Consider the following 115,343-nt stretch of genomic DNA (forward strand, 5'->3'; position numbering starts at 1 on the left):
CAGCGGGGACAGACAGCGCCGGCGATAAAACGTTTGGGGGTCGCCATGGTTAGAACTCCAACAATTCCAGAACCCGGCCAGCCACAACACTGACCGGGTAATATCGGCTTAAGCCGCGTCTTCGGTGATACCCGTCTGTTTCAGCAGGGCACCCACCTCCGGTTCACGGCCACGGAACGCCTTGAACAGTTCCATCGGTTCCTGGGAACCGCCTTTCTCAAGGATGTTCTGCAGGAACGCCTTGCCGGTTTGCGGATCGAAGATACCCTTCTCCTCGAACAGCGAAAACGCATCCGCCGCCAGCACCTCGGCCCATTTGTAGCTGTAATAACCCGCGGCGTACCCTCCCGCAAAGATGTGGGAGAAGCTGTTGGGGAAGCGGTTGAATGACGGTGCTTCCACCACCGCAATCTCGCTACGCACCTTGCGGTGCATGTCCAGCGGGTTAGTGGGGGCATCCAGGGTGAATTCCGCGTGCAGGCGGAAGTCAAACAGCGAAAACTCCAGCTGACGCACCATCGCCATGCCGGACTGGAAGTTCTTGGCCGCCAGCAGCTTTTGCAGCAGGTCGTCCGGCAGCGGCTCACCGGTTTCATGGTGCGAGGCGATCAGGGCCAGGGACTCGGGGTTCCAGCACCAGTTTTCCAGGAACTGGCTGGGCAGCTCTACGGCGTCCCAGGCAACGCCATTGATTCCGGATACGTCCAGCACATCCACCTGGGTGAGCATGTGGTGCAGGCCGTGCCCGAACTCGTGGAACAGCGTGGTGACCTCATCGTGGGTCAGCAGTGACGGCTTGCCGTTCACCGGCGGCGTGAAGTTACAGGTCAGGAAGGCCACCGGCAGTTGCAATTGGCCGCGCAGGTTTCGCCAGCGTACCCGGCAGTCCGCCATCCAGGCGCCGCCACGCTTGCCTTGGCGAGCGTACAGGTCAAGGTAAAACCAGGCCAGGGGCTCGCCATTACGGCTGATGCAATAGGCGGTCGCGTCCGGGTGCCAGGTTTCCACGTCTGGTTTGGCTTCAATCTGCACGTCGAACAGCTTCTCGGCCACGGCAAACAGGCCCGGGACCACCTTGTCCACCGGGAACCATGGGCGCAGGGTTTCCGGGGAAATGTCGTAGCGTTCCTGGCGCAGTTTTTCACTGTAGTAGCCGATGTCCCACGCCTGCAGGTCGTCAACGCCGTGGGTGTCCCTGGCGAAGGCCTTCAGCTCGGCAAACTCCCGCTCGGCAATGGGTTTGGACTTGGCCGCCAGCTGGTTCAGGAAGTCCAGCACTTCGTCCACATTGCGGGCCATCTTGGTGGCCAGGGAGCGCTCGGCGTAATTATCGAATCCGAGCAACTGAGCCATGGCGTGACGACGCTTGAGGATTTCCGCCATCACTGGCGTGTTGTCCCAGGTGCCTGCATCCGGGCCCATGTCGGACGCTCGGGTCACAAAGGCTTCGTAGACTTCACGGCGCAGGTCGCGGTTGTCACCGTAGGTCATCACCGGGTAGAAACTGGGAAAATCCAGGGTGATCACATAGCCGTCCAGATCCTTCTGTTGTGCTGCCTGCTTGGCACCATCGAGTGCGCTCTCAGGAACGCCCGCCAGCTCTTCCACATCGGTGATGTGCTTGAACCAGTGTTGGGTGGCATCCAGAACATTGTCGCTGAAACGGTTGGAGAGCTCCGACAGCTCCATCGACAGATTGGCGTACTGCTCTTTCTTTTCCTGGGGCAGATCGACGCCACCGAGGTGGAAGTCCCGCAGGGTGTTGTCCACGGATTTACGCTGTGCCTCGCTGAGTTCATTGTACTGGTCGCTTGCTGCCAGCTTCTTGTAAGCCTCGCAGAGCTCAGCATTCTGGCTCAGCTCGGTGCTGTACTCGGTGAGCTTTTCCAGGCAGTTCTTGTACACTTTGCGCAGGTCGTCGCTGTTCATCACACCGTTCAGGTGGGAAATCACCGACCAGGCTCTTTCCAGCCGGTCTTCGGTTGCCTGCATCGGTTGCGCCAGGGTTTCCCAGGTGGGTTCGTCCTGCTGCGCCAGTTGTGAGATTTTCACGCGGTTCTCGCTGAGAATCTGGTCGATTGCCGGTTCCATGTGCTCGGTGCGAACATGGTCAAACTTGGGCAACAGGTCGTCGGTCAATAACGGGTTATTCATAAGTCCCCTTCTCAGCCTTTAATTTGTCAGGTAGCTTCGAGTATTCAACATCGGGATAAGGCACCTGTGGGGAGGCCTTTCCAAAACACGCTCCTTCGGCACATCCATGTGACGCTTGGACTCCGCCATCCATGGCTCCGTACAGTTTTGGAAAGGCCTCCCCACAGGTGCCCCGAGCCTTCGGGTAAACGCTATATAGGTATATGTAATGTCGAATGTACGAACACACAAGGGTAACACGCCACAATTTGGAGAACGCGCCTGGATTGATCCCAGTGCAGTGGTTATCGGGGATGTCCAGACAGGGGATGACGTCTCTATCTGGCCAATGACGGCGGTGCGCGGTGACATGCACAAAATCCGCATTGGCAATCGCTGCAGTATTCAGGATGGGTCGGTGCTGCACATCACTCATGCCAGTGATTATAACCCCGGTGGCTATCCACTTCAGATCGGGGATGACGTGACCGTTGGCCACAAGGCGCTGCTGCACGGCTGCACCATTGGTAATCGGGTGCTGGTAGGTATGGGTTGCATCATCATGGACGGCGCCGTGGTGGAGGACGAGGTGATTGTCGCTGCTGGCTGCCTGGTGCCGCCGGGCAAAACCCTGGAGTCCGGTTACCTGTACGTTGGGTCACCCTGCAAACAGGCCCGGGCGTTGTCGGATCAGGAAAAGACCTTCTTCAAGTATACCGCGGCCAATTACGTCAAACTCAAGGACGACTATCTCAATGAGGTTTAGTGGAGAGATCCGCCATTGAAGCGACTGTTACTCACCACCATCCTGCTGAACGTTCTGTTTCTGGCGTTGCTGCTGCCTCACTATTCCCAAATGCCCTGGTTGGCTGCGGAAGCCCTGTTGATAAGTGGACTGTTCGCTCTTCTACCTGAAAGCACGGGGAAGCGTGTCGGAGCGGCAACTGTTGGCGCTCTCTTTGGCCTGCTCGCCTTCTTTGCACTGAGTGATGTTCTGGTTCGCCACAGCATCGGGCGACCTTTCAATCTCTATCTCGAGTTGGGACTTGCCGGTTCGGTGTTTAACCTGTTGCAGAGCAACCTGGGCGTGACGCTGTCGCTGGTGCTGATCGTCATGGCCCTGACTGTCTTCGTGGGGTTGGGCATCTGCGTGAGCCGGTTGCTCCGGCAGGTTGATGCAAACCGTTCCCGCGCCGCGGCAAGGGCTGTTGCGTCTCTGGGCATCGTCGCCATCGGGGTAACGTTCTTACCGCAACCATTCGTAGGCCTGACGGCAGCCCGGGCAGCCACTCAGCAAGTTGAACTGGCCGCTGATACCTATCAGTCAACGGCCTCTTTCCAACAACATTTGATGGATAACCCGGGCGCGAGCCAATCCAGGCCACTGCAAGCGCTTGCTCAAACCGATGTGATCCTGGGGTTCATTGAGTCCTACGGCATATCATCCGTCACCGACCCGCGTTACGGGCGCCTGATCCAGCCTCGCCTCCAGCAAATGGAGCAGGTGCTGGCGAACGCCGGCCTGCATATGGTCACGGGCCGCCTGCAATCCCCCGTTCAGGGTGGTCAATCCTGGCTGGCGCATACCACGCTGCTCAGCGGCCAATGGATCGATACCCAACTCGATTACGACACTTTCCTGGCCAGTGACTATCCCACACTGATTGACGATATGGGCGCGACTGGCCATGATTCCGTGGCTGTTATGCCCGCCATTACCCGCGAGTGGCCGGAGGGTCTTGCGTTCGGCTACAACCGCATCTATCACTCCACCTCCATGGGCTATCGTGGACCCGCCCTGAACTGGGTCACCATGCCGGATCAGTACACCTGGTCATGGTTCCAACGCCAGATTCGGGAGCGCGCCGATCATACCCCTGTGTTCGCTGAAGTGGCACTGATCAGCAGCCACGCGCCATGGGTCCCCATACTCCCGGTTCTGGACGATTGGGACAGCATTGGCGATGGAGAAATCTTTAACCGCTGGAAAGATGCCGGCGAAGCACCCGCAAGCCTGTGGCGGGACCCCGAGCGCGTACGCGATCACTACGCCCGCTCGCTGGATTATGCGCTGAACGTGGCCACCGAGTACGCCAAACGTCATGTGGATAACAAGACCCTGCTGGTGCTGACAGGTGACCATCAGGCGGCCCCTTTGATCACAGGCGACAACGCCAGCCGCGACGTCGTTGTTCATGTGATCAGCGCCGACCCCACAATGCTGGCACCGTTTGTTGGAAGCGGTGATCAGGAAGGCTTACGCGGATTCCGTTGGGGCGCGCGCCCCCACTTGGGTCAACGGGGGCCTTCAATGGCCAGTTTCCGGCCCTTCCTTCATCGGACTTTCAGCGGTCCGCACATTCCGGTAAAAGTATCCGCTTCAGGCTTTATTAAGCAGTAACCCGCAAAGAAGGAGAACGGCGAGATTCAGCTCCCGGCCTCCGCCATTGTTTTTGCGCCGGCTTTGCGAAGTGTCTCAGCGTAAGCGGTGCTACGACGGTGCCGCGACACCAGGTCCAGGATAGTCTCACCATTTTCATCAACTGCGTTGAGATCCCGCCCCGCTTCCACAAAGAAACCGACGAAACGGTCAAAGTCTTCGGCAATCATGGCCTGGTAGGCCTTGATCAGGGCATTGAAGTCAGGATTGATGTTGCTGTCGTAGGGCGTAATGGCCAGGAAGCTCTTTACCCGCTCATCGCTCCATTCCTCACCAATCACTTTCGGTTTGTCAGGTCCGCTCATAATCTCTCTGGCCTTTTCGTTACAGCTTTTTACAGCAAATAGTTACGACAAATGTGTTTGCGTTGGGCTGCACAGTATAAAGATCTAAAAGCGCCGGGGTTATATAAATTCACTATGAGGAGCTTCCCGGCAGGCATATGCGAACTTCACGGGTTAATTTCCACCGGTAACTGATCCGTCTCCACGCTGTCGTCGCATTGCGGGTTGCGGATGGCGATCTCCACTCTTCGGTTCTTGGCCCGGTTCTCCGGGCTGTCGTTGGGCGCCAGCGGGTTGGTTTCCGCCCGGCCCGCCGCGACAACCCGCTCCGCCGGCACCTGACGATTCAGCACCAGCTCGTGAACCACCGACACGGCACGCGCGGCAGACAGGTCCCAGTTAGAGCGATAGCGGCCACTGGCTATCGGGCGGTCATCCGTGTAACCCGCCACCAGAACGTCACCGGTGCAACCAGACAACACCTCTACCACCCGCTCGATGATCGGCACCATTCCCGGCTTGATCGCCGCTTCTCCGGAGCGGAACGTGGCTTCCTCCGAAAACCGGATCACCACCCGGCTTTCATCGTAGTTGACGCTCAATGCCTCCGAAGCCACTTCCGGTTCAAGCTCTTCGATCATTCGGCTGGCCAGATCGATCACACCCGCCGGAATTTTGGTCGGGGCATCCCCCTCCGCGCGTTCATCAATAAATTCGGGCTCGTCGGTCGCCGTCTCCATTGGCTCCGGCAGGGAAACCGTATCCGACTCAATCAATGTCAGCGGCGAGCCCCCCACCGCATCGCCGAGCACCTGGTTGCTGCCGAAGGCCACCGCCATGGAATTGGCCATAGCACGGTATTTTTCAACATCCATTTCGGCGAAGGACAGCAACAGGATAAAAAAGGTCAGCAGCAGGGTGGCCAGATCGGCAAAGGTGACGATCCAGGCCGGGGAGCCACGACCATGCTTCTTCTTTTTGACGGGCTGGCGGACCACCAAAACCTACGCCTCCCGCTCCGGCGCAAGACCGTTGCGCTGCTCCGGCGTTACGAAGGACGACAGCAGTTCGGTCATCACCCGGGGATTCTCGCCGCGCATGATAGTACGCATCGACGTGGTGATCAGTACCTGGTTACGTGCCTCATCTTCGGCCTTGAGCTGCAGCTTGTCGGCCAGGGGCAGGGCGATCAGCTGGGCGATGAAGGCGCCATAGAGCGTGGTCAGCAGGGCGATCGCCATGGCCGGGCCAATGGAGGACGGATCGTCGAGGGTGTTGAGCATCTGCACCAGGCCAACCAGCGTACCCAGCATACCGATGGCCGGAGCGGATTCACCAATACCACGAAATACCCTTTCGGAGACTTCGTAACGCTCAGCCGTCTGTTGGGTTTCCTGGGCCAGAGCTTCTTCAACCAGCTCCGGTGGGTGGCCGTCCACGCACAGATTGATGGCCTTTTGCAGAAACTCGTTTTTGGTGGGGTGGTTTTCCAGGCCCAGGATACCTTCCTTGCGAACGACAAGAGCCAATGTGCCAACTTCGCGGATCAACTCCGCCGGCCGTTCTACGCGGTCCTTGAATGCCGCTGAAAACGCCAGCCTGAAAGCACTCATCACCGAAGGCAGACGAAACTTGATCAGGGTAACGGCAAACGTGCCACCCAGCACAATCGCCAACCCCGGAAGGTTGAAAAAGGTCAGTATCGACGCGTTAGCCAGCATCGCAAGCACGACAATCAGTACGCCTGCCACCAGCCCGACAAGGGTGAGTATATCCATCAGAGACCTTAAATCAGCGATTAATCAGCGATCTTCGGGAACCGTTTGCACCTGCGAAGCATAGCCCATTCATCCGGGTTGGGCTCAGTCGTTTCGCAATTCTTCAATCACCGGACGGGTGTCCGGAGTTTTTCCACGCCATATCCGGAACGACTCCGCCGCCTGTTCCACCAGCATGCCCAGGCCATCGAACACCCGGGTGGCTCCCTGGTCCAGAGCCCACTGGTTGAAGGTGGTGGTCTGCAGAGAATACATCATGTCGTAGATCACCGTGTCGGCACCGATCACACTTGTGGAAACCGGCGGCAAATCTCCCTGCAGGCTGGCACTGGTGCCGTTGATAATAACGTCGAAAGCGTCGGCCGGCTGTTCGAATCCGCAGGCCTCCAGGTGCGTATCGCCGGCCACGGATTCAAAGAAACTGACCAGCCCCTCGGCTTTTGCCAGGGTGCGGTTGGCAATCGTCAGGGCAGCGGGCTCTTCAGCAAGAATCGGCCCCAGAACACCACGAACGGCCCCGCCTGCGCCCAGCACCAGCAGGCGTTTACCCGCCAGGCGAACGCCATGGTTGACCATCAGGTCGGTAACCAATCCTTTGCCATCAGTGTTATCGGCGGTAAGTGAGCCTTTACTGTCTTTGTAGAGTGTGTTCGCCGCACCCGCTCGCTCGGCGCGCTGGGTCCGCAGGTCCGCCAACTGCCAGGCCTGCTCCTTGAAAGGCACGGTGATATTCAACCCTTTGCCACCGCGTTCAAAAAAGCCTTTTACGGTATTCGCGAAATCGTCTTCCGGCGCCTGTATGGCCGTGTATTCCAGCTGCTCGCCGGTCTGGCGGGCAAACAGGCTATGAATGCGGGGGGATTTGCTGTGACTGATCGGATTGCCAACCACCGCATACAGATCATTGTGCATCAGCGCTCTCCAGCCAGTCCCGCCCGGTAAGAAAGTAGTCCGTCAGCCGCGCTTCCTCCGATCCGGGCTCCGGCACGAAGTCGTACTCCCAGCGCACCAGCGGAGGCAGCGACATCAGGATGGATTCGGTACGGCCACCGGACTGCAGGCCAAACAGGGTGCCCCGGTCGTACACCAGGTTGAACTCCACGTAGCGGCCGCGGCGGTACAGCTGGAAATCGCGCTCGCGATCGCCCCACACCATGGCTTTTCGTCGCTCGATAATGGGCTCATAGGCATCGATGAAGCTGTCCCCGACTGACTGCATCAAGGCAAAATCACGGCTGAAATCCCCGGTGTTGTGGTCGTCAAAAAACAACCCTCCCACGCCCCGCGGCTCGTCCCGGTGTTTGAGGTAGAAATAGTTGTCACACCAGTGCTTGTACTCACGATACAGTTGGTCGCCGAAAGGATCACAAGCGGCTTTCGCAACCCGGTGCCAATGGACGCAATCCTCGTCGAAGCCGTAATAGGGCGTAAGGTCATAACCCCCGCCAAACCAATAGACCGGCTCTGCATCCTCGGGGGTCGCAACAAAAAACCGGACGTTGGCGTGGGACGTGGGTACGTAGGGGTTCGAAGGGTGCATGACCAGAGACACCCCCATGGCTTGCCAGGGCGCACCCGCCAGGTGGGGTCTATGCGCGGTGGCTGACGCAGGCATGGTCTCGCCCATCACATGGGAGAAGTTTACACCGCCTTTCTCGAACACCTCGCCATCGGTGATCACCCGGCTGATGCCACCTCCGCCCTCGGGCCGGTCCCAGGCATCGGTTTCAAAAACGCCCTTGCCATCGACCGCAGCCAGCCGTTCGCAGATTCGATCCTGCAGGCCAAGCAGGTATTGTTTCACGGCATTGGTGTCGGGGTGCTGGACAGGGTGCTGAGACATGGGAACTCCTAGCGCAGTTGCTTTCCGCTGACGATATCGATGATACGGCTGGGTTGACGATTACCGCCCAGGTCTCCTGGCACCAGCCAATCCAGTTGGCCCTCGAAGTAACGACGTACCTGCCAGGAGGAACGGGCCGGCTGGCGTCCTGCCGGATTACAGGAGGTTGAAACCAGGGGAAAGCCGACCGCCTCGCACAAGGCGCGCACAACAGGGTGGTCACTGACCCTGACAGCGATGGAGCTGTGATGCCCCCGAACCTGTTGTGGGATTTGCTTGCGGATATCCGGCAGAAGACAGGTAACCGGGCCAGGCCAATGACTCATCGCCTGGCGCTGCTGCTCCTTCGGCAATGGGTCCAACAGGAACCGTATCTGATCAACAGACGCCGCCACAAGGATCAGTCCCTTCTCCATGGGACGCTGCTTGAGCGACAGGACCCGTTCAACGGCGTCCTGATCCCAGGGGTCACAACCCAGCCCCCAGACGGCTTCCGTGGGATAGGCAATGACCCCGCCACCAAGGACGGTGCGGCGGGCGCAATGAAGGTGCCAGTCGGACAAAGGTTGCTGTGGTAATTTCATGAAATCTTCAAGTCTGTAAACGTGGCTCAGCCAATCCGTTGAAACCCTCCCGGCGCAGAATCCACCAATCCCTGTAACTCCAAGAGAAGCAGCGACTGCATCAACTGATCGGCGGGAAGACCGGTCACTGAACACAAATCATCGGTTGACTGCGGATCATACCCTAAAGCCTCCAGCACCGCGATTTCCCGGGAGTCCAGGCCTTCGGGTGCTGGCCTTTTCATGATCACCGAAGAGGAATCGCCCTCGTTCTGACTGGTCCACCAGCCGCCGAGTTCCTCGCAGATATCGTCCACGGTTTCCACCAGCTTCGCACCCTGGCGTATCAGGTGATGGCAGCCCCGTGCCAAAGGATTGTGGACCGAGCCCGGAATCGCAAATACCTCCCGCCCCTGTTCCAGCGCCAGTCGGGCGGTGATCAGGGAGCCGCTTTTGAGTCCCGCCTCTACCACCAGGATACCTCGACTAAGGCCGCTGATAATCCGGTTTCGGCGAGGGAAGTGGCCCGCCTTGGCGGAGGTGCCTGGCGGGTATTCGGAGACAATCACTCCCTCTCCGGCGATGCGCTCACTGAGCGTGCGGTGGCGGTAGGGGTAAGGCTTATCAACACCATTGCCAATCACGGCGACGGTCGGGAAGCCGGCATCCAGGGCGCCGGCATGGGCGGCGCCGTCCACCCCCAGGGCCAACCCGCTGGTCACCAGCAAGCCTTTTTGGCCGAGCGCCGCGGCAAAGGAACGGGCATGTTCCAGCCCGGCCCGGGTGGCGTTGCGGCTACCTACAATACCGATCTGCTCGCGCCCCAGCAGGGAGCGATCACCGCGCACATAGAGGACCAATGGCCCGTCGTGAATATGCCTGAGAGGCTCGGGGTAGTCAGCATCGGCGATGGTCAGGATAGCCGTGCCGGTCCGCAGGCAATCCCGGTATATGCCGTCGGCGCTGGCGATCACAGGGTGAGCGCTGTCCTGGCGGCGCCATGCCTGGAGAGCGTCGATCGTTTCCGCCGCCAAACCCAGTGCTTTCAGCGTGGCGGCGTTATGGGTCAGGAGATGCTGGAAATCCGGAATCTGTTCGAGGATCGCCTGCTGGCGACGGGCTCCGAATTTCGGCAGACAGGACAGGAATATCCAGAACCCGTGTTCCGACTGGAACAGGTTCGGGACAGACAGGGGCTCGGTAGAGAGGGGCATGGCATCCTTCCGTGGATCAGGGTTGGCTAACGGGGCCTGCCTTCCTGGCAGGCCGAGGGTGAATTATGCCATAAAAAAAGGAGCCGGCGATGCGGCTCCCTTTCTACGGACGTCTTACGTTGTGATCAGCTCAGGGATTGGTCACCTTGTCACCAACCGACAACGGACGGGTGGCCTGCAGGATCAGGCCATAGCTCATTTTCTCGTAGGTCTGGAACACCATCATCAGCCCGGCACGCTCGGAGGGCAGTTCGATGGTTTCATTGGTGACCGGGTCCCGAACCAGATTGCCACTCTTCAGCACGGCCATGACATTGCCCGGCTTCAGACCTTCCCGTTCACCGCGGTTGATAGCCACCACGTCAAACTGCCCGATCTGGCTGACACCACCATCGACCGAGATCATCTGGGCCTCGATGTCACTGTCGGGAGAGCTGGGCACAAAACTGGTGGTGATGCGACGCTCTTCGCCAACCAGCAGACGGTCCCCGATGCGCACTTCCTCATTGGACTGCTTCAGTCGGAGTGTCAGAACGTCTTTATTCTCGGCAATGACTTCGCCGCGGGCAATACTCCGGGCCTCAAGGCCAAGGAACTCGCCGGTTTCCGGATCGCGGAATTCCTTGCTGCGGCGGAAGACGCCCACATTGTCAGCCGGCTTCTCACCACGGGCGTAAATCCGATCACCCGCGCCGGTAATTATCCGGCCGTCCTCGCCTTCCAGCACGTAAGGCGCGCCATTGAGTGCCTCAACGTCAACAATACGCGTGTCGGTCAGGAAACTGCTGATCGCATCCAGGGGAATCGCGGGAATCGGCGTATCGATGGGCTCGGAACGCACTTTTGGTGAAAGCTTCACCACCCGATCACTGGAAACCTTGGTAACACGCGGCTTGCCGTCAATATAGACCAGCGCCAGCTCGTCACCCGGATAGATCAGGTGTGGGTTTGCAACCTGTGGATTCACGTGCCAGATTTCCGGCCAGTACCAGGGGTTATTCAGGAAGCGGGCGGAAATATCCCACAGGGTGTCACCCTTCACGACAGTGTAACGCTCGGGATGATCGGACCTCAGTTCCGGGGCGGCGTGGGCCCAGGAGGTTAGCAGCAGCATGCTTGCTGCCAGAGCGTACAGCAGTTTCCTCATTGTTTAAGTCCTTGATCGCGTGCCTTGAATCGATAGATTCTGTTCTTGGTAAGCAGCCGGTACTCTGCCTTTTATACCACTACTATAGAAGATGTCTCGCAAATTGTGATGTTATCTTTTGTTCTTCCAGTAAATTCTACGCTATGGTCGAAAGCTTTTGACTATCAACTGATCAGTTTGTACTCAATGAGCGAGTTGAGGGATAATAGCACCATAAACGGCAAAAACCCGTTGAAACCGGCTCTTTCATCCCGATCATAATAGTCACGGGATGGAAAAATGCGCAGTACGCTGTCGCATTTCGGAGACAGTATTCACACCGTTACAAAAGATAACGGTGAAAGCCAGAATCAGACACCAAAAGTACGAGCGCCATGATACTAGATATTCTCGAATACCCGGACCCCCGCTTGCGCACCCTTGCCAAGCCAGTGGACGAGGTAACAGACGAGACCCGCAAGCTGATCGACGACATGTTCGAGACCATGTACGATGCGCCCGGCATTGGCCTGGCAGCCACCCAGGTCAATGTACACAAGCAGATCATCGTCATGGATCTGTCCGAAGACAAAAGTGAACCGCGGGTATTCATCAATCCGGAAGTGGAAGTGCTTGATGGCGAGCTTGAGGAGATGCAGGAAGGCTGCCTGTCGGTACCGGGTTTCTACGAGGACGTCTCCCGTATCGAACACTGCATGATCAGGGCTATTGGCCGTGACGGCAAACCCTTTGAGCTGGAAGCCCGTGGCCTGTTGGCGGTATGTATCCAGCATGAGATGGATCACCTCAACGGCAAGCTGTTTGTGGACTACCTGAGTTCACTGAAGCGCACCCGTATTCGCAAGAAACTGGAAAAGCTTCACAAGAAAAGCGCCTGAAGCCGCCAAAACAGCGTAAATCGGGACCGGGTGAAAACCCGGTCTTTTCGTATTCAACGGACCAGGAAGCGATACCCGTGCGACTTGTTTTTGCCGGCACCCCCGAATTCGCAGCCACCGCGCTGAAGGCACTGCTCACGACCCATCATCAGGTGGTTGGCGTTTACTCCCAACCCGACCGGCCCGCTGGCCGTGGCCGCAAACTGACACCCAGCCCGGTCAAACAGGTGGCGGTTGAGGCGGGCATTCCCGTGTTTCAACCAGAGTCCCTGAAATCGCCCGAAGCGCAGGAACAGCTCCGCAGTCTTAACGCAGACGTGATGATCGTCGCTGCCTACGGACTGATTCTGCCGCAGGCGGTGCTGGACCTCCCTCGTCACGGCTGCCTGAACATCCATGCCTCGTTACTGCCTCGCTGGCGCGGTGCCGCGCCTATTCAGCGCGCGATCGCCGCGGGTGACCGGGAAACCGGTATTACCATCATGCAGATGGACGCTGGCCTCGACACCGGCGCAATGTTGCTGAAAGCCATTACCCCAATCGAAGACGCGGATACCGGCGGCAGCCTTCACGACCGTCTGGCTGGCCTGGGTGGCGAAGCCATCGTCAAGTCGCTGGAGCAGCTTGAGAAAGGCGAACTGCAGGGCGAAGTCCAGGACGAGGCTAGGGCTTGCTATGCCCGTAAACTCAGCAAGGAAGAAGGGCATATCGACTGGACCCGGGATGCCCCCGCCATCAGCCGGCTGATTCGTGCCTTTAATCCCTGGCCGGGCACCTACACCGACCTGGACGATCTGCGCATCCGCATTCATCAGGCGGAGATTCTGGACGACACCAGCGACAAACATCCCGGCACGGTGATTCGCCGCGACCGCGAGGGCATCGACATTGCCTGCGGCCTGGAATCCCTGAGGATCACCCGTTTGCAGTTGTCCGGCTCGCGGCCACAATCGGTGAACGACCTGATCAACGGCGGCAAGGACATACTGATGCCCGGCCAGGAGCTGAACTGAATGAGCCAGCAGGGCCAGCCACTGCGGGCGGTTGCTGCCCGGGTTTTGCAATCCGTTGAGAACGGCCAGTCGCTGTCCCAATGCCTGCCCCACGCCATGGGTGATGTGGCAGACAACGAACGACCACCACTACAGGCACTGTGCTACGGCACCTGTCGCTGGTTTCACCGGCTCGATGGCGAGTTACAGGCGCGCCTGAAAAAACCGCTGCGCAAATCCGACCGGGTGGTCCACCACTTGATGCTGGTGGCACTGTTCCAGCTTCGCTTCAGTCAGCAGGCCACCTACGCGATTCTGAATGAAACCGTGGAAGCCTGCCGCGCCCTCGACAAACCACATCTGACAGGGCTGGTGAACGGCGTTCTGCGGGCTGCGGAGCGGGAAGGGGAGCCGCCCATTGCCGACGAAATCGGTCGTTTCAGCCACCCTCCCTGGATGCTTGAAAAACTGCGCCATAACTGGCCTCACGACTGGCAGGCTATTCTCGAAGCCAACAACACCCAGGCCCCCATGACCCTGCGGGTGAACGCCCTGCGCTTCAGCCGCGACGACTACCTGCAATTACTGTCCGATGCCGGTATCGATGCCAACGCAACCGTGTTTGCGCCCCACGGCATCCAATTGGCCGCCCCGGTGCCGGTGGATCTTCTGCCCTGGTTTTCCGAAGGCGCGGTCAGTGTGCAGGATGAAGCAGCCCAGCTCTGCACCACCCTGATGGACCTGGCGCCCGGCCAACGGGTGTTGGATGCCTGTGCCGCACCGGGAGGCAAAACCTGCGCTATCCTTGAAAGCTGCGGACAACTGGAAGAAGTGGTCGCTATCGACGAATCCGCTGATCGACTGCCACGGGTGCAGGAAAACCTGGAACGGCTGGATCTCGTGGCGACACTGAAACAGGCCGATGCCGCAGATATTGACCAGTGGTGGGACCGGAAGCCGTTCGATCGCATCCTGCTGGACGTTCCCTGCAGCGCCACCGGCGTGATTCGCCGCCATCCGGACATCAAGTTGCTGCGCCGTGAATCAGACATTGTCCCGCTCGCCAGCATTCAGCTGGGTCTGCTGGAGTCGATGTGGCAAGTGCTCGCACCCGGAGGGCGCCTGGTCTATGCCACCTGTTCGGTGTTTCCGCAGGAGAATCACCGTATAATTCGTCGATTCCTGAAGCAGCAGGACGACGCTGCCCTGGTGGAGCCCGATGTCCTTTGGGGGCGCGATATGGAAACCGGCCGCCAGATGCTGCCTGTTCCCGAAAGCCACGATGGATTTTTCTACGCTGTGCTGGAGAAACCCGAACCATGAAAATCCTGATTCTCGGTGCCGGCCAGGTGGGCGGGACCCTGGCAGAAAACCTCGCCAACGAAGCCAACGACATCACCGTGATCGACAGTGACAGTACCCGCCTGCGGGAGCTTCAGGATCGACTGGACATTCGGACTGTCCAGGGCATGGCCTCCTTTCCCACGGTTCTGCGCCAGGCGGGCGCTGAAGATGGTGACATGGTCATCGCCGTGACCAACAGTGACGAGGTCAACATGGTGGCCTGCCAGGTCTCCAAGTTGCTCTACAAAACCCCGACAACCATCTGCCGGGTCAGGGCCAACGCCTACCTGGCAAAACCAGAACTGTTCTACCAGCGGGATCAGAAAAAGGATCTGGACAGCCTGCGGGGTTTCCCCATCGATGTTCTGATCAGCCCGGAGCACCTGGTCACCAAGCACATTACACGACTGATCGAATACCCCGGCGCGCTGCAAGTACTGGAGTTTTCCAAGGGGCTTGTTCAGTTGGTCGCCATTCGGGCGACGGAAGGCGGCCCACTGGTTGGCCACGAGTTGTCGTACCTGCGTAGCCATATGCCCAAAATCGAAACACGGGTCGCCGCCATTTTCAGGAAAGACCGGGCGATCATGCCTCAGGGGGATACGGTGATTGAAGACGGCGACGAGGTCTTCTTCATCGCTGCCTCCGACCATATTCGCTCGGTCATGAGCGAGTTGCAGCCACTGGAAAAACCCTACAAGCGCATCTTCATCTGTGGGGGTGGTAACATTGGCCAGCGCCTGGCCCATACTCTCGAATCCCGCTACCAGGTGAAACTTCTGGAACGGGACCACGAACGTTGCGTGATGCTGTCCGAGAACCTTCGCAAAACCGTGGTACTGGAGGGCAACGCCGCCAACAAGGACATTCTGCTGGAAGAGAACATCGAAAATACCGATGTTTTCTGTGCAGTCACCAACGATGACGAAGCCAACATCATGGCGTCACTGCTGGCCAAGCGCCTGGGCGCCCGCAAGGTACTGACCCTGATCAACAACCCGGACTACGTTGACCTGATCCAGGGCGGCGACATTGATGTCGCTATTTCGCCCCAGCAAACCACCATTGGCAGCCTGCTTACCCACATTCGCCGCGGGGACGTAGTAAACGTTCACTCACTCCGTAGGGGCGCTGCCGAGGCCATTGAGGCCATCGCCCATGGCGACCACCGGTCCTCCCGGGTAGTGGGTAAGCGGCTTGACGAAATCAACCTGCCGGAAGGCACCACCATCGGCGCCATCGTCCGCCACAGCGAAGTCCTCATTGCCCACGACCACCTGCGGGTACAGCCGGATGACCACGTCATCCTGTTCCTGGTGGACAAGTCGCGGATACGGGATGTGGAGAAACTGTTCCAGGTGGGACTGACGTTCTTCTAGCGCAAAATCAATCTTCTGAACCCAACTTAGAAATACGCGATTGGCAAGCGTATAATGCCCCTTTTTTCCGGAGTGCCCCGGCCAGATGCCCGGGCACCACACACAGACTGACCAGCAGGCAAACGTCGTGACAGACAAGGCAACTTCCGCAAACACGCCGGACATCAAAACCTTCCAGGGCCTGATCCTCGCCCTGCAGAACTTCTGGGCGCAGCACGGCTGCGTGGTCCTCCAGCCACTGGACATGGAAGTGGGTGCCGGCACCTTCCACCCGGCCACCTTCCTGCGCTCCATCGGTCCGGAAACCTGGAACGCCGCCTACGTTCAGCCCAGCCGCCGCCCCACCGATGGCCGCTACGGGGAGAACCCCAACCGCCTGCAACACTACTACCAGTTCCAGGTGGTGCTGAAACCGTCCCCGGACAACATTCAGGAACTGTACCTGGATTCCCTGAAGGCTCTTGGGCTGGACCCACTGGTCCACGATATCCGTTTTGTTGAGGACAACTGGGAATCACCCACCCTCGGCGCCTGGGGCCTGGGTTGGGAAATCTGGCTGAACGGCATGGAAGTAACCCAGTTCACCTACTTCCAGCAGGTGGGTGGCCTGGAATGCTATCCGGTCACCGGCGAGCTCACCTACGGGCTTGAGCGCATTGCCATGTACCTGCAGGGCGTGGACAGCGTCTACGACCTGGTCTGGACCGAAGGCCCGGATGGTGTGGTCACCTACGGCGACGTGTTCCATCAGCAGGAGGTGGAGATGTCCACCTACAACTTCGAGCACGCCGACACCGAATTCCTGTTTCACAGCTTCGATGTGCACGAACGCGAGAGCGCGCGCCTGATCGAAGCCGGCCTGGCATTGCCCGCCTATGAGCAGGTGCTCAAGGCTTCACACACTTTCAATCTGCTTGACGCCCGCCACGCCATCTCCGTGACCGAGCGCCAACGTTTTATCCTGCGGGTTCGCACCCTGGCCCGGGCCGTTGCCCAGGCGTATTTCGACAGCCGCCGCAAGCTTGGCTTCCCGCTGGCACCGGATGCCCTGCGCAAAGAGGTACTGGCAGCGACCGAGGCCGCCGCCGAAAAGGCGAATGGCAAGAAGGGTAAGAAAGCGAAAAAAGCTCAGCAGGAACAGGGGAACGCATAATCATGGCAAAACAGGATTTTCTGGTCGAACTGGGCACTGAAGAGCTGCCTCCCAAGGCCCTCAAGCCACTGTCGGACGCGTTTACCCGTGGCATTACCAATGGCCTGGAAGAGGCCGGTATTCGGTTCGGCAAGGTGGAAGCCTTTGCTGCACCACGCCGGCTTGCCGTCAGGGTACGGGACCTGGAAGACGCTCAGCCGGACAAACCGGTGGAAAAACGCGGCCCGGCCGTGAAAGCTGCGTTCGACGATTCCGGCAACCCCACCCGGGCACTGACCGGCTTCGCCACCTCCCTGGGCGTGACACCGGACCAGCTTGATACGATGGAAACTGACAAGGGCGCCTGGGTGGTCTATCGCACCATCGAGAAAGGCCGTCCCACCGTTGAACTGATGCCGGAACTGGTAGACCAGTCCCTGGCCGCACTGCCGATCCCCAAACGCATGCGCTGGGGCGCGCACAGAACCGAGTTCGTGCGTCCGGTGCACTGGGCCATCCTGCTGTTCGGCAACAAGGTGATCGACACCCCGATCATGGGGCTGACTCCGGGTAACAAAACCCGCGGTCACCGTTTCCACTGCCCGAAATCATTGATCGTGCCCACGCCCGGCGACTACGAAGTGGTGCTGCGCCAGGAAGGGTATGTGATCGCTGACTTCGCCGAACGCCGCGAGCAGATCCGTGACGGCGTCACCGCCATTGCCAGGAAGGAAGCGGGCGGCCAGGCGGTTATCGATGAAGACCTGCTGGACGAAGTCACCGCCCTCAACGAGTGGCCCGTGCCGCTCATGGGCCGTTTCGAGGAACGCTTCCTGGAAGTTCCCGCCGAGGCACTGATTTCCTCCATGAAGGAACACCAGAAGTACTTTCACGTGGTTTCCGCCGACGGCCGGATGCTGCCGCTGTTCATCACCGTTGCCAACCTGGAAAGCAAGGACCCACAACAGGTCGTTTCCGGCAATGAGAAGGTTATCCGCCCACGCCTGTCCGATGCGGCTTTCTTCTATGACACTGACCGCAAGACCCGGCTGGAAGACCGCATCGACCAACTCAAGCCGATCGTGTTCCAGGACAAGCTGGGCAGCATTTACGACAAGTCCGTGCGGGTGGCCGCACTGGCGAAGAAGATCGCCGACGCCATTGGCAGCGATCCCGTTCTGGCTGAGCGCGCCGCCATGCTCGCCAAGACCGACCTGGTCACCGAGATGGTGCTGGAATTCACTGACCTGCAGGGCATCATGGGCCAGTACTACGCCGCCAACGACGGCGAGAACGAAGACGTGGCCAGCGCACTGAACGAGCAGTACATGCCCCGCTTTGCCGGTGACGACCTGCCCGCAACACTGACGGGCTGCGCCGTGGCCATTGCCGACCGCATCGATTCCCTGGTGGGGCTGTTCGGCATTAACCAGCCACCGTCCGGTACCCGTGACCCGTTCGGGCTGCGTCGAGCCTCACTGGGCGTGTTGCGCATCATCATCGAGCGGGAGCTGCCGCTGGACCTGCAAACCCTGTGCGAGTGGGCGGTAGAGGAACACAACAGCATCACCGAACCGAATGTGGCCAACACAGTGGTGGACTACATGCTGGAGCGGTTCCGTGCGCATTATGAAGAGCAGGGCATCAGTGCCGAAGTCTACCTCGCCGTGCACGCCCGCCGTCCAACACGCCCGCTGGACTTTGACCGCCGGGTGAAAGCCGTGGAAGCCTTCCGCCAGCTACCGGAAGCCCTGGCCCTGGCCGGCGCCAACAAACGGGTGTCCAACATCCTTACCAAGCAGGGTGGCGACAGCATTGGTGAAAGCATCGACAGTGAGTTGTTGCAGGACAAGGCGGAAATAACACTGGCCGACCAAATCCGCCAGCAAGCCGACAAGGCATTGCCACTGTTTGAAAAAGGCGATTACGCGACGGCCTTGAGCTCTCTCGCCAGCCTGCGGGAGCCGGTGGATAACTTCTTTGATGAAGTCATGGTGATGGCTGACGACGAGGCCGTGCGTAATAACCGCCTGGCCATGCTCAACCTGCTGCGTAACCTGTTCCTGCGGGTGGCGGATATCTCGGTATTACCCACTGCCAGTGGGCAGTGAAAATCATACGGGGGCTGGTAAAAAACCAGCCAATCCGTATAATACCGGCCGTTGATCGGCGTGTGGCGCAGCTTGGTAGCGCACTTCGTTCGGGACGAAGGGGTCGCAGGTTCGAATCCTGCCACGCCGACCATTTTCCCGCATCTCAGTCCCTTCTTTACGACGAAATACTCCCCTTTAAGCGACTCTTTTCTTTCAATTGACATAAAGCTTTCACATTGGACATGTACAACGGTGCTCTCATCCCAACGGAGCAGCAGTAATGTCCGACCAATCCTCCCTTTTGGTAGAGAAGCTCTGGCGACTCAAACGTCGCATCGACAAGGGCCAGTGCCCGAGCGTCGACTTTGTCCATCTCAACGTCTTGCTGAGAGAGCCCAACTACCGCAATGACGTTCTGATGCGTGTGGAAGCCAATGGCACGCCAGAGCTTCAGGCGCTGGCACGCGAGATCATGGCCAACGATGATGGCCGTCCGCTGATGGCCAAGTCCTCGAACCAGAAACTTCAGGCCAGTCCCGTCACGCCGCAAAAAAGAAGCGGTTGGTTTGCCCGTCACGCGCTGGTACTGGTTCCCGTCATTGGCACGGTTGTCGCCACGGTCGCCGGTTTTACCGCATTTGAGAATCGCAACGTGCGTATCAGCGCCGACATTACCGCAGACACCGTCTGGGAAAGCGGTCATCGATACACCCTTGAAAACACCGTGTTTGTGGAAGGCGCGAACCTGACCATTGAACCCGGCGTAACCATAGAGGGCGAACCCGGTTCCGCCCTGGTTGTCACGTCCAGTGCCAAACTGTTTGCCCGCGGCAGCCGTAACCAACCGGTGGTCTTTACCAGTAGCAAGGAACCCGGAGCACGGGCTCGCGGTGACTGGGGTGGCGTTGTGCTTCTTGGAAAGGCACCGGTGAACGAGCCGAACGCCCGCATTGAAGGCGTACCTGAAAACGACACCCGTGGGCAATTCGGTGGCAGCGACACGCAGCATAGTTGCGGCGTGGTGCAGTACACCCGCATTGAATTTGCCGGTTTCGAGGTCTATCAGAACAACGAGCTGAACGGCTTAACCCTGGGTGGCTGTGGCTCCAACACCATCATCCAGAACGTGCAGGTTCACCGTGCTCTGGACGACGGTATCGAAATGTTCGGTGGCACCGTCGACCTGAAAAACATCCTGGTGACCGGTGCTGCCGATGACAGCATCGACTGGGACTGGGGCTGGCGAGGCAGGGTACAGTTTGCCATTATTCAGCAGTACCGGGATGTCGGCGATAACGCCTTTGAGGGCGACAACAACGGTTCCAGCCACTCGGCCGTGCCACGGTCCGAACCCACATTCTACAACGTCACCCTTTATGGCAGCGGCCGTTCCGCCAAAGAACACCGCGCTATTATGCTAAGAGAGGGATCCGGCGGCCACTTCCACAATATGATCATCGACAGTTACGCCATTGAGGCCCTGGATACCAGGGATGAGGTCACCGCGCTGGTGGGCATGAATGCCCTGACGTTCAGCCACAACCTGCTTGCCAACAACGGTAGGTTAGGCAACCTCACCATTGTTAACGAAACCGATGATGACGATTTCGGCTTCAGCGAAGAGCTGTGGATACGCAGCCCCGAATTGCAGAACACCGTTCAGGTTGAAACCGGCTTGCAACCCTCTGTCACCAGCGAGTCGTCGCCGCATTTCCGCCCCAGAAGCTCAGTGCGCGCCATGACGGCCAAGCGGCCTCCGAAAGCCGAATTCTTTGATGAGTCGGCGATGTACCAGGGCGCTGTTAACCCCAGGGCCACATCGACCTGGCTGGATGACTGGACGGCATTTCCGGAATCCTGACGAGCTTACCAATGCCTGGGAGGGTGGCTACCTCCACAAAGGAATGCAGAGGTCTGAACTTTTCTGTACCCTGCGCGGCTCTTCGCGAAAGGAACAACCATGACCTCCCAGACAAACTCCCTGGCTACCGAGGAACGGCCGGGCGCTTTCTCCGATAGCGACCCGATCGTTCTGACGCTTACGATTGGCTTCATCCTGCTGTTCGTTGGCGCTTCCATTATTGACAGCAGCGCCGTCGCTACAGCGATTGGCGCCGGATTCACCTGGACGGCAAAGTACCTGGGGTCGTTCTTCCAACTACTCCTGCTGGCAACCTTTTTCATCGCACTCGGAACAGCGGTCAGCAAGGCCGGCAATGCACGGATTGGTGGCCTGGACCGGCCGGAAATCAGCCGTTTTCGCTGGCTTTCAATGATCATGTGTACATTGCTGGCCGGTGGAGGGGTGTTTTTCGCCGCCGGGGAACCGGTCTATCACTTTGTGGTAACACCACCGGCGTTTGATACCGAAGCCGGAACGGCTGCGGCCACCGCTCCCGCCATGGCGCAGTCGTTTACTCATTGGGGCTTCCTTGCCTGGGCCGTGCTCGGCTCGCTGACCGCACTGGTTCTCAGCAGGGCTCACTATGATCAGGGCAAACCGCTGCAGCCGCGAACCCTGTTGTATCCGGTGTTTGGTGAGAACGCTGTTCAAGGCAAGCTGGGTGGGGTGATTGACGCCCTTTGCGTCATTGCCGTGGTGGCGGGAACCGTCGGCCCTATCGGTTTCCTGGCAACCCAGGTGAGTTTCGGGCTGCACGAGCTGTTTGGCATCACCGATGGCTATGGCACCCAGCTCGCGGTACTGATCATTCTGGCCGGGGTGTACATGACCTCCGCCATGACCGGCCTGCATAAGGGTATTCAGCTGCTCAGCCGGTTCAACGTGCTCCTCGCCCTGGCCATCGCCGCAGTGATTTTCCTGTTCGGTCCCACACTGTTTCTGGCCAACACCTTTACCCAGTCATTCGGCGAGTACCTGACGTCTTTCATGGCGATGTCGACGATGACCGCTGAAACGGCGCCAGACTGGTGGATGAAATGGTGGACGGTGTTTTTCTTCGCCTGGTTTATTGGTTACACGCCTTTGATGGCGGTGTTTGTGTCGCGAATTTCCCGCGGACGCACGGTTCGTGAAATGATCCTCGCGGTTGCCGTATTGGCACCTATTGCCACCACAATCTGGTTTACGCTGCTGGGTGGCTCGGGGATCTATCACCAGCTGGCCGGCACCTTTGACCTGACCGAAGCGTTGAACAATTTCCGTTTTGACGTCGCCACACTGACCGTGGCCCAGGCGCTGCCAGGAGGCACCTGGATGGCCGCCGCGATACTGCTACTCACCACCATTTTTGTCGCCACCACCGGCGACTCCATGAGCTATTCCATTGCCATGGTGGGTGCGGGCCATGATGAGCCAAATCCTTGGATCCGGGTATTCTGGGGCGGTGCCATGGCGCTGATGGCCGCCATTCTGCTGTATATGGGTTCAGGGCAGATTGGCGTGCTACAGCAGTTCATTGTGATAACCGCCATACCGGTCTCCTTTGTCATACTGCCATCGCTATGGACAGGGCCGAAAGCGGCTATGGCCATGGCCCATGATCAGGGGCTTGCCTGACCATCATCACCAGTTCGATGCTGCTGTTCCCAGAGCCTGGCGTAATGCCCCTTCTGGCCCAGCAGCTCGACGTGGTTGCCACTCTCGACAATGCAGCCGCCGTCCATCACCAGAATGGTATCCGCATCGCGCGTCGTCGACAGCCGATGAGCGATAACCAGGGAGGTGCGCTGGCGGCTGACTTCCTTCAAGGCCCCCAGAATCGCCTGTTCAGACAGCGAATCCAGAGAAGATGTGGCTTCGTCCAGAACCAATAACGGTGGGTTCTTGAGAAGTACCCGGGCAATGGCGACCCGCTGTTTCTCGCCGCCGGAAAGTTTCAGCCCCCGCTCACCAACCTGTGTGTTATAGCCATCGGGCAGGCTGTGGATAAACTGTTCCAGGTGCGCCATTCGGGCTGCCCGGTACACCTCTTCCTCGCTGGCATCAGGCCGACCGTAGGCCAGGTTCCGAAAGAGTGTGTCGTTGAACAGCACCGTATCCTGGGGCACCACGCCAATGGCGGAACGCAGGCTGTCCTGGGTGACCTCACGGATATCCTGACCGTCGATGGTGATACTGCCCCGGTTCACATCGTAAAACCGGAAAAGCAGGCGGGCGAGGGTCGATTTCCCCGCACCGCTGGCGCCCACGACAGCTACGGTGTGCCCAGCGGGAATAGAGAAACTCACGTTCCGGAGGATCTGACGGTTGGGACGATAACCAAAGTGAACCTGGTCGAAACGAACCTCGCCTTTGTCCACCACCAACGCTTTGGCGTTCGGCGCGTCCTCAATGACCGGTTCGTCGCCGAGCAACCCGAACAGCCGTTCCACATTCACCAGCGCCTGGCGGATCTCCCGATACACGAACCCCAGTGCATTGAGCGGTATAAACAGCTGTAACAGGTAGGCATTAATCATGGTGAAATCCCCCAGGGTGATCTCACCACTGGCGACTTCCTGCACTGCCATGGCCATGATGACGATCATCGCCACACCGATGATCAGGGCCTGGCCCGAATTCAGAGCCGCCAGCGACAGCCGGTTTTTGAGCCGTGCCTGTTCCCAGTCATCCAGGTCCTTGTCGTAGAGCGCTGCCTCGAAGCGTTCGTTATTGAAATACTTTACGGTCTCGTAGTTGAGCAGGCTGTCGACTGCGCGGGAATTGGACTGGTTGTCCCGGGCATTGGCTTCGCGCACGTATTTCGTGCGCCACTCGGTAACCTTGATGGAAAACACCACATACACCACCACCGCTACCAGGATCGCCAGCACATAGCCCACGTTGAACACCACGAAGAGAATACCGGCCACCATCAGGATTTCGAGGAGGGTGGGGACAATGTTGAAGAGGGTGAAACGCAGCAGGAAGCTGATGCCGTTGGTGCCCCGTTCAATGTCCCGGGCCAGTCCGCCGGTTTTCCGGTCCAGGTGAAAGGACAGCTCCCGGTTGTGCAGATGTTCGAAAACCCGCAGCGACACTCGTCGCATGGCCCGTTCCGCGACTCGGGCGAACACCGCGTCCCGCAATTCGCTGAACAGGGTGCTGCCAAATCGGAGCAGACCGTAGGCGACGACCAGTATGACCGGAATCCACAGCAGTACCTCGCCGCCCTGATTTTCGTCCAGGTAGTCGACGATGTATTTCAGGGCGACCGGTGTAGCCACCGTCGCCAGTTTGGAGAAGATCAGGAACCCCAGTGCCAGCATGACTCGACCACGGAATTCCGCCAGATAGGGCCATAGGCCGGCGATGACTTTCCAGTCGGGTTTGTGGTTGGCGGGGTACTCGTTGTCAGCGTAGGCGCGCACTCGGGTTTCCCTTCAATAACGGAGTAGTCGAGCGCACGAAATGGGACTTGTCTGCCAGGACACGCTGTAAATACGTCCCTGTACGCTCGACAAAAGCCATCCATGGCTTTTGACGGTCCTGGCAGACAAGTCCCACCCCGCACGCTCTTACGTAGCTGTATGATAGGTTCTAATACGAGTAAAAACCGTATTGTTATCGGAGTTTACAGTACCCCTTATCCTGGAGGCACACCATCAACACCCGTCATCGGAAGGCTCTGAAACTGGTTGTCGATTTTATCAGCCCTTACAAAAAGGCTGTTACCGGCGCTCTCGTGGCTCTGGTTATTACAGCCGGCATCACACTTGCCCTGGGTCAGGGCTTACGGATTCTGGTGGACCAGGGCCTTGCCACCCAGTCTCCCGCGATGTTGACCAAAGCAGTCGGTCTGTTTTTTGTGCTGGTGATCGGACTGGCTATCGGCTCCTTTGCCCGCTTTTATCTTGTGTCCTGGATTGGCGAAAGGGTGGTGGCGGATATTCGAAAGCAGGTGTTTAACCATCTGATCGACCTTCACCCTGGTTTCTACGAGAAAAACCGAAGCCTGGAAATACAGTCGCGGTTTACCGCTGATACGACAGTGCTGCAATCCGTCATCGGCTCCACGGTCTCCATCGCGCTGCGCAACACCCTGATGCTGGTGGGCGGTCTGATCCTGCTCTTCATAACCAATGCCAAACTTGCCGGTATCATCATCCTCGGCTTCCCATTGGTGATCATTCCCATCCTGATCTATGGTCGCCGTGTGCGGCAGCTGTCCAGGCTGAGCCAGGACCGGGTCGCGGAAGTGGGCAGCTACGTGGGGGAGAACCTCACCCAGATCAAGACGGTGCAGGCGTTCAACCATCAGCCTCATGACCGCCGGTTTTTCTCACAGGTGGCGGAAAATGCCTTCGAGATTGCCCGTGTGAGGATTCGCCAGCGGGCCTGGCTGACCACCATCGCCATTACCCTGGTTATGGGTGCCATTGGCGTGGTGATCTGGATTGGCGGGCTGGATGTGATCTCTGGCCGTACCAGCCCGGGCGAGCTGGCGGCATTTGTATTCTACAGCCTGTTGGTGGGACTGGCCGCCGGCGCCATCAGTGAAGTGATTGGTGAGTTGCAGCGCGCAGCCGGAGCAGCGGCGCGGATTTTCGAGCTGCTGCAGACACCCAGTGAAATCCTCAGTGGGGCAAACGCCACCCAGGCTCTGCCCGACCCCCTTCGCGGCGACATCGAGATCAGCAATCTGACCTTTTCCTATCCGGCCCGCCGCGATATCGAGGTTCTGCAAGACCTTTCACTTCACATCCAGGCAGGCGAAACCGTGGCCCTGGTTGGTCCCTCTGGTGCCGGAAAGTCTACGTTGTTCGATCTGCTCTTGAGGTTCTATGACCCCGACACGGGGCAGATTCTTATCGACGGCGTTGACAGTCGTAAGTTAGCGCTTACAGACCTGCGCCAATGCTTTGCGCTGGTGCCACAGAACCCCGCGCTGTTTCACGGCACCATTGCCGATAACATCCGCTACGCCCGACCGGAGGCCAGCGACACTGCCATGGTGGAGGCCGCCAGGATTGCCCATGCCGATGAGTTTATCCGCAAACTGCCAAAAGGCTATGAAACGCCACTGGGCGACACGGGGCTCGGGCTATCGGGGGGGCAGAAGCAGCGGCTGGCGATTGCCCGCGCACTGCTTGCGGATGCGCCTATACTGTTATTGGATGAGGCGACCAGCGCACTGGATGCAGAAAGCGAACACCTGATCCAGCAAGCCATGCCGGGACTGATGTCCAACCGCACGACATTGGTCATCGCACACCGGCTGGCCACCGTCAGGCACGCCGATCGTATCATTGTGATGGACGCCGGAATTATTCAGGATATCGGCAACCACGATGAACTTGTCGAACGGAATCCGCTGTACCGGAGACTTGCAGAACTTCAGTTCCGGGAGGACATTGGCGGCCGCAGTACGTAGAAACAACAGGGCCGGGTTTTCAAACCGGGCCATCATTTCGTGTATGCTGACAGTACCAAACCGAATTCGAGGAGAGGCAAAGTGACGAACAAAGAATTGCAGGCACTCAAAGAACGTTATGTCGCGGCCGGTGCTGCCAGCCCCAACGAGCAGTTTGCCGACCATGCGACCAATGCCGAGCTCTGGGATGCCGATGGCAAGCGTATGATCGACTTCGCCGGCGGCATTGGTGTACTGAATATCGGCCATCGTCACCCCAAAGTGGTTGAAGCGGTGAAGGCGCAGTTGGACAAGCTGATGCACACCTGCCAGACCGTCATGCCCTATGAGGGCTATGTGAAGCTGGCGCAGAAGCTCAGTGAAGTGGTTCCGGTAAAGGGCCACGCCAAGGTCATGCTGGCCAACTCCGGCGCAGAAGCCCTGGAAAACGCCATGAAGATCGCCCGCGCGGCGACCGGCAAAACCAATGTGATCTGCTTTGACGGCGGTTATCACGGCCGTACCTTCTACACCATGGCCATGAACGGCAAAGCCGCTCCTTATCAGACCGATTTCGGCCCAATGCCGGGCACCGTTTTCCGCGCCCCCTATCCGGTTCCCTATCACGGTGTCAGTGAGGATGAAGCGCTCCGTGGCCTGAAGATGGCCATGAAGGCCGATTCACCCGCCAGTGACACCGCCGCCATCGTGATTGAGCCGGTGTTGGGTGAGGGTGGTTTCTACGCCGCACCAGCCAGCTTCCTCAAAGAGATCCGCAAGATCTGCGATGAGAACGGCATCCTGATGATCGCGGATGAGGTTCAGAGCGGCTTTGGCCGGACTGGCAAGATGTTCGCCATCGAACACAGCGGTGTTGAGCCCGACATGATGACCATGGCCAAGAGTATGGCCGATGGCATGCCGATCTCAGCCATTGTCGGTACCGACAAGGTTATGGACTCGTCCGGCCCGAACTCCCTCGGCGGCACCTACACTGGCAGCCCGACGGCCTGTGCGGCAGCCCTGGCAGTATTTGACGTGTTCAAGGAAGAAGACATTCTGGGCAAGAGTCAGCGCCTGGGTGACACACTGCGCAAACGCTTTGATCAGTGGCAGGAACAGTTCCCCCACGTGGACAACGTGCGCAACCTCGGGCCCATGGCTGCGATTGAACTGGTCACCGACAAAACCAGCAAGGAACCGCGGGCAGACCTGGCGGCGGCCGTTACCAAGAAAGCCAAGGAAAACGGCCTGATCCTGCTGAGCTGCGGCATGTACGGCAATACCTTGCGTTTCCTGATGCCGGTCACCATCGAGGACAATATTCTTGAGGAAGGCCTGGCGATCGTTGAGCAGGCACTGAAAGAGGTGGGCTAACACCTTCTGGCAGGGTCATTAACACACCTGCCGCTGTATACCGGAACGCTGGTCAGTGTGAAGCTGACCAGCGTTTTTTTATGGGCTCTATCCGTTCTAGATCAACTTCCTGATTTCCTTCCACAAGCGCCGATAGGCATCGGCAGCTGCGGATGACCGATCCATCAGTTCCACCGGCTGGCCACTCTCACCCATCTTCTCCACCACACTGGCATTGGGAATCAGCGCGTTCAGCCCATTCTCGAGGCGCTGTTTGCGATGGATCACCATCTCGCGATGCAGATTCTTGCGGCGGTCCACGATGGAGAAAAACGGGTGCAGACGACCGGGTTTGAGCTTCTTGTCCTTGGCGAAGGCCTGGAGCTGTTGCCAGCTATTCAGAGCGAGCCAGGTCGGAACCACAGGCACGAACACGCCATCGGCGGTTTTCAACACCTGCTCGGACAACCGCGACATCGAGGGCGGGCAATCCAGTACGACCAGGCTGGTTTCCTCCGATAGCGGCGCCAGCCAGTTTTTGAGGGTATTGGCGCTGTCGTCCTTATCCAGCCGGACATCAAGGTTGCGAAAACTGTTATGGGCCGGGATAAAATCGAGGTCAGGGTAGGCGCTGGCCCGAATGAATTTGCCGATGGGGGTCTTGCCATCCATCAGTGCAACCAGTTTCCGACCCTTGATCTCGTCGGTTCCCGCCAGGTACCAGCTGGCCGCGCCCTGAGGGTCAAGATCCCATAGCAGGGTGGGAATGCCAGCCTGGCTGGCCAGGTAGGCAATGTTTACAGCCGCAGCGGTTTTACCGACACCGCCTTTAAGGCTGTAAAACGCAATGATCTTCATGCTTCCTCCTAAAGCCCCGTCAAAACACCGGCTGCAAGCTTAACCGATCCCACTGGCAGGCGTGTTTCAGTTTAGTGACACGTATTCAGAAGCTACGTAAATATTGCAACTCCTCCCCCTGACTACTCCCCGCAAACTGCCTGAAAGGATGTTTTGGCTAACGATTGAACACTTCATGTTGACGATGGACATCCACAACTGCCGTCAACAGCCGGCAGTGGCCATTGGATCGTCTCCACAACAAATACAAGACAGGAGCACACAATGATCTCCATACAACGCCTGGTAACCGGTGTCAGTCTCGGCCTGACACTTGCGTTGCCCATTAATACCGCCCACGCCGGTACCTTTGTCCATCTGTTCGAATGGAAGTGGAGCGATGTCGCCACTGAATGTGAACAGTTTCTTGGGCCCAAGGGTTACAGCGCCGTTCAGGTGTCACCGCCGCAGGAACACATTCAGGGCAGCGCCTGGTGGACGCGCTATCAACCGGTCAGCTACCAGCTCCAGAGCCGCAGTGGTAACGCCAACCAGTTCGCTAACATGGTTTCGCGCTGCAACGCGGCCGGAGTGGATGTTTACGTGGATGCAGTGATCAACCATACCGCCAATGGTACGGGAAACGGCACCGCCGGGTCCTATTACAGCAGCGATTCCCTGACCTATCCTATCTACAGTGGCAACGATTTCCACGCCGAATGCAGTATCAACGGCTCGGATTACAGTTCGGATGCCTGGCGCGTTCGCAATTGCCGCCTCGTCGGCTTACCGGACCTGGATACCGGAAGCGGCTACGTGCGCGACACTCTGGCCGGCTATCTCAATCAGCTCACGTCGCTGGGTGTGAAGGGTATACGGGTGGATGCCGCCAAACATATGTCGCCCGGTGATATCGGCGCCGTCATCAATCAGGCCGGCGGCCCGCTGTACGTATTCCAGGAGGTGATCGACCTGGGTGGCGAAGCCGTCAGTGCCACTGAGTACACGGGTACGTCAGACGTCACCGAGTTCCGCTACAGCGCGTCCATCGGCAACGTCTTCAAGAACCAGCAACTGGCCAACCTCAACGCCTTTGGTGAGAGCTGGGGCTTCCTGTCCGGCGGTGATGCCGTTGTATTCACCGACAACCATGACAACCAACGTGGCCACGGTGCCGGTGGCAGCAATGTGTTGACCTACAAGGATGGTGATCTCTACAACCTGGCCAACGTGTTCATGCTGGGCTGGCCTTATGGCTACCCCAAGGTAATGTCGAGCTACGCATTTTCCAACGGTGACCAGGGCCCTCCAGCCCAAAACGTCTACCAGAACGGCACTGCTCAGTGCGGGTCCGCCTGGGTATGCGAACATCGCTGGGACTCCATTGCCAACATGGTTGCCTTCCGGGCTGAGACCGACGGCCAGGGCGTGAACAGCTGGTGGGACAATGGCAATAACCAGATTGCCTTTAGTCGGGGCAATAAGGGGTTCGTCGCCATCAACCGTGAAGTCAGCACACTGTCACGGACTTTCAGCACCGGGCTGGCCGATGGAAACTATCGCAATGTGGCTGGCAACGGTGCCTGCGTAACGGTGCAGAATGGCCAGGTGGCACTGACGGTACCGGCGATGGAGGCAGCGGCACTTCATAGCGGTGCCCCCTGTGACGGAAGCGATCCCAATCCGCCAACAGCAGGGACGGCATCCGTCACCTTCCAGTGCCAGAACGGCACTACCACCATGGGGCAAAGTGTGTACGTTACCGGCAACAACAATGCTTTGGGTAACTGGTCACCTACCGATGCGGTAAAACTGGATCCAACAGCCTACCCAACCTGGAGTGGGTCGATCAATCTACCAGCGGAGACCTCCATCGAGTGGAAATGCCTGAAGCGCAGCGAAACCGATCCCAGCGCCCAGCAGCAGTGGCAGTCAGGGGATAATAACCTGGTACAGACCGCAGGTGAGGGCACCAGCAGTTCCACTTCCGGTTCTTTCTGAAGCGCATCTGCCACTACCACACCAACTGAAACGGCCCGCATTAGCGGGCCGGTACCGCCGACCTCGGTTACTCACACTCACGGTTTCATCGTATACTGCCTGACGACTTTTTCGGTATGCTGGATTCCACCGGCATCACTTCCCCGAACGATCAGGCTGATTTATGACCGACCCGGAAATCCAATCTCCACCGACCCACAAGCCAAGGCCCTGGGTTGATCTACTCGTGAGTATCATCATTCCCTCCGTCATTCTGATGAAGTTGAGCGGGGATGAATATTTGGGCAGTGTCATGGCCCTGGTCATCGGGCTTGCGTTCCCCCTTGGATGGGGACTGTTCGAGTTGGTGCGCTATCGCAAGTACAACTTTATTGCGGTGCTCGGCATTGTCAGCGTCGGTTTGACCGGCGGTATCGGCCTGATGGAGCTGGATGCCGGCTGGCTGGCGATCAAGGAAGCGGCTGTTCCCGCCGTCATCGGTATTGCCGTGCTTGTTTCAACCCGTACACGCTATCCGCTGGTTAGAACGCTGCTGTACAACCCGTCCGTGCTGAACGTGGACAAGATTCAGGCGGTGCTGAAAGAAAACGGAAGTGAGGAAGAGTTCGAGGCCCGCCTGCTCAAGGCCAGCTATTTCTTCAGCCTGACCTTTCTGTTCTCCTCCATCATGAATTTCGTGCTGGCCAAGTGGATTGTCACCAGCCCGTCCGGAACCCAGGCGTTCAATGAAGAACTAGGCAGGATGACCCTGGTGAGTTATCCCATGATCGCTATTCCCTCGATGATCATGATGATCGCCATTTTCTACTACCTCTGGCGTTCTATTCGCCGGCTCACCGGCTACACCCTTGAGGATGTTATGGCGCCGCACCTTGCGGCCCAGCACGACAACAAGTCGTCTGACACATCCACAGGTAACGGTAGCTGACGCCAGTCAGAAATACTGAATTCCTCTAAATAACTGAATTATAAATAAAAAAGGCGACCATCAGGTCGCCTTTTTCGTATGCCCGGATAACCCGGGTCCGATCAAAAACCCGCCTTGATCACACGTCCAGGTTGGTCACTTCAAGCGCATTACTCTGGATGAACAGGCGCCGTGGCTCGACGTCATCGCCCATCAGGGTGGTGAAGATCTGGTCCGCCGCAATGGCGTCCTCGATGGTGACCTTCATCATGCGACGAGTCTCCGGATCCATGGTGGTTTCCCACAACTGCTCCGGGTTCATCTCACCCAGCCCCTTATAGCGCTGGATGTTCAGGCCGCGTTGGGCTTCCTTCATCAGCCATTCCAGAGCGCCCTCGAAAGACAGCACCGCCTGCTTGCGCTCGCCACGCTGGATATAAGCGCCGTCTTCGATCAAGCCGTCCAGTGTCTCACCCATCCTCGCGATGGCCGCGTAAGAGGACGACTCGAAGAACTCATGGCTGAACACGTGGTTATGGGGAATCCCGTGCACATAAATCACCACCTTCGGCAGGTAGAGATTGCGCTCGGTGTCCTTTTCCACGGAGAAGGTGTACTTGGTGCCGGTGCGAGTATCCAGCTGAAGGCCGTCACCCAGGCGAGCCACCCAACGAGCCACTTCTGCCTCTTCCTTCAGGTGTTCCGGCTTCAGGGTCACGTTATCCAGCATTTGTTGGAGTACCTTGGCCGGGTAGGCGCGGGACAGGCGATCAATCATCGCCATCACCGCCTGGTAGTCCTTCACCATGGTTTCCAGAGCGGAATCCTTGATAGCCGGCGCTTCCGGATTGACATAGAGCTGGGCGCCTTCCAGGGCGGTCTGTGTCAGGTACGCTTCCTTGGCTTTCTCGTCTTTCAGGTACTGCTCCTGCTTGCCACGCTTGACCTTGTACAGCGGCGGCATGGCAATGAACACATGGCCACGCTCAATAATTTCACGCATCTGACGGAACAGGAAGGTGAGTAGCAGCGTACGGATGTGGGAACCGTCCACGTCCGCATCGGTCATGATAATCAGGGAGTGGTAGCGGAGTTTTTCCGGATTGAATTCCTCTCGCCCGATGCCGCAGCCCAGCGCAGTAATGAGCGTACCCACTTCCGCCGAGGACAACATCTTGTCGAAGCGGGCCTTCTCCACGTTCAGGATCTTACCCTTGAGTGGCAGGATGGCCTGTGTCTTCCGATCGCGCCCCTGTTTGGCACTACCACCGGCGGAATCACCCTCCACTATGAACAGTTCGGAAAGAGCGGGGTCTTTTTCCTGACAGTCCGCCAACTTGCCCGGCAGACCGGCAATGTCCAGCGCCCCCTTGCGGCGCGTCATGTCACGGGCCTTGCGGGCCGCTTCACGGGCGCGGGCCGCTTCAATCATCTTGTTGACGATCAGCTTGGCCTCGTTGGGCTGCTCCTGCAGGAAGTCCGCAAAGGATTGATACAACTCCTGCTCAACCGCGGTTTTGACCTCGGAAGAAACCAGCTTGTCCTTGGTCTGGGACGAGAACTTGGGGTCAGGAACCTTCACGCTGATAATAGCCGTCAGACCTTCCCGAGCGTCATCACCGGACGTGCTGACCTTGGCCTTTTTGCCCAGGCCTTCGTGCTCAATATAGTTGTTGAGCGAACGGGTCAGGGCCGCACGGAACCCAGCGAGGTGGGTTCCACCGTCGCGCTGCGGGATGTTGTTGGTAAACGTGTAGATATTTTCCTGGAAGGCATCGTTCCACTGCATGGCCACTTCCACCGCAATACCGTCTTCACGTTCCTTGATGAAATGAAACACGCGGTTGATCGGTGTCTTGTTGGAGTTCAGGTGCTCAACAAAGGCACGCAGGCCACCCTCGTATTCGAATACCTCTTCCTTGCCACTACGCTCATCCTGCAGGCGGATACGCACACCGCTGTTCAGGAACGCCAGCTCCCGCAGGCGTTTGGCCAATATATCCCAGTGGAATTCAATGCTGGTAAACGTATCCGGGGATGGAATGAAGTGAACCTTCGTACCACTGGCGTCGGTGTCGCCAACCACATCGAGCGGCGCTTTTGGTACGCCGTTGTTGTAGGTTTGCTCGTAAACCTTGCCATCACGTCGAATGGTCAACGTAAGGGAGGAGGAGAGGGCGTTTACCACCGACACCCCAACACCGTGAAGCCCGCCTGAGACCTTGTAGCTGTTGTCATCAAACTTACCACCGGCATGGAGAACCGTCATGATAACTTCCGCAGCGGAGACACCTTCTTCCTTGTGAAGGTCGACGGGAATACCACGGCCGTTATCCCTGACCGTGACCGATTCGTCCGGATGGATGATCACCCCGATTTCAGAACAGTGCCCAGCCAATGCCTCGTCAATGGAGTTGTCCACCAACTCAAAGACCATGTGATGCAGGCCCGTGCCATCATCAGTGTCACCGATATACATGCCGGGCCGCTTCCGAACGGCATCCAGTCCTTTCAATACCTTGATGCTTGAGGAGTTGTAGTTCGATTCACTCATTAGGGTACTCCTGAAGGGTGATTTCCCGGCGTGAAGCCATTGCCGCTGTTATTCTAGAGCGATGAAAGTGGATCATCCGGGTTCCTGTTCTTCCGTCAATTTGCCATGTTCCACGTGGAACAATCTGTATTCCGGCATGGTGTGCCGCCATAATTCATCCGGCCTGGGCGCCTCTATCGATGTCACAAACACCTGACATCGTAATTCGTAGAGCTTTTGGGCAAGCATGGCCCTGTGGACGACATCCAGCTCTGCATTGATATCGTCCAGCAAAAAGGTAACCTGCTTTCCAAGATCGCTCAGCACCATGCCTTGTGCGATCTTCATCAAAATGACCAACGTCTTTTGCTGGCCCCGGGAGAAGGTCTCCGCCACCGGCCTTCCCTGGTATCGCAAGCGGATGTCAGCCCGATTGGGACCGTACAGGGTATGGCCCATTTTCTGTTCCTGCTCCCGGTGGGAACGTAGTACCTCGACCAGGGGTTGGCTGGCGTCCCAGCCAACGTAATAGTCCAGCTTGAGCCCATCAACCCAGGGGGCGTCTATCTCACCGAGTAAACTGTAAAAAGCCTTGGTAAAGAGCCGAAAGGTTTCGTTCCGGGCTTGCGTCAATCGCTCTGCCAACTCCGTGTACTGGGAATCCCAGACCTTCATCAGAGCGTCATCTATTCTACCATTTCTCAGGATCTGATTCCGCTGTGACGTCACTCTTTGACACTGCTGCCACAACGAAGCAAACGAAGGTTCCACGTGGAACACTGCCCAATCGAGAAACTGCCGGCGTTTTCCGGGTCCGCCGGCAACAATATCAAACACCCCCGGATCGATAACCGAGACGGGCAGATGCCGGGCAAGCGAAGACAGGTTACGAACTGCTTCCCCATCCACTCTAAGCGTGGTTTCTTTAGCGGTCACATCCCTGGAGATGCCCACACGATGGTTAAGCTCTCCAACTGATGATTGTTCCCCTCCCGACATTCCCTGATCCAGGCCACCGAACACCGTCAGTTTGTGTTGGCCGTGGCTAACCACCGCCTGATGTCTACTTACCCGGAATGAGCGGCCAAGCCCCAGGTAGCCAATGGCTTCCAGAACGCTGGTTTTTCCACTGCCGTTGGCGCCATATAACAAATTAATGGAAGGTGAGAAACTGACCGGCGCAGGCGAGAGATTGCGGAAATGTTCCGATTGAAGTTTAACAAGCGCCATAGGTCACGATAGGTTATTAACCAGCAGGAGACGGGGACAAAAAAGGCAGCGTGCCTTACCGACAACGCTGCCCCAGTGTACAAAACCTCGCGGGTGAACGCGATTAATGCAGCATGTTCAACCGCTCGTCCATGAAGACATCCATTTCCGGCGCCAGTATGTGAACATAACGGTCGAAATACAGGAACTGTTTCAACAAGAGCGCAAACTCTCTTGGAAAATGCAGCCCGTGGCCCTCACCAATCCGTACCATATTCATCAGGATGTTGTTCACGTCATCCTCGGCTTGTTCAGCCTGATAGGGCACTTCATCCGGCACCATGGTGTCCATTTGCTGGTAAAGGCGCCGCAGGTCGGCTGCCAGTTCAGCCACCTGAACCTTTTGATGGGTGATACCTATACGAATCATCGCGTCGGCCATGCCTTCAAAATTGCCGACCATGACCGTTGAAATAAAATCGCTGACGGCCTGCCAGGTATCCGGACGGATGCGACCGACAATACCGAAATCAATAAAACCAACCCGGCCGTCTTTCAACACCATCAGATTGCCCGCATGAACATCGGCGTGGAAAAACTCACACTGGGTGAGGCTGGAAAACCAGGTGTTCATTGCCGTAATCAGCGTGCGCTCCGGATCCCGCGCGTAACCCCGGATGCTTTCAAGATCCGTCAGAGGTACACCGTGGAAACGCTCCATGGTAAGAATGCGACGAGTACTGCAGCTTTCGTAGACCCGTGGCACGGTAGCATCTTCATTGTGGGTGTTATGGAGAAATTCCCGGAACACCTTAAGGTTGTTCGCTTCCTTGATGAAGTCGCACTCCTCCAGCATGGTGCGCTGGATTTCCTCCACGATTCCAGACAACGAAGTCCAGGATAGTTTGGGCGCCAGGGTCTCCAGAATTTTCGCGGACAGGTACAGGAAATTGAGATCCGTCAGCAGAATGTTTTCCACACCCGGCTTTTGCACCTTGATCACCACATCCTCACCAGTAACCAGCTTTGCGGCGTGAACCTGTGCAATCGATGCCGACGCCAAAGCCACCGGGTCAATGTCAGAGTATACGTCTTCGATTGGTCGGCCCAGTTCGTCCCGGATAATTTTCCGGATCACACTGAATGGCAGGCTTGGGGTACGGTCCAGACAGTATTGGAATTCCTCCACGTATTCCTTGGGGAAAAACGTGGGGGAGCTGGCAATAAACTGGCCGAGCTTGATGTAGGTGGCACCCAGGGATTCAAACGTCTGCCTGAGCAACCTCGGCGCGGGCGGTCGATCGCCCCGCACCCAATTCACTCCAGCGCGTCCCAACACCGATACGGTCTGACCGATTCGAAAGGCACCCTTGAGGCTGTTCGTCACCGTTCCCATCACTCTCTTCCTTACTGATCCGGTAAATATCTGGCGGCCACAACCAATCCGGCGGACCTACAGCCGCATCGGCATGACGACATAGAGGCAGCGATTGTCGTTCTCGGCCTCAATCAACGCACTGCTATTGGGATTCGCCAAGGTTATCTTGACCTGATCTTCATCCAGCGCGTTCATCACATCCACCAGGTAGCCTACATTAAAGCCAATCTGTAGTGATTCGCCCTGATACTCGACCGACAGCGCGTCTTCGGCCTGTTCCTGATCCGGGTTGTTGGCAAATACCTGCAACTCGTTGGGCGCCAAGTTCAGGCGTACGCCACGGATGTTTTCATGGGATAGAATGCCGGCGCGCTGAAGTGTGTTCTTGAGGGTAGCGCGATCCGCCAGGACAACTTTATCCCCACCGCGGGGAATGACCCGGTTATAGTCCGGGAACTTGCCTTCGATCAACTTCGAGGTAAAGGTATAGGAGCCTACCGTCGCGCGCAGATGATTGTCTCCGATCACCAGGGTCACCGGGGTTTCCACATCATCCAGCAAGCGCGCCAGTTCCAGCACACCCTTACGCGGCACGATCACCTGGCGGGGTTCCGGGCAGCCGGTGGGCAAATCAAAATGCGCCATGGCCAGGCGATGGCCATCAGTAGCCACGGTGCGAACGTGATCCTTGTCGACTTCCAGCAACAGCCCGTTCAGGTAATAGCGAACATCCTGTTGAGCCATTGCAAAGGCAGTTGCATCGAACATTCGGCTGAGTTCTTTCTGGGGCAGTTCCAGGCCAAAACTTTCCGCATCATCCTCAACATTGGGAAAATGCTCCGCCGGCAAGGTCGACAGCGTAAAGTGGCTGGCGCCACAACGCAGATGCAGGCGGTCGCCCTCCAACGCCAACTCGATAGGCGCCTCATCACCCAACGCCCGGCAAATATCAGACAGTTTCCGCGCCGGAACTGTAATGCGGCCTGGCTGGTCAACGTGCACCGGTGACACCCGGCCCACCAGTTCCACTTCCATATTGGTACCAGTCAGCGTGAGGGTATTATCCTCGGCCACCAGCAACACGTTGGAGAGAACGGGCATGGTCTGTTTTCGCTCCACCACACCGGCAATGGACTGAAGGGGGGTGAGCAGAGATTCTCGGCTGATCGTCAGTTTCATGGCACTCAGCATTCTTTTATTGGAAGGTGAATGTGTATTGGCTGCCGCTAACCCGGTCAGGTTGTCAGTAGCCGCATAAAGTTCTGATAATCCTCTCGGATGCCAGGATCCGTTTCCTGCAGCTCTACAATCTTTTTGCAGGCATGCAATACCGTGGTGTGATCACGGCCACCAAACGCATCGCCAATTTCCGGCAGGCTGTGATTGGTCAATTCCTTGGCCAGGGACATGGCAACCTGTCTTGGCCGGGTCACAGTGCGGGTACGCCGTTTTGACAACAAATCGGCCACCTTGATCTTGTAGTACTCCGCCACCGTGCGCTGGATATTATCGATGCTGACCTGCTTTTCATGCAGCGCCAACAGATCCTTGAGGCTTTCCCGGATAAACGGCGGGGTGATCTCCGAACCAGTGAAGTGAGCATTCGCTATCACTAGGCGCAGCGCCCCTTCTAGTTCACGAACGTTCGATCGAATTTTTTGCGCGATGAAAAACGCCGCCTCGCTGCTGAGTTTGACGTTCACCTGCTCCGCCTTTTTCATCAGGATGGCGACCCTGGTCTCCAGCTCCGGTGGCTCTACCATCACGGTCAGGCCCCAGCCGAAACGGGATTTAAGGCGCTCTTCCATATCCACAATTTCTTTCGGAAAGCGGTCACAGGTCACAATAACCTGCTGTCCGCCTTCCAGTAACGCATTGAAAGTATGGAAAAATTCTTCCTGGGAGCGCTCCTTGCGGGCGAAAAACTGAATATCGTCTATCAACAATGCGTCCACAGAGCGGTAATAGCGCTTGAACTCATTGATGGCGTTTAACTGAAGTGCCTTCACCATATCCGCCACAAAACGCTCGGAGCGAAGATAGGCCACCTTGGCTCTCGGGTTGCGCCGTACAATGTCATTACCAATGGCATGCATCAGGTGGGTCTTACCCAGACCCACACCACCATACAAAAACAGTGGGTTATAAGCTCCACCAGGGTTCTCCGCCACCTGCATCGAGGCCGCCCGGGCCAACTGGTTCGATTTACCCTCCACAAACGTGTCAAAGGTAAAGCCTTCGTTCAGGAAACTCTGGTGCTTGATGTCACCCTCAACCTGAACCGAACGTCGTTCGCTGGTGCTCTTGGCCTTCACCGAAGGCGTGGTCACTGTGGCCGCAACGCCTTTCTCTTCTTCCGTTACCCGGCTGCCCGCTTCCTCCTGTTCGGCGGCCACACCACTGACCGCGTTCTCGGAACGGACCACCAGGTCAGATGACCGTGGCGCGGAACCCACCTTCATATCAATCCGAGGTGCCTGGCCACCGTGCAGATCCTTCAGGACTTCTTCAATTCTTCTGAGGTATTTTTCGTTCACCCAGTCCATGACGAACCGATTGGGTGCGAACAGCATCAACTGACCCTCGCGGTGATCCGACTGCAAGGGTCTAAGCCAGGTGTTGAATTGCTGGGCGGGAAACTCGTCCCGGAGTACTTCCAGACACTGATGCCATATGTTGTTCGGCACGACAGTCTTGCCTCCGATGCCTCAGAAATTTCTCGTCACGGATCTCCATGACCCGACGAAAGAGATGACCAAGGATTCTAACCTGAGGGCCTCCCGAGTGAAAGAGCCAAACGCATTTAATAAACAGCCTGTGGAAATTTATTTTCTTTTATTTCAATTTTTTACAGACTTACCTACAGGCTTGTGTACAGAAATATCGTGCAGAAAAAGTTACCCACAGACCTGTGTGTACAAAGCGCTCTCAACCCTGTGGACGACACCCCGATGTTCGGTGGATAAATCGCGATCTGAGCAAACCTCCAACTTACCCACATTTCCTGCCTCGGATATACACAGGCCTCATCCCCACTTCTCAACCACTTTATGAACCATCCAATCCCCTGTTTCCAAATCAATTCCATCGGTTTTCCACAGAAAAAGGCCTGCCTAATAACAGTAATAATAATCCTTAAAGAGAATACAAAAAGACCTAATGAATTTATTACCTGAACCGTGAATCAGCGGAGATGGAAATAACCCGACACTGGTCTCGAATAACCATTGAATTCCACCGCCACATTGCATAGAATGCCGCTCCTGTTTTGGCTGTTCATTTTCCAGCCAACGATTGAATTTCCAACATCTGTAATGTGAGACCGACACCATGAAAAGAACGTTTCAACCAAGCGTACTGAAGCGTAAGCGCGTTCACGGTTTCCGTGCCCGCATGGCAACCGCCAACGGCCGTAAGGTAATTTCCCGTCGTCGCGCCAAGGGCCGTGCCCGTCTGTCTGCATAAGACATTGACCGCCTGATGAAGGCTTTGACCTTTCCAAAATCGTCCCGGCTGCTCAAGCCATCCGATTACGGCAAAGTCTTCGATGACGTACAGCTAAGGGTTCCGCACCGACATTTCCTGATCCTGGCCACACCCAATACTCTGGGGCACGCCAGGATTGGGTTGGTGTTTTCAAAGAAGAATCTCAAACTGGCTGTACAACGAAACCGCGTTAAACGCCGGGTTCGGGAAACCTTCAGGCACGAGCGGGAATACCCTGCCCTGGACATCGTGGTTCTTGGACGGCGAGGATTGACGGAGCTTGATAATGCCGCGCTCAATGCTACCCTGACGGAGCTCTGGGCACGCCTCAGGAAGAAAAACCGCCAGCTCCAGAAACCAACCACATCGGAACTTTCCGGTACCGGCAAAGGAACGGGTTAATGCGCAAACTGCTGCTCCTGCCCATCCGAGTCTACCAGTACGCGATCAGCCCGATGATGGCCAGTCATTGCCGTCACTACCCCACTTGTTCCCAATACGCTGTCGAAGCCATCACCGCCCACGGCGCCATTAGAGGCCTTTTTCTTTCGGTCAAACGTCTAATGAGGTGTCATCCATGGGCAAAAGGCGGGTATGATCCCGTTCCGGGCACTGACGTTCGCACTGAGGTAGTACCTTCCATCTGCTGCGGGCCGGCCAGCCAAACCCATAACGCTAACCAGACCAAACAGTAAGTTTATGGATATTCAACGCATTGTATTATTTGCCGGCCTTGCCATTGTCAGTTACATGATGGTGCTTGCCTGGAATGAAGACTATAACCAGCCGCAGACCCAACCCGCTACGGAACAGGCCAGTACCAGTACCCAGCCTGCATCGACGGATGACATGACTCTCCCGAGCGAGAGCGCCAGTGGCCCGGATACCTCAAGCGAAGAATTCACCACTCCGGAAGGCGATGGCCAGACAATCTCGGCCTCGGAGACATCCTCCGTTTCTGCCAGTGATCAACTCATCACCGTGCGTACCGATGTCTACGAACTCAAGATCGACCGTGTAGGCGGTAATCTGATTGAAAGTTCTTTGTTACAGCACGACCGGTCCCTCGACAGTGAAGAATCACTGAGGCTGTTGACCAATACCAGCAAGCGCACCTACATCATGGAAAGCGGGCTGATTGGCCGCGATGGCATCGACAGCAAACGCAATGGCAGTGCTCCGGTTTACAACGCGTCTGCGTCAGAATACGAACTGCAGGAAGGCGAGAATACACTGACGGTCGATCTCACCTTCACCACGGACAACAATGTCGAAGTCACCAAACAGTATCTGTTTAGCCGTGACAGCTATGAGATTGATGTTCGTTATCAGATCAACAACCAGTCCGATAGCGTCTGGCAGGCAAACATGACGGGCAAGATTGTCCGTGATCAGGCACCGGACCCAACCGCACAGAACAGCCTGGGCATACGTGCTTTCCTGGGCATGGTGGTCAGTTCGCCAGAAGATCCTTACGAGAAGTTCGATTTTGACGATCTCTCCGAGAACCCGATAAACCAATCAGTGACCAATGGCTGGTTGGCCTTCCTCCAGCATTACTTCCTGGCGGCCTGGGTGCCCGAACGTGATCAGCCGGCCCAGTTCCAGTCCACTCGTCGTGGCCCGCTCTATGTCATGGGCTTTGTGTATCCCGCGACCGTCGTGGAGCCGGGTCAAACCAGCGAAGTGTCCGCCAAGGCCTATGTCGGTCCCAAGATCATTGAGCGCCTTGAGAACGTTGCCCCGAACCTCGACCGGACGGTTGATTTCGGCTTCCTGTTCTTCATTGCCCTGCCATTGTTCATTATTCTCGACTGGTTCCACGGGCTGGTTGGCAACTGGGGTGTGGCTATCATCCTGCTGACAGTCCTGGTCAAGGCGGTGTTCTTCAAACTGTCGGCGACCAGTTACCGGTCCATGGCAAGAATGCGTGCGGTAGCTCCCCAGCTGACACGGTTGAAAGAACTGTATGGCGACGATCGCCAGCGCATGTCCCAGGAAATGATGGCGTTGTACAAACGGGAGAAGATAAACCCGTTGGGTGGCTGCCTGCCGATACTGGTACAGATGCCGGTCTTTATATCCCTGTACTGGGTGCTGTTTGAAAGTGTCCAGTTGAGACATGCTCCCTTCATGCTGTGGATCCAGGATCTGTCGGTCATGGACCCCTATTTCATCCTGCCCATCCTGATGGGTGCCAGCATGATGTTGCAGATGAGTCTGAACCCGACACCACCGGACCCGATGCAGGCGAAGATCATGAAGCTGATGCCGCTGATCTTTACCGTGTTCTTCCTCTGGTTCCCGGCAGGCTTGGTTCTGTACTGGTTGGTCAACAACATCCTGTCCATCAGCCAGCAGTGGTACATTACCCGCAAGATTGAAGCAGAAGTTGCGGCCAAGAAGAGCTGACCGGTCATCCAACGGTTCCAGTGATTGCGGAGGCTCCTTTTGGGAGCCTCTGTTATTTCAGGGGGCCGAAGGGGCAAGGGGGAAGAGGAAAGTAACGATGTTTTATGCCACCGATACCATTGCAGCAATTGCCACGGCCCCGGGCCAGTCCGGGGTGGGTATTGTTCGGGTATCTGGCCCGCAGGCAACGGCCATTGCGCGCCAGATGCTGGGGTTCGAGCCCAGGCCGCGTTACGCACACTATGGTCCGTTCCTGGACACTCGGGGGGAACTGATCGACGAAGGTATCGGGCTGTATTTTCCCAATCCCCATTCGTTTACCGGCGAGGATGTGTTTGAGCTCCAGGGCCACGGTGGCACCGTTATTCTCGACCTGCTGTTGAGAACGGTGTGCGAACTTGGGGCTCGCCTGGCCCGGCCCGGAGAATTTTCAGAACGGGCTTTCCTGAACGACAAACTGGACTTGACCCAGGCCGAGGCTATCGCCGACCTGATTGAAAGCAGTTCGGAGCAGGCAGCGCGCTGTGCGGTGCGTTCCCTGCAAGGCGTATTCTCCCGCAGAATTGACGCCCTGGTTGAGGCTGTTACCCACCTACGGATATATGTCGAGGCTGCGATCGATTTCCCGGAAGAGGAAATCGATTTTCTGGCTGACGGCAAAGTGGCGAACGACCTGCAGCTCATTATCCAGGACCTGGATGTTATCCTTGAGGAAGCCCAGCAAGGCACCATTCTAAGAGATGGTATGAAGGTGGTGATTGCCGGGCGTCCCAATGCTGGCAAGTCCAGTCTGCTCAATGCCCTGGCGGGACGGGAGGCGGCCATTGTGACCGCAGTTGAAGGCACCACCCGGGATGTGTTGCGCGAACACATCCACATTGATGGCATGCCCCTGCACATCATCGATACCGCCGGCCTGCGGGACAGCCCCGACGAAGTGGAACAGATCGGGATTGCCAGGGCCTGGGACGAGATTCGTCAGGCCGACCGTATATTATTGATGGTAGATGCCACCACCACACCGGAAACCGAACCCCATCAACTGTGGCCAGACTTTATCGACCAGTTACCACCCGGCGCGCCCCTGACCGTCATCCGCAACAAGGTGGACCTGACTGGCGAACCAGCGGGCATCGAGCAACTGGACGCCAGTGCCGCGCCGGTGGTGCGCATTGCGGCAAAGTCAGCGGACGGTCTGGAAGTGCTGCGAGATCATCTGAAGCAGTGCATGGGATTTGCCAGTACCACCGAAGGCGGCTTTATCGCCCGGCGTCGTCACCTGGATGCCCTTGAGCGGGCCCGCGTTTCCCTGCTGCAGGGCGAGGACCAGTTACAGGGCTATGGAGCTGGTGAACTGTTGGCAGAGGACCTTCGTGCTGCCCAGGATTCTTTGGGGGAAATCACTGGTGTAATGACACCTGATGACTTACTGGGGAAAATCTTCAGCAGTTTTTGCATCGGGAAGTAGATAGAGTTCCATATAAATAGATTTTAGCCTATAAATAAAGCACTTATATTCTGTTGAGCGATTTGGTGCTATAGTCGACGCTTAGCACGTTTTGTCCATATTTAGAGCTACGTAGCCGGAGTTTTCCCTACACTTCTATACTTTTTGAATATGGAGGATGGCATGTTGTTAATCGGTTCCACCCCCTAAGTCTCTACGAAGAACCGCGAAACCGCCGCCCTCTTTAATGCGTTGGATATCAAGTGTATTTTGCCGTTAAAACGACTCTATTGGCCGGCGTGATGCTATAGGTCTGGAGAAGTGAAGAATGACAAAAACAGAAGCCCAGACTCGCGCCGAGCTGATTGACCAGCTCCTCGCCACATCAAACTGGAATGTCGAAGACCCCACCCAAGTGGTGGAGGAGTTCGACATTTTGGTCGGTAAACCAGAAGGGATAAAAGAGCCATGCTCGCCCTATGATGGCCGTCAATTCAGCGACTATGTCCTACTCGGCAAGGATGGTAAGCCGCTGGCCGTGGTTGAGGCGAAGCGTACGAGTAAAGATGCAGCTTTGGGCCGGGAGCAAGCCAAACAATATTGCTACAACATCCAGAATCAGTTGGGTGGAGAGTTACCGTTTTGCTTTTACACGAACGGCCATGACACCTATTTCTGGGACTTGGAGCACTACCCACCGCGAAAGGTAGTTGGATTTCCCACGCGCGATGATTTAGAGCGCTTTGCCTATATCCGCCGCAATCGCAAACCGCTCACTCAGGAACTGATCAATACCAACATTGCAGGTCGAGACTACCAAGTCCGTGCCATACGTGCCGTATTGGAGGGAATTGAAGCTCAGGGAAGAGATTTCCTTCTGGTCATGGCTACCGGCACCGGAAAAACCCGCACCTGTATTGCCTTGGCGGATACTCTGATGCGTGCGGGGCACGCGGAAAAGGTGCTGTTCCTTGTGGATCGTATTGCGTTGCGAGAACAGGCGCTCAATGCCTTCAAGGAGTATCTGCCCAATGAACCGCATTGGCCCAATGTAGGCGAAAAGCTGATCGCCACAGATCGGCGGATCTATGTGGCAACCTACCCCACCATGCTCAACATCATTCGGGATGTATCACAGTCGCTATCCCCACACTTTTTCGACCTTATTGTGGTCGATGAGAGTCACCGGTCTATCTACAACACTTATAAAGAGGTACTGGACTACTTCAAGACCATTACCCTTGGATTGACTGCCACCCCCACCGACCTTATTGATCACAACACTTTCGAGCTATTTCGCTGTGAGGATGGCTTGCCCACCTTCGCCTATACCTACGAAGAAGCTGTTAACAATGTGCCGCCTTACTTGTGCAGCTTTCAGGTAATGAAAATACAGACACGCTTCCAGATGGAAGGCATCAGCAAGCGCACTATCTCACTGGAAGATCAGAAAAAACTGATTCTCGAAGGTAAGGATATCGAAGAAATAAACTTCGAAGGCTCACAACTGGAAAAGCAGGTCATTAATACCGGCACCAATACCCTGATTGTCAAAGAATTCATGGAGGAATGCATCAAGGACGACAATGGCGTGCTGCCCGGTAAAACCATCTTTTTCTCTTCTTCCAAGGCTCACGCCCGGCGTATCGAGGAAATCTTCGACAAACTCTATCCTCAATACAAAGGAGAGCTATCTAAAGTCCTTGTCTCTGATGACCCCCGTGTCTATGGCAAGGGCGGCCTGCTCGATCAGTTCACCAATAACGACATGCCACGCATCGCCATCAGTGTGGATATGCTGGACACCGGCATTGACGTGCGGGAAGTCGTCAATCTGGTGTTTGCCAAGCCGGTGTATTCCTATACCAAGTTCTGGCAAATGATCGGGCGTGGCACCCGTCTGTTGGAAACTGGCAAACCGAAACCCTGGTGTACCGAAAAAGATACCTTCCTGATTCTAGATTGCTGGGATAACTTCGAGTATTTCAAGCTTCAACCCAAAGGCAAAGTGCTCAAGGCCCAACTGCCGTTACCCGTTCGGCTGGTAGGCTTGCGCATCGACAAAATTGAAAAAGCCCTAGACAGTAATAACACCGATATTGCGGAGGGCGAGATCAACAAACTGCGCCAACAAATTATAGCTCTGCCAGTCGGATCCGTGATCATCAAGGAAGCCGCCGCCGACTTGGCGCGGCTGGAAGAAGAGAATTTCTGGGTTACCCTGAACCACGACCGCATCGAGTTTCTGCGCGCGCAAATCAAGCCATTATTTCGAACGGTATCCGAGGCTGACTTCAAGGCCATGCGCTTTGAGCGTGATCTGCTCGAATATTCGCTGGCCTTACTGGGTAACAGTAAGGAAGAAAAGGAACAGGCAGAAACCTTGAGAGAAGGCATCGTCGAGCAGCTCAGCGAACTGCCCCTTTCCGTTTCCTTCGTCAAACAGCAGGAAGACCTGATCCGCCGGGCGCAAACCAGCCACTACTGGCACAAGGCTGACGAAAACTCCTTTGACGAACTGACAGAGAAACTCGGCCCCCTGATGAAGTTCCGCGAGCAGCCCACAGGTCAGGGCCCGATACACCTGAACCTGACCGACCAGTTGCACCATAAGGAATGGGTCGAATTCGGTCCGCAGAACGAAGCCGTCAGCATCAGCCGCTACCAGGAAATGGTTGAAGCCTTGGTTACCGAACTCACCGAGCACAACCCGGTACTGCAAAAGATCAAAAGTGGTGGTCCAGTCACAGCGGAAGAAGCCCAACAGCTGGCAGAACTTCTGCACGAAGAGCACCCACACATTACCGAGGACTTGCTACGTCAGGTTTATAAAAACCGCAAGGCGCATTTTATTCAGTTTATTCGCCATATCCTCGGAATCGAGAGGTTGAAAAGCTACCCAGACACCGTCGGCGAAGCCTTTGCCCAATTCATCTCTAACCACACAACCCTGACCAGTCAGCAATTGGCTTTTCTTGACCTACTCAAGGGGTTCATCATCGAGCGTGAAAAGGTGGAAAAGCGGGATCTGATTAATGCACCCTTTACCGTCATCCACCCACAGGGGATCCGCGGCGTGTTCAGCCCGGCGGAAATCAATGAAATCCTGCAATTAACTGAACAGTTGGCGGCCTAAGAGCTAGAGATGAATTACGACACGAAGTTTTATAGGTAAAACTTTGATGTTCATTTTCGTGACGCCACGAAAACGATGAAACAGACAGGAAAAGGTGCCTCGAACCAATCGGGAAGATTCCCCGGCCCCAAATAGGAAATGCGACAACCATGTTACAGAACAACTCTGAACTCGAAGGCAAGATCAACCAGCTCTGGAATAAATTCTGGAGCGGTGGCATCAGCAACCCCCTAACGGCCATCGAGCAGATCACCTACCTGTTGTTTATGAAACGTCTGGATGAATTGGACCTGAAGCGTCAGGCTGATGCCGAGTGGACTGGTGAGCCGTACACCTCCAAGTTTGAGGGTATCTGGGTGCCACCAGAATACAGGACAAAGCTGAGTGGCCGTGAAAGCAAACTGGAAGAAATCGATATACGTGCTGAGGATGATCGCAAACACGGCATCGACAAAAACAGCCTGCGCTGGAGCGAATTCAAACGCAGACAGGCCGAAGATATGCTCCAGCATGTGCAGACCAAGGTATTCCCCTTTCTTAAGGATATGAACGGCGCGGAGTCCAACTTCACCCATCATATGAAAAACGCCGTGTTCATCATCCCGAAACCGGCCTTGCTGGTGGAGGCGGTGAAAACCATTGATGAAATCTTCGCCATCATGGAGCAGGACGCTAAGGAAAACGGGCAGGCCTTTCAGGATATCCAAGGGGATGTGTACGAATTCCTGCTCTCTGAAATCGCTACTGCTGGTAAAAACGGCCAATTCCGCACTCCGCGCCATATCATCAAACTCATGGCCGAGCTGGTACAGCCACAACTAGGTCACAAGATTGCCGACCCGGCCTGTGGTACCGGTGGCTTCCTGTTGGGTGCCTATCAGTACATTGTCACTGATCTGGCCAGGAAAGCTGGGGCCAAAGACCTGAAAACCGACGAAGACGGCTTTGTCCGCACGTCAGTCGCCGCTGGCCTTACAGAAAAGGCCCAGCAAATATTGGAAAACACCCTGCACGGCTACGATATCGACAGCACCATGGTCCGCCTCGGGCTGATGAACCTGATGATGCATGGCATCGATGAGCCCAATATCGACTACAGAGATACGCTGAGCAAAGGCTACAACCAGGATGCCGAATATGACATCGTTATGGCCAACCCGCCCTTTACTGGCAGCATCGATAAGGGCGACATCAATGAAAACCTTAGCCTTGCCACCACTAAAACCGAACTGCTGTTTGTGGAGAACATCTACCGCCTGCTGAAAAAAGGCGGTACTGCCTGCGTGATCGTGCCTCAAGGGGTGCTGTTCGGTTCCGGAAAAGCTTTCAAACAACTACGCCAGACTCTGGTTGAATGCTGTGACCTTAAAGCTGTGATTACCATGCCCAGCGGTGTGTTTAAACCTTATGCCGGTGTAAGCACTGCCATTCTCTTGTTTACCAAGGTATGGGGAGCCCAGGATAAGGTCAGCCAGCCCGCCACCGAGCATGTCTGGTTCTATGACATGCGAAACGACGGCTACAGCCTGGATGACAGGCGCAGCAAGCAGGACGGCAATGGCGACCTGCAAGACATCGTTACCAAATACCAGGCCCGCAACGCTGAAACTGACACCGACCGCACTGCCCAGTACTTTATGGTGTCCCGTGCCGATATCGAAGGAGAAGGCTATGACCTGTCGTTAAGCCGTTACAAAGAAGATGTGTTTGAGGAAATCGAATACGAAGCCTCTGCTGTCATTCTGGAGCGGTTGATTCAGGCGGAAGTGGGGGAGCTTGAGGACAGCGAACTGGATAAGGTACAGAGCGGGATTGTTCGTGAGTTGCTGGAGCTGAAGGGGATGGTGGGATGATAACCACGCCACTTCAATCTGTTGCAACAGTTGTAGCAGGCCAATCTCCGGAATCTTCAACGTACAATTCTAATGGGGAGGGATTGCCTTTCTTCCAAGGTAAAGCCGATTTTCAGGAAAAACATCCCAGAGTCAGAATGTGGTGCACTAGCGAAAAGCGAAAGGAAGCCTATCCCGGAGATATATTAATCTCTGTGAGAGCTCCTGTCGGTGCGGTAAATATTTGTGATCAGAAATCAATCATCGGCAGAGGGCTGGCAGCCATTCGACCATCTAGAACTCTGGATGGGGAGTTTCTTTTCTACTATCTGAAGGCCAATGAGGAACGAATCGACTCCTTGGGAACAGGTTCGACATTCAAAGCTATTACACAGGCAACCTTAAAAAAAATATCTATCCCCTTACCCCCTCTTGACGACCAAAAACGCATTGCCTACCTGCTTGGCAAGGTGGAAAATCTGATCGTCCGGCGCAAACAGCACCTGAAACAGCTCGACGATCTGCTCAAAAGCGTTTTTCTGGATATGTTTGGCCCCCAGGCTCATGGGTATGCGGACTGGCCACTAGTCGAGATAAAAGACCTTGCAGCAAATCATAAACGTGCTTTGCGTACCGGGCCTTTTGGCTCAAATCTGTTGCACAGCGAGTTCACCACTGAAGGTGACGTCGCTGTTCTTGGTATCGACAATGCCGTACAGAATCGTTTTGTTTGGGGTGAGCAGCGATTCATAACCCATGAAAAATACAAACAACTTGAGAATTATCGAATTTTTCCAGAAGACGTGATCATCACGATCATGGGAACTATTGGGCGCTCTGCTGTGGTTCCCGATGACATCCCTTTAGCAGTGAACACAAAGCATTTGGCGGCGATAACCCTTAATAAAAAGCTCGCTAATCCTTGGTTCATATCTTACTCAGTTCACTCTAGCCCATTCATATTAAATCAGTTCAAGAGCAAGAATAGAGGCGCCATCATGAGCGGCCTCAACCTAGGAATAATCAAAGGTACTCAGTTAAAGCGACCACCAATCGATCTGCAAAACAAGTTTGCTGATACACACGCAAAAGTTGATAAATTAAAGAACTTTTATCTGAAAGGCCTAACTGATCTGGAAGAACTTTATGGCGCTCTTAGTCAGCATGCCTTTAAAGGTGGGCTGGATTTATCCAGAGTGCCATTGCCTGAGAGTAAAAAAACAGTCGTTGATCTTGCTCAGATATCTGCAGCTTCAGATAGAACTATGAAAGCTAGTAAGAGCGTGATCGATCAACTGAACGATTTTAACGGTAAACACAACGCCATATTGAAAGCACTTCAGGCACCGTCAGCTTTAGCGGGCTTGGATATCCCCGCACTCAGGGCCGCACGGGAAATGGCTGAACAGGCGTCGCTTTGGCGCACACCGCTCGACGAGTTGAAAAATATGAACTCCATCGCTCGGGCTACGGAAGCGCTGGCTGCCTCGTCGGGCGTCCAGAAATTGACTCAGGAAATGGCTTCCATCAACGAATCCACAAAGCTAGCAAAACAGATTGCCGACTCCCTGCCGAAATTGGATATGGGTTGGCTGAGAGAACAACAAGCGATGATTGAGGCAGCGACCCAGCCCTTCAAGGAAATGCAAAAGTCCATGGCTGCCTTGGCACTACCGGATGAGACAGCGCGCGCCCTGAAAGAATCCGATCATACGATGCGGAGTTTACAGGCTGCACTACCCGATACTGCGGATTGGATGCCGCAACTTTCTGCGCCTGCTGTTTCAGTAGGCAGAGAAGACGAGGACGAACCCAGATATATCTTCACTCGCCACGATGTTTTGCAGGCTCTGGTAGAAGAGCCATCGCTTTCTGTGAAAGGCTTGATGGGTAAACTTACAAGACTGGAGACCATCACCCAGCAAGGCTATGAGCGCATCAAGAAACTGATTTTTGAGTTGCTGAACGAAGGGGAGATCGAACAACTCTATAACGACGAAGACAATAGCATCGCATTGAGGGCGCTGGTATGAAGTTGATCCGCCTAAAGATCAACGATCTAGACGGCTTTCGCGGCCTACCCTATGGCTTTGAGCACCACTTCCGCACTGAATGGACATTACAGGAAGAGCTGGAACAGCCGGAGGGCATCTCACCTTTTGTCTGCGCTGGTCCCAATGGCAGTGGTAAGTCCAATTTGCTCGAAGCGCTGAGTGCCATCTTCTTTCAGTTGGAAATCCGCCGTGTACGCAGTAACTTCCTGCCGGAAACCTTGCAGGATGAAACGCTGGACTTTCAGCCCAGGGCGTTTGAATTGGATTACCTAATTCAGGTTCCGCAGGAATACCGTCATGCTGACAGCCCGCAGTGGGCCAAGGTTAGTGTCTGGAAAGAGCGTGGCGAATCTGTCCGGTACCTCTGGGACAACCAGGGTGAGTTCGAGACGGATACCAATGAGGCCTTCGGAGGTGGCTATGCCGATATACTGCTACCTGAGTATGTTCTGGGTTACTCCTCCGGCGAAAACGAAATTCTCAGCCTGCCTTTTTTTAAAACGCGCTTTATTCAGTTCGATGAATACTGGGATGCACTCACTCGGCAAAGCAGCTATTCCGGCAGACCGGATACCCGGCTGGCCTATCTGGACACCAGTTTTAGTCAGGCCATTCTGCTATGTAACCTGCTATTTCAGGACGAGGAAACACTGACACCCTTTCGGGAAGATATTGGCGTCGAGTCACTCAGGGAATTCCGCATTCTGATTCGCCGGAGCATCCTGATTCCTCCTGAGTATCTGGAAGCCTTCGCCAGTAAAGATGAAAATAAACGCCAGACTATCGATGAGATTATTGATAACAACTCGGCACTCAGCTTGGAAGAAGACGATATTGGCGAAATCCGATATCGGCTGAACCTGACCTATCTGCTGGAGGGTGACGAGCGCTCGTCGCGAATTATCAGCGCCTTGAAGCGCTGTGCAACGCTGTATTTTCTGGATGAAGACAGCGATACCCTGATTCTCGACTACTGGGTGGATGACAACACCCAGCAGGCCTTCCAGGAAAATTTTGACTATTCAGCTCTGGCGCTGTTCCAAGCCCTTCAGGTGCTGCTTACACTAAACCTTTATCCGGTCAGTGACATTCTCAAGAACGAACTCTATCGTTCCAGCAGCCATTACGTCAGTGAAACCGTGCCGACGCTGCCGTCCGACGAGCGCATCATGCGTTTCAAGAATTTCTACTTTACCAAGCAGGGTGTTAAGCAGCCCATGTTGCTCAAGGAACTCTCGGATGGTGAGCACCAATTGCTCCACAGTCTGGGATTGTGCTTGCTATTCCGTGACACCAACAGCCTATTTTTACTCGACGAGCCGGAAACTCATTTCAACCCTGAATGGCGCGCCAATTTCATCAGCCGTCTGCGCCAGTGCTTCTCAAAAGATCAAATCAAAAGTCAGGAAATGCTGGTTACGACTCACAGCCCTTTTCTTGTAAGCGATAGTCGCCCCAAGAAGGTACTTGTTTTCAAAAAGGACAAGAGCACGGGAGATGTGAGTATTCGCCACCCACGTTACAACACATTGGGCGCGTCGATTAACAAGATCACCATGAACACTTTTGACCAGCAAGAAACTATCGGCGCTTACGCCAAGGAAATACTGGATCAGCTACGTTCTCGCTTTGAGAGTGGAGAGGAAGATTCCTCAAACTTGATTGAGGATATTAATCGGGAGCTGGGTGACTCGGTGGAAAAAATTCTTCTGATCAAAGCTATTCTTGATAAGCAGGAGGATCAGAACGGAGAGGTGCAAGACTGATGTTATTTCCCTATACCTATGTGTCCCATCAGATGGAGAAAATGCAGGAGTTTATTGATTTTATTTTCTATGAAGTTTGGTGCAAGGCGCCTGGCTATGGGCCATTTAGTTTGGACTTGTTTTTACCCAATCCTGATCTATACGAGGTCATGAATGCATTTCACTACAGTGATAGTCAGGGTTCTGAGTTCTTCTTGGGCCACGTGCAGCGAATCTTTGAGCTATTTACCACATTGGACGATGCGCAGATTGAACAATTCCGTCAGTGGTATCAGGCGAACAACGACATTGAAAAGGTATGCGCCAACGATTCGAGCATCTCGGTTGCTCGGTACGCTGACCTTCCTACCAAGCTGAATGGCATTAAGGACCAACTAAAATCGTTCTTCAAAAATCTGTATTCCTACCTCAATCTGGCGGCACTGAAAGAAAAGATCGGGGAGATCGGCGATCACTACAACGAGGCTTTTTCTGGGGCAAACCGTAGTGGTAAATGTCCCTTCTGCGGGATCAGCGATATGAAAGGTCCAGACCACGATTACCGGGAGGCCTATGACCATTACCTTCCCAAGGCACTATACCCGTTTAATTCGGTCAACTTTCGTAATCTCGCTCCAGCCTGTCATGAATGCAACAGCACTTACAAAAAGAGCAAGGATCCCGTCCACAAAGGTGCAGGTCGACGCAAGGCTTTCTACCCATACGCAATGGATGCTCACGATATTGAGATTGCTATTGACCTCAATCATTCGGATATCGATCGGCTGGTTCCTGCTGATATTCAACTCACATTTGGTCCGGCTGTTGTTCATGAGGAGATCGAGACTTGGAAAGACATATATGGCATCGAGGAGCGCTATAAAGCGAAAATTTGCAGAGAGAATGATGGAAAATACTGGTTGATGCAGGTGCTGGATGAATGGAGAGAAGATGATCGGCTACCGGATGATTATTTGAAAACCTTATCGCGACAGACTGCCCGGTACCCCTTCGCAGAGAGCAATTTTCTGAAAAAACCATTTCTGGAAGCCTGCAGGGCGGCGGGGATTCTTGAATAATCGGGCGTGGACCGAGATGGGATTTCTTAAACTGTATTAGCCAAGTACAAACTGGGCTTCTAGCTGGTTCAATAGCTGGAACGTGGTGGTATAGGGTACACCGAAGACATCACAGATATTTGGAATTTTGACCTTGGTACTGTTTTGGGGGACTGGTATTTCGTGAGTAACGACAGTACCGCCGATGACCGCCGCCGTTGCGATGAGCCAGGGATCCGCTTTACTTAGGAACTCCGCCACAAATTCTTGCTTTTTTCCTTCCAGATCAGCTACATGCTGAGCTACTTCTGTGAACTTCTGCTGAATATCATCGCCTGAAACTGGGATGAACTGGTCCTTCCTGTCCTTGACCCAATCCGAAAGCTCGTCATCTCCATCAGACAATTCATCATAGACAGTGCGGATGCTCGCCAGTGCTGACACTGCATACTGTTGGTCGAGCCAAGCCCAATATGCAGGACAGAATGACATCTGGTAATGGAGGTTCTTCGCCTGGATGTAGGTGTTAGCGTCCAGCAAATACATCAGATCCCTAATTCTTTGGCGTAGTTGGTTATTTTGTGGGGCTTCATATTCAGTAAGCTACCCGCATCCCGAAGAAGGACACGGCCACTGAGAGCTTCGCTGACCAGCGCCTTAGAGAACGTTTCGCTGATCTGCCCTCTTTGAGTTCTGTAGTACGTAGGGCCGCCTTTGGTTTTTTCACGGTTCCGGTAACGTTCTTGAAGATCATTGACGTAATTCTGGTAATCGTCCCGGGAAATTTTCCCGAGTGTCAGTGCTCGCCTTGCGATTACCCATGTACTGACGCGGAAATGGGCCTCTAATATTGGCAGGTTCCCTTTCCAATCTTCGGTGTGTTGCCAGTGGGTACTAAACTCCGCCTCGGGAACCAAAAATTCCGCCGCTACAGCGTTACAGAAAATCTCTTCTCTTTGGTGAGTATCGGGACTTGCGTCAGAAACCCCGCTCTTGCCAATCCAGATATGCGCCAATTCATGGATTAAGGTGAACAAGCGTGCGGCTGGGGCATCGGTTTGGTTGACAAAGATCACCGGTGCCAGAGGATCGGAAATGGCAAAGCCGCGAAATTCTTGAACAGATAGCGGGCGAGAGTGATGACGGATGAATCCCTGCCGCATGACCAGGATGCCCGCGCCTTCGATTTTGCGGATGAGTAAGCGCCAGTAATCTTCCCAGTTACCTCGCTCGGGATGAGCTGGTATACCGAGCACTTGCCGCATGTCCTGGACCACATCATGGATATTGGAGCGAGCAGTGAACCGACCAACATATGGGTTTCGCTCCACACCTTGGTCTCGGAGATACTCTGCATACCATTCCTGCCGTCTCAGAACGATCTGAGCCATATCGATAAGCTCGGAAGACGGTCGGTCAGGATGACGCCCGCCGACCGTCCGAAGATCTGGTAACGGTAACGTCTCTTCCGGCGGCTGCTTCAGATACAGATAGCCAAACGGAATGTGCGTCTTAGTGGCAAAATCTTGAGCCTGTTTGAAGGTTGGCGGTTTCTCAGCTCGCTCCCAGGCATCAATCTTATCGTCTGGCACCCCCAGTTTGGATGCAAGAGCAGACACACTAAGCTGTGCCCGCTCTCGGGCCCAGGTAAGGATATCTGGATTGATTCTGGCGTAAGTGGTGGCCATGACTTCTGCTCGGAACAAAATTTATCAGGACGTAGTGTAAGCTTAGACGGTTTAGGAGCCAACTGTTGCCCTTGGCCACGTGTATCGGTTAGTGAGTTGTGGAAAAGCCCAAGAATTTACAATTTTCTCCACATTCCTCCGAGCTAGTAATTCCCGAAAGTTACTTATCTGGTCGATAACTCGGAAAGCTTCACATTCTGCATCGGCAAATAAGCCTCAAAAGAAACGGTTTGAACCTGCCTTCTTCCGTGTAAAACTAGTCGCTTCATCGACTGCTGAAAACGGCTAGTGAGTGTAGATGTATCGTCCGTATTCCTGTCTTCTGATTTTGCTCTTTCTAAGCGGATGCGCAAGCGTCGACGGTGATCGCTTGTCCAAGGCGTCGTCGGATTTGCTGGAACGAACCGGGCAGGTGATGAAGAAGATCGTTAACCCGAAAACGCCGAATTCCTACCAACGGGAACAGCGGGCGTTGTTTGACCAGCCGTATATCGACCCGCTGACGGAATACCTTGCGGAGCACCGCGACGATCCATCCCGCGCTTCCGTACTACATAACGTGGAACGGGAAAGGGATCTGCGTTGTGAAGCCATTGCAGAAGAGTACGCTAATGAGCCGGCGACTAACGCGATGCTTCAGCGCTATCAAGCCGGCTACAGTTACTCATGCCCGGACCAGGTTGCCGCCTTTGCGGAGCGGGTGAAGCGGCAGCCGTCGACACCGGAACCCGAACCTCGTGCTGAGCCGGAGCCAGCCACGGTAGACGTTGCCGATGAAAGCGGCGTTTCCGACCAGGCCCTGAGTGACTGCTACCTGTTGATGGCCATTCGCAATTACAGTGAAGCCAGAGAGGCCTGCCAGGGTCCGGCTGACAACGGCGACGTGCGCGCGCAGTCCAATATGGCCATTATTTTCCATGCCTTTGAAGACTATGCCAGTGCACGGGTATGGGCCGAAAAGGCGGCGCCTGCCTCTGGCGAAGCCGCGTTTCTGTTGGGCCAGATGTACGCCACCGGACGTGGTGTCGGGCAGGATATGGATCAGGCCGTTTATTGGTACACTGAGGCTGCCAAGCGGGGCCACAAGCAAGCACAGGCAGCGCTGGACCGGCATCTGGAAGACCTCCCTGCCGGAGACACCTGACTCACTGCCCGAGGATATCCGTAATGCCGGGGATACTTCCCAGCCGCCTGACTCGTCGGAAAACCCCGTCCTCACGCCAATCCATCATGTGGATGCTGGGTTTGTTATTGCTGGTGTTTGTTGTCGGAATGCTTCTGTTGTCCAGCCTGAATCTCAGTTACTCACGGGATGCCCTCTCCGAGCTTCGGAGGCAACAGATCAATGAGGTGGTGGGTGCAGGACTGTCGCGCATCAATGCCCGTCAATCCGCTTTGGCAAGCTACACCATTACCCTCGCCAACGTTGGTGAGAGTTTCCACGAGATGGTCGAGAGTGGGATGTCCGGTCGTGCTCTGTCTATAGTGCGTGGGAGCCTGGAGCACACCTTGAACGCCCATTTGCAGGATTTCGAGGGAGCGGCGGGTGCCGGGCTCTGGTTTGAGCCGGGCGTGTTGTCAGAAACAGGCACCAGCTATATGCCCTACTTTTTGCAGGGTAGCGACGACAACACACTGACAAGGCTGGATACTGAATCCCGTTTTGACCACTATCGCAACGCTCCCTGGTTCGGTCGCACATTGGAACAGGAGTGGACGGCCGATCCCGACAATTCCGGACACGTGTACTGGTCGCCGGTGTATTTCGATCTCAATACTGAACGCGCGGTGCTGACGCTCGCCAGTCCTATGTACGATCGTGACGGCAACCTGCTGGGCATGGCGACAACTGCTTGGGGCGCGGACCAGATCATTGATGTTGTCAGTCGCATCACCGTCACCCAACACAGTTTCGCGTTCCTGAATGACCGCAACAATCGCAATCTCTCGAGCCTCAGTCAGGGGAAAGACACCCGCAGGGAGCAGGCCCTGATTGATGCCATCCTGGCGCTGGATCTTGGTGCTGATGTTGACTCAGCACGGTCCTTGGGCGAGGTCGGGGAACTGACCACTCGAGGCCTCTCGGCGGGCAATGAAGACTATGAGCTTTACTATGCCGCCACCGCTGGGGGCATGGTGTACGGGGCCGGCGTTCCGCGAAATGAGATCAATGCAGTGCTGCTGCCGATGGAGCGCACCAATTACCTGATTCTGGTCGGTACCGTCTCGGCGATGCTGATCCTGAGCCTGTATCTGTTGTACCGGATTATCCAGCTGATTCGTGAATTGCAGGCGTCCTATACCGACGACCTTACCGGTCTCCCGAACCGTGTCCGTTTGTTGCGGGATCTCCAGAACCGCCAGGCAGCCGCGTTGCTGATCATCAATCTGGACCGCTTCAACCAGATCAACAGCTTGTTCGGTAATGTCTGTGGCGACCATGTGCTTTTGGCGGTTGCCACACGATTGACCGCGTTCAGCCGCGATCATAACCGCGAAATTTTTCGGGTATACCGTCTTCCCGGTGACGAATTTGCTGTACTGGCACCGGCAATGGCGCCGGAAGTGGCTCACCAGCTTGCTGTACAGGTCCGGCATCTGGTTACTGGCGACCGGGTGTATTGGCAGGAACAGCGCCTGACGGTGGATGTCAGTATCGGCATCGCGCTTCGCAATAGCCGGAAACCGGAAGATGCCGCCGATCAGTTGGTCAGCCAGGCAAAAGTGGCGGTATTACAGGCCCGGGAAACAGGACGCCATCATCTGTTGTATGACCCGGCCGTAGGGGTTGAGGAAAACTACGAAAACAATCTGTACTGGGCCAATCGCCTGAAAGAAGCCATTGACCATGATCGCCTGGTGCCGTGGTTTCAGCCTATCCAGGATAACCAGAGCGGCCGTATCTCCAAGTACGAATGCCTGGTGAGGATGGTGGAGCCGGATGGCAGCGTGATCAGTGCTGGCCGCTTTATGGACATCGCCAATAAACTGCGGCTGAACCGACGAATCACCGAACTGATGATCGAGAAATGTTTTGCCTGTTTTACCGGGCGCGACGACGAGTTTTCGATCAACCTCTCCTACGGTGACATCACCGAGCCGGAGACCGTCGCTCAGATCCTCTCCGCCATCGAAACCTCAGGCATTGGCGATCGCGTTATCTTCGAGATCCTGGAATCGGATGGTATTACCAACTACGACGACATCCGCACGTTCATCGAACAGGTCAAACCCTATGGCTGCCGTATTGCCATCGACGATTTCGGCACTGGCTACTCCAATTTTTCCCACCTGCTGAGCCTGAACGTGGACTTCATCAAGATTGATGGCAGTCTGATTCGCAACCTCCATGAAGATCAAACCGCGTTCCTGGTAACCAGTGGCATCGTCCAGTTCGCCCGCAGTCTGGACATTCAAACGGTGGCGGAATTTGTCCACAACGAGCCGGTTCAGGCAAAGGTAAGGGAGTTAGGGATCGACTTTTCACAGGGCGAGTACGTCAGCATGCCGGTGCCGGCCCCCGGGTCTGCTGACTAGGCAGATGCCGGTTCATTCCATTACGAAAACACACATTTTTATTGTCAAATACCGTGAAAACCTGGGGTAGACTCCGGCGACACAGAGAATGACAGACCGTGACATCAGCTCATGGCGACCACGCATATCAAGGAGATAAACCGTGCGGAACCTGCCAGTGTTCTTACTCGCTGCCCTCGTCTTGATGACGGGTGTTTCCAGCGCCCAGGCTTCAGACAAGCTGTATCTGTATACCGAAAACTTCCCCCCGTACAACATGAGCGCTACCGGCCGGGCGTTCGAGCATAACGGCACCAACATTGATGGTCTGTGCACGGAAATGGTCAAGGCCATCCTGAACAACACCGATCTGGATTACGTGATCAAGCTGCGCAATTGGGATTACGGTTACAACCGGGCACTCAGCAAGCGTAACCACGGCATTTTCTGCACCACCTACACGGAGTCCCGCGCGCCGCGTTTCAAATGGGTTGGCCCGCTGACCCGGAACCTTTGGACCATTTTCGCGCCGGCGGGTACAAACCTGCAGATTGATAAGCTTGAGGACGCCAGGGGGCTGCGTTTTGGCGGCTATCGCAATGACGTAATGACCGAATACCTGCTCGAGCGCGGCTACGAAGTGTCCACTCTGGACAGCGATGACCTCAACCCGAAACGCCTGGAGCTCGGCCAGATTGACCTGTGGATCGCAGACCGCCTGGCCGGCCCTTATTTTGCGTCCCAGCAGAACGTTGAGGGGCTGGATCCGGTCTACTCGTTTAACGACACCGAGCTTTTCCTGGCGATCAACCTGGATACGCCGGACGCCACGGTCGAAAAGCTTAACGCCGGGCTTCGAAAGGTTCATGAAACCGGCATGTTTGAGGCCATCGAAACCAAGTACGGCCTGTAAGTTCGTACTACAGGCCGTACTCGCTTCAGTCGGTGAAGGCCATGTGCTCGGGCGCCAGTTGCATCAGGCTTCTTGTCGGGCTCAACATGCCGGTGGCGTGAGCCTGCGCCCGGGGCAGCAGGCGTTCATAGTAGAATTCCGCCGTGGCCAGTTTGGCACGGTAGAAGTCCTCCGAGTCGTCACCACTCTTGTCCAGTTTCTCTGAAGCGACCGCCGCCATCCTTGCCCACATGTAGGCCATGGTCACGTAACCGCTGTACATCAGGAAGTCGTTGGCAGCGGAACTCACCACATCGCGGTCCTTGCGGGCGGCCAGCATCAGCCGCACCGTAAGCACATTCCATTGCGCTGTCAGTTTGAGCAACTCCACCGAGAAAGGCCGTACCCGTTTGTCAGTCAGGGTCTTGCGGGCAAAATTGGCGACCTTGAGGGTGAACTCCCTGACCGCCCCGCCCTGAGTCATCAACAGCACCTTGCGGCCCAGCAGGTCCAGCGCCTGGATACCGGTGGTCCCTTCATAGAGCGTGGCAATGCGGGTGTCGCGGACAATCTGCTCCATGCCGTGCTCGCGGATATAGCCGTGGCCGCCGAACACCTGTACCCCCAGGTTGGCGGCTTCGTTGCCCAGCTCGGTCAGGAAGCCTTTCAGAATGGGGGTCAGAAAGCCCAGCCTGTCATCGTAAGCATCCGCTTTCTTCTCATCACCAGCGGTGTGGCCTTCCACCATGTGATCGGCCAGCCGTGCGGCGTAGTACAGCATGGCACGCCCGCCCTCGGCGATGGCTTTCTGGGTCAGCAGCATGCGGCGGACATCGGCATGGTGAATCAGGCTGTCGGCCACCTGGTCGGGTTCTTTCTTACCCGACAGGGCGCGCATGGAGCGGCGTTCCCTGGCGTAATCCAGCGCCCACTGGTAGGACAGTTCCGCCGGGCCGACACCCTGGATGGCAGTGCCGATCCGCGCGGTGTTCATGAAGGTGAACATGCAGTTCAACCCTTCGTTCTCCGGGCCGATCAGGAAACCGGTGGCATCGTCGAAGTTCATCACGCAGGTGGCTGAGGCCTTGATCCCCATTTTTTTTTCCAGGCTGCCACAGGTCACGCCATTGGCTTCGCCAACGCCACCGTTCCCGTCGGGCAGGAACTTGGGCACGATGAACAGACTGATGCCCCGGGTGCCTTTCGGGGCATCCGGCAAGCGGGCCAGCACAATGTGAACGATGTTCTCGGTCAGGTCATGGTCACCGGAGGAAATGAAGATCTTGGTACCGGAGAGCTTGAAGCTGCCGTCTTCCTGCGGGGCCGCTTTGGTTTTCACCTGTCCCAGATCGGTCCCGCACTGGGGTTCGGTCAGGCACATGGTGCCACCCCAGCGGCCTTCGGTCAGTGGTACCAGGTAAGTTCGCTTCTGGTCTTGGCTGCCGTGCAGAAAGATGGTGTTCATGGCGCCCATCGACAGGCCCGGGTACATGGAGAAGGACCAGTTGGCAGTACCCATCATCTCCTGCTTGAACAGGCCCATGGAGGCCGGCAGTCCCTGCCCGCCATACTCCTCCGGTGCAGACAGGCCCTGCCACCCGCCCTGCGCATACTTTTGATAGGCTTCACGGTAGCCTTTGGGAGTGATGACTTCGCCGTTATCCAGTCTGCAGCCTTCCTCGTCGCCGCTCTGGTAGAGCGGGCTCAAGACTTCTTCGCAGAATTTGCCGCATTCGTTGAGTACCGCATCGACGATATCCGGAGTGGCATTCTCACCGGTTTTCAAACGAGTGTAGTGTCCCGGGTAGTCGAAAACCTCGTTGAGCAGGAACTTCATGTCGCGTAGGGGTGCCTTGTACACCGGCATAGCAAATACCTCTGTGGTTCTGTTTCCATTGCCCGATGTTTTACGGCATTGCCGGCGACCTGCCATTGACGGAAACCGCCATGCCCCCTGTCAGAAAGGACAATTGGCTGAAATGACGCGAGCATGCACGCCGACGTCCTCTAATGATCGATAACAACGTGATGGGCGTATTTGAAGGGCCGACTATCCATTCTGAATGACCAGGGGAGTGTAAATATCATGCAAATATCGATTGGGACCAACAGGATCACTGGTCTGCCCCGCTGTCTCTGGTTATTGTTGGCGACAGTGTTGCTTGCGGGCTGTGCCGGACCGTCGCTTGAGGATTACAGTGACCGCGGGCCGGTGTTGACGCCCCAGGAATTTTTTACCGGCGAACTATCTGCCCGGGGGGTGGTCAAGGATTTCTCGGGCGAAGTGATTCGCACTTTCGATGCAGATATTTCCGCCAGTTGGGACAGCAACGGCATCGGCACCCTGGATGAGGAGTTCCGCTTCGACGATGGCGAAGTCCAGACCCGGGTATGGACGCTGACACCCGACAACGGCGCGTTGCACGCCGATGCCGGTGATGTGGTGGAGCCGGGCACCATGCGTTGGCAAGGCAATGCCATTAATATGAATTATGTTCTGCGGGTGTCCTATGGCGACGGCACCATTGATGTCCGCATGGATGACTGGATGTACCTGATTACACCGGACACCCTGATTAACCAGACCACCATGACGAAATGGGGGATAGAAGTCGGGGAGATCGTGCTGGTGATCAGCAAACGATAGCCCATGTCGAACCTTCAGCCGGTTGTTGGGGCACAATCAAGCAGACGGATAATGCAATTATGGTTAAGCAATGGTTGATCGCTCTGATACTCGTGGCTTTGGCCGCCGGGGGGGCATTCTCCTGGCAGCATCTGACCGGGGAGCAGGCGGCGGACGCCCAGCGGGAACGCCCTGCCAGCAAGGTGAATACGGTCACCCCCGAAATGGAGCTGGTCAGTGACACCGTCAGGGCGGTAGGTAGCCTTCAGGCCCGGGATCAGGTGGAACTGACCACCGAAGTCAGCGGTCGTGTCGTTGAAATGAACCTCGATGCGGGAAAGCGGGTCCAGTCCGGTGACCTGTTGCTGCGGCTCGATGATCGTCAGGCCAGCGCCGATCTGCAGGTGGCGGAAGCCACCCTCTCCGACGCCCGTCGCCAGTTTGATCGCGCCCGGAAACTCCAGGCCAACAACAGCATATCCCAGTCCCAGGTGGATGAACTGCGCACCGCTGTCGATGTGGCGGAAGCCCAGCGCGAGGCGGCCCGTACCCGCCTCGACAACCACCGTATTGAAGCGCCGTTTGCCGGGGTTATCGGCCTTTCCGATATCAGCCTGGGAACCTATCTCGGTGCAGGCACATCCGTGGCCACCCTGGATTCCACCAACAAGATGGAATTGGGCTTCGCAATCCCCGAGCGCTTCCTCGGCCAGATTCACATTGGCCAGACCGTGCGGGGCACGTCGCCGGCCTATACCGGGGAAACCTTTGGCGGTGAACTGGTGGAGTTGGGTACGCGAATTGATGAACTGAGCCGAACACTGCCGGTCAGGGCGCTGATCGACAATCCTGATGGCAAGCTTCGGCCCGGGCAGTTCATGTCGGCCACGCTGACACTCCGCGAACGAGAATCCCTGGTCATTCCCGAGCAGGCAGTAATGATTCGCGGTGACGAGAAGTATGTGTTCGTGGCCGAAGACGGTATCGCCCGACGGGTTTCGGTGACCCTGGGGTCCCGGATGCCTGGCCTGGTGGAAATCGTTGACGGACTGTCGCTGGACGAGCAGGTGATTGTAACCGGCCAGGACAGATTGAGCAGTGGCGACAGGATCAGTGTGGTGGAAGGGGAAAACGTGATTCCCGACAACCGCTTTGCCAACTCCCTGGAGTCCTGAACCGTGATCCTGTCTGATGTCTCCATCAAACGCCCTGTCTTTGCGACGGTTCTCAGTCTTCTTATTGTAGTTTTCGGGTTGGCGGCGTTGCTGGGGCTTCCTGTGCGGGAGTATCCGGACATTGACCCACCCGTGGTGTCCATTTCCACGGATTACATCGGCGCCGCTGCCGAAGTGGTGGACACCCAGATCACTCAGGTGGTTGAAGGGGCTATCAGCGGGATTGAAGGTATTCGCTCCATTGAGTCCTCCACCGAACAGGGCGAATCCCGAACCAGTATCGAATTTACCATTTCCCGCAACGTCGACATCGCCGCCAACGATGTGCGCGATGCCGTGTCCCGCATTGCCGATCAGCTGCCCGAAGAGGCTGAGGCGCCGGTCGTCCAGAAGGCCGACTCGGACGCCCGCCCGATGATGTGGGTGACCCTGCGCAGTGACATCTGGGACAGTGCGGAATTGAGCGATTTTGCCGAACGGGTGCTTGCCGACCGACTGTCCGTGCTGGATGGCGTTGCCGACGTACGCATTGGTGGTGAGCGGCGCTACGCCATCCGGGTCTGGCTGGACCGTGAACGGTTGGCCGCGCGGGATATCACCGTGGCCGAGGTCGAGCGCTCACTGAGGGCCAATAACGTTGAACTGCCCGCCGGCTCGGTAGACTCTTCCACCCGTAACTTCACGGTGCGTGCGGAAGGCCGGCTCACCAATGTGGAGCAGTTCCGTGATCTGGTGATTCGTCGCGACGGTAATGATCTTCTGCGCCTCGGCGAGGTGGCCAATGTCCAGATGGGGGTTGAGTCCGATGTCAGCCGACTGCGGGCCAACGGCAAGACTGCAATCGGCATGGGCATCATTCGTCAATCCAAGGCCAACACGGTGGCGGTGTCCGATGCCGTGCGTGCGGAGCTGGAGAAGATACGCGAGACCCTGCCCCCGGAAGTGACTATTGCCGAAAGCTACGACGAGTCGATATTCATCCGCGCGTCGATCAAGGAAGTGGTGTTTACGCTCGCCATTGCGGTGTCCCTGGTCATTCTGGTGATCTTCCTGTTCCTGCGGTCCTGGCGGGCTACCTTGATACCGGCGGTGACCATCCCGGTGGCGGTTATCGGCGCCTTTATCGGGCTGGGCTTCCTCGGTTTCTCCATCAACGTACTGACCCTGCTTGCAGTCATTCTGGCCATTGGTCTGGTGGTGGACGACGCCATCGTCATGCTGGAAAACATCCAGCGCCGGATCGATGAGGGCGAACCGCCACTGCTGGCGTCCTATCGCGGCGCCAAGCAGGTGGCCTTTGCCGTTATTGCCACCACGCTCACCCTGGTGGCGGTGTTTGTGCCGATTTCGTTTATGGGCGGCAACATCGGGCGACTGTTTGCCGAGTTTGGCTTCACCCTGGCGGCGGCGGTGGTGGTGTCCAGCCTGGTGGCGCTCACCCTGGCGCCCATGCTGTGTTCAAAATGGTTGCGACACAGCCCGGAATCGGCGGAAGGACATCGCTTGTGGGCGGCCAGTGAAAAAGTGCTCAATGGCCTGACCCATGGTTACGAACGCATGCTCCGATTCGCCCTCAACCAGCCCGGATTGTTGCTGGGACTTGGGCTTGTCGGGCTTATCGTTGCCATCGTGATTTTCCCAAGATTGCCGCAGGAGTTGGCGCCTACGGAAGACCGGGGCGTCATCATCATGCCGACCAGCGCCCCACGGGGTTCGACGGTCGAGTTCACCGATCATTACGTGCGTCAGGCGGAGCAGGAACTGTTGCCTTACCTGGAAGAGGGTGTCTCCAATCGGTTGTTGTCGATCGTTGGCTTCCGCGACGAAGAGGACAACGCGTTCATGATCATGGGCCTGGTGCCCTGGGAAGACCGTGAGGTCAAACAACAACAGATCACCAGCGAGCTGCGAGGCAAGCTTAGCCAGGTCACAGGTATTCGCGCGATTGCGGTGAACCCACCGGGGCTTGGGCAGCGCGGCTTTGATCAACCAGTGGAATTCGTGGTGGCCGGGCCGGATTACGAAAGTGTGCAGGCCTGGAGCGAGGAAATCGTCGAGCGGGCGAAGGACAACCCGAACCTGCTGAACCTGGACACTGATTTCGAACTGACCCGCCCCGAACTGCGTGTGTCCATCGACCGGGAGCGCGCCGCGGACCTGGATGTCACCATCGAAGATGTGGGCCTGACACTGCAGACCATGCTGGCATCACGGCAAGTCACCACCTACCTGGACCGCGGACGCGAATACGATGTCATCCTCCAGGCCGCGGACGCTGACCGGGCAACGCCGTCGGACCTGGGGCAGATTTTCCTGCGCCCCCGTGAGGGAGGCACCCTGATCCCTCTCCAGGCGCTGGTGTCGGTGGAGGAGATCGGCGCCAATCCCGACCTGAGACGCATCGACCGCTTGCCGGCGGTTGTCATCAGTGCCTCCCTGGCCGATGGCTATGATCTTGGGGCGGCACTGACGTATCTGAACAACCTGGCTGTGGATAACCTGCCGCCGGAGGCAAGGGTAAGCTACAAAGGGCTATCGCGGGAATTCCAGGAATCGTCGTCGGCGATCTACGTCACTTTTGGCCTGGCATTCGTGATTGTCTTCCTGGTGCTGGCTGCCCAGTTCGAAAGCTGGATTCACCCGCTGATCATCATGCTGTCGGTCCCATTGGCGGTTACCGGAGCCCTGCTGGGCCTGTGGTGGGCCGGCATCAGCCTGAACATCTACAGCCAGATCGGCATCATCATGTTGCTGGGGTTGATGGCGAAGAACGGCATATTGATTGTCGAGTTTGCCAACCAGCTACGGGATAAGGGCTATGAAGTGAGGGACGCGATTTTGGAAGGTGCCAGCCTGCGCTTCCGGCCGGTGTTGATGACCACCATATCCACGGTCTTCGGTGCCGTGCCTTTGGTGCTCGCAACGGGCGCGGGGGCGGAAAGCCGGGCGTCGATCGGTATCGTGATCCTCGGCGGGCTGGTGTTCGCCACCACCCTGACCCTGTTTATTATTCCGGTGCTATACAACCTGTTGGCACGGTTTGCCAAATCCACCAACGCGATTGCACTGGAGCTTGAACAACAGGCCAGCCAGTCTCCTGGTGGTCGCGGCATGACGGCCGCCCCGCAATCAAAAGAGATGGATCAGTTCTGACGACCGCAGGCAGCACCAAACTGTGGATAATTTATTGGATAACCTTCGGATAAGCTTTGGTTAGAACAAAAATAAGTTATTAAAAACAAATAGTTAGGTTGAATAATAAGGCGTTATAGGGCACATCTGATATGTGGATAACTTTCTTGAAAAGTTTTCTGAGAAGGTGTCTACAAGCCGCTGATATCTGTCAGATTTCGGTTATCCACTATTCGTGAAACCCTGCGTGAAACCGCGTGTATCGGGTAGGTAGCGCTCGGGGTCTTTCGATAACCCGCCTGTCTGGTTAAAATTTGCACATTCTGACTGCAATTTACCGGGTGAGGCGTTATACTCCCCGCCCTGATTTTCAGGCAGTTTCCTGATACCGAGAATTTTTCTGAGTCCCCGTTTGCCGAGGTGATGTTGTGGATTATCCGACCCGTTTCGATGTCATAGTCATTGGTGGTGGCCATGCCGGCACTGAAGCCGCTCTGGCGGCTGCACGCATGGGCTCCCAGACCCTGCTGCTGACCCACAACATCGAGACCCTGGGTCAGATGTCCTGCAACCCCGCCATTGGCGGCATCGGCAAGAGTCATCTGGTCAAGGAAATCGATGCTCTCGGTGGCGCCATGGCGATGGCGACTGACAAGGCGGGCATCCAGTTCCGCGTGCTCAACTCGCGCAAGGGACCGGCAGTACGAGCCACCCGCGCCCAGGCAGACCGGGTGCTGTACAAGGCGGCGATCCGCGAGATCCTCGAGAACCAGCCCAACCTGACGCTGTTCCAGCAGGCTGCTGACGACCTGATTGTGGATGGCGAGCGCATCACCGGCGTGGTGACCCAGTCGGGCATCCGTTTTCGCGCGCCCACGGTGGTGCTGACCACCGGAACCTTCCTTGGCGGTGTTATCCACATCGGCATGCAGCAGCATTCCGGTGGCCGTGCCGGTGACGCACCGGCCAACGCGCTGGCACAGCGTCTGCGGGAACTGCCGTTCAACGTCGGGCGCCTGAAAACCGGCACCCCACCCCGTATCGATGCCCGCAGCGTGGATTTCTCCGTGATGCAGGAGCAATGGGGTGATGACCCGGCGCCGGTGATGTCCTTCCTGGGTTCCCGCAACCAGCATCCTGAACAGGTCTGTTGCTACGTTACCCGCACCACCGAACAAACCCACGACATCATTCGCAGTGGCTTTGACCGGTCGCCCATGTTTGCCGGTAACATCGAAGGCATCGGGCCTCGCTATTGCCCGTCCATCGAGGACAAGGTCAACCGGTTTGCCGACAAGGACTCGCACCAGATTTTCGTGGAGCCGGAAGGGCTGACGACGAATGAGCTATACCCCAACGGCATCTCCACCAGTCTGCCGTTCGATATTCAGTTGGCGGCTGTGCGCACCATTCCCGGCTTCGAGAATGCCCACATTACGCGGCCCGGCTACGCCATCGAGTACGACTTCCTGAACCCACAGGATCTGCGCCACACCCTGGAAACCAAGTTTATCCAGGGCCTGTACTTTGCGGGCCAGATCAATGGCACTACCGGTTATGAAGAAGCCGGTGCCCAGGGCCTTCTCGCAGGTATCAACGCGGCATTGCGTGCTCAGGACAAGGACGAATGGTACCCCCGCCGTGACGAAGCCTACCTCGGCGTTCTGGTGGACGACCTGATCACCATGGGTACCTCCGAGCCGTACCGTATGTTTACCAGCCGTGCTGAATACCGGCTGATCCTGCGGGAGGACAACGCCGACCTTCGCCTGACGGAAACCGGCCACAAGCTCGGGTTGCTGGATGACCAGCGTTGGCAGGCCTTTAACAGCAAGCGTGAAGCCATCGCCGCAGAACGTCAGCGCCTGGAAACCACGCGCATTCATCCGGGAACATCTGGCGGCGACGCCGCCAACAGCCACCTGCGTCAGCCCATGAACCGAGACCAGACACTCGCAGAGCTGCTGCGGCGCCCGGAAATCAACTATCGCCACATTGCTGACATGGCCGAAGGCCAAGCAGACGACCCGGCGGTGGCGGATCAGGTGGAAATCGAGATCAAGTACGAGGGTTATATCTCCCGCCAGGCGGACGAAATCGAGCGTCTGCGCCGGAATGAAAATACCCGTTTACCGGATGATATTGATTTTGATGCCATTGGTGGCCTGTCCAACGAGATCAAGCAGAAGCTCAAGGAAGTACGGCCGGAAACCGTGGCCCAGGCCTCACGCATCCAGGGCGTGACCCCGGCCGCCATTTCCCAGGTGCTGGTGCATCTCAAGAAGCGCGACCTGCTGCGCAAGCAATCCGCCTGAGTGCGCCCATGAGCGACGCACTCTGGCAACGCCAGCTCACCCAGGGCCTGGCTGACCTCAACCTGGAACTGGACAGCGCCAGCCAGCAACAGTTGCTGGCGTTTCTGGCCCTGCTGAATAAGTGGAACCGGGCCTATAACCTGACGGCTGTACGGGAGCCACGACAGATGGTGTCGCGCCAGTTGTTGGACAGCCTCAGTATCCTGCCATTTGTTACCGCGGACCATCTGCTGGATGTTGGCGCCGGAGGTGGGTTGCCTGGCATCCCCCTCGCAATCACCTTGCCCGAAAGGCGTTTTACCCTACTGGACAGCAACAGCAAGAAAACCCGCTTCCTGACCCAGTGTGTGCTGGAACTCGGCCTGAAGAATGTGGAGATCATTCACGGCCGGGCTGAAAGCTGTGATCCCGCGATCCGATACCAGCAGATCAGCAGTCGAGCGTTTACGGCACTGGATAACCTCGTCAACTGGTGTGGGCATCTGCTTGCGGATGAGGGTGAGTTCCTTGCCATGAAAGGCCAGTTTCCGGATGATGAGGTGGCTGCCCTGCCAGTGGGTTGGCAGGTAACATCCCGACAGTCATTATCGGTACCTGGCTCGGACGGCGACCGGCACCTGCTGGTGATCGGTCGGGATTCCAGCCATCAGAATTTCACGACAGGAGGCGAGTCATGGCGCGTGTGATTGCAGTGACCAATCAAAAAGGCGGTGTGGGTAAAACCACCACCTGCGTCAACCTGGCTGCGTCATTGGCCGCAACCAAGCGCCGCGTGTTACTGGTGGATATGGACCCCCAGGGCAACGCCACCATGGGCAGTGGTGTGGATAAGAATGCCCTGGAGCTCTCCGGCTACGACATGCTCACCAAACGGGCAACGGCAGCCGAGGTGATTTTCCGGGCCGAAGTCTCTGGGTTTGACATACTGCCGGCTAACGGCGACCTGACCGCCGCCGAAGTGGAGCTGATGAACGAAATCGGCCGCGAGCATCGCCTGCGCCTGGCCCTGAACAAGGTGCGGGAGAACTACGACTACATCCTGATCGACTGCCCGCCGTCCCTCAGCCTGCTGACCGTCAATGCGCTGTCAGCGGCGGATACGGTGCTGATTCCCATGCAGTGCGAATACTATGCCCTGGAAGGTCTGGCGGCCTTGATGAACACGGTTGAGCAGATTCAGGAGACCGTCAACCCGGATCTGCAGGTGGAAGGCATCCTGCGCACCATGTATGACCCCCGCAACAGCCTGACTCTGGATGTGTCCAGTCAGCTCAACGAGTTTTTCGGTGACAAGGTCTACCGCGCGGTGATCCCCCGCAACGTGAGGCTGGCGGAGGCCCCCAGCTATGGTATGCCGGCCCTGAAATACGACCGCGCGTCCAAGGGCGCGGTGGCCTATCTGGCCCTGGCTGGTGAGATGGTACGCCGGCATGGATCGCAAAAGACATCCGCGGCTGTTGCCGTGTAAACTACCTCTCCTTTGCACACAGATATTTCATCGGGAAGAATGACAAACACCATGGCGGCGAAGAAACGAGGACTGGGTGAGCGCGGACTGGGCGCTCTGTTGCAGGGCTCCAGGGTCAACCTGGACCAGGAACTGAAGGATCACGATGGTGAGCTCCGGGAAGTTCCGATCGACCTGATCCAGCGTGGCCGGTTCCAGCCTCGCCGTGACATGGATCCGGCGGCCCTGCAGGAACTGGCTGACTCCATTCGCCAGCAGGGCGTGATGCAGCCCGTGGTGGTGCGTCCGATTGCCGAAGGCCGCTTTGAGCTGATCGCCGGCGAGCGCCGCTGGCGAGCCACCCAGATGGCCGAGCTCGACCGCATTCCCGCCATTATCCGCGACGTGCCGGATGATGCCGCTATCGCCATGGCGCTGATTGAGAATATCCAGCGCGAGAACCTCAATCCCATCGAAGAAGCCTTTGCGCTACAACGCCTGCAGGATGAGTTCGGCCTGACCCAGGCTCAGGTCGCGGAAGCGGTGGGTAAGTCCCGTACCACCATCACCAACCTGCTGCGGCTGATCAGCCTGTCGGAAGACGTTCGTGTCATGCTGGAGCACGGTGATCTGGAAATGGGTCATGGTCGGGCCATGCTTACGCTTCAACCCGAGCAGCAGATGCAGGTGGCGCGACAGGTGGTCGCGAAATCCCTGTCAGTGCGGCAGACGGAAGCCCTGGTTCGCCGGGTGCAACAGGAATCGCCGAACCGCAAGAAAGCCAAGGGTGAAGTGGATCCGAACATCCGTGCCCTGCAGGACGACCTGGCCGAGCGACTCGGTGCCCGGGTGTCGATCGACCATGGCCAGCGTGGCAAGGGCAAGCTGGTGATCGAATACACCTCTCTCGACGAACTGGATGGCATTTTAGGCCATATCAAGTAACGTCCCTGGCAGGATTTCCATAGCGCCACTGTTAACAATTTAGTGTTGGCACTCTGCGACCAACGGCGGGGTACCAAAGGTCAGTTTTGACTAGGTACCACTACATATAGTGCTGCCCCTTCATGTTGGTGTCTATTTGTGTCCCTCATGCCCCCCAACGCCAGTTTTTCTGCGTGTTTCGGGGCGGAGCGACCGTTCCGGTTTTGTTGATTCGTGTAGATTGAACACATATAATCTGCGGCGCTTGTATCGGTGCGATTGTCTAATTAATAAACGGCACCGAACCAAAGCGGTGTGGCAACCGGGAAATACCATGACGAAGGCTGAACAGGGTGGGATACAGCGTCCGCCCATCGCACGATGGTTTGTAATAGAAAGTGTGGTATTGGTCGTCGTCAGTCTGGCATTCCTCTTTAAAAGCCAGGTGGCCGGTTATTCAGCACTGTTTGGGGGGCTTATTTTTCTTCTGCCCCACGGTTATTTTGCCTTCAAGGCTTTCCGCTACTCCGGCGCGCGGTCTGCCAGGCAGATCATGAGTTCTTTTTACCAGGGTGAGGCCGGCAAGCTCATCCTGTGCGCCATCCTGTTTACGATGGTGTTCAAATGGATTCCGTCGCTTGATATAGCGGCACTTTTTTTATCATTTGCGATCATGTTGGTCACCAATTGGTTGACTCCGCTCCTAGCGGGCCGCAGAACGCAGCGAAGCTAACAGGACCTGAGAGAACGTTATGGCAGGCAGCGCATCAGAGTATATCCAGCACCACCTCCAGAACCTCACCTACGGTAAACTTCCGGCCGGTTACGAGCGTGCGGATGGTTCGGTGATGTCAGAAGCGGGCTGGACCATGGCCCATAATGCCCGGGAAGCCTCCGATATGGGATTCTGGGCCGTTCACGTGGATTCTCTTGGATGGGCTGTTGCACTGGGCGCCCTGTTCCTGATCCTGTTTCGCATGGCGGCCAAGCGTGCTACCTCTGGTCAGCCCAGCGGCCTTCAGAACTTCGTTGAAATCCTGATCGAGTTTGTTGATACCAGCGTGAAGGAGACCTTCCACGGCCGAAACAAGGTGATTGCACCCCTGTCGCTGACCATCTTCTGCTGGGTCTTCCTGATGAACCTGATGGATCTGGTGCCGGTAGACTTCCTGCCCCAGCTGTTCCACATGATGGGTCTGGAATACATGAAGGTGGTGCCGACCACGGACGTTAACGTCACACTGGGCATGTCGCTCTCCGTGTTCTTCCTGATTATCTACTACAGCATCAAGGTCAAAGGTGTTGGTGGTTTTGTCGGCGAGCTGACCCTGCACCCGTTCTCTTCCGACAACTTCTTTCTCAAAGTACTGCTGGTACCGGTCAACCTGCTGCTGGAAGGCGTGAGCCTGCTGGCCAAGCCCATTTCACTGGCACTGCGTCTGTTCGGTAACCTCTACGCCGGTGAGCTGATCTTTATCCTGATCGCCCTGCTGCCATTCTGGGCACAGTGGGCGCTGTCGGTACCCTGGGCCATTTTCCACATTCTGATCATCACGCTGCAGGCGTTCATCTTTATGATGCTGACGATTGTTTACCTGAGCATGGCTCATGAAGACAGTCATTGATCGGAACCATTAAACCGTAGTTTGAAAACCGAAACCCTTAAACTGAAAACCTAACTGAAAACTGGGAGTTATCATGGAAACTGTAGTTGGAATGACCGCGATTGCCGTTGCACTGCTGATCGGCCTGGGTGCCCTGGGTACTGCTATCGGCTTTGGTATCCTCGGTGGCAAATTCCTGGAAGGCGCCGCGCGTCAGCCGGAAATGACCCCGATGCTGCAGGTTAAAATGTTCATCGTTGCAGGCCTGCTGGACGCCGTAACCATGATCGGTGTTGGTATCGCTCTGTTCTTCACTTTCGCCAACCCGTTTGTCGGCCAGATCGCCGGTTAATCGAGTCGCCGCCGGGGAACTTCCCGGTCTGATGATTCTTTACACAACAGGCGAGAGGTGAAGACGTGAACATTAATTTGACGATGATTGGTCAAGCCATCGCGTTCTTTATCTTTGTCGTGTTCTGCATGAAATATGTGTGGCCGCCGATTATGGCCGCACTGCAGGAGCGTCAAAAGAAGATCGCTGACGGACTGGCTGCCTCAGACCGCGCTGCGCGCGATCTGGAACTGGCTCAGGAAAAGTCAGCTCAGGAACTGCGTGAAGCCAAGCAGCAAGCGGCTGGCCTGATCGAACAGGCCAACAAGCGTGCGGCCCAGATTGTGGAAGCATCGAAAGACGATGCCCGCAAGGAAGGCCAGAAGCTGATTGAGCAGGCCAAGGCCGAAATTGAGCAGGAGCGCAATCAGGCTCGTGACGCGTTGCGTGCGGAAATTGCCGCCATCGCGGTTGCTGGTGCTGAGAAGATCCTGGAAACCTCTGTCGATGCCAACAAGCACAGTGAGATGCTGGACAAGCTGGCAGCAGAACTCTAAACGACGAGGTTCATCATGGCACAACTGAGAACGCTGGCCCGCCCATACGCAAAGGCAGCATTTTCGGCCGCTCAGGACCAGAAGCAACTGGCTGAATGGTCTGAAGTGCTAACCGTTGCCGGGCAGATTACAGCCAACGAAGACATTCGACAGCTTCTCGCCAGTCCAGGCACCGAAGAGCAGAAGAAGGCAGGCATGATTCTGGAGTGCGTTGGAGACAACGTCACAGAGTCGGTTCGCAATTTCTTAATGATTCTGGCGGCCAACCGCCGGTTGAGTCTTCTGCCCGAAATTGCAGCGCTCTTCAACACGTACCGGGCTGACTTTGAGCGTACTGTTGATATTGAAGTCACCTCGGCATATGAGCTGACGGACGAACAACAGCAGAAGCTCGCCCAGGCACTGTCGACCAAACTCGAGCGCCAAGTGTCACTCGCAGCGTCAATGGACAAGTCTTTGATCGGTGGTGTGATTGTACGCACCGGCGACATGGTGATTGACGCATCTGTACGCGGAAAGCTGACCAAACTGGCCGACGCTCTGGGCTCCTGATTTCAGCACAAGGTTTGAGGATAAAGGCATGCAGCAACTGAATCCATCCGAGATCAGTGACATCATCAAGAAGAGAATCGAAAAGCTCGATATCTCTTCCGATGCAAAGAACGAAGGTACGATCCTCTCCGTTTCTGACGGTATCGTACTGATCCACGGTCTCGCCGACGTTATGTACGGTGAGATGATTGAATTTGCCAACGGCGTATTCGGTATGGCCCTGAACCTGGAGCGTGACTCCGTGGGTGCGGTTGTACTGGGTGACTACGAAGACCTGGCGGAAGGCCAGAAGGTTCGTTGCACCGGCCGCATCCTGGAAGTACCGGTGGGTCCGGAACTGATGGGCCGTGTGGTTGATGGCTTGGGTAATCCCGTCGATGGCAAAGGCGAACTGGGCACCGATCTGACCTCACCGGTCGAGAAAGTGGCTCCCGGTGTTATCGCTCGTCAATCCGTTGATGAGCCGGTCCAGACCGGTCTGAAAGCCATTGACACCATGGTGCCAATCGGTCGTGGCCAGCGTGAGCTGATCATCGGTGACCGCCAGATCGGTAAGACCGCCGTCGCCATCGACGCGATCATTAACCAGAAAGATTCCGGCATCAAGTGTATCTACGTGGCAGTTGGCCAGAAGCAGTCTTCCATTGCCGCGGTTGTGCGCAAGCTGGAAGAGCATGGCGCTATGGATCACACCATCGTAGTTGCCGCCGGCGCCGCCGATCCTGCAGCGATGCAGTTCCTGGCACCCTACTCCGGCACGTCCATGGGTGAATACTTCCGTGACCGCGGTGAAGACGCCCTGATCATCTATGATGATCTGTCCAAGCAGGCTGTGGCCTATCGCCAGATCTCCCTGCTGCTGCGTCGTCCGCCGGGCCGTGAAGCATACCCGGGTGACGTTTTCTACCTGCACTCCCGTCTGCTGGAGCGTGCGTCCCGGATCAACGCCGAGGAAGTTGAAAAACTGACCAGCGGCGAAGTGAAGGGCCAGACCGGTTCCCTGACGGCTCTGCCGATCATCGAGACCCAGGCCGGCGACGTTTCCGCGTTCGTACCGACCAACGTGATCTCGATCACCGACGGCCAGATCTTCCTGGAGACCAACCTGTTCAACTCCGGTATTCGTCCGGCGATGAACGCGGGTGTCTCGGTATCGCGGGTGGGTGGTTCAGCCCAGACCAAGATCATGAAGAAGCTTGGCGGTAACATCCGTCTGGCGCTGGCCCAGTATCGTGAACTGGCCGCTTTCGCACAGTTCGCTTCCGATCTTGACGAAGCGACCCGTAAGCAGCTTGAACACGGTCAGCGGGTAACCGAACTGATGAAGCAGAACCAGTACAGCCCGATGTCCGTGGCTGAAATGGGTACGGTTCTGTTCGCAGCCAACGAAGGCTTCCTGGACGACGTTGATGTCGACAATGTAGTGAAGTTCGAAGCACTGATGCTGGACTGGATGCGGTCCGAGCAGAAAGAACTTCTCGACAAGATCAACGAGAAAGGCGATTACAACGATGAAATCGCCGCGAGCCTGAAAGCTGCACTTGAGAAATTCAAGACCACTCAGAGCTGGTAACGAATGGGCCTGCAACGTGTTGCAGGCCGATTTTAGAGCAATGAGTGTCTAACTTGAGAAGGCAGTGAGTTATGGCCGTCGGAAAAGAAATACGTAACCAGATATCCAGCATCAAGAGCACGCAGAAGATCACCAGCGCCATGGAAATGGTCGCGGCGAGCAAGATGCGTAAGGCTCAGGAACGCATGAAGGCGACACGCCCTTATGCGGAAAAGATGCGTCAGGTTATTGGGCACATTGCTAAGGCGAACGTCCAGTACAAGCACCCGTTCATGGTCGAGCGTGAAGTAAAGCGCGTGGGCTATGTGGTGGTGTCTACGGATCGAGGCCTGTGCGGTGGTCTGAACATCAACCTGTTCAAAGCGCTTGTCCGTGACATGCGAGCGTGGAAGGAGAAAGGGGTAGAGGCTGATCTGTGCGCCATCGGGCAGAAAGGTGCTTCTTTCTTCAGGAGCTACGGCGGTAACGTCGTTGCGGCGCTGACCCATCTGGGGGACAGCCCGAGCTCTGACAAACTCATCGGCAACGTCAAAGTCATGCTGGACGCGTTCTCGGAAGGCAAGATCGACCGTCTTTATCTGGTCAGCAACGAGTTCGAGAACACCATGACCCAGACCCCGCAGGTGGAGCAGATTCTGCCGCTGCCTCCGGGGGAAGACGAGGAAGAGATCAAGAACCAGTGGGATTATCTCTACGAGCCCGATGCCAGGCAGATCCTCGATGGCCTTCTGCCACGTTACATTGAATCCCAGGTGTACCAGGGTGTGGTAGAAAATCTGGCATGTGAACAGGCCGCCCGTATGATCGCCATGAAGAGCGCAACTGATAACGCCGGTGGCATCATCGACGAGCTTCAGTTGGCGTACAACAAGGCGCGTCAGGCAGCCATCACCCAAGAGATTTCGGAGATTGTCAGCGGCGCGGCTTCGGTCTGATCCGCCAACAATCCAACTGGTTTTATTGACTATCTAGATAACGAGGAACCGAGCATGAGTAGCGGACACATCGTTCAGATCATTGGCGCGGTTATCGACGTGGAATTCCCACGTGACTCCGTACCCAACGTATATGACGCACTGCTGCTTGAAGGTGGCGAAACAACTCTGGAAGTCCAGCAGCAGCTGGGCGACGGCATTGTTCGTACCATCGCCATGGGCAGCACCGAGGGTCTCAAGCGAGGCCTGAAAGCAGACAACACCGGTAAGGCCATTTCGGTACCGGTTGGCACCCAGACTCTGGGCCGTATCATGGATGTTCTGGGTCGTCCGATCGACGAACAGGGCGAGATCGGCGAAGACGAGCGCTGGGCGATTCACCGCAAGGCACCGGGCTATGCAGATCAGTCTGCATCTGCCGACCTGCTGGAAACCGGCATCAAGGTTATCGACCTGATCTGCCCGTTCGCCAAGGGTGGTAAGGTTGGCCTGTTCGGTGGTGCTGGTGTTGGTAAGACCGTCAACATGATGGAGCTGATCAACAACATCGCGAAAGAGCACTCCGGTCTCTCCGTATTCGCCGGTGTTGGTGAGCGGACTCGTGAAGGTAACGACTTCTACTACGAAATGAAGGACTCCAACGTCCTTGATAAAGTAGCGATGGTCTACGGCCAGATGAACGAGCCTCCCGGAAACCGTCTGCGTGTGGCCCTGACCGGTCTCACCATGGCTGAGAAGTTCCGTGATGAAGGTCGTGACGTACTGCTGTTCGTCGACAACATCTACCGTTACACCCTGGCGGGTACCGAAGTATCAGCCCTGCTCGGCCGTATGCCGTCCGCGGTAGGTTACCAGCCGACTTTGGCCCAGGAGATGGGTGAGCTGCAGGAGCGGATCACGTCGACCAAGACCGGTTCCATCACGTCTATCCAGGCGGTCTACGTACCGGCGGATGACTTGACTGACCCGTCCCCGGCGACCACCTTCTCCCACCTTGACGCGACCGTGGTACTGAGCCGTGACATCGCTTCCAAGGGTATCTACCCGGCGATCGATCCGCTTGACTCCACCTCTCGTCAGCTGGATCCACTGGTCATCGGTGACGAGCACTACGAAGTGGCTCGTGGCGTGCAGACCAATCTGCAGCGCTACAAGGAGCTGAAAGACATCATCGCCATCCTGGGTATGGACGAGCTGTCAGAAGAAGACAAGCTGACCGTTGCCCGTGCCCGTAAGATCGAGCGTTTTCTGTCCCAGCCGTTCCATGTTGCTGAAGTCTTCACCGGTTCCCCCGGTAAGTACGTTTCCCTGAAGGAAACCATCAGCAGCTTTAAGGGCATTCTCAACGGTGACTATGATGATATGCCTGAGCAGGCGTTCTACATGGTTGGTACCATTGAGGAAGCGGTCGAGAAAGCGAAGGAAATGAAGAGCAAGGCGAAGAAGTAATCTGAGCCTAAAGCGCTTGTTTCCGGATCGATCAGAGAGGCAACAACATGGGTATGACCGTGCATTGTGACGTGGTAAGTGCCGAAACAAAGATCTATTCCGGATTGGTTGAAATGCTGATCGCAGCGGGCTCTGAAGGTGACCTGGGTATTGCCCCGGGTCATACGCCGCTGCTGACCCAGCTTAAGCCGGGTCCTATCCGTATAATCAAGCAGGGCGGAGAGGAGGAGATCCTCTACGTGTCTGGTGGTTATCTGGAAGTTCAGCCGAATCTGGTAACGCTGCTCGCGGACACAGCTGTCCGTGCCAAGGATGTGGACGAAGCAGCGGCGATCGAAGCTCAGCGTGAGGCTGAGAAGGCACTCGCCAACCAAACGGGTGAGTTCGAGTATTCCCGTGCCGCTGCCGAGTTGGCCGAAGCTGTTGCCCAGCTTCGCACCATCCAGCAGCTGCGCAACAAGATGCGTTAAGCATTTCTGTTCGGGACTGCCGATCACCGAAACCGCATCCTGAGTCGCCTGAGAACAGCGAAACGTTGTCAGGCAACCAAGGGTGCGGTTTTTTTGTATTCAGGCATTGAAACTGGCTACCGATCCGGAGCGTGGTAATCGTATGACTCCCCTTCACGTTGTGATTCTGGCCGCCGGCCAGGGTTCAAGAATGAAATCGTCGCTGCCGAAAGTTCTCCACCGGGTGGCTGGCAAGCCCATGCTCCATCACGTTATTGATACCGCCCGCCAATTGGGCGCCTCCGGTATCCATGGCGTCATTGGACATGGTGCGGAGCAGGTTCGGCAGATTACCCCCGCCGAAGATCTCATCTGGGCACTGCAGGAACAGCAACTGGGCACTGGCCACGCGGTTGCTCAGGCCTTGCCGGCTCTGCCGGATGAGGCTCGGGTGTTGATTCTCTATGGCGACGTACCGCTAACCAACGTTGAAACGCTCCAGAACCTGGTCTCTCAAGTAAGTGATCGTTCACTCGCGTTGTTGACCGTGAACCTGGAAACGCCGGATGGTTACGGGCGTATCCTGCGGGATGACAGTGGCAAGGTGCGTGCGATCGTGGAACAGAAGGATGCCACTGACGCCCAGAAACAAATCCGGGAGGTAAATACCGGCATCCTGGCGGTCTCGTCACGCCACTTGAAGGACTGGTTGCCGCAGCTCTCCAATCGTAATGCTCAGGGTGAGTACTACCTGACCGACATCATTGCCATGGCGGCTGATCGCGGTGTGGAAATCGCCGTTGCCCAGCCTGCCAGCGAATACGAAGTCCAGGGCGTTAACAACCGTCTTCAACTTGCCGAACTTGAGCGCTGGGTGCAGCGTCAGGAAGCGGACCGTTTGATGACTGAGGGCGCCACCCTGGCCGACCCTGCCCGTATTGACGTGCGTGGTGAATTGTCGGTGGGCCAGGATGTCCTGATCGATGTTAACGTGGTGTTTGAAGGCAAGGTGTCCCTGGCAGACGGCGTCAGCGTCGGGCCCGGTTGTGTGATACGGGACAGCCAGATTGCGGCTGGTGCGAAAATTGAAGCGCACTCAGTGATCGAGGGTGCGGATGTGGGTGCAGGCGCCAGTATCGGGCCGTTTGCACGTCTCCGGCCGGGTACCCGGCTGGCGGCCAGGACCAAGGTGGGCAACTTTGTCGAAACCAAGAAAGCCGATGTCGGCGAGGGTAGCAAGATCAACCACCTCAGTTACGTTGGCGATACCTCACTTGGCCGTAACGTAAATGTGGGTGCAGGAACCATCACCTGTAATTATGATGGGGTGAACAAGTCCAGAACCGTTATTGGTGATGACGTGTTTGTCGGGTCCAACACTTCACTGGTGGCACCGGTCAGCGTTGCCTCTGGGTCTACCATCGGCGCGGGCTCTACCATCACCCGTGATGTAGCGGAGAGTGAGCTGGCGGTCGCACGAGCTCGCCAGCGCAATATCTCCGGCTGGGAACGGCCGACGAAAAAGTGATTTAAACGATTTACAACGGACAGGTGAGAGCGACATGTGTGGCATTGTAGGTGCGGTATCAGAAAGGGATGTTCAGGGAATTCTTCTCGAAGGCCTGCGCCGTCTGGAATATCGGGGCTACGACTCCGCCGGCATGGCCGTAATTGACGGCAAACAAGCCATCAACCGGGCCCGCGAAGTGGGTAAGGTTGCGGCCCTGGCCGATGCCATCACTGGAAACGGGCTTGAGGGAGCCGCCGGCATTGCCCATACCCGCTGGGCGACCCACGGTGAACCGTCCCAGATCAATGCCCACCCGCATATGTCCGGTGACCGCCTGGCCATTGTCCACAACGGCATTATCGAGAACTACCAGGAGCTACGGGAAGAACTGAAAGCCGAGGGGTTTGAGTTCACCTCCCAGACGGACACCGAAGTCGTTGCGCACCTTATCGAAAAGCAGTTCCGCCTCAGCAACAGCCTTTACGAGGCCGTGAGCACCGCCATTGAACGTTTGCGCGGTGCCTTTGCGCTGGCAGTGATTCATGCCGACGAGCCAGACCATATGGTGGTGTGCCGTGAAGGCAGTCCGTTGGTGGTGGGTGTCGGCATAGGCGAGAATTTCATCGCTTCCGACCAGCTCGCGTTACTGCCTGTCACCGACCGTTTCATGTTCCTCGAAGAAGGGGATATCGCCGATATCCGTCGTGATCACATTGAGATTCATGATCGTAACAAGCAGCTGGTGGAACGCGCGGTTAACCGTTTTGAACACAGCCAAGACGCTGCCGAAAAAGGCGAGTATCGCCACTTCATGCTCAAGGAAATCCATGAGCAGCCGAGGGTCATACGCGCCACAACGGAAGGCCGGGTTACCAACACCCGTGTGCTGGAACAGGCACTGGGTACCCAGGCTGGCAACCTGCTGGAAGACGTTCGCCATGTTCAGATCATCGCCTGTGGCACCAGTTACCATGCCGGCATGGTGGCACGCTACTGGATAGAGGACCTGGCGGGCGTGCCCTGTTCCGTGGAAGTGGCCTCCGAGTTTCGCTACCGCAAGCACGTGATTCAGCCGGACACCCTGTTCCTGTGTATCTCCCAGTCCGGCGAAACCGCCGACACTCTGGCTGCCCTGCGCCAGGCGAAAAAGGCCGGTTTCCGCGCCGCCATGGCCATCTGCAACGTGCCCGGCAGCTCCCTGGTGCGGGAATCTGACCTGGTGATCATGACCCAGGCCGGCCCGGAAATCGGGGTTGCGTCCACCAAGGCGTTTACCACCCAGTTGACCGCGCTGTTGATCTTCACCCTGGCGCTGGCTCGCCACAACGGCCTGGAAGAGTCGCGCGAAGCAGAAATTGTTGAGGCGATTCGCCTACTACCCAGCCAGGTGGATCAGGTACTGGCACTGGATGGCGATATCGCCGAAATGTCGAAGTCGTTCATGGACAAGAACCACAGTCTGTTCCTGGGTCGTGGCGCCATGTTCCCGGTGGCTCTGGAAGGTGCACTGAAGCTCAAGGAAATTTCCTACATCCATGCCGAAGCCTATCCGGCCGGCGAGCTCAAGCATGGCCCCCTTGCTCTGGTAGACGGGGAGATGCCGGTGGTCACCGTGGCCCCCAACAACGAGTTGCTGGAAAAGCTGAAATCCAACCTGGAAGAAGTTCGCGCCCGCGGTGGCGAGCTGTTTGTATTTGCTGACCAGGCAGCGGATGTGCGGCCCCAGGAAGGTATCCACGTAATGCCGCTGCCGTCGGTACACCCGATCACCTCACCGATTGTCTATACCGTGCCGCTGCAGCTCCTCTCGTACCATGTTGCGGTGCTCAAGGGCACCGATGTGGATCAGCCGCGGAACCTGGCGAAGAGTGTGACGGTCGAGTAGCGTGGTACAAACTCGGAGCCTGCTTGTGGGTTGATAATAAAGTTGGTAACAAGGTAAAAGAGTTGGTAACTTTAGAATAAAGTTGGTAACTGGCGGCCGATGTGTCAGAGTCAGGCTATTTCCTCGGGATTAATAGGGAATGGCCAGCTACAAGCTCGACAAGAAAACTGAAAAGTGGATCAAAGAAGGGCGCGGCAAAGGTAGCGGTGAAGATTACCTTCCGTGGCTGACGGTACGAGATCTGTCCTCGAAGGGGCGTTCGCATCGAGTTATTGGCCACCTTACAGGGCGGACTCATCACTTCTTCTCAGATCTTGAACTGGCCGCCTTCTTGTTGCTCGAATGGAACCCTACTGTTACCGACATTCGTGAGCAATTTCCTCTTCGAATCGAAGACACCCTCTCAATGGCTGAGCAAGCCAGCATCCGGCATCCCGAAGCTGGCGGATGCCATCAGATAATGTCCACTGATTTTGTAGTTGATTTATCTGCCCCAACCGGGCCAAAGAAATTCGCCATCCAGGTAAAAACCTCCACTGACCTAATGGATCCTCGAACAGTTGAGAAGCTCGAAATTGAGCGACGCTATTGGAGACTCAAAGGCATTCCTTGGTATCTCATGACCGATAAGCAGATGCCTCGGACTATCATGAAAAACCTTGAGTTCCTTTACTCAGCACGAGTGCAAAACGAGACCACGGAGGTCTTGCTTCAGAGCTTACCGATCTATGTCGATGTGCTGGAAGAAAACCCGAATACCGGGCTCCCGGAGTTAGGCATGCTGATTGACCAGTCCTATTCGCTGGAGCCAGGCACATCGCTAGCCAGGTTAAGAACGCTAGCGGCCTTGAGAGTATTAACGTTTGATATTTCCACTCCTTGGACCGAGCTGGTAGCACAAGATCTACAGGTGATTGAGGATATTGCGTTGCTGAGGGCGAGTTATGCTGCGAATCAATGACATATTCAAATTGGCGCAGGATCGTTTTCGTATATTGGCGCTGTCGGGCCAGCATGCTATCTGGATAAATATTGACTCAGAAAAAGCTTGGCCAGAATTGGTTAGAACTTCCACGATTGAAAAACGAATTTTTGATGAGGAGCTCTTTCGGACAACAGATCCACACCAGGAATTGGCCTCGTTGTCCGTAGAGCGTGGTAGTAAAGCTCAGATAATTCGGGATCAACGGTATGATTTAATTGCTCCACTACTTGCTACTGACGACGTTTATTACCGAAGTGGTAGAGGCCAGTTAGTCCAATCTCGTAGTGACGAAACCGGTAAGCCGAGGAAAACGCTATATAAAAACCTCAGACAATACTGGCAGCGCGGTGCGATGCCTAATGCACTTCTACCTGATTATCGAAAATCCGGGGGTAAGGGACAGAAAAAGACATCTAAGAAGAAACTTGGGCGGCCAAGGAAAATCTCACCTGGTACGGGGATAACCGCCGACTCCACAATCCAAAAAATGTTCCGCTTGGTAATTGACCATCATTACGTCAATGACAAGGGTAACTCGTTGGCATACGCCCATCGGCGATTTATCGATATGTTCGAAGCTTACAATCCCAAGGTACGGCCCGAAGATTATCCAACACTGACTCAGTTGAGATACTTTTACCATCGGGAGTATGAAAAAGCGGATCGCATTCGCCTCAGGTCAAATAGAATTTCCTACCAAAAAGATGTCCGGCCATTGATCGGGACCTCCACAGCAGGAGTGCTTGGTCCAGGCTCCAGGTATGAAATTGATGCAACGATTGCCGATATTTATCTGTTGTCTATTGATCGACAAAGAATTATAGGTCGCCCCACCTTGTACGTGGTGGTTGATGTTTTCAGTCGCATGGTGACGGGTTTCTACATTGGCCTGGAAAATCCATCCTACGTCACGGCCATGAGCGCGCTGACAACCTCCATGTCGGATAAAACCGAACTTTGTGCCAATTATGGATTGGAGATTGCACCAGAGCAGTGGCCGACAGTTGGCGTGCCAGACGCGATCCTCGCGGACCGAGGGGAACTACTTGGGCACCAGATTGAATCGCTTGAGAAAGCCTTTGGAGTTCGAATCGAGATTACTCCGCCATACCGGGGAGATGCAAAAGGGATTGTTGAGCGGTACTTCCGAACCCTTCAAGCCGAGTTTAAACCCTTTGCACCGGGCGTAGTTACAGCTACAAAAATCAGAAAGCAAGGCGGAAAAGACTACCGGCTGGACGCGAGACTGACCCTCCATGAATTTACACAGATCATGCTAGCCTCAATTCTTCATCGGAACCAACATGCGGTGTTGTCAAAATACGATCGCGATTCGGATATGCCAAACGACATGGCGTTAACCCCGCTCAATATCTGGAATTGGGGTATAGAGAATCGAACTGGTCGGTTGAAGACTGTATCGGAAGAAGCGCTGCGGATTGCTCTGTTGCCGCGCCAGAAAGTTCATCTTTCCGATTTTGGGGTCAGCTGTTTTGGTGCTTATTACACGTCGAAGGAGCTGTTGGCATCCGGGTGGCTCCATCGTAACGGAGACCGCAGAGTTACCGGTCTTGAGGCAGCCTACGATCCTGCAGTGGCAGATCGTATTTATCTGTTTCCAAAAAAAGGGAGTTCGGAATACTGGGTATGTTCTCTGACAGATCGCTCGCGTCAGTTTCGTAGCAACTCTATGTGGGAGTTATGGGCCAGTCAGGAAGCGCAGCGAAAGGCAACTAGCGCTGCAAAAGTGGCAGAGACAATCAGTAAACGAGACCTGGAAAATCTAATCAGCAACACTATCAAAAACGCTGAGAGTTCCCGCCCTGCTGTCACCAAGAAGCAATCCAAAGCCGAAACTGTCAGGGGTATACGCGATAATCGCAGGAAAGAGCGGGACGTTGAAAGGGCCGCACAAACAAATGCCCGTCAGCCTGACAGTAGCAAACCGAAATCTGATGTAACCTACCTGCATGGCAAACCGGATGATGGAGCTTTCCCGGATTTTCTGGATGAGCTGTTTGGAGACGATGAATGACTTTACCTTCGGGAATGGTGAGTGCCGTTTATCAGGACACCGGCATACCGGCATATTTTGGCAATCCACTGATTGAGGCGTTACCGCCAATTCCCGAGCGCAAACAGCTCATAGCCGGGCTCAGTGAGACCATGGAGCTTCGGCCGTCAGAAATATACCTGGACGGTCAGACGCGGGTTCATATCATCTCTCAGCTACTGGACGGTTTCTTCCAGCCGCTGGCACGCCATATCGAGCTTGAATCAAAAATCTCGATCATGCTGCGCCAGGGGTATGTTGGTCGCAATATTGCCACTGGTGATCTATCAGCCCATTTACAGAACGGATATGAGCGCATCAAGAGCGGAGACTTGAAGGCATTTCGCTTTGATCACGTCGAGTCGACTGCGAAAAGCCTCGCGTTCATCGGGTGCTCCGGTTCCGGCAAAACCAGCTCGCTAAACCGCATTCTGGCAACCTATCCACAGATGATTCATCACCCGAAACATAATTTCATTCAGATTGTGTTCCTGAAAATCGATTGTCCTCATGACGGAACTCTTAAAAGCTTATGCCATAATTTTTTCCGGGAAATCGATTCCATTCTTGGTACAGATTATGTCCGGCAATACGGCGAAAAGCGACACGGTGTAGAGGCAATGATCGCGCTAATGTCTCAGTTGGCAAACACTTATGCGATTGGCGTATTGGTCATCGATGAAATACAGCACCTGAATCTTGGTAAAGCCGGTGGGGCTGAGAGGATGCTGAATTTCTTTGTCACTTTGGTAAATGAAATCTCCGTGCCGGTGGTGATGGTTGGAACACCAAAGGCGCGGCCGATCTTTGAGACAGATCTTCGATCTGCACGGCGAGGAGCGGGGTTTGGATCAATATTGTGGGAACCACTGCGTAAACCTACAGCCGACGAAAACATAGACCGAACTGAATGGGGTGCGTTCACGAGAAAGCTTTGGAAGTACCAGTGGCTCACCAAAGCCAGTGACACCATGTCGGATGATTTAAGGGATCTTTGGTTCGATCTGTCTCAGGGCATCATGGATGTCGTTATCAAGTTGTTCGTTCTGTCCCAGATCCGAGCGGTTGTAACAGGCACAGAACGAATCACACCCAATATAATGAAAAAAGTTTATGACGACGAACTGAAGCCGATTCACCCGATGATGGAAGCTTTACGTTCCGGCGATCCAAGCCTAATTGCCCAATTCTCAGACCTCATAATCCCGGATGTGGATAAGAAGATTCTGGAGCTCAGTACCCTTCTGGAATCTACCCAAGAGCAGATCCGGAAATCCGTTCAGTACAACGGAAACGATCAGGCAATTCGGCTGCACAACATGCTGGCTGACATGGGCTATGACTCAGACCTTTTGGAACCACTAATCCAACGAGCATTTGAGGAGCACGCCGAGTTACAGCTAAAAGACCTCATGCCCATCATTCTTGACTGGTACAAGTCTTCCGAGCAATTGCAACCGGTGACGGGAAAGCAAAAAACTAAATCGGTCAAAGTGAAAGATTGGCATACCCTCGATTCTGATGATTTGCGCTTTATGCACTCTCAAGCGGCAAACGAAGACGAGATGCTGGAGGCTGCGCATCAATCGGGGCTGGTGTTTAACAGCGCCCAGTGGCTGGGTTCCGGTAACCAGGCGTAAATGCCATGCTGAATTTCCCAGTTCCTTACCCTGAAGAGCTGATATACAGCACAGTGGCCAGGGCAGGAATTCGGGAAGGGATTATTAGCCCTAAGGAATTGCTGGATGACGTGTATGGTAACCGCAACGTCATTGCGACGCTGGATTTGCCTAACCAGCTGCATAGGATTTCTAGCTGGTTGCCCTCTGAATATACCGTCGAAACGATTGCCTATCGGCATACTCTATTCCCCTTGTATGCCCCATTTATCCCGGAAGAACGCCGCAAACGATGTCTGGCATGGATGGCTGGACAATCTCGGGGTGCAGTGCACCTGTCGATGGGCGTAACCGCATCGCTTGTGAAGGTGCCGGGTCAGGTTCGGTATTGTTCCGGGTGCCTGAACAAGCAAAAACGAACCTTTGGAGAATATTTCTGGAAGCGGGAGTGGCAGATAGCCGGAGTGGACTGCTGTGAAAAGCACGGTGAACTCATCAATACGGCCATTGCTCGCCCCCTAGCGGATCAACACCGCTACCATGACGCTTCACCTGATACTTGCCCGTTATTTCCCCAACGGCCAGCTCGCAACGAATCGCAGATGATTCTGGCTCAGGTCAGGGAGCTATTAGGACAACAGCAGGCCACGTCACCGAGTTATCAGCAGTGGTCTATTCACTATCATTGGCTGGCTAGTCAGCATGGCTTTACTCGCGGCCAAGCTCACATCAACCATAGTGAGATTGCCGAGGCCGTGACCTCCCTTTGGTCTGCCGAGTTTTTGCGGCGATATGGTTTGGTGATAGATCGGAACTCGGATTATTGCTGGCTGCGGGCGATGTTCCGGAAGCATCGGAAATCCTTCAGCTACCTCCAACACATTATTGTTCACCACGCGCTTTTGCCTGAGGGCTGGTCGATTGTCGATGTTATTGGCAGTGTAAAAGTGTTGCCAGCGCACTTGTCACCAGAGTCAACAGTGGGGCCTCCCGTTGGCACGAACCAATGTTTAACGCAAGATCAGCACGATTGGATGAAAATGCTGGCAGAGCAACCACCGAAAAAGGCTCGCTCGGCAGCCCCTGCGCTGTACGCACGATTGTACCGGTACGACCGACTCTGGCTGAAACAGGTAAATCAAGCCCAGCCACGAGTAAACGTTATTAAAAGAAAACCGAGGGTTGATTGGCGGCGGCGGGATCTGCAATATCAGAGTAAGTTGCGGGAAATTTTGACATTTTTGTGGACTGACCAACGCGGCCCTCGGCGGTCACAGACGTATTTGCTGAAACAGCTGGGTAAGCTCTCCACCTTGGAAAAGAAAATCAACCGGTTGCCGCGAACCAAGCAGCTGCTTGAGCGCTACACCGAGAGCGTTCCCGACTATCAGATGAGGCGGCTAAGAAACGCATGGTGGCAACTAAAGCAGGGGTTCGAGCACCCACCACGTTGGCGATTATTACGCGTTGCCGGGCTCAGTGAAACACGACTCACCGAAGAAGCACGAGATTACTTGAATGACCTCGAAGAAAGCGACGACAACTCCAATAATCAAGGGCATCGAGGACAACAGTCGAGTTAAAGAAATCGGTTCGATACACCGGCGCCTCGGCACCGCAGACTGGCGAATTAATATCAAGCTCGACCCCGGTCAGAGGAAAAAGCACTTCAGTCTCTCCCAAGTGGGATTGATGCCAAGACGGCGGCTTCTCAACGTTACAGCGACAGGTGATGTGGCACGAGCCGGGTACGAAAAGGAAATCCAGGTGTATGACGCGACTACCTGGGGACATTGCCTGATAGGCGACTGTCCAATCAAAAATATCCGCGAGCAGGAAGATCATGAACAGTGGTGCTTCAAGTTTGAGTCTGGTGGTATCGAGTTCTTCTTACCTCAAATTGAGCTGGCCAGAGTTCTCTTTTTTCACTATTCGTACATGACTCGGCTCGCGATGAGGCCAAGTGGGTTGAAAGAAGAATTTGATATTCAGCCGGGTGACGAGCCAGACACTGCTGAAATTCACATCTTACCGACTTGTTCACTCCCCTTGAATCCTCGTGGTAACACAGCACAACGCAGGGTGTTGGCATGGATTCTTTTAGATGATGAAGTTCGACGGTCGTTTAGTAGTATTGCTCAATACCAGTTGACTGAAGGAGAGGACCTGAATGGTTATCGACTTTGGCGATTTCGATTTGATCCTCCTCCGCTAAAAAACGTGAAGATATCGCTACGTGGACAGTATCTCCCTGAATCTGAAGTCATGTTTGTGTACGAAATTGATAGCGTTAAAAATCTGAATACCCAGAGTTCAAAACAGATTGAGTTTTTTGATCCGAAGCTTGCTGAGCAGAGCGCAGGAAATGCCACCAGGCGGCCGGATTCCGGCGTTCCGACGGAGGCATTTCAAATAAACGATGATGAGCTAGCGTCATCGGATACTGGTGAATATCAACTTCAAGTTCCACCCGTGATATTGTCGTTTTCCGAGCCTGCCTACACTACTCGTAAACCCTATGACGGTCGGAGACGAACCAGGGCGGGCAAAGGCACAGAAGAGATAAATTTAACAGGTGACGCTCACACCGAGGTGAGCACCGACGAACCTACCATCAGAGGGGAGATTCCCTCAGGTGTATTTGATGGTGTTGATGACCAGAGCGATGACGCTCATCTTTATCTTCATAGATTTGAAGCGTTTGTTTTAATGGTCGATCACCTGGAAGCAAACGGATGCGAAGTACTCTCTGGACAGATCCGCAAATTGCCAGTGTTGCAAGGTCATTCCAAATATCGTCTACCTGATGGCAACCCAAGATGTGTAGTTTATCGAGTACTGAAATATGAGCACCAGATTTACGCGCTTGTGGAAATAGACACCACAGATAAAGAGAAAAGACTGTCAACGTTGCTCATAAGGCAACCAAATGACGTTTACGATTGGAACTCGAAGGTTGAAGAGTTATGCCAGCTTTTGGTCAAAAAATCGTTATGTTGGCCAACGAAAAAGCTGGATAGGGAATTCTCAGAAGGATACAAACGTATACCTCATCAGAGGACTCCCGATCACAACAAGTTGATACTGGACTCTGCGTCAGTGGAGCAGTGGGCGAAAAGGGTACTAGGTGCTCTCTTTTGACACAGTGGAAGTGTTTCTGCGAATTCAATGAGCAGAGGCATTGATAAGATACCATTGATTTCGAGCAAATATGTGAAACACTCAGGTGTTGTAGCAACTGGAGAATCACCAATGACCAATGATCAAATGACAACCGATGAGCTCAGGAACCTCGCCTATTCTGAGGCGGTGGAGATGTTCGAGGGTGATCGCGGGGCTGCAGACAGGTGGTTGTCCTCGCCGGCCCATGGATTGGGAAGCTGCACACCAGACTCACTGATGGGAACTAAAGAGGGTATTGAGAAAGTCCGCACGCTAATCGGCCAGCTGGAGCGAGGAGTCTTACCATAAAGCCCAGACTTGGTATGGAACTGTAGGCTCGTGGTGTGAGGGAACTCCCACTCCTGCTTGCGAGCTCGGAATCAGATTATCTATCCGTTCTTCCTGGAGAAATACTGGCGCAGGTTCTCTCAGCAGCTGGCACTAATGACACGTCATTACAGGCTCACACGTCCCGTAGTTCTTCAAACTTGCTCCTTGGCAGCCACTCGATTGCCAGATCGTTTCCGCGAATCTTTACAACGCCCTGGCCAGCGTTTGGTTTATCGTGCTCGGCGCGATACACCAGCAAGGTATCCAGCAACTCCATCAGATGCATTTTGAAGCCGGAATTCTTCAATGCATTGTGATCAGCTTCCTCAAACTGCCAACGAGCATGATCGAGTCGGTTTTCGTCGGAGTCGCTCATGAAAAACACTTTCCCTTCGGCTGTACTATCTGTCAGGTGTTGTTCCGCCAGTTGGTCGAGTCGGGCCTGATCAAAGTTGGCGTCGTAGCTCATATCTCGGTTCCTTTTGATACGGTCGTGCTATCAGCACAAACCAAGGTTGTTAAAAGTTGGCCCAGAATTACTCGTTGTGGGCTGTTGGAAAAATCGGCAAGGTGAATGATGCCTTGGTACTCAAGGGCTTCGGCGTATGTCATAACCTGAGGAAATATCTTGCTTGCCAGTGCAGCAGGCTCTGAAAGTTCCAGAGTTAGCATCCGGTCCTCCACAGAGCCATTAGCACGTTCTTTAAGCAGGCAGCCGACATGCAGCATCTTGGAGCCGTAAAACAGCATAAGAATCGCATCCTTTGCCCATGGCCCGGTCTCCAGTCGATAGAAAGCGCCCCGGTTGCGTGTTCCATTACCCGGTCGGAAAAAATTAAATCTAGGCTCGTACAGGAGGCTGGAAGCATCATTTTGAAAGGCGGTATGTACGAAGGGTCTCAGCAACTCGACGTTTTCTGGGCCGATCCGGGTCATGGCACCTTTAGCGACAAGCGGCTCGAATAACTCTTCCAAATTCGTTGTTAATGCTTGCTCAAGCCAGCTGGCGTGTATGGTCGGTAATTCTCTGGCCAGTTGGATCGCCTGCTCATGGTGTCGCTTTCCTTCAGCAATCCCGTCATCGAGTACCTCTTTCAACGTTTTCACCTTGCTCACATACTCCTTTGTCGCCCTTTCTACCACTGCTTGATAATCCTGCAACGCCCAAGCGATGTTAGATTGCTGGTCGATCGCGTTAACGCATGACTCTAGCCAGGTATGAATATTGTTTTGCCGGGTATTTCTCCGGTAACTGAGATTTTGATATTGAGCGACTGGCTGTCTGTTAGTGTTGAGCAAACGCAACGTCTGGTGACAAACCGTCAACCCACCCAGACCGAAGGCTGAGGGGTTTTGTCGATTCTTCGTCAGGTAGATAAACAGCGTGTCGTCCGCTTTCGCCGGATCCGTGGCGTTAATCACTTCCAGGTAACGCGCTACTTGCCTGTGCTGATCCTGCGCGTTGAGTTTGTTCTCGATGACGATCTGACGGTTGCCATCGGTTATCCAAAGATCAATCTGATCTCCTTGACCATCCGGGCAATGTTCTTTCAGAACAGTGGCGGATGTTGGCTCCAGCCAATCCTTTCGTCCGATAGCATCCAGAAAGAGTTCCAAAAAACGCGTTCCCTGATAATGCTTCCCCTTTGGATTCAGCAGTGAATAGATAAACCGGGTATGAAGCCGGACTTCATCATTTACTGACAGAACCGAGCTGAGCAGATTGAAGTCGTTCAATCCCTGTTGTTTTTGTTCTGCTTGTTCGTCCTCGAACGCCTCCAGTGCAGCGAAAAGCTCTTCCCATGTCGAATCCATCTTATTTGCCTTATCCCGTTTCCACCTGACCTGGAAAAGTCTCGCAATGGCGATTTTGACGGCAACTTATCCAGATTAGATAGGTATTCCCAGTTGCCGGGCCACATACGGAATGTTCAATCAGCATCGTTACCCATTTGCTTCTCAAACGCCTGTCGAATGAGCCCCATCACATAGGGCAGTTCAGACTCCTCACTGAAACCTATTTCTACATCGCCATTTCCCCAACGTCCGAGATTCGTTACATCACGGGCCAATCCTTTCGGGTCGCTCAGCTCATGAAATGGCATATTGAGAGACAGTCGCAACCGGGCCTTTTGTGGGACCACATCGAGAAAGTTTGTTTCGGCTTTGAAGGCGATATACAGCTTGAGGACTTCTTCAGTGACACTTGGATCAAGCGCCAAAACTTCCTTTCGGAGCTGCTCAAAGAGAGCGCGCATTGGGCTGCCGTCTACCAGTTGAGGATGGTCTTCAAGGCTATAAGCTTCCGGTTTGGCAGGTACGTTGCGGTACGTATCGAGGATCTCGTCTGGTAATACCGGTGCTGACCAAACCTTTACAGCCTCGCGTGCCAGCTTGGTAGCACGATTCTGAATGGCGTCCTCATTCCATGCTTCTACACCGCCCAAGCCATCATTTAGGCGGAGGGGGCTCTGTTTGAACCCTCCTTGCATATCTCGCTTCTCGGTGAAGGCTCGGTCACTGTACTCCGAGTTGTAGCCCGTAAGCGTCAGATTACCCAGCGTATGCAGCCAGGTCTCGTGGACACGTTTCCATTCGGGACCAAGCTCATCTCTCCATTGCGCAGACAGGCTTTCATTCTGCGGCATGATATGTTCGATGGTGTATTCGTCGACCGGAACCCGTTCCTTGCGCTCAAAGTTTTCCAAGCGGCGTAACCAATAGCTTCGGCTCCGGAAGTTGTAGAGGTCGCGTACTGCAAGTTCTCTTTTAAACTCTTCGTCATTCGGAAAACGCCGGTATGACCTTAAGCCAAGTAGATGAGCCTTTATGCTCTCCAGGTACCGGTTCTTTTGCAGTGATTTGTGAAAGGTTGCAAAGGTCTTGTTCAGTGAGTTTGTAGGGATGGCACAAACGGCACGACGGAAGACATAAGCCTCTATTAGCCGAATAGCGGTATGAAAATCCTCTCGGGACAGATTGTCCTGTTGGTAATCATGATACAGCTCCAGCAGGAACGGATACGCCACATCGACTTTCAGTTCGCGAAGATCCTTAAATGCCATTCCGAGTTGTTTATCTGTCTCTTTGCTCAACGCCATCGCACAAAAATACCGGGCGAAAGCATGTATTTCTGCAACCAGCGAATCGACACCAGCACTTGCTACTTCGGGACGACGTGAGTGCTGCTTGAAAGCCTCATACACCTCGTCTAACCGGGGAATTTCTCCGGTTTTAACCGTGAGGTAGTGACGCATGAAACTGTCAAAGTAAACGCCATAGCCTTCTTGTCCGAACTCCACTTCCATCGGACGCCAATGGTCATGATAGAGCCGGGTCTGATGCTCCGGCTCCAGTCCCATCAGTACATAGTTCCGAATCAGGTCAGCCTGGCTCAGGGCTTTGCCGGTAGAGTTCATGCTCTCAAAAATCAGTTGGGGATTATCCTGGTCTCGGCTTAGCGCAATATCAACGATGATAAGCTTGGAAAGCCCCCGGCATAGGGTTTCCAGCTCCCCGTTAAGCCGCTCAATCTGACTGTTGAAGAACTCAAAGTTCTCCTGAATTCGAAGAGAACCGTCATTGGGTAACGGTTTTTGCGTGACTAACGCCAGCAAGCTCTCTTTGTCGGTTTGCGTCAAAAGTAGTTTGTAAGCACGTTCACCGTCTTCCAACGGATTGAGCAGGTAGTAATTGCGTAGCTTCTTAGCCGAGAATCCCTCCAGAGGTTCTGTTTCTCCAAGGTGTCGGGCTAGCGCCTCAAGAATCAGCATCGTGGTGGTCAGCCGCTGCTGCCCATCAATGACCAGTAATGGCGATTGACTGGACACCTGGTATAGCCCCTTCTCGATGTAGACTACCGAGCCAATGAAATGTGCTGATACACCATCGTTGTTACCAGCGCGCATAATGTCGTCCCACAGTTGACGACATTGTTGCTCAGGCCAGGAATACGTTCGTTGATAGATCGGAATGACGAATTGTGGCGATTTCTTCAGGAAATCTAGTAACTTGGCTTCTGTAGCTTTCATAACGGACGCTATCCCTTCTTAATCTGTTGCTGCGATTCAACGCTGGTTTTGACTTGGTTATACACAGCGCGCATCAGGTACTGAGAAGCGATATTGCGGAAAGACTCATCGTTCATAAGACGTATGAAGATGTCTTCGTTACCGTCCATTCGCTCTACAAACAAGTTCTCAAGCTGCTTGTTAAACACCGGTTCGAAATTCTCCAGGCTGTTGGCCATGACGGCCTGCCGCAGCTGCTCATTGGCAACGGCGGTTTCTTTCACCTGATCGAAAAAGAGCTGATCCGCCGGGGTAAACTCAGTGCCAAATCGCTCATTGAGCTTGTCGACCAGTGTCGATAACTGCACCTCTTCCTCTGCCTGGCCGGTACCGACCTCGGTCGGGCCATACAAGGCTTCCGGTTCGCCCACCTTCAGGTCGATGGCTCCCTCACTGATTTTCTGAAGCCGGTAGTACTTCAGCTCTACCTCGTCATCTACCTGCACTGTGCGCGTATCGGCGGTGTAAGGCAGCTTGGTGAGCAGGAAACGGGAATAGGTGTACAGCTTTTCGTGATCCGAGTCTTGGTAAGGAATAATCTGGGCAACGAAGCCGTACAGGTTACGAAAGCTGACCAACTGTCCCTTGAACAGGGCCTGGTCTTCCTCGCCCAGCTTCTTGAATCGCTCGACAGCCAGGTCAATCAGACTGTTCAGCTTCTTGTGCTCGCCCCCTGTCGGGTTCAGCCGGTTGCGGAACCAGATCTCGCACCAGGCGCTAACCTCGCCTTCCGTGAAAATCTGCCAAGTGGACAGCGTGTGGGCCAAATTATTGAGCTGCTGCGGGTCGGTATCCTCTTCCTTGGTGGTCACCTCATAATAGGGTTTGAACGCTTTGTATATTTCACCCGGCTCATTCACGAAGTCCAGGACAAAGGTATCTGTCTTTCCCCTGGCCGTTCGGTTAAGCCGCGACAGCGTTTGCACGGCCTGAATGCCTGACAGCTTCTTATCCACATACATGCTGTGAAGCAGTGGCTGGTCAAAGCCGGTTTGGTATTTTTCAGCGACCAGCAACACCTGGTATTCCTCGGTGTTGAATTTATCCGGAAGCTCAGACTCCTTGATGCCCTCGTTCATACCGACTTCGGTAAACGTCTTGTCAGCATATTCCTTGAGGGCGATCTCTCCCGAGAAAGCTACGAGGGACTTCACATCCGTATAGCCTTTAGATTTGATGTACTTGTCGAAGCCCAGCTTGTAGCGCACCGCATGTTCACGAGAGCTGGTCACTACCATGGCCTTTGCCCGGCCACCGATCTTGTGGCGGGTATGGGTGCGGAAGTGTTCAACGATAACCTCGACCTTCTGAGCTATTTCATAGTCGTGGAAGGAAACAAAGCGAGCCAACGCCCGTGCCGCCTTGCGGCGCGGTACTTCAGGGTCGTCCTCCACCTTCTGGATCAGCTTGTAATAACGCTTGTAGCAGGTGTAGTGGGCCAGAACGTCATGGATAAACCCTTCTTCGATGGCCTGCCGCATGCTGTAGTGGTGGAACGGAGCTTCACCGTCGGGTCCTGGTTCGTTAAACACGGCCATTGTCTTGAACTTGGGCGTAGCCGTGAACGCAAAGAAGCTCAGGTTGGGCTGTTTGGCACGCTTGAGCTGCTCTCGGATAAGTTCCTTTTTCGCCTCTTCGCTGAGGCTCTCGTCCTCCATGTCCAGCAATTGCTCGGCGATGGCTGACTCGATGCCATCTTTGTTCAGGATCTTACGCAGCTCCATGGCGGTTTCACCGCTTTGCGAGCTGTGGGCCTCATCCACAATTACTGCGAAGCGTTTGCCTTCCGTTGAAATTGCAACGCCTTTGCCTTGCTGCTCCAGCGTTCGAATGGCCTGACTGATGAAAGGGAACTTCTGGATAGTCGAGATGATGATAGGCACGCCGTCAGCCAGCGCCTTGGCCAGTTGCTGAGTATTCTCGTCGATCTTCTGGACGACGCCCAACTTATGCTCGAACTGAAAGATGGTGTTCTGCAATTGCTGGTCGAGTACCCGGCGGTCAGTAATCACCACCACGGAATGGAATACTTTCTCATTATTGGCATCGTGCAAACTGGACAAACGATGAGCCAACCAGGCGATTGAGTTGGATTTACCAGAACCAGCAGAGTGCTGTACTAGATAGTTATGACCCGAGCCCTTGGCTTTTGCGTGCTGGGTCAGAGACCTTACGGCATCCAGTTGGTGGTACCGCGGGAAAATCAGCGTTTCCTTACGGTGGCGCTTGATTCCCTTTTCGGTCACGACCGTTTTCTCTTCTACCTGAAGGTGCAGAAAACGGGCGAGGATATCCATCAGGCTGTCCCGCTCCAGCACCTCTCGCCAGAGGTAGGCGGTACGAACATCTCCTTCCACGGGTGGATTGCCAGCGCCGTGATTGACGCCCCGGTTGAAGGGCAGGAAAAAGGTACTCTTACCCTCCAGATGCGTGGTCATAAACACTTGCTCGGTATCTACCGCAAAGTGCACCAGGCAACGATTCTTGAAGGCAAACAGCGGGTCTTTGGGGTTCCGCTCAAAGCGGTACTGGGACTTGGCATTTTCAACGGTCCACCCGGTCGCCGACATGGCATTCTTCAGTTCCAGCGTGGCAACGGGAAGACCGTTTACAGCCAACACCATGTCTGGAATTGCGCCTGTCTTGGTATGTACCTGACGAACCACGGTAAGCCTGTTCGCGGCGTAACGGTCAGCCGCGCCGGTATCAATGCTGGTATTGGGGGCAAAAAAAGCCAGCTTCACCGACTTGCCGACGCATTTGAAACCCTCGCGCAGCACGGTCAGCGCACCTTTCGCGGCCAGTTCCTTGTTTAGAGCATCCAGGAGCATGCTCTCGGCTTTGCTCGCATCCAGGTTGTTCAACCGCTCCCAGATCTTGGGTTGTGTCTTCTGCACAAAGCTCACGACCTCTGCCGGGAACAAGGCGGTTTCAGCATCGAAATCGGCGGCATCTCCTTTTTGGTAGCCATTCTGGTTGATCAGAGCCTGCTCTATGGTGTTCTCGAAGTCGATTTCTTTGTGCATTTCCTGAATTCCTGTTGCATCCTGTGGAGGCCCTTGCCTATAATTCATGGCAAGTGGATTGGGGGTGCCCGGTCGGCGTTGTAGCCTCGGTGAGTTTCATCGGGGCTTTTCGCTTTCTGGAGGCGGATAAATCATCAAACCCAGATCCTCATACCCTTCTCCAACACAATCCCGTCCCCCATCGCAGTAAAACTTGTACTTGAGTACATCGAACGCTCTATTCGTTTGTTCGGGCCTCAAAATGCTAATTCCTATAGGGCGTGCAACCAGATCGGCGAGCTGTAATCCAGAGGACATCACCTTCTTATCGGCAAACAAAACGTCAAAGGGCAAGGCGATACTCTGAGTGTTATTGCGGTCACAAATTCGCCGAAATTCCAGCTCCAGCTCATCATCTTCCTTGGGCCCGCGCCGTTCGACGACCACATGAGTCAGTAATTCCTGTTGTTGCTTTTCCTGAAGGAACTCATAGAGCTTTTCGAGGCAAAATCCGAGCGCAATGTGATAAGGGTTTCCTCCGGTGGAATCCTGCTTTTTCAAGCGGCGCTTATCGATGACGCAGCTAATCAGAATGAAGTTGCTGTGCTCAATGATTTCAGTCAGTTCGTGAAGAAACTGGTGCTTTTGCTCCCGGCTTCGAAAAATATTGAACTGTCCCTTTTCCTTCCGAATTTCATTTTCGTGCAGGACAACCTGGTCATGTCCAAAGTGATTGAACTTGAACTTTTCAAGGGCCGAGACAACCTGCTCGCTGTAATGGCGTTTGTGGAACACACAAAAAGCCAGCACAAAAAGTGGGTATTGGGGATCAATGGCATCCATACCATGATCACCGCTTTCATCCACGTAAACGATGTATTTACTGAAGGGACTGTCAGTTTCGCTTTTTTTAGAAGGTTTTTCGTCAACTAAGCCGGCCGAGGGGTCTTGTTCAAACAGAGGTAGCTGTTGTTTGTCCGTCATAATTCAGCCCCTTCGCGTTATCGACAAATGGCGTTAGCCATAACTAAATTAAGTAGATCGGCAATATAGTCGCTGCGCAGCCCAATACCAGATTGAAAACCCATAGCGAACAAATCCTCGCAATGTTTGGAATAAGGCTTACCCATGGGCGACATCCCTTCGCTCGGTGGTAGCGGGTATGCAGAACTCTTGAACGTTGATTCTGCCAGTGACTGCATTGGTGATCAGGGCGGCACGGTATTCCTGAAGCTTGGCGATAGCGTCCGTTACCGTGCTTACCATTTTGTCAATTCGTGAAGAAATTCTTGCCACTTCACCAACAATTTCGTCTTGCTCCGCACGCGGCGGCACCGGCAAAACCATGTTCTTCAAAAGATCTGTGCGTAACACCTTCGTACCATGCGCCGACTCTTCAACGATGCTGAGCACCAAGCTCTGTATGCCTCGCAAGAGAACCGCTAGATATTCCGGATTCATGGTTGTTTCTAGAACTTTCATATCCTGGTTAACAGTCACGGGTACTTCATTCACTGCGACAGGGAAGGTGTGCGCTAGAATCATACCTCGGACAACAATAAGCACTTTGCCCGATGGGTAAAGACGAAGAGTTGTTTCCTTGAGAGCGTCTTCCGTGAGCGTGTCTATTGAGTTTGATAGCCGTTCATTTTTCATATCCTTTGGGCTTATCCATGGAATGTCGCCTCCCCAATATCTGGATTCCGATGTTCTTGGAGTAAGCCCACCGCTCATGGTCATAAGGAACCTAAGGCGTTTCGTCTCCCAGTGCCGAGGAACTTCACCTAGCCAAGAAACATCTGATTCTTTCATCGAAACTGTGCGGTCGAGGCCTTTGGTCACAGCCTGGTTAATTAAAGATCTACGCTGCTCGGCTAGCTTGTCCAACAGCGACTGTTTTTTTGCAATCAGTGCGTCAATTTGCGCAGTTTTGTGTTCAAGGAAACCCACTATTGCTTGCTGTTCGTTTTTTGGTGGAATGCCGGCAATCAGGTTTTTTATGAAATCCTCCGGTACCCTTTTCTGACCTCCCGCGCCATACATTTCTGACTCACCCAGATCTCTGAACCAGCCAGAAACCGTCAAGTAAAATAGAAAGTCCCGATTGAGTTGATCCATATCGACTCTGAGAACATGGAGTTCTGTCGTTCCAAAGGCGCACCCGTTGGTCAGTCCCTTGGCAATTGCTCCCTTTCCGTTCTCGAAGCAGGGAGTGATTTTTGCAACGACTACATCGTTATTACGGAAATAGGTGTAGCCGCTGCCGATCTCCCCCAGCTCTTTGTTTTCATCTAGTCGAATACCGCCATACTCGCCTATAGCATCCATAGGAACGAAGGAAACCAGTTCCGAATCCGATAGCAGAACTTCGTGTTTGCTGGGATTCAGCTTCACGGCAAAACGTAGGCGCCTAGCCTGCCAGTTCTCAGGAAAACCACTGCTACCGTATGCTTGGTATTCGGAGTAGCGACTCATCAAACAACCTCCGAGAGCATATCGACAATTTCTTTCTCCAACTGGCTAATCTCGCCGGCAATTTCTGTCAATGGGCGCGGTGGTTCATACACATAGAAATGACGATTCAGAGGGACTTCGTAGCCCACCTTGGTTTTACTATGGTCAATCCAGGCATCAGGCACATGAGGCAACACCTCAGCAGCGAGGTATGCTTCACAATGATCTTTTACCAAGACTAAGAGCTTGTCGTGGCCGGTTTCGTTGTCGTATTTCAGCGGCAAGGGCAGGCTGATATCGGAAGGTAGCACTACATTTTCGGTATCGCGCAGTTCCGGATCAGGCTCTGGATTGCCCTTCTTGTCACAGCAAATATTGGCTTGCGGGTCTCGTTCGGACAGTGCTGCCAAAATCGCGTTTTTAACTGGAGCACCCAATTTTAGAGAAGCCTTTTTTAAGGCCGTATTCAATACGGCGTCGAATTCCTGTCGGTTGCGATAAAGGACGCTGCCATCCAATTCTTCTAGCAAACTTTTGATAGTAGCCTGCGTAAGCTTGCCCGCGTCAATTTCTGCCTGATAAGCAGCGGGGTTCTTGCGCTTTTTACTGGTAGCCAAATTGGCAAAAGCTGTTTGCGAATCGAGACGCCAAATACGCTCAGGGCTGGCCTGGAAATTCAGTCGCAATGGGCGCTCTACAGTGATTTTCAGGTACCCGAACTCACGGTTTTCAAAAACCTTGCAAGCAACCCGAGCTTCACTGTCAGTAGGACGGGCGATGCCTTTACGATGAACCGGTACAACAGAAGTGGCATCATGTTTATGCTCCGCATAGAGACGGACCAACTCACGGATGTGTTCCTCGGACAGCTCGTTACGTTTCTTGCCGAGACTTTTGTCCATCTTCTTATAGTGACGAGTGCCATCGATTAGTTGCACTTTGTCCCGGCGGTGTTCGGGCTTGCGGTTACTGACAATCCAGATGTAGGTGTAGATTCCGGTGTTGTAAAACATCTGGTCTGGCAAAGCCACAATGGCATCGAGCAGGTCGTTTTCGATAATCCACCGACGAATATTGCTCTCACCGCTGCCGGCATCCCCCGTAAACAAAGGAGAGCCATTGAAAACCACGGCAATCTTCGAGCCGTCACCACCTTCTTTAATACCGCCCACCACTTTCGGTGGGTTGTGCATCTTGGAAATCATGTGCTGCAAGAAAAGCAGCGAACCATCATTGATTCGAGGCAGGCCCGCACCGAACCTTCCGGAAAAGCCCTGCTCTTCATATTCTTCACGGATGAAATCTTCTTCCGGCTTCCACTCAACCCCAAAAGGTGGGTTGGAGAGCATGTAATGGAACTTCTTCTCTCCGTGGCCATCGTGCGGCACGAAGCCGTTATTTTTGTTCTTGGCATCTTTCACGCCCAATGTATCGCCATAGATAAGGTTATTGATGGGCTCGTCCTTGATCAGGAGGTCCGAGCAACAGATGGCGTAGGATTCAGGGTTGTACTCCTGACCAAACAGTTCGATATGGGCATCCGGGTTTAGCCCTTCATGGGTACCGTCACCGCAAATGTACTTTTCTGCTTCTGAGAGCATGCCGCCGGTACCAGCCGTGGGGTCGTAGATACTGCGGTAGATACCTGGCGCGAAGATGCCTTCCTCATCGGTAAACAGAAGCTGCACCATCAGCCGAATAACTTCGCGGGGAGTAAAGTGGTCCCCGGCCTCTTCATTGGCCTGCTCATTGAACTTTCTGACCAGCTCTTCAAACAGGTAGCCCATCTGCAGGTTGCTAATGGTCTTGGGGGAGAGATCAATCTCGTTGCTACAGAATTCCTTGAGAATCAGGTAAAGGCGGTTGGCCTCGTCCAGCTTGGCGATCTCAGCCTCAAATTCGAACTTGTCAAAGATGTCCCGGGCACGGAGCGAGAAACCCTGGATGTAGGCAATCATGTTGCCCGCAATGTTAGGCGGATCAGCCAGCAGCTTGTCGAAGGTGAAGCCGCTGGTATTGAATAGCTCCTGTTTGCGGCCACTGGTGGCAATGCGCGAGAGCGCTTTTTCCAGTGCGGGCCCGGTTATGCCTCGCGCTTCCAGGCGTTCCTTTTCAGCCAGCACCTTTTTCTGGTTTTCCGCCAATACCAGGTCAAACCGGCGTAACACGATCATAGGCAACATTACCCGCCGGTACTGGGGCGGCCGATAAGGGCCTCGCAGTTTATTCGCGATATTCCAGATGAAGCCGACAAGGTTTTGATGATGGTTTTGCTGCATGCTGGTCTCGGTATTAAGTTCAGGTTCTAGAGCGTTTCGGCTGCCTTACCACGCATTCCGGAATGGGCAGGGTGCCAAGGGAGCGTTAGCGTAGTGTTTGCAAATACTGTGGCTGCGTAATCGCAGGTGATGTTCCTGCCCAGGCAACCGCTGATCCGGGCTACAGTCTACGTTCAAAGCTTTCACATGGGAAAGTTCCCGCTGCTTTTCCAGATACGAAGGGGATGGCCTATAGACCCTGCAGGTTAGGACGGCGATTTCTTCATTAGATCAGGTGTGTTTGGAGTCTGACTTTCAGGTGCTCTCCCTAACTTTTCCAGCTATAAAAAGGAAAATTGTCACTTTTGGATCGGTAGAGGTTATCTATGGAAAGTATCGCTGCAATTACTCGTGAATCACTTTACCAGGAAGTTTGGGCCGAGCCTGTATCCAGGGTAGCACCGCGCTACGGGATCTCAGGTGTTGCATTGGGGAAAGTGTGTCGCAAGCACAAAATACCTTTACCGCCCAGAGGATACTGGGCAAAAATCAATGCTGGCTATTCACCGAAAAAGCTCCCGCTTCCTTCTGCCACGGAGTTTGAAAACTACTCCCTGCCTCTGAGTCGGTCGCGCACCTACGACCCGAGTAACCCCGATGCATCGCGGAAAAAGGCCACCACTGCCCAAGAGCGGATAGGATTTATTGATGTACCAGAGGCGCTGGAGTCACCGCACCCCTTGATTAGGACCGCATCCAAGCGACTAAGGCGGAAGACGGGTTGGGACAACTACAAGGGCCTGCGCTCGGCGCAGGAAGAAATATTCCATTTCGAAGTGACTCGCGACGCCATCGATCGGGCACTATTGATAGGTGACACACTGATAAAAGCTCTTGAACGTCAGGGCATGAAGGTGTGGGTGGATCCTGAGAAGCGTCGTACCCTGATAGGACTGGGCGAAACTTCTTTGACAATGGCCATTAGTGAGCATGTTGCCCGCACCAAGCATGAGGTAACCGCAGCGGAGCAAAAAGCCATTGAGCGTTGGCAACGATCTCCAAACCGTTGGGGCGCTGGATATCATTACCCAAGTCCGCCTGACTATGACTACCACCCGACCGGGAAGCTGACGATTTCAATCGGCATCTATCCTTCAAGAAGTTGGAGTGATACCCCTAAGACCTCGTTGGAGCAAAGGCTGCACCAAGTCGTTGCCGGTGCTTTGGACCTGATTGAAGAGGAACGTATTCGAACTGAAGAACAGGAACGCAGGCGTCTGGCCTGGCAAAAGGCAAGAGATCGGCATGACCGTCAAATGGAGCTCCGGAAACAGGAGCTGGAGCAACTTGAGAAGCTGAAGGCCAGTGCTACGCAGTGGCTGGAAGCAGAACGGTTACGACAATATATCGATGCAGTAGCACAATCAGCGGTAAGTAAAGGTCAGGCAAGTGAGGAGCTCGCAGACTGGATTGCTTGGGCTCGGATCAAGGCGGATTGCATTGACCCATTGGTAGCTGTATCGGATGCGATCTTGGATAGCCCAGAACCAAGGTCGCCGGGCTATTATTACTGACAGGACTGATGCTTACAGAAAGCAGTGAGAACCTATTGGAGATTCGCTCGTGAAGGATCAAATCAATACCTTGGAGGAACAGCGAGCAGCTGCCAGGGAAGCCGCCATTGAGGCGTTTGACGGCGATGCAAAGCTGGCAGAATGCTGGCTAAACCAACCGATAGAGGTTCTCGGGAACGAGAGGCCGATCGATTTCATGAATAGCCTCGAACGCATTCGAATTCTCAGAAGCGTCATCGCCAAACTTGAACACGGATTTCCGTAGACACGATTTTCTATTGTAACTGTTCACTGGGGGCCTGGAGCCTGAGACTGACTGAATGACCGCTTTCAGGCGTCTGGGCCAAGCCCGGCCCCGCAACATAAAAACTCGTCGCAAAAATTCCAGCAGTCGAGCATGGGCGTCTAAGTCTACAGTTGAACCGCAACATCGCATTCACTGATAGGAGAAACAGAGATGTCCAAGTCACGTAGCAAAGGCACAAACCAAAACGCGAATCATCACTCGGATCAACTGAATTCGAATCGCGGTACTAATGGAACAAATCCCGCCAACGCCCACGTTAATGGCAACCGTGGCGGACAACTGAACCCAAATCGCAAACGATAAGGAAGCGGAAAGGCTCAAAGCCCCCACGCCGCTGGGGGCTTACCTCCCAAACGATTATGACAGAATCCATCAGTTTCCCAACGCAAGGTGAGCTGGTCACCTATGCCTTCAAAGCCTTTGGGTTATTACCCACTAAGTACGATCGCGGCTCCGAGTTCCGCGACAAGGCTAAAAGTTTTCAGAAGCTACTGAGCAGACTCAAAGACGAAGAGGGCCAGCTCACAAAGAATTTTGAGAAGGCTCTTGCAACATTCGATGAACGCTTTTCCCAGTATCTGGACGACAAGCAGGTTCGAAGTATCGTCCTGGGTGTTTTGGCTGATCTCTACCGAGAGTACAACCGGACGATAATTGAGGAAGGCACATATCGCCCAAAGAACGATACGCTGCTGTATTTTCTGGTCACTCGCGCCACATCAGCTCTGGTGGAGGCTACTACTTTCCATTCGCTTCGTCAGCACAAGCTGACTGGAGAAGACCTGGAGCCCTATCTGGATTCGTTTCTTCCCGACATTTCCACTGAAGGTGAGACGATTTGGCCGATGGCTAAGGTCATTCGCTGGATTTATTCCGAAGCGGACTGTTCCCAAATACAATTTCACGCTCCCGGAAGAGGCCCAGCCGCAGATAATCCAACGTTAGAACAAAATCTTGAGAATGCTGGAAACTGGGTAAGAGACGACGCGTTTCCTTCCTTGCCTTCGTTGCTGGCCAACTTCCAGTCTTCTCTGGCGAGGCAGGAAGGTATTCGAAAGATCCCCGAGAGTCTGAGCTCATCCATGACGCTGCGACTTACACTGGCCCGAATATCGACGGCCGTGTGCAAGGACATTCTGGCAGTCTATGGAGCGGGCGTTCTTAAGCAACTGACTGCAAGCGTGCGGCTCTACTTCACGACAATTGCCGATGAAATGAAAGAGTTTAGAAATGAGCTCAGACGGGAATATAAGACAGACGACCTGAGTCAGCTTCCTGATCCGGTTTGGCAAGGTGCATGCTCACACTACTCAGGGTTCTTCCTATTTAAAAAAAAGAAAGCGCTTGAGACTCTTCAAAAGCTCTATATTGGTGATCCCGAAAACCCATTCAAGCCGGTTGTTATAGAGAAGCTCGCAGGTGACATTGGACAGTACCCGGTGGTCACCCGCATGGATCAAATGTTGTTCAGTTCGGCCTGGTTTCCGAGTCCGCAGTTTGAACGCCTTCTCAACCGAGGGTTTGAACTGAAGCAAGATGCGCGGACAACAGAGTCGGACGTTGATCGGTTTGAGCAAGAATTATTAGCGGCCAACATGGAAGAACAGTTGGCCTGGCTTGGCCCATGGCTTAGAGCGGTTTGCCTCTACAGAGAAGAACGGTTTGCAGATGCCTTTGAGCATAGCGAGAAGGCTTTCACGCTTGGTAAATATCGAGCCGGGCGCCACCAGTACCGTCTGGTGAATCAGTACATGGAACTGTGCGCAAAGACAGATCGCCGTCTAAGGTTCAAACAGGCCCTGGATTGGGCGAACTATGCTGGTATAGAGGTTCGATGGATACGCTCTGAAGAGCAGAATAAAGACCAGATTGATTTCGCGTTCGAGATCTTGAGCAAGGCCATTTACCCCATTCTGTAACACCTAAGTTGTTGTTCTGCTGAACCGGGCGGCAGCTTCCTCACACCCTCTGGGTGCATCCAGAGGCGACTTAGGGCACAGAAATGTCGCTGGCATCTGGGCACTGTTCGGGACTGGAGTAAGCCGGCGATTGTCGGCTTAGTCAGATTTGAACCCAATCTCATGCGCAGGCCTATTTGAGTGGATTGTATAGGCAAAGACAGGCCAAGCTCTGGGATTCTCTTGCACAGCCATATCGTATTCGACCTCACTCGAAGGAATGCGATTGTCGACGAGGAAGTACCCGATCAAGGGTTTGCGAAGGGTGATCCGTTTCCAGGTGCCCCCTTCTTCCAACTCATAATCAGACGAGATTAATGACTGCTGCTCACCGCCTAGGTGTGGGTTCGGCTTCAACTCAAGCTCAACCATCTGTTCCCAATCGGTATCTTCTTTAGGTGGTACTCCGTTGCACCGCTCGAAAGCGGGCGCATTTTCGCCCAATCCCTTATCGCTCCTTGATGCATTAACCACTTCCGGATTGCTCATGAAGCGGCCGATAAGGAAGTCTCTATAACCCATGTGATCCCAGCAAAAGGCACGAACGTGGTAACGGTTGTTAACGAAGGCCACAGCTGTCGGAGTTAATCGCCTGACACGTCCCTTCGGGGAGTTCATTGTTGCGATCACAGCATCGATGGACCGCTGGTGCTCAATAGCCGACAACAATCGAGCCAGAACAGGCAAATTATGCCTGCGCTCTAGCATGGGCATTTCTGTGGCGTGCCCAGCGTTGGGCGGGGCGTAATCTTCAATTGACTGCCACTGCAGTTCTTCTCCCGATAACAGTACCGGCTCAAAGCCCTCCGTTGGCTGATGGTAGGGAATACCCAGCTGGTAGGGTTTCGTCGCTTTTGGAGCGAGCTGCTGATAAAGCTTGATGTCTTTTTGAGCCTGAGGCCGGGAAATTCCAAACGTTTCCATCAGCATGGTCGTGGTCAGCCGCCGCTCCCACAACAATTGACGTTCGATGAAGCACAAGCGCAGCCACTGTGAGTGCGAGAACGCCCCGGCCTCAATTCGCCGACCCGCCAGATTCGTTGCGGACAGAGTGCTAGTATCTGCGGTGATCGCAGGTTTTATGTACTGCAAATACTGCATGGCAGGGCCCTTCAGCTACTGATTGCGTTCGTCTGTCCGCAAGTTTAAGCCAATACTGTATAAATATCATCTACCCATATTAAATATAGGGGTGTATAAAATAGACACTACCCGGCGAGTCCGGGTGCCAATCTTTAAGGGGTGCGTCGGTGAGTTTCGCCACACTTAACACCAATCTGTTCAAAGCAATCGCTGGAGATAATGGGCGATCAATGCTCGACCTGTTAGTAGAGCTCGATGCGTTCCTTGATCCGGCGCAGCTGGCGGATGAGCCGACGCCACAACAGGTGAGAGTTTTTCTTCGCGACTACATCGCCAATAGTCACTTACGCCTGGAAATCGAATCAGGTGAGGCAGTAACCACCCCGCAAACTCCAGAACAGTATGTTTACTACCGGTTGCGCGATACAGGATGGATCCGGGAAGAGCTCGAAAGCGGATACCGCTATGTGGTCTGGATGGCTCAAGAAGGTAGGCGACTACTGCAATTCCTCAGGAGTATGGGCGCTGAACACCCATCCCTTGGTGTGGTTTGCTTGTCGGTGCGCTCTAATCTTGCCGAAGTAGTTAAGGATCCGGCCAATGGATCTCTGATCCGGAAAGCAACGGATGACATGGAAGGCTTCCTCAACCGCCTCAGAGCCCTCGTGGGCAATATTCGCGAAATACACCATGTGATTAGTGGCGGAGACGCGCCGGGCAGTGGGAACTTCAATTTCTACTTTGAAGAGTACCTGGGTGAGCTATTTCTGCCTAACATTGAAAAACTCGCGTTGAAGGGCAACCCCAACCTTCATGCCAGCAGAATTCGCAAGTTGGTAAGTGATATACGGTTCAATCCAGAGCGGCTGGAGGTGTGTGCTAAGGCATATCAGCGGGACGATATAGCGCATCCCTCGACTGAGACGGTCGAGGCTGATCTGGATCGACTTAGCAATGCGTTTGACGGTATTGAGCCATTGTTCAAAAAAACACAGGACTATGCGCGGCGCATTACCCGTCGAATGCACGAGAGAATAAAATACACCGTGCACACCCCCAGCAATATAGGCCAACAAATCGAGGATATACTCGGCCTTATTGGGCGGGATGAATCGATTAAAGCCCTGCCCAGTCCACTGATCAGTGAAAAACTGCTCTCCGAAAGCCGTTTGGCCAAACCTAAGGCGAAATCGGTACCGGCGGTCGCAACGGTTCGCAGGCAATCCAAGCCCCTGTGGGAAAAGCGAGCCTATAACCAGCTCAAACAAGAGCACATTCACTTCCAGAGATATGACCCTGACCGTGTGGTGAGCTTTATTGAGACAAATATGGGCGACCGAGCTCAGATGACCACTGATGACCTGACCATCAAGACTGCGGACGACATGATGGCAGCGTTGCACCTGCGCTTGTTGGCGCAAGGTGTTTCCAAAACCCACGCTCTTTATCCCCTGTTAGCTGAGTACAGCGTTACCTTCGATGAGCAGGAATGGACACAGCTTGAATACATGGCCGGTCGTCGATTGATTATCGCCAGACAGGCCTTCTCGGAGACATCACGAAATGATTAATGACATTGTGCTGAGAGAGCTAAAAGAAATTGCGTCGCGAAACTCCGACGACTACGCCGACACTCTTCGAAAAACAGCTGCCTACCTGCTCCAGAAGCAGTGGGCTTGGAAAGGTAAGCGAGGGCAGAAAGAGCACTTCAAAGTCTGCGAGGACAATGGCACATACTTCCATAAGCTATTCGATGCACTGGACATGGACTGGTATTACGACCGCAATTTTGGGTATGTGGGGGTGCTGCCCAGAGGCACTGGAAGCCAGCTGGATGTCACGGCCACCGTTTTTCTGCTGATACTGCGCAAAATGTATGACACTGAGGCCTCGATGGGGCGCACGGAACTTGGCCGCGTCACGCCGCCAACCGTGGAGCTGCTTAATCAGTATGAGCAAGTTAAAGGTGAAAGACCGATACTGACCGCTACCACCGAGGCCCTAGATACCCTTCGAAAGAGGGGCATCATTGAACTTGGGCCCAGAGATCCGGACACCAAGCTTCCTGATGTGACGGTGTTGCCCAATATAACGCGAGTGGTAGGCCCGGCCTTTCTTGGATCGCTTGAAAGCTTCATGAACAGCTCCGGTACAGACTCAGAACCCGGAGATGAGTCACACCTGACCACTGACCCTGCGGAGGCGTCTGATGACAACGCCGAATAACCCAATGCCAGCGCATTTCCTTCAAAATTTTGTTTTTGCACAGTGGTATCTCTTGGATCTGGAAACCCTGGATGTGGGTGTAGCCGCATCTCTCTTGTCGGGTGAGAATGGGGCCGGGAAAACAACGATATTTGATGCTATCCAGTTTGTTCTGATGGGGGGAGATCAAAGGCGTATTAGCTACAACGCAGCCTCTGATGGAAAAGCATCGGGACGCTCAGCCAGAAGCTACGCCCTGGGCGAATTCAAGGAAAACGATGTCACCACTTTCGAGCGGGAGAGTGCCAATACCTACATTTTTCTGAATTGGTACGACCACCACCAGCAGCCCTATTCGTTTGGGGTCTCTATCCACGCTACTCAGCAATCGGCCAGCATTGAAACTCGTGGTCACATCATCAAAGGGCGCCATGTCTCGGAAGTAGACCTTTTATCCTCGGAGGACACTTTTTTACCGTGGCGTGAATTTGTTGATCGTATGAAGTCGACCGCCAAAGAGTGCCGGGGTTCGATGAGTTACGAGATGATCGACGGGGCAAGGATTATGCGCGAAAAGTTCGCCGAGATGATGTCGGTTGATCAAACGCGCAGCGGGAAAATTGAGCCCGAGATGCTGGTCAAAACATTGTCCAGTGCGTTGCAGTTGAAGATGGATAGTCCGATTGATTCGTTTATCCGCGATTTCATTTTGCCACCCGAACCCATAGAAACAGAGCAGCTTCGTGAGGATCTGCTTGAGCACCGCCGCATTGAGGATGAAATCGCGCGCGCCGAGAGTCACAAACTGGCTCGTGAAGCTTTGATCACTGAAACAGATAAGGTGACGAAGCACCGGACTGATGCTCACTTTGAGTTATGGGTCACACAAGAGGCTGAAGTAGCCCGGCTTGATGAACGAAACAGCGGTCTAGAGGACCGTCTGGATCAGCAGCTAGACAAGCTTGATGAAGCAGAACGGACGATTAAGCAACAAACCCCTCGACTGCCTGAGCTTAAACAGCGTCACGAGGACGCTCTGATCGCATGGCAAAACTCAGACGCCGCAAGTCTGAGTAAAACCGTCGAGGCGGCACAGGAAAATGTCACGGATGCAACTACCCGTTTCGCTGAGCTAAACACCTCCCTCAGAGAAGCGGTGGGTGATATCAGCCGCCAACGCTTTGCTGACACTCTAGACATTGTCAGTTTTGAACAACTGGTGGAGCGGTGGACCGAATGTTCCGATCTTCTCGCCCGCGCTGACATTGCCAGTCTCAGTCCATCAGATCACGAAAATACCGCCACGGTCACTGCGGCTCTTCTAGATGCTAGGCCGGTCTTGGATGAAATTTCCACACGGCTCGAAACGGCAGATAAACATGTCAGCCATGAACTGAAACAAATCAAGGATGATGGCGCAGCACTTCAATCGCGAGTTGAAAGGTTGAAGAAGGGGCTTTCAGACATTCATGCGTCAACCAGCCTAACCATTGAACTATTGAAGCAGAAGGGTATTCAGGCGGTGCCCGTCTGTGATGTATGCGAGATCACCAATTCAGAGTGGCAAGAAGCTGTTGAATCCTATCTCGGGCCGAATCGTGAAGCTCTCGTAGTTGCAACAGAAGATTTTGGTCACGCACTTGAAATCTACGAAGCCACTCAGAAACAAAGCCCGCGCATCAGGCGAGCACGCCTTATCAACCCAGATCTAGCCTTGCGCGAAAACAAATCTCCTACTACAGGAATGGTCTCAACACTGATCGAAACCCAGGACCCGGTAGCTCGGGGCTTCATGAACATCATCTTGGATCGAACCAAGATGGCCGCGACCCGCGACGAACTCAGGCGCGAACGTAAAGCACTGATGGCCTCCGGTTTAACGGCTGGCGGCGCAACGATTGGCGGCACCTCTCAAATTGACGGTCTGCTGATTGGTAAACATGCCAAAGCTCAGCAGCTGGAGCGGCTGGAAAAAGAGCTTGATAGCCTGGCCCGGCGAGTAGCCAGGTTTAATGGCCCGGCGACAACGCTGAGCAAGCTTAACCGTCAGTGGGCGGGCTTTTGTGCGGGGGTCACCGATGGCGCCCTCGCGCTGCAAGAGCAAAGTCAAAGCCTAGCAGCCTGTGAGCAAACTCTCTCTCGTGCAAGGGAGCAGCTGCAACCTCTTACCTCTGAAGATGAGCGTCTTAAGGCCGCCAAAGAGAGGGCTGACCAGGACTATTATGACTGCAATGAAAAAATCACACAGGCAAGAAACGACAAACTACAGGCAGAGGAGGCCATCAAGACCCTGAAAGCTGACTTGGAGCAGATTCGTCCTTTACTGGAGAGGGCCCAAGAGCAACGCCGCAAGACAGAGGCATCTGAATTGCACGACACGAATAAGGCGCTGGAACGCTGGGAAGCCTATGAACAGAAACATGAGAGTACTGAGGGTCGCTACGCACTGATTCGAAATGAGGCGGATAGGGGAAGACAGACTGCACGGGAAAAAGAGCTGACGTCACGCGGAAATCTGCGTGAAAAGGTGATCGAATTCACCAATGCTTTTTCAGAAGACATTGCCAATCGGGCCGAGCTTCTTGAGGCAGCCAAGCTTGAGGGCGATGACCCTGAAGCTTACCGTCTCATTAAGACCGATTGCGCCGATTGGGTGGATCGTATCCTTGCTGCTCAGCTACTGGATCATCGACACGCCGCTCAGGAAGCTGCTGAGAAAATGGAAATGAATTTCCGAGGCATCATCGTTGGGGAACTTCAAAACCGCTTTGATCAGATGCGGTACACCTTTCAGCAGCTCAACAGTGTTCTCAAGAGAATTCCTTTCCACGACAACATCTACAGCTTTCACTTCAAGCTCCGTGAGACCGAGAGCCTGGCCACTGTTTACGAATACATAACAACCGTGGATAGGGAGCAGGCCGAGTTGGTTGGCACCTTGTTCGAGAAAGATTCCGAGCATCCGGCCCTAGAACTGCTGAAAGAGGCTCTGATTTCTGGGGATGACCTGATTAATGAGATCAGGGATTACCGCTCGTTCTTCCAATACGATATGAAAATGCGTAATCCCAAAACGGGTGAAGAGCGCCGGGTAACCGAAATGCAAAGCATCGGTTCAGGCGGCGAGAAGCAGACTCCCGCCTATATCGCCTTGGCGGCGAGCTTCATGAATGTTTACAAGATCCGTGAAAACTCACCTCGCGGTGCCTCTCTGGTTCTCCTGGATGAAGCGTTCAACAATATGGATGGCGGGAACGCCAGTGGTGCCGTTGCCTTTCTGAAAGAGATTGGTCTGCAGCTAATAGTGGCTGCGCCGCCTGAGGTCACCCTCAAGATCGGCAAGGAAATGGATCAGATATATACCATCTGCCGAGAAGGCCGTGATGTGGTTATCGACCATACGAAAATTTTCGAGGGAGGGCATAAGCTGATTGATCAACGCAACCCGGTTTATCACCCCGAGCTTGTCACTGAGCGGGCGGCTGAATTAAAAGCCAAATCGGAGACAATCACAGGGATATGAGCAATCACATTGAGGCATTCCTTGCGCTGCATATTCCGGCGAACGTGAACGCCCATTCTGGCTGAACGTGAACACCCTTTTTCTTAACGCATCACCCACCGGAGTTTGTACTCCGGGTGTTCACGTTCAGTCAATTTCCTGAAGTCTTTTTCTCATTGATTCTCCTTTCAGAGCCCAGCGGTGGGCGTTGTGCATGAGTCTGTCCAGGATGGCGTCAGCCAGGGTGTTGTCACCGATAGCGGCGTACCATTGATCGGTAGGCAACTGGCTGATGATCATGGTTGAGTGAGTGCCGTGACGGTCATCCATGATTTCCATCAGGTCGTTTCGCTGTGCCGGTTTCAGAGCTTCCAGCCCCCAGTCGTCCAGGATCAGCAGCTTTACTTTGGCCAACTGGCTGAGAGCTTTCTGGTAGGTGCCATCGGCTTTGGCCTGGGTCAGTTCCAGCAGTAATCGGGAGATCCGGTAATACCGGGTGCTGAGGCCGTTCAGGCAGGCCTGGTGCCCCACGGCGCAACCGAGGTAGGTCTTGCCGCTGCCGCAAGGGCCGGTGATCAACAGGTTCTGGCCCCGTTCGAGCCAGTCGGCCTGGGCCAGTTGAGCTACCTGGGCCTTTTTGAGGTTGCGCGGGTGCTGGTAGTCGATGTCCTGAACGGACGCCCGGAGCTTGAAGCGAGCCTGGCGCACCAGACGATCCTGCTTCCGGTGGTCCCGGCTTTGGAACTCCCGATCAAGTAACAGTTCCAGGCGTTCGGTGAACGATAGCTCGTCATAAGTCCCCGGCTGATTTTGTTGATGCTCCAGGGCGGCAGCCATGCCGCCGAGCTTCAGGTCTCTCAGTCGTGTCAGGGTTTGTAAGGTGTTCATACGGGGGTCCTAGTGGAAGCTCTTTGGGCCACGGATGTTCTCGTGATGCTGGGGCAGTTCGGTGTGTAAGGGCAGCTGTTCCGGCAGCTTGTCCCGGTTGCTCCGGAGGATGGCCTTGATGTGTTTCAGCCGGTCCAGGCCTTCGCGGTTGGCAATGCGGCAACTGGCATTCAGGCGCTCGGCGGGGTACGCCTTGCTCAGGTTGAGTAACCCGAGACAGACCCGATAGGCCTGCTCCGGATGTTCCCGCTCATCCATCCGGCCACTGACCCAGACCAGGGTGTCCGGTCCGATATCCCGGGCCCAGCTCTTGAGGCGTCCGGGCGTCCACTGCTGTTGTTTTTGATGGCGGGTGGGCATGTGCCCTGGCTCGGTGGTGATGCCGTACTGATGGCTGCGTGGGTGACTGGTGATCAGTTGCTGCCGGAAGTAGATCTGCACCAGTCGCTCACCGGCATGGAGGTCTACCTGCTCGCCGACATACTGGTGCGGCACCGAGTAATAATGGCGCTGGAACTCAATGTGGTAGTCGATGTTGACCCGGCAACGCCGGATCTCGACGTACTCATAGGGGTGTTTGGGTAACGCTTTCAGGGCGGGCTGATCGAGTGTCTTGAAGGCTTCCTGCCGGTTGCCCGGCAGCGCTCGGAAGGGGCGGCTGTTCAGGTCGTCCAACAAGGCCCGGATACACTGGTTCAGGTCGGCCAGAGTGAAGAAAGTGTGGTGGCGCAATCGCGCCAGGATCCAGCGTTCAACGATCTGTACGCCCACCTCCGCCTTGGCTTTATCCTTGGGCTTGTAGGGCCGCGCAGGCAGTACCGCGACCTGATAGTGCGCGGCCAGTTGCTGGTAGCTGGGGTTCAGGTCCGGATCGTACCGACAGGCCTTGTTGACACCGCTCCGGAGATTATCGGGAATGATCATCTCCGGAACGCCGCCAAAAAATTCAAAGGTGCGCACGTGGCTCATCAGCCAGTCCTGCAATACCTGGCTCCAGGTCGCCTCCGCGTAGGTGTAATTGGACGCCCCCAGCACGGCGACAAACACCTGGGCCGTGCGGATTTCGCCGGTTTGCGGGTTAATGATCGGAACGGTGGGGCCACAGTAGTCAATAAAGCACTTTTCACCGGCCTTGTGGATCTGGCGCATGGAGCGCCTTTGCTGCTTTTGCCAGTGCCGGAAGCGGTCACAGTATTGAGAATAGCTGTAACACCGGTTGGGGTATTGGGCGGTGTATTCCTCCCACAGCAACTGCTTGGTAACGCCCTTCTGTTTGAGGTTCTGATGGACGGTCAACCAGTCCGGTACCTGGTAACGGCTGGAGCTGGTGGGGTCAGCACCGGGATAGAGCATGGCCGCCAGGCGGCCATCGTCCAGATTCTCGGGTAAGGGCCAGGTGATTTCTAAAGCCTGGGCTCGGGTCA

At 55.0% G+C, this 115,343-nt stretch carries 87 protein-coding genes and 1 tRNA gene (2 of these 88 running past the window's edge); 58 read left to right on the top strand and 30 right to left on the bottom strand.

What is annotated here, in order from left to right; all coding sequences use genetic code 11:
• Together SIC19_RS10100 and prlC are read right to left on the bottom strand one after the other, a co-directional pair.
• A protein-coding gene (locus SIC19_RS10100; RefSeq protein ID WP_007152953.1) for a YheV family putative zinc ribbon protein crosses the window boundary here: on the bottom strand, positions 1-47 show its start. It extends 202 nt beyond the left edge of the window; 47 of the gene's 249 nt are visible here — the first part of the coding sequence; its start codon is at positions 45-47; its stop codon lies off the left edge, out of view.
• A gap of 61 nt (positions 48-108) precedes the next feature.
• On the bottom strand, positions 109-2,154 hold the full coding sequence (gene prlC / locus SIC19_RS10105; RefSeq protein ID WP_127402050.1) for an oligopeptidase A: 2,046 nt from the start codon (positions 2,152-2,154) through the stop codon (positions 109-111).
• 208 nt (positions 2,155-2,362) lie between these two features.
• Between prlC and SIC19_RS10110 the strand changes: the two genes are divergently transcribed.
• Positions 2,363-2,899, top strand: a complete 537-nt coding sequence (locus tag SIC19_RS10110; RefSeq protein WP_085678208.1) for a gamma carbonic anhydrase family protein — start codon at positions 2,363-2,365, stop codon at positions 2,897-2,899.
• A 15-nt stretch (positions 2,900-2,914) separates the two neighbouring features.
• The gene (locus SIC19_RS10115) at positions 2,915-4,534 is read left to right on the top strand and encodes a hypothetical protein (RefSeq protein ID WP_127402049.1); all 1,620 of its coding nucleotides are present in this window, start codon (positions 2,915-2,917) and stop codon (positions 4,532-4,534) included.
• A gap of 26 nt (positions 4,535-4,560) precedes the next feature.
• Here SIC19_RS10115 and SIC19_RS10120 read toward each other — a convergent pair whose 3' ends face one another.
• From SIC19_RS10120 to SIC19_RS10155, 8 genes are all read right to left on the bottom strand, one after another.
• Positions 4,561-4,878, bottom strand: a complete 318-nt coding sequence (locus SIC19_RS10120; protein WP_075196389.1) for a PA4642 family protein — start codon at positions 4,876-4,878, stop codon at positions 4,561-4,563.
• Between the two features lie 146 nt (positions 4,879-5,024).
• Positions 5,025-5,858, bottom strand: a complete 834-nt coding sequence (locus SIC19_RS10125) for a flagellar motor protein MotB (RefSeq protein ID WP_075196390.1) — start codon at positions 5,856-5,858, stop codon at positions 5,025-5,027.
• 3 nt (positions 5,859-5,861) lie between these two features.
• Positions 5,862-6,635: a MotA/TolQ/ExbB proton channel family protein gene (locus SIC19_RS10130; RefSeq protein ID WP_075196391.1), complete on the bottom strand. Its 774-nt coding sequence runs from the start codon at positions 6,633-6,635 to the stop codon at positions 5,862-5,864.
• 84 nt (positions 6,636-6,719) lie between these two features.
• The gene (gene aroE / locus SIC19_RS10135) at positions 6,720-7,547 is read right to left on the bottom strand and encodes a shikimate dehydrogenase (protein ID WP_041332733.1); all 828 of its coding nucleotides are present in this window, start codon (positions 7,545-7,547) and stop codon (positions 6,720-6,722) included.
• Positions 7,537-8,478 carry an oxygen-dependent coproporphyrinogen oxidase gene (gene hemF / locus SIC19_RS10140; protein WP_075196392.1) on the bottom strand — a complete coding sequence of 314 codons (942 nt, stop codon included), beginning with the start codon at positions 8,476-8,478 and terminating at the stop codon, positions 7,537-7,539. Before hemF ends, aroE begins: the two co-directional genes overlap by 11 nt.
• A gap of 8 nt (positions 8,479-8,486) precedes the next feature.
• The gene (locus SIC19_RS10145) at positions 8,487-9,062 is read right to left on the bottom strand and encodes an L-threonylcarbamoyladenylate synthase (protein WP_075196393.1); all 576 of its coding nucleotides are present in this window, start codon (positions 9,060-9,062) and stop codon (positions 8,487-8,489) included.
• A gap of 26 nt (positions 9,063-9,088) precedes the next feature.
• On the bottom strand, positions 9,089-10,255 hold the full coding sequence (dprA, locus tag SIC19_RS10150; RefSeq protein WP_127402048.1) for a DNA-processing protein DprA: 1,167 nt from the start codon (positions 10,253-10,255) through the stop codon (positions 9,089-9,091).
• A gap of 130 nt (positions 10,256-10,385) precedes the next feature.
• Positions 10,386-11,402 (bottom strand): LysM peptidoglycan-binding domain-containing protein, encoded by a 1,017-nt coding sequence (locus SIC19_RS10155; RefSeq protein WP_075196395.1) that lies wholly within the window; start codon positions 11,400-11,402, stop codon positions 10,386-10,388.
• A 374-nt stretch (positions 11,403-11,776) separates the two neighbouring features.
• Between SIC19_RS10155 and def the strand changes: the two genes are divergently transcribed.
• From def to SIC19_RS10200, 9 genes are all read left to right on the top strand, one after another.
• Entirely contained in the window at positions 11,777-12,280 is a 504-nt protein-coding gene (def, locus tag SIC19_RS10160; RefSeq protein WP_036211796.1) for a peptide deformylase, read from the top strand.
• 77 nt (positions 12,281-12,357) lie between these two features.
• Positions 12,358-13,293, top strand: a complete 936-nt coding sequence (gene fmt / locus SIC19_RS10165; RefSeq protein ID WP_036211793.1) for a methionyl-tRNA formyltransferase — start codon at positions 12,358-12,360, stop codon at positions 13,291-13,293.
• The gene (gene rsmB / locus SIC19_RS10170; RefSeq protein WP_036211791.1) at positions 13,294-14,595 is read left to right on the top strand and encodes a 16S rRNA (cytosine(967)-C(5))-methyltransferase RsmB; all 1,302 of its coding nucleotides are present in this window, start codon (positions 13,294-13,296) and stop codon (positions 14,593-14,595) included.
• Positions 14,592-15,995, top strand: coding sequence for a Trk system potassium transporter TrkA (gene trkA, locus SIC19_RS10175; protein ID WP_036211787.1), 1,404 nt, complete (start codon positions 14,592-14,594; stop codon positions 15,993-15,995). The genes rsmB and trkA overlap by 4 nt, the downstream gene beginning before the upstream one ends.
• A 127-nt stretch (positions 15,996-16,122) precedes the next feature.
• Positions 16,123-17,148 (top strand): glycine--tRNA ligase subunit alpha, encoded by a 1,026-nt coding sequence (glyQ, locus tag SIC19_RS10180; RefSeq protein WP_036212087.1) that lies wholly within the window; start codon positions 16,123-16,125, stop codon positions 17,146-17,148.
• A gap of 2 nt (positions 17,149-17,150) precedes the next feature.
• Positions 17,151-19,238, top strand: a complete 2,088-nt coding sequence (gene glyS / locus SIC19_RS10185; RefSeq protein WP_085678224.1) for a glycine--tRNA ligase subunit beta — start codon at positions 17,151-17,153, stop codon at positions 19,236-19,238.
• Positions 19,239-19,294: 56 nt separating this feature from the next.
• A tRNA-Pro gene (locus SIC19_RS10190) sits at positions 19,295-19,371 on the top strand.
• Between the two features lie 129 nt (positions 19,372-19,500).
• Entirely contained in the window at positions 19,501-21,081 is a 1,581-nt protein-coding gene (locus SIC19_RS10195) for a hypothetical protein (protein WP_127402047.1), read from the top strand.
• A 99-nt stretch (positions 21,082-21,180) separates the two neighbouring features.
• On the top strand, positions 21,181-22,740 hold the full coding sequence (locus SIC19_RS10200; RefSeq protein ID WP_127402046.1) for a BCCT family transporter: 1,560 nt from the start codon (positions 21,181-21,183) through the stop codon (positions 22,738-22,740).
• On the opposite strand, the gene SIC19_RS10205 is transcribed toward SIC19_RS10200, so the two are convergent.
• A complete protein-coding gene (locus SIC19_RS10205; protein ID WP_127402045.1) occupies positions 22,725-24,533 on the bottom strand; it encodes an ABCB family ABC transporter ATP-binding protein/permease in 1,809 nt (602 codons plus the stop codon). The two genes, SIC19_RS10200 and SIC19_RS10205, sit on opposite strands and share 16 nt — an antisense overlap.
• Positions 24,534-24,790: 257 nt before the next feature.
• On the opposite strand from SIC19_RS10205, the gene SIC19_RS10210 reads away from it, so the two are divergent.
• On the top strand, positions 24,791-26,536 hold the full coding sequence (locus tag SIC19_RS10210) for an ABC transporter transmembrane domain-containing protein (protein WP_127402044.1): 1,746 nt from the start codon (positions 24,791-24,793) through the stop codon (positions 26,534-26,536).
• 81 nt (positions 26,537-26,617) lie between these two features.
• Positions 26,618-27,892: a 4-aminobutyrate--2-oxoglutarate transaminase gene (gene gabT / locus SIC19_RS10215; protein ID WP_007152976.1), complete on the top strand. Its 1,275-nt coding sequence runs from the start codon at positions 26,618-26,620 to the stop codon at positions 27,890-27,892.
• Positions 27,893-27,988: 96 nt separating this feature from the next.
• Here the strand turns inward: gabT and SIC19_RS10220 are convergent, their stop codons facing one another.
• Positions 27,989-28,729: a ParA family protein gene (locus tag SIC19_RS10220; protein WP_127402043.1), complete on the bottom strand. Its 741-nt coding sequence runs from the start codon at positions 28,727-28,729 to the stop codon at positions 27,989-27,991.
• Between the two features lie 264 nt (positions 28,730-28,993).
• Here SIC19_RS10220 and SIC19_RS10225 point away from each other — a divergent pair, with 264 nt between their 5' ends.
• A complete protein-coding gene (locus SIC19_RS10225; protein WP_185906462.1) occupies positions 28,994-30,709 on the top strand; it encodes a carbohydrate-binding module family 20 domain-containing protein in 1,716 nt (571 codons plus the stop codon).
• Between the two features lie 163 nt (positions 30,710-30,872).
• Complete coding sequence (locus tag SIC19_RS10230; RefSeq protein WP_075196403.1) at positions 30,873-31,637, top strand: VC0807 family protein; 765 nt, start codon at positions 30,873-30,875, stop codon at positions 31,635-31,637.
• Positions 31,638-31,755: 118 nt separating this feature from the next.
• Here the strand turns inward: SIC19_RS10230 and gyrB are convergent, their stop codons facing one another.
• The 5 genes from gyrB to dnaA all read right to left on the bottom strand — a co-directional run bounded on the left by gyrB (position 31,756) and on the right by dnaA (position 39,423).
• A complete protein-coding gene (gene gyrB / locus SIC19_RS10235) occupies positions 31,756-34,170 on the bottom strand; it encodes a DNA topoisomerase (ATP-hydrolyzing) subunit B (RefSeq protein WP_036211765.1) in 2,415 nt (804 codons plus the stop codon).
• Positions 34,171-34,242: 72 nt separating this feature from the next.
• The gene (gene recF / locus SIC19_RS10240; protein WP_036211762.1) at positions 34,243-35,379 is read right to left on the bottom strand and encodes a DNA replication/repair protein RecF; all 1,137 of its coding nucleotides are present in this window, start codon (positions 35,377-35,379) and stop codon (positions 34,243-34,245) included.
• A 103-nt stretch (positions 35,380-35,482) separates the two neighbouring features.
• Complete coding sequence (locus tag SIC19_RS10245; RefSeq protein ID WP_127402042.1) at positions 35,483-36,754, bottom strand: ABC1 kinase family protein; 1,272 nt, start codon at positions 36,752-36,754, stop codon at positions 35,483-35,485.
• 57 nt (positions 36,755-36,811) lie between these two features.
• Positions 36,812-37,915, bottom strand: coding sequence for a DNA polymerase III subunit beta (gene dnaN, locus SIC19_RS10250; protein WP_127402041.1), 1,104 nt, complete (start codon positions 37,913-37,915; stop codon positions 36,812-36,814).
• A 56-nt stretch (positions 37,916-37,971) separates the two neighbouring features.
• Positions 37,972-39,423, bottom strand: coding sequence for a chromosomal replication initiator protein DnaA (gene dnaA, locus SIC19_RS10255; protein ID WP_036211752.1), 1,452 nt, complete (start codon positions 39,421-39,423; stop codon positions 37,972-37,974).
• A 643-nt stretch (positions 39,424-40,066) separates the two neighbouring features.
• Here dnaA and rpmH point away from each other — a divergent pair.
• The 10 genes from rpmH (at position 40,067) to SIC19_RS10305 (ending at position 53,927) form a co-directional block, all read left to right on the top strand.
• Positions 40,067-40,201, top strand: a complete 135-nt coding sequence (gene rpmH, locus SIC19_RS10260; RefSeq protein ID WP_008172542.1) for a 50S ribosomal protein L34 — start codon at positions 40,067-40,069, stop codon at positions 40,199-40,201.
• Positions 40,202-40,216: 15 nt separating this feature from the next.
• Entirely contained in the window at positions 40,217-40,624 is a 408-nt protein-coding gene (gene rnpA / locus SIC19_RS10265) for a ribonuclease P protein component (protein WP_036211748.1), read from the top strand.
• Entirely contained in the window at positions 40,624-40,917 is a 294-nt protein-coding gene (gene yidD / locus SIC19_RS10270; protein ID WP_036211745.1) for a membrane protein insertion efficiency factor YidD, read from the top strand. The genes rnpA and yidD overlap by 1 nt, the downstream gene beginning before the upstream one ends.
• A gap of 4 nt (positions 40,918-40,921) precedes the next feature.
• Positions 40,922-42,634, top strand: coding sequence for a membrane protein insertase YidC (gene yidC / locus SIC19_RS10275; protein WP_127402040.1), 1,713 nt, complete (start codon positions 40,922-40,924; stop codon positions 42,632-42,634).
• Between the two features lie 97 nt (positions 42,635-42,731).
• Positions 42,732-44,102, top strand: coding sequence for a tRNA uridine-5-carboxymethylaminomethyl(34) synthesis GTPase MnmE (gene mnmE / locus SIC19_RS10280; RefSeq protein ID WP_036211739.1), 1,371 nt, complete (start codon positions 42,732-42,734; stop codon positions 44,100-44,102).
• Between the two features lie 307 nt (positions 44,103-44,409).
• Positions 44,410-47,217: a DEAD/DEAH box helicase family protein gene (locus SIC19_RS10285; protein ID WP_127402039.1), complete on the top strand. Its 2,808-nt coding sequence runs from the start codon at positions 44,410-44,412 to the stop codon at positions 47,215-47,217.
• A 149-nt stretch (positions 47,218-47,366) separates the two neighbouring features.
• A complete protein-coding gene (locus SIC19_RS10290) occupies positions 47,367-49,070 on the top strand; it encodes a type I restriction-modification system subunit M (RefSeq protein ID WP_127402038.1) in 1,704 nt (567 codons plus the stop codon).
• Positions 49,067-51,082 (top strand): restriction endonuclease subunit S, encoded by a 2,016-nt coding sequence (locus SIC19_RS10295; protein ID WP_127402037.1) that lies wholly within the window; start codon positions 49,067-49,069, stop codon positions 51,080-51,082. The genes SIC19_RS10290 and SIC19_RS10295 overlap by 4 nt, the downstream gene beginning before the upstream one ends.
• On the top strand, positions 51,079-52,869 hold the full coding sequence (locus tag SIC19_RS10300; RefSeq protein WP_127402036.1) for a restriction system-associated AAA family ATPase: 1,791 nt from the start codon (positions 51,079-51,081) through the stop codon (positions 52,867-52,869). Before SIC19_RS10295 ends, SIC19_RS10300 begins: the two co-directional genes overlap by 4 nt.
• Entirely contained in the window at positions 52,869-53,927 is a 1,059-nt protein-coding gene (locus SIC19_RS10305) for an HNH endonuclease (protein WP_127402035.1), read from the top strand. The genes SIC19_RS10300 and SIC19_RS10305 overlap by 1 nt, the downstream gene beginning before the upstream one ends.
• Positions 53,928-53,963: 36 nt before the next feature.
• Here the strand turns inward: SIC19_RS10305 and SIC19_RS10310 are convergent, their stop codons facing one another.
• Both SIC19_RS10310 and SIC19_RS10315 read right to left on the bottom strand, forming a co-directional pair.
• Complete coding sequence (locus tag SIC19_RS10310) at positions 53,964-54,452, bottom strand: DUF4411 family protein (protein WP_185906461.1); 489 nt, start codon at positions 54,450-54,452, stop codon at positions 53,964-53,966.
• Positions 54,452-55,594 carry an XRE family transcriptional regulator gene (locus SIC19_RS10315; protein WP_127402033.1) on the bottom strand — a complete coding sequence of 381 codons (1,143 nt, stop codon included), beginning with the start codon at positions 55,592-55,594 and terminating at the stop codon, positions 54,452-54,454. The genes SIC19_RS10310 and SIC19_RS10315 overlap by 1 nt, the downstream gene beginning before the upstream one ends.
• Positions 55,595-55,964: 370 nt before the next feature.
• Between SIC19_RS10315 and SIC19_RS10320 the strand changes: the two genes are divergently transcribed.
• The 3 genes from SIC19_RS10320 (at position 55,965) to SIC19_RS10330 (ending at position 60,023) form a co-directional block, all read left to right on the top strand.
• Entirely contained in the window at positions 55,965-56,738 is a 774-nt protein-coding gene (locus tag SIC19_RS10320) for a tetratricopeptide repeat protein (protein WP_051947097.1), read from the top strand.
• 23 nt (positions 56,739-56,761) lie between these two features.
• On the top strand, positions 56,762-59,131 hold the full coding sequence (locus SIC19_RS10325; protein ID WP_228712272.1) for an EAL domain-containing protein: 2,370 nt from the start codon (positions 56,762-56,764) through the stop codon (positions 59,129-59,131).
• A 142-nt stretch (positions 59,132-59,273) separates the two neighbouring features.
• Positions 59,274-60,023, top strand: coding sequence for a substrate-binding periplasmic protein (locus tag SIC19_RS10330; protein ID WP_127402032.1), 750 nt, complete (start codon positions 59,274-59,276; stop codon positions 60,021-60,023).
• A gap of 25 nt (positions 60,024-60,048) precedes the next feature.
• Here SIC19_RS10330 and SIC19_RS10335 read toward each other — a convergent pair whose 3' ends face one another.
• A complete protein-coding gene (locus tag SIC19_RS10335) occupies positions 60,049-61,869 on the bottom strand; it encodes an acyl-CoA dehydrogenase C-terminal domain-containing protein (protein WP_127402031.1) in 1,821 nt (606 codons plus the stop codon).
• Between the two features lie 219 nt (positions 61,870-62,088).
• Between SIC19_RS10335 and SIC19_RS10340 the strand changes: the two genes are divergently transcribed.
• The 24 genes from SIC19_RS10340 (at position 62,089) to SIC19_RS10455 (ending at position 90,594) form a co-directional block, all read left to right on the top strand.
• Positions 62,089-62,649, top strand: coding sequence for a DUF3833 domain-containing protein (locus SIC19_RS10340; protein ID WP_127402030.1), 561 nt, complete (start codon positions 62,089-62,091; stop codon positions 62,647-62,649).
• A 59-nt stretch (positions 62,650-62,708) separates the two neighbouring features.
• On the top strand, positions 62,709-63,803 hold the full coding sequence (locus SIC19_RS10345; RefSeq protein ID WP_127402029.1) for an efflux RND transporter periplasmic adaptor subunit: 1,095 nt from the start codon (positions 62,709-62,711) through the stop codon (positions 63,801-63,803).
• Positions 63,804-63,806: 3 nt separating this feature from the next.
• Entirely contained in the window at positions 63,807-66,956 is a 3,150-nt protein-coding gene (locus tag SIC19_RS10350) for an efflux RND transporter permease subunit (RefSeq protein WP_127402028.1), read from the top strand.
• A gap of 407 nt (positions 66,957-67,363) precedes the next feature.
• Positions 67,364-69,250: a tRNA uridine-5-carboxymethylaminomethyl(34) synthesis enzyme MnmG gene (gene mnmG, locus SIC19_RS10355; protein ID WP_127402027.1), complete on the top strand. Its 1,887-nt coding sequence runs from the start codon at positions 67,364-67,366 to the stop codon at positions 69,248-69,250.
• Between the two features lie 8 nt (positions 69,251-69,258).
• Positions 69,259-69,936: a 16S rRNA (guanine(527)-N(7))-methyltransferase RsmG gene (rsmG, locus tag SIC19_RS10360; protein WP_036211723.1), complete on the top strand. Its 678-nt coding sequence runs from the start codon at positions 69,259-69,261 to the stop codon at positions 69,934-69,936.
• Entirely contained in the window at positions 69,924-70,718 is a 795-nt protein-coding gene (locus SIC19_RS10365) for a ParA family protein (RefSeq protein ID WP_036211720.1), read from the top strand. The genes rsmG and SIC19_RS10365 overlap by 13 nt, the downstream gene beginning before the upstream one ends.
• Before the next feature lie 51 nt (positions 70,719-70,769).
• A complete protein-coding gene (locus SIC19_RS10370) occupies positions 70,770-71,642 on the top strand; it encodes a ParB/RepB/Spo0J family partition protein (protein ID WP_036212072.1) in 873 nt (290 codons plus the stop codon).
• A 313-nt stretch (positions 71,643-71,955) separates the two neighbouring features.
• Positions 71,956-72,354 carry a F0F1 ATP synthase subunit I gene (locus SIC19_RS10375; protein ID WP_036211717.1) on the top strand — a complete coding sequence of 133 codons (399 nt, stop codon included), beginning with the start codon at positions 71,956-71,958 and terminating at the stop codon, positions 72,352-72,354.
• Between the two features lie 19 nt (positions 72,355-72,373).
• Positions 72,374-73,246: a F0F1 ATP synthase subunit A gene (atpB, locus tag SIC19_RS10380; RefSeq protein WP_036211714.1), complete on the top strand. Its 873-nt coding sequence runs from the start codon at positions 72,374-72,376 to the stop codon at positions 73,244-73,246.
• 73 nt (positions 73,247-73,319) lie between these two features.
• Entirely contained in the window at positions 73,320-73,577 is a 258-nt protein-coding gene (atpE, locus tag SIC19_RS10385; RefSeq protein WP_012138088.1) for a F0F1 ATP synthase subunit C, read from the top strand.
• A gap of 65 nt (positions 73,578-73,642) precedes the next feature.
• The gene (locus tag SIC19_RS10390) at positions 73,643-74,113 is read left to right on the top strand and encodes a F0F1 ATP synthase subunit B (RefSeq protein WP_036211711.1); all 471 of its coding nucleotides are present in this window, start codon (positions 73,643-73,645) and stop codon (positions 74,111-74,113) included.
• A 15-nt stretch (positions 74,114-74,128) separates the two neighbouring features.
• Positions 74,129-74,665, top strand: coding sequence for a F0F1 ATP synthase subunit delta (locus SIC19_RS10395; protein ID WP_127402026.1), 537 nt, complete (start codon positions 74,129-74,131; stop codon positions 74,663-74,665).
• Between the two features lie 28 nt (positions 74,666-74,693).
• On the top strand, positions 74,694-76,238 hold the full coding sequence (atpA, locus tag SIC19_RS10400; protein WP_127402025.1) for a F0F1 ATP synthase subunit alpha: 1,545 nt from the start codon (positions 74,694-74,696) through the stop codon (positions 76,236-76,238).
• A gap of 71 nt (positions 76,239-76,309) precedes the next feature.
• Positions 76,310-77,173: a F0F1 ATP synthase subunit gamma gene (gene atpG, locus SIC19_RS10405; protein WP_036211705.1), complete on the top strand. Its 864-nt coding sequence runs from the start codon at positions 76,310-76,312 to the stop codon at positions 77,171-77,173.
• Between the two features lie 54 nt (positions 77,174-77,227).
• A complete protein-coding gene (atpD, locus tag SIC19_RS10410; protein WP_036211702.1) occupies positions 77,228-78,622 on the top strand; it encodes a F0F1 ATP synthase subunit beta in 1,395 nt (464 codons plus the stop codon).
• A gap of 47 nt (positions 78,623-78,669) precedes the next feature.
• The gene (locus SIC19_RS10415; RefSeq protein ID WP_007153013.1) at positions 78,670-79,092 is read left to right on the top strand and encodes a F0F1 ATP synthase subunit epsilon; all 423 of its coding nucleotides are present in this window, start codon (positions 78,670-78,672) and stop codon (positions 79,090-79,092) included.
• A 142-nt stretch (positions 79,093-79,234) separates the two neighbouring features.
• The gene (glmU, locus tag SIC19_RS10420; protein ID WP_075196412.1) at positions 79,235-80,599 is read left to right on the top strand and encodes a bifunctional UDP-N-acetylglucosamine diphosphorylase/glucosamine-1-phosphate N-acetyltransferase GlmU; all 1,365 of its coding nucleotides are present in this window, start codon (positions 79,235-79,237) and stop codon (positions 80,597-80,599) included.
• 34 nt (positions 80,600-80,633) lie between these two features.
• The gene (gene glmS / locus SIC19_RS10425) at positions 80,634-82,466 is read left to right on the top strand and encodes a glutamine--fructose-6-phosphate transaminase (isomerizing) (protein ID WP_036211699.1); all 1,833 of its coding nucleotides are present in this window, start codon (positions 80,634-80,636) and stop codon (positions 82,464-82,466) included.
• A gap of 139 nt (positions 82,467-82,605) precedes the next feature.
• Complete coding sequence (locus SIC19_RS10430) at positions 82,606-83,427, top strand: TnsA endonuclease N-terminal domain-containing protein (RefSeq protein ID WP_127402024.1); 822 nt, start codon at positions 82,606-82,608, stop codon at positions 83,425-83,427.
• On the top strand, positions 83,411-85,486 hold the full coding sequence (locus SIC19_RS10435; protein WP_127402023.1) for an integrase catalytic domain-containing protein: 2,076 nt from the start codon (positions 83,411-83,413) through the stop codon (positions 85,484-85,486). Before SIC19_RS10430 ends, SIC19_RS10435 begins: the two co-directional genes overlap by 17 nt.
• Complete coding sequence (locus SIC19_RS10440; protein WP_127402022.1) at positions 85,483-87,144, top strand: AAA family ATPase; 1,662 nt, start codon at positions 85,483-85,485, stop codon at positions 87,142-87,144. The genes SIC19_RS10435 and SIC19_RS10440 overlap by 4 nt, the downstream gene beginning before the upstream one ends.
• 5 nt (positions 87,145-87,149) lie before the next feature.
• On the top strand, positions 87,150-88,706 hold the full coding sequence (locus SIC19_RS10445) for a TnsD family Tn7-like transposition protein (RefSeq protein WP_127402021.1): 1,557 nt from the start codon (positions 87,150-87,152) through the stop codon (positions 88,704-88,706).
• Positions 88,642-90,264 (top strand): Tn7-like element transposition protein TnsE, encoded by a 1,623-nt coding sequence (locus tag SIC19_RS10450; RefSeq protein ID WP_127402020.1) that lies wholly within the window; start codon positions 88,642-88,644, stop codon positions 90,262-90,264. The genes SIC19_RS10445 and SIC19_RS10450 overlap by 65 nt, the downstream gene beginning before the upstream one ends.
• Before the next feature lie 111 nt (positions 90,265-90,375).
• Complete coding sequence (locus SIC19_RS10455) at positions 90,376-90,594, top strand: antitoxin Xre/MbcA/ParS toxin-binding domain-containing protein (protein WP_127402019.1); 219 nt, start codon at positions 90,376-90,378, stop codon at positions 90,592-90,594.
• 154 nt (positions 90,595-90,748) lie between these two features.
• Here the strand turns inward: SIC19_RS10455 and SIC19_RS10460 are convergent, their stop codons facing one another.
• The 7 genes from SIC19_RS10460 to SIC19_RS10490 form a co-directional block, all read right to left on the bottom strand.
• The gene (locus SIC19_RS10460; protein ID WP_127402018.1) at positions 90,749-91,084 is read right to left on the bottom strand and encodes a hypothetical protein; all 336 of its coding nucleotides are present in this window, start codon (positions 91,082-91,084) and stop codon (positions 90,749-90,751) included.
• Positions 91,081-92,430 carry a PD-(D/E)XK nuclease family protein gene (locus SIC19_RS10465; RefSeq protein ID WP_127402017.1) on the bottom strand — a complete coding sequence of 450 codons (1,350 nt, stop codon included), beginning with the start codon at positions 92,428-92,430 and terminating at the stop codon, positions 91,081-91,083. The genes SIC19_RS10460 and SIC19_RS10465 overlap by 4 nt, the downstream gene beginning before the upstream one ends.
• 116 nt (positions 92,431-92,546) lie before the next feature.
• The gene (locus SIC19_RS10470; protein WP_127402016.1) at positions 92,547-94,646 is read right to left on the bottom strand and encodes a DUF262 domain-containing protein; all 2,100 of its coding nucleotides are present in this window, start codon (positions 94,644-94,646) and stop codon (positions 92,547-92,549) included.
• Between the two features lie 8 nt (positions 94,647-94,654).
• Complete coding sequence (locus SIC19_RS10475; protein WP_127402015.1) at positions 94,655-97,711, bottom strand: type I restriction endonuclease subunit R; 3,057 nt, start codon at positions 97,709-97,711, stop codon at positions 94,655-94,657.
• A gap of 96 nt (positions 97,712-97,807) precedes the next feature.
• A complete protein-coding gene (locus tag SIC19_RS10480) occupies positions 97,808-98,674 on the bottom strand; it encodes a DUF3800 domain-containing protein (protein WP_127402014.1) in 867 nt (288 codons plus the stop codon).
• A 138-nt stretch (positions 98,675-98,812) separates the two neighbouring features.
• Positions 98,813-100,165, bottom strand: coding sequence for a restriction endonuclease subunit S (locus tag SIC19_RS10485; RefSeq protein ID WP_127402013.1), 1,353 nt, complete (start codon positions 100,163-100,165; stop codon positions 98,813-98,815).
• Entirely contained in the window at positions 100,165-102,423 is a 2,259-nt protein-coding gene (locus SIC19_RS10490; RefSeq protein ID WP_127402012.1) for a type I restriction-modification system subunit M, read from the bottom strand. Before SIC19_RS10490 ends, SIC19_RS10485 begins: the two co-directional genes overlap by 1 nt.
• A gap of 365 nt (positions 102,424-102,788) precedes the next feature.
• Here SIC19_RS10490 and SIC19_RS10495 point away from each other — a divergent pair, with 365 nt between their 5' ends.
• The 3 genes from SIC19_RS10495 to SIC19_RS10505 all read left to right on the top strand — a co-directional run bounded on the left by SIC19_RS10495 (position 102,789) and on the right by SIC19_RS10505 (position 106,202).
• On the top strand, positions 102,789-103,976 hold the full coding sequence (locus SIC19_RS10495; RefSeq protein ID WP_127402011.1) for a hypothetical protein: 1,188 nt from the start codon (positions 102,789-102,791) through the stop codon (positions 103,974-103,976).
• A 49-nt stretch (positions 103,977-104,025) separates the two neighbouring features.
• Positions 104,026-104,241 (top strand): MbcA/ParS/Xre antitoxin family protein, encoded by a 216-nt coding sequence (locus SIC19_RS10500; RefSeq protein WP_185906460.1) that lies wholly within the window; start codon positions 104,026-104,028, stop codon positions 104,239-104,241.
• Between the two features lie 401 nt (positions 104,242-104,642).
• Positions 104,643-106,202 carry a hypothetical protein gene (locus tag SIC19_RS10505; RefSeq protein WP_127402009.1) on the top strand — a complete coding sequence of 520 codons (1,560 nt, stop codon included), beginning with the start codon at positions 104,643-104,645 and terminating at the stop codon, positions 106,200-106,202.
• 138 nt (positions 106,203-106,340) lie between these two features.
• On the opposite strand, the gene SIC19_RS10510 is transcribed toward SIC19_RS10505, so the two are convergent.
• Complete coding sequence (locus SIC19_RS10510) at positions 106,341-107,342, bottom strand: hypothetical protein (RefSeq protein WP_127402008.1); 1,002 nt, start codon at positions 107,340-107,342, stop codon at positions 106,341-106,343.
• Positions 107,343-107,491: 149 nt separating this feature from the next.
• Between SIC19_RS10510 and SIC19_RS10515 the strand changes: the two genes are divergently transcribed.
• Genes SIC19_RS10515 through SIC19_RS10525 form a run of 3 tightly spaced genes read left to right on the top strand, consistent with a single transcriptional unit; the run spans position 107,492 to position 113,052 of the window.
• Positions 107,492-108,895 (top strand): Wadjet anti-phage system protein JetA family protein, encoded by a 1,404-nt coding sequence (locus SIC19_RS10515; RefSeq protein WP_127402007.1) that lies wholly within the window; start codon positions 107,492-107,494, stop codon positions 108,893-108,895.
• Entirely contained in the window at positions 108,888-109,550 is a 663-nt protein-coding gene (locus tag SIC19_RS10520) for a DUF4194 domain-containing protein (RefSeq protein WP_127402006.1), read from the top strand. Before SIC19_RS10515 ends, SIC19_RS10520 begins: the two co-directional genes overlap by 8 nt.
• A complete protein-coding gene (locus tag SIC19_RS10525; RefSeq protein WP_127402005.1) occupies positions 109,534-113,052 on the top strand; it encodes an SbcC/MukB-like Walker B domain-containing protein in 3,519 nt (1,172 codons plus the stop codon). Before SIC19_RS10520 ends, SIC19_RS10525 begins: the two co-directional genes overlap by 17 nt.
• Before the next feature lie 126 nt (positions 113,053-113,178).
• Here SIC19_RS10525 and istB read toward each other — a convergent pair whose 3' ends face one another.
• Both istB and istA read right to left on the bottom strand, forming a co-directional pair.
• Entirely contained in the window at positions 113,179-113,919 is a 741-nt protein-coding gene (istB, locus tag SIC19_RS10530) for an IS21-like element helper ATPase IstB (RefSeq protein WP_127400812.1), read from the bottom strand.
• A 9-nt stretch (positions 113,920-113,928) separates the two neighbouring features.
• Positions 113,929-115,343: the 3' portion of an IS21 family transposase gene (gene istA / locus SIC19_RS10535; protein ID WP_127401805.1), read on the bottom strand. The gene runs 127 nt beyond the window's last position; only the last 1,415 of its 1,542 coding nucleotides appear in the window; the start codon falls outside the window, past its right edge; it ends in the stop codon at positions 113,929-113,931.

Origin of the sequence: Marinobacter sp. MIT930201 (assembly GCF_047122665.1) — a bacterium.
In the GTDB taxonomy this organism is placed as follows: domain Bacteria; phylum Pseudomonadota; class Gammaproteobacteria; order Pseudomonadales; family Oleiphilaceae; genus Marinobacter; species Marinobacter salarius.

Excerpts from the sequence above, each read along its gene's own strand:
- prlC (WP_127402050.1), bottom strand. The coding sequence starts at position 2,154 with ATGAATAACCCGTTATTGACCGACGACCTGTTGCCCAAGTTTGACCAT.
- SIC19_RS10110 (WP_085678208.1), top strand. The coding sequence starts at position 2,363 with ATGTCGAATGTACGAACACACAAGGGTAACACGCCACAATTTGGAGAA.
- SIC19_RS10120 (WP_075196389.1), bottom strand. The coding sequence starts at position 4,878 with ATGAGCGGACCTGACAAACCGAAAGTGATTGGTGAGGAATGGAGCGAT.
- SIC19_RS10130 (WP_075196391.1), bottom strand. The coding sequence starts at position 6,635 with ATGGATATACTCACCCTTGTCGGGCTGGTGGCAGGCGTACTGATTGTC.
- aroE (WP_041332733.1), bottom strand. The coding sequence starts at position 7,547 with ATGCACAATGATCTGTATGCGGTGGTTGGCAATCCGATCAGTCACAGC.
- hemF (WP_075196392.1), bottom strand. The coding sequence starts at position 8,478 with ATGTCTCAGCACCCTGTCCAGCACCCCGACACCAATGCCGTGAAACAA.
- SIC19_RS10145 (WP_075196393.1), bottom strand. The coding sequence starts at position 9,062 with ATGAAATTACCACAGCAACCTTTGTCCGACTGGCACCTTCATTGCGCC.
- dprA (WP_127402048.1), bottom strand. The coding sequence starts at position 10,255 with ATGCCCCTCTCTACCGAGCCCCTGTCTGTCCCGAACCTGTTCCAGTCG.
- SIC19_RS10155 (WP_075196395.1), bottom strand. The coding sequence starts at position 11,402 with ATGAGGAAACTGCTGTACGCTCTGGCAGCAAGCATGCTGCTGCTAACC.
- def (WP_036211796.1), top strand. The coding sequence starts at position 11,777 with ATGATACTAGATATTCTCGAATACCCGGACCCCCGCTTGCGCACCCTT.
- rsmB (WP_036211791.1), top strand. The coding sequence starts at position 13,294 with ATGAGCCAGCAGGGCCAGCCACTGCGGGCGGTTGCTGCCCGGGTTTTG.
- trkA (WP_036211787.1), top strand. The coding sequence starts at position 14,592 with ATGAAAATCCTGATTCTCGGTGCCGGCCAGGTGGGCGGGACCCTGGCA.
- glyS (WP_085678224.1), top strand. The coding sequence starts at position 17,151 with ATGGCAAAACAGGATTTTCTGGTCGAACTGGGCACTGAAGAGCTGCCT.
- SIC19_RS10195 (WP_127402047.1), top strand. The coding sequence starts at position 19,501 with ATGTCCGACCAATCCTCCCTTTTGGTAGAGAAGCTCTGGCGACTCAAA.
- SIC19_RS10200 (WP_127402046.1), top strand. The coding sequence starts at position 21,181 with ATGACCTCCCAGACAAACTCCCTGGCTACCGAGGAACGGCCGGGCGCT.
- SIC19_RS10220 (WP_127402043.1), bottom strand. The coding sequence starts at position 28,729 with ATGAAGATCATTGCGTTTTACAGCCTTAAAGGCGGTGTCGGTAAAACC.
- SIC19_RS10225 (WP_185906462.1), top strand. The coding sequence starts at position 28,994 with ATGATCTCCATACAACGCCTGGTAACCGGTGTCAGTCTCGGCCTGACA.
- SIC19_RS10230 (WP_075196403.1), top strand. The coding sequence starts at position 30,873 with ATGACCGACCCGGAAATCCAATCTCCACCGACCCACAAGCCAAGGCCC.
- gyrB (WP_036211765.1), bottom strand. The coding sequence starts at position 34,170 with ATGAGTGAATCGAACTACAACTCCTCAAGCATCAAGGTATTGAAAGGA.
- recF (WP_036211762.1), bottom strand. The coding sequence starts at position 35,379 with ATGGCGCTTGTTAAACTTCAATCGGAACATTTCCGCAATCTCTCGCCT.
- SIC19_RS10245 (WP_127402042.1), bottom strand. The coding sequence starts at position 36,754 with ATGGGAACGGTGACGAACAGCCTCAAGGGTGCCTTTCGAATCGGTCAG.
- dnaN (WP_127402041.1), bottom strand. The coding sequence starts at position 37,915 with ATGAAACTGACGATCAGCCGAGAATCTCTGCTCACCCCCCTTCAGTCC.
- rpmH (WP_008172542.1), top strand. The coding sequence starts at position 40,067 with ATGAAAAGAACGTTTCAACCAAGCGTACTGAAGCGTAAGCGCGTTCAC.
- rnpA (WP_036211748.1), top strand. The coding sequence starts at position 40,217 with ATGAAGGCTTTGACCTTTCCAAAATCGTCCCGGCTGCTCAAGCCATCC.
- yidD (WP_036211745.1), top strand. The coding sequence starts at position 40,624 with ATGCGCAAACTGCTGCTCCTGCCCATCCGAGTCTACCAGTACGCGATC.
- yidC (WP_127402040.1), top strand. The coding sequence starts at position 40,922 with ATGGATATTCAACGCATTGTATTATTTGCCGGCCTTGCCATTGTCAGT.
- mnmE (WP_036211739.1), top strand. The coding sequence starts at position 42,732 with ATGTTTTATGCCACCGATACCATTGCAGCAATTGCCACGGCCCCGGGC.
- SIC19_RS10285 (WP_127402039.1), top strand. The coding sequence starts at position 44,410 with ATGACAAAAACAGAAGCCCAGACTCGCGCCGAGCTGATTGACCAGCTC.
- SIC19_RS10290 (WP_127402038.1), top strand. The coding sequence starts at position 47,367 with ATGTTACAGAACAACTCTGAACTCGAAGGCAAGATCAACCAGCTCTGG.
- SIC19_RS10295 (WP_127402037.1), top strand. The coding sequence starts at position 49,067 with ATGATAACCACGCCACTTCAATCTGTTGCAACAGTTGTAGCAGGCCAA.
- SIC19_RS10300 (WP_127402036.1), top strand. The coding sequence starts at position 51,079 with ATGAAGTTGATCCGCCTAAAGATCAACGATCTAGACGGCTTTCGCGGC.
- SIC19_RS10305 (WP_127402035.1), top strand. The coding sequence starts at position 52,869 with ATGTTATTTCCCTATACCTATGTGTCCCATCAGATGGAGAAAATGCAG.
- SIC19_RS10310 (WP_185906461.1), bottom strand. The coding sequence starts at position 54,452 with ATGTATTTGCTGGACGCTAACACCTACATCCAGGCGAAGAACCTCCAT.
- SIC19_RS10315 (WP_127402033.1), bottom strand. The coding sequence starts at position 55,594 with ATGGCCACCACTTACGCCAGAATCAATCCAGATATCCTTACCTGGGCC.
- SIC19_RS10325 (WP_228712272.1), top strand. The coding sequence starts at position 56,762 with ATGCCGGGGATACTTCCCAGCCGCCTGACTCGTCGGAAAACCCCGTCC.
- SIC19_RS10335 (WP_127402031.1), bottom strand. The coding sequence starts at position 61,869 with ATGCCGGTGTACAAGGCACCCCTACGCGACATGAAGTTCCTGCTCAAC.
- SIC19_RS10340 (WP_127402030.1), top strand. The coding sequence starts at position 62,089 with ATGCAAATATCGATTGGGACCAACAGGATCACTGGTCTGCCCCGCTGT.
- SIC19_RS10345 (WP_127402029.1), top strand. The coding sequence starts at position 62,709 with ATGGTTAAGCAATGGTTGATCGCTCTGATACTCGTGGCTTTGGCCGCC.
- rsmG (WP_036211723.1), top strand. The coding sequence starts at position 69,259 with ATGAGCGACGCACTCTGGCAACGCCAGCTCACCCAGGGCCTGGCTGAC.
- SIC19_RS10365 (WP_036211720.1), top strand. The coding sequence starts at position 69,924 with ATGGCGCGTGTGATTGCAGTGACCAATCAAAAAGGCGGTGTGGGTAAA.
- SIC19_RS10370 (WP_036212072.1), top strand. The coding sequence starts at position 70,770 with ATGGCGGCGAAGAAACGAGGACTGGGTGAGCGCGGACTGGGCGCTCTG.
- SIC19_RS10375 (WP_036211717.1), top strand. The coding sequence starts at position 71,956 with ATGACGAAGGCTGAACAGGGTGGGATACAGCGTCCGCCCATCGCACGA.
- atpB (WP_036211714.1), top strand. The coding sequence starts at position 72,374 with ATGGCAGGCAGCGCATCAGAGTATATCCAGCACCACCTCCAGAACCTC.
- atpE (WP_012138088.1), top strand. The coding sequence starts at position 73,320 with ATGGAAACTGTAGTTGGAATGACCGCGATTGCCGTTGCACTGCTGATC.
- SIC19_RS10395 (WP_127402026.1), top strand. The coding sequence starts at position 74,129 with ATGGCACAACTGAGAACGCTGGCCCGCCCATACGCAAAGGCAGCATTT.
- atpA (WP_127402025.1), top strand. The coding sequence starts at position 74,694 with ATGCAGCAACTGAATCCATCCGAGATCAGTGACATCATCAAGAAGAGA.
- atpG (WP_036211705.1), top strand. The coding sequence starts at position 76,310 with ATGGCCGTCGGAAAAGAAATACGTAACCAGATATCCAGCATCAAGAGC.
- atpD (WP_036211702.1), top strand. The coding sequence starts at position 77,228 with ATGAGTAGCGGACACATCGTTCAGATCATTGGCGCGGTTATCGACGTG.
- SIC19_RS10415 (WP_007153013.1), top strand. The coding sequence starts at position 78,670 with ATGGGTATGACCGTGCATTGTGACGTGGTAAGTGCCGAAACAAAGATC.
- glmU (WP_075196412.1), top strand. The coding sequence starts at position 79,235 with ATGACTCCCCTTCACGTTGTGATTCTGGCCGCCGGCCAGGGTTCAAGA.
- glmS (WP_036211699.1), top strand. The coding sequence starts at position 80,634 with ATGTGTGGCATTGTAGGTGCGGTATCAGAAAGGGATGTTCAGGGAATT.
- SIC19_RS10430 (WP_127402024.1), top strand. The coding sequence starts at position 82,606 with ATGGCCAGCTACAAGCTCGACAAGAAAACTGAAAAGTGGATCAAAGAA.
- SIC19_RS10435 (WP_127402023.1), top strand. The coding sequence starts at position 83,411 with ATGCTGCGAATCAATGACATATTCAAATTGGCGCAGGATCGTTTTCGT.
- SIC19_RS10440 (WP_127402022.1), top strand. The coding sequence starts at position 85,483 with ATGACTTTACCTTCGGGAATGGTGAGTGCCGTTTATCAGGACACCGGC.
- SIC19_RS10445 (WP_127402021.1), top strand. The coding sequence starts at position 87,150 with ATGCTGAATTTCCCAGTTCCTTACCCTGAAGAGCTGATATACAGCACA.
- SIC19_RS10450 (WP_127402020.1), top strand. The coding sequence starts at position 88,642 with ATGACCTCGAAGAAAGCGACGACAACTCCAATAATCAAGGGCATCGAG.
- SIC19_RS10455 (WP_127402019.1), top strand. The coding sequence starts at position 90,376 with ATGACCAATGATCAAATGACAACCGATGAGCTCAGGAACCTCGCCTAT.
- SIC19_RS10460 (WP_127402018.1), bottom strand. The coding sequence starts at position 91,084 with ATGAGCTACGACGCCAACTTTGATCAGGCCCGACTCGACCAACTGGCG.
- SIC19_RS10465 (WP_127402017.1), bottom strand. The coding sequence starts at position 92,430 with ATGGATTCGACATGGGAAGAGCTTTTCGCTGCACTGGAGGCGTTCGAG.
- SIC19_RS10470 (WP_127402016.1), bottom strand. The coding sequence starts at position 94,646 with ATGAAAGCTACAGAAGCCAAGTTACTAGATTTCCTGAAGAAATCGCCA.
- SIC19_RS10475 (WP_127402015.1), bottom strand. The coding sequence starts at position 97,711 with ATGCACAAAGAAATCGACTTCGAGAACACCATAGAGCAGGCTCTGATC.
- SIC19_RS10480 (WP_127402014.1), bottom strand. The coding sequence starts at position 98,674 with ATGACGGACAAACAACAGCTACCTCTGTTTGAACAAGACCCCTCGGCC.
- SIC19_RS10485 (WP_127402013.1), bottom strand. The coding sequence starts at position 100,165 with ATGAGTCGCTACTCCGAATACCAAGCATACGGTAGCAGTGGTTTTCCT.
- SIC19_RS10490 (WP_127402012.1), bottom strand. The coding sequence starts at position 102,423 with ATGCAGCAAAACCATCATCAAAACCTTGTCGGCTTCATCTGGAATATC.
- SIC19_RS10495 (WP_127402011.1), top strand. The coding sequence starts at position 102,789 with ATGGAAAGTATCGCTGCAATTACTCGTGAATCACTTTACCAGGAAGTT.
- SIC19_RS10505 (WP_127402009.1), top strand. The coding sequence starts at position 104,643 with ATGACAGAATCCATCAGTTTCCCAACGCAAGGTGAGCTGGTCACCTAT.
- SIC19_RS10510 (WP_127402008.1), bottom strand. The coding sequence starts at position 107,342 with ATGCAGTATTTGCAGTACATAAAACCTGCGATCACCGCAGATACTAGC.
- SIC19_RS10520 (WP_127402006.1), top strand. The coding sequence starts at position 108,888 with ATGATTAATGACATTGTGCTGAGAGAGCTAAAAGAAATTGCGTCGCGA.
- SIC19_RS10525 (WP_127402005.1), top strand. The coding sequence starts at position 109,534 with ATGACAACGCCGAATAACCCAATGCCAGCGCATTTCCTTCAAAATTTT.
- istB (WP_127400812.1), bottom strand. The coding sequence starts at position 113,919 with ATGAACACCTTACAAACCCTGACACGACTGAGAGACCTGAAGCTCGGC.